Below are 115,343 nucleotides of genomic sequence, written 5' to 3' on the forward strand. Positions count from 1 at the left end.
ATATATAATAAGTCTTTTATACTATAAAAAGGGGTTATTTATGAAAACTCGTAAACTTTCAACTGCATCCATTTCTATTCTATCAACAGCTGCCTTGCTTGGAACATTGGTTTCTCCAGCTATGGCCTCTCCCACTCTTTCAGATGTTTCAAACAATTATGCTAAAAACGCAATCCTTGAATTAAGCGAAAAAGGGATAATGAATGGCACTGGGAATGGAAAATTCAATCCACTAGGAACCATAAAAAGACAGGATTTTGCAGTTGTACTTGCCAAAGCTCTAAAACTTGATTTAAATGCCCCTCCTCGGTCAGCGACCTTCAAAGATGTACCTATGGATTCCTATGCTTTTTCTGCTGTGGAAGCAACTCATAAGGCAGGACTGCTCAACGGTATGGGCAATGGCATATTCGGAACAGGTCAGACACTCACACGTGAACAGATGGCTGTCATTTTTGTAAATGCCTTAGATATTGATATCACAGGCAAAGGTGAGAATCTCACATATACAGATTCATCGCTCATTTCAAATTGGGCAAAGGATGCTGTTGCTGCTGCTTTGGAAAATAATATCATTATAGGTAAACCAAACGGTAAATTTGATCCAAAGAGCAGTGTTATTCGTCAAGATGTGGCCTTTGTAACTTCTAAATTCCTTCTAAAAAAAGATGAGTTAGATCAAATAAAAGATGAGTCGAAACCTATAGATCCTGAGCCTGAAGTAGAGACGGAGGAAGAAGAAAAACCTTCAACATCGGTAACAAATCCTGTGTCACCGCCATCTACAAAACCATCAGTACCCGATGACCAAAATCCAGCACCGCCGATAAATGTTGCCCCTACGGCTAAAAACTTAAGTTTTGTATTTGAAGATGAAAATAGCGACGTCTCTGTAGGTAAACATGTTTCGATTGAATTTACGTATGATGATCCAGAGAACGACCTCTTAGAATCAGTTAAGTACACATGGTATCGCTCTTCTGATATCGAAGGCAACAACAAAATGTTAATTCCTAATATTGATGCTAATTCTTACACTTTTACTGCAGACGACATAGGATACTATATCAGTGTTGAAGTAACACCAACAGCTTCCACGGGCACTAAAATAGGACAAACAGTTGCTAAGTCATTAGATCAGGTCGTTATCCAACCACTCCCAGTACCCGACACAACACCGCCTTCTGTTGACATCACTAAGTATGAAGTAATTGATAATTACAACGGGATTAGCGACCAAATCTCTTGGCTAGAATCAGCCGTCAGCGAAGAAAATGCAATGATTCGAGCTTACCCTTGGAATGACGCAAACAATGAAGGTACTATTGATGATGGAGAATTAGGTGAACCTATTATTTTAGGAATAAGTAATGCCGATGGTTCAGTAGCTGCTGGCAATCTTGGAGATTTAGCCCCAGGTGAATATAAATATGTAATAACTGCCACCGATGAAGCTCTAAATGAATCTGAGAAAAATAGTGATTCAGCCATTGTTATTTCTCTAACTAAAGACGGGATGCCTACAGTAACCTCTGACGTTTATGGTTTTGATGGCGCGGTATTAAAAGTTAAAGAGTTTGCAGCAGGCTCTAGCCCTTTCCACATTCGATTTGATTACTTTATGCCAGAGGTTTTTAACAATGGCACTTTAGAAGTAACTGTAGAAGGAATTTCATTTGGTGTAGAGGATTACTATCACGACGGGACTAAGTGGAAAAACTTCACAGAAGGCCTTATTAGCAACGGTGGAAAAACCATAGTCCTTTCTGAGATTTCAGGTCGAAAAGTACTATCTTTTGAACTTCATAATCAAGTCATTCCACAAGAAGGAACTTACCTTATTACTTTTAGGGCAGATGCTGATGGAGCAGGATCAGGTAGAACTCCATCTATTGAGCAAAGCATCACTTTAGTTTCAGTTACCCCAGGATTTTAATTCTTATTTGATCTAAGGTAGGATAAGACGGCAATTTGCCGTCTTTTCTTATTTATGCTCAATAAAATCTATATTTGATAAAAAAATCATTTAAATGTGTCAAACTTTCGTAGACACAATTGTCCCAGAATCTATAGTTTTGATCGATATGAACAGTCACTACTAAATACTTTTAGCATTATGAATTGAAAAAAAGTGATGACTGACAATTGTAGTATTCTTTTCTCTAACTCTCAAAAAGGAATACACTCTTGTAATCGTAATCAAACTCTTCTATCTCTTCTAGCATAACAGTAGGCATTTTCGCCATAGCATTTTCAAGTGTTGAATATGTTTTATTATTCGAGAGTAGATAGATGGTGGCTCCATCATGGCCAATGTGAAAAACACTAGCATCTTTTATTTCACCAAGAATAATAATATCAAATTTACCATCTTGTCCGGCCCTGCAAGGATTTATTTTGGTACTCAAAATGCTTACATCATTTTACATATTTAATTTGCTCATCTATTCCGAAGTCGAAATCATCTAGTATACGATTTACTTTGATATGCTCATTGGCAGCATAACCTATATCCATTTAAATCTCCTAACTATTACACTCCTTGATGAGTTTAGGTGGAGCATATTGTGTTTTCCAATAGGTAAGTTATGCATTTACATCCTTCATAGCAGGAACATGAATTTCTTTAACACAAGCTGCTTTTGAAAGGCTGACCACACACTTTACCAGAGAGACGATATCTTGGACAGGGATTCGAGTTCCATTGTAATCAGAAATCGCTTTTTCAGCTCCCTCTTCAAAAGGTATCTCTGCAGCTAGCTCACCTGGATTGATACAGGTAACTGCAATATTATCTTTTCGCACATGCACCCGTAGCGCACTGGCTATTCCACGTAAACCGAATTTAGAAGCGACAAAAGATACTTGAGCATTATTGGAATGATCTAATCCCGCTGTTGAACCGATCATAATGATTTTACCCGCTTCTGATTTTCGCAAATTTGGCAACAAGGCCTGAATACAAATGATGGTCGAAGTCATATTCACCTGTATGATGTTCGCAATTTCAGCTGGATCATCTTTATCAAAGTCATAATGATCTTCGAAGCCTTCTTTTTCCCAAATACCAACGTTGTAGATAAGTACATCTATCGTTTCATTTTGAAGTGATTGTGCAATTAGGCTAACAGCATCATAGTGCTGCGACAAGTCGGCTTGAATCCATGTTCTCTGAATTCCATCCTTTACGTCCAAACTATTCGGTCTGCTTCTAGAAACGATCCATACTTGATCCCCCTCATTAGGTAGTCCTTTAACAAAGGCATCCCCCAAACCTTGACTTGCTCCAAAAATAATATAATTTTTCATTCGCTAACTCCTTCTTAGGTATCTGACTATTTTTTGAAGCTACATATTACCATTGTACACAACCTACATGATGTAGTCGCTACTTAAGCATTGATGATTTCTTCTGAAGCATTATAATATACAATAATACGTTAACCTTGGCATGGATAAGAGAGGAGACCTTCAGTGCTACCCTATGAAGTTCAAAGCTATGACTTTGCTTTTACACACGCTACGATTGGTATGGCTCTTATTTCACCTGGTGGAACCATTCTAAAAGTGAATTCCGCACTATATGAACTCCTAGGATACGATCCGAACGAGGTATACTCATCATTTCTACCCCATTTCATTGAGGAAATCATTGCTGAGCTTGTCCCGATTAGTGAGCTCCTTCAATGTAAGGAAATCAATCGCCACCAATTCGAACAATTCTACAACCATCCTTCCGGAACCCTATTATCGCTGGATATCAGTATTTCTGTCATTCTGGATGTCAATAAAGATCCCCTACATTATTTTGTTCAATTCGAGAACAAGACAATGTTAAGACAAATGGAAACTGAGCTACATTATGCAGAATCGAATCTTCATAAAAAAGAAGACTCTTTTCAACAACTGATAGAGAGACTCCCCCTATCCGTACTTATTACCAATCATGGAGTTATTAAATACGTCAATCCGGCGGGTTTACAGTTAGTCTTTGCAAAAAGTCTGGATGAAGTACTCGGAATGAGCACTAACCAAATCGTAGATACTTCCAGTCATAGCGCTCTCTCCGAACGAAGAAAAAAATTTTATAATAAAAATGCGGATGGTTCTGTCCGCTACCTGATCCATTGCTTAAATGGCCAGCAAAAATATGTAGAAGGATTTTCATTACATGTTACCTACCAAGGCCAACCGGCAGTTGTTGGCATATTCAAAGACATCTCAGAACAAAAGGTGGAAGAAGAACGGGTCATGCAATCCGAAAAATTATCTACCGCAGGGCAGTTGGCTGCTGGTATTGCCCATGAAATCCGCAATCCACTTACGGCCATCAACGGCTTTATGAAACTCCTGCGCTCTTCCGATGGCAAAAACGATAAATATTTTTCTATCATTGAGTCCGAATTGAAACGCATTGAATTCATCGTGAACGAGCTATTGGTCTTATCCAAGCCCCAAACGACGCATACTAGCTCTCCCTTACATTTAATACCTTTGTTAGACCAAGTTATCACTTTAATGAATGTACAAGCTGCACTAAAAAATATTGAGATCCTTCCAAAATATCCAGAAAAACAAATTATTTTAATAAATGGTGTCACAAATCAGCTGAAGCAAGTGTTTATTAACTTGTTTAAAAATGCGATGGAATCCATGACTCATGGAGGAAACATTCATATTCACATCCAAACAAGTGAAAACGAAGTCCGGATTAGTGTGCAAGATGAGGGGTGTGGGATGACAGAGGAAGAGGTTAAAACGCTAGGAAGTCCATTTTATACGACAAAAGATACGGGGACTGGTCTTGGTTTTATCATTACGCATAATATCGTTCATAATCATGGCGGAGCCATTTCTGTAAATAGCATACCTCAGCAAGGTACTACTTTTACGGTATCTCTTCCTATCATTAGTGTCGCAGATGAAGCCGATATGTAGGCATAAGAATGGGATGTTTACATTTCAATAATTATTACTATATCCAATAAATAATTAAATCTCGGATGCTGTGGAAGAGCCGTCTGTTGAAGTCCTTATGTTGACTTTGCATACGGCTCTTCGCATTTCACTCCGAAAATTATCGAACCTAAGCCTGTACCTACCCATCTTCGCAATATAAAAATATAGACATATCGCCCATTCTTTCCTCTCCCTTACTGGACAAGGTACTTTTGAAACCTCTTTTTCGTACAGTAACCTAACAGCCAGGTAGATTTCCGTCTATCTTCCTAGTCGAACCACAAGAGGTGAAAGAAATGCCAATAAAAAATGGCAGTCAGTACATTGAACGAATAAATAAACAGAACTTAAATTTATGGTACAAAGGAAAGAAGTTGACTGGTCCTTATTCGGAACATCCTTTATTCAGTGGACTCATGAAAACACAAGCGGCATTATATGATTTGCAGTGCGAACCCGAATACAAAGATAGGATGACCTATCCCTCTCCTCTAACGGGAGAACCCGTAGGAATTTCTTTTCTCCCTCCTGTTACTGTAGCGGACTTAAAGAAAAGAAAGGAAATGATTGATCTTTGGTCCGCCAAACATCATGGCTTTCTTGGTCGCTCTCCGGACTATATGAACACTGCACTTATGTCCTTGTACACAGCGGCAGATATTCTGGAAGAACATAACCCCGCTCATGCGAATAACCTTCGTAATTATTATGCTTATTGCAGAGATAACGATATCACTTTGTCTCATGCTTTTATTCAGCCAAGTGCATGCAAGCTCTCAGGACAAGTGGATTCGATCGAGGATTCCATTGCAGCCAAAGTGATTGAAATCAATGATGAAGGATTCGTTGTTAGTGGAGCATTTATGATGGCTACACAAGGTGTGACTTGTGACGAGATGCTTGTGTTCCCTTCGCCTTCTATAACCCCTATTGAAGACAAAAATCCTTATGCATTTGCTTTTAGTATACCTAATGATCTAGATGGCATAACGTTTATTTGCCGAGAAAGTAATGCGTCCGAGTATCTATATGATCACCCACTTAGCGCTCGTTTTGAAGAGATGGATACCCTTGTTATCTTTGACCACGTACTCGTTCCACATGATCGAATGTTCTATTACGGAGATGAAAATGTTGGATACCGCTTGTTCACCGATGGTAATTTCCATACGCATATCGGTCACCAAATTGTGTCCAGGTACATTGCCAAAACCGAGTTTTTCCTCGGACTTATGGAGTCTCTGGCCCAAGAACAAAATGTAAGTTTTGATCCTAATATCGTTGGGCAAATTGCTCAAATCATGACAAAGCTTGAAACTTTTAAAGCGCTCAGGATCGCTGCTGAAGAAGGATCACAAAAGAATGAATTTGGATATTGTGTTCCTGCATCAAGTCCTCTTCTTGCAGCCAGCATAGAGTTTCCAAAGTTTTATCTGGAAATGGTGGATATGATTCAGCGGTTAGGATCTAGTGGGATTATCATGATTCCTTCCGAAGCGGATCTTTCTTCCGAGGTGGGGGGTTATGTCGAGAAGTATTTACATGGTCTAGAGACAACCGCTAAGGATCGGATTGCTCTATTTAGACTGGCATGGGAACTAGGTGCAGGAGCATTTGGGGGACGCCAAAGTCAGTTTGAGCGCTTCTTCTTCGGAAATGCCCAAACCGTTAATTTCCGTATGTTCAACAGTTATGATAATCACGAAGATTATCAGCAACTTATCCAAAACTTCTTAGGCACTCAAAAGAAGATCACAGAAGATCAGGACCTAATAAACCATTATGAGCGATGATAGTCAAGCGTACCGATGTTTTTGCTGGTAGGATCGCACAGTGGAAACGCAAGCTTAACATAATCCAATGCGAGCAGGTAATCCTGCTCATCGGGTATCCAGGTTACTTTCTTCCCCTCCATTAGACAATATACTTCAATACCATGAGGAAGCTTCCCAAAAGCCTGAACACAGAAAGCGGTCGTAATCTGCTGATAAGCATAAACGACTTCTGGATGATAACTGACCATGTATTTATGAATGGTTAAGCGAGTGGAACAATCCTGATCAAGCTGCCATGCCGTTTGAAATATGACGGATAAGCGCATTTGTAATTCGGGAAAAAACACCTAGTTCTTCAAAGAGCAGAGTAGGATACATAAGCTCTGTTCTTTGGGAGAGCACTCGGGTTAGTTCATCTGTAACCCTCGCCTTTACATTCCAATAGTGGTCAGTGGAATCAAATCCTGTCATATGCCGGGGCCAACGTTTTTCAAGTAAATATTGGATAGGAACTTCCCTTCGAACCTCTGGAAGAAGAGAATAATATTCGTTAACAGTATGACTAATTGCATATTGAACACGATGCCTCCATGCAATCTCCTCAGGTTTACTATGCTCCTCCCTTCTTAAACGTTTCCATGACTGTTCAGACCATAACATTTCTTCTAATCTATAATCGGTCAAAACCTTCTCTGTTGCCACCTCAGACGGTCTTTCCATCTGAATTCCCCCTTTTATCCCGCGCTAACCATTGAATTTACGAAACGCGTTCCAAGCGCACGACAATCATTCTTCTCTTCATCAAGTGGACTATACTCTATCTTCAGTGATGGTTCCTTAACCACTGCACCTCTTTCCTTCACTTTTGCCTCTGCCGTATCTACTGCTCCGCAGAATAGATCATAGGATGTATCTCCACTGCCAAAAAGGGCAATCGGATACCCTGTAAGATCGATCTCGTCAAGTTCCTCGTAAAAGTCTAGAAATTCATCCGGTAAATCCCCGTCTCCCCAAGTGTACAAGCCTATAAGTGCTCCATCATAGTTCAGTAACTCATCTGCTCTACACTCCTCAGAAGTCTTCATAACTACCTTATGATCTGAGCCCTTTATCCCTGCTGCAATGAGATCCGCAATTTCTTCTGTATTTCCCGTTAAACTTGCATATACGATTAAGATGTTTGCCATCGTTATTTCCTTCTTTCTTTCATGTTATTGCCATATCATATTTGATAATGATTATCATTGTCAAATATGAATTGTATGTCATACTAAATCAATCATGCAAAGAAAAATACGCCTTCCCGAAGGAAAGCGTATTTTTCACTACCACTTTACTATTTATTTATTGAATTTCTAATATAGATTAATTTTTAAGTTTCCAATAGAGATCATTCCATCTCAATTCATTTTGGAACTGTTGCGGATTTGTATTTTTGTCAATAACGACACTTTCGATGCCTGCCATTTCGGCAAAATCAATCAATTGCTCTGTTTTCAGTACATAAGAAAATACCGTATGATGAGCGCCGCCAGACATAATCCAAGATTCTGCAGATGCAGACAGCGAAGGTTCCGGTTTCCAAAGAACTCTTGCCACAGGCAAATTAGGCATATCCCGCTCTGGCTGGACAGCATTAATTTCATTAATGATCAGACGGAAACGATTTCCAAGATCAATGAGAGATGCAACGACGGCAGTTCCACCTGCTCCATCAAAGGTTAGACGTGCCGGATCAGCCTTGCCACCGATCGATAGAGGATGTACTTCAATTTTTGGTTTCGTAGCAGCTATGCTTGGACAAACTTCAAGCATATGAGCACCCAAAATCATTTCATTTCCCGGTTCAAAATGATACGTATAGTCTTCCATAAAGGAAGTTCCTTTATTACCAGCCATCGTTTTCATAAGACGAGTGAGTGCTGCAGTCTTCCAGTCTCCCTCTCCACCAAATCCGTATCCAGCTGCCATAAGTCTTTGCACTGCAAGACCAGGAAGCTGTTTGAGTCCATGTAAATCTTCAAACGTTGTCGTAAACGCCTTAAATCCGCCATCTTCTAAAAATCTCTTCATTCCAAGCTCCAAGCGAGCCTGATAAAGAATTGATTCCTTGATATCACTCGATTTGTCTGCTTCTGGTGTTATGGTGTATAACGACTGATATTCTTCATAAAGAGAGCTAATTTCGCCCTCTGAAACATCATTTACATACTGAACCAAGTCACCCACGCCATAACCGTTAATAGACCATCCCAGTTTTACTTGTGCTTCTACTTTATCGCCATCAGTTACCGCAACTTCGCGCATATTATCTCCGAAACGAGCAACTTTTAAGCTCTGGCTCTCCAAATAGCTGCCAGCCGACTGCATCCATCCTGCTACACGGCCAATAACTTCCGTATCTTCCCAATATCCAACGACAATTTTCCGGGGTATACCCAGTCTTGCACCGATAAAGCCAAACTCGCGATCACCGTGTGCCGATTGGTTCAAATTCATAAAATCCATATCAATACTATCCCAAGGAATATCACGGTTAAACTGAGTGTGCAAATGCAGCAATGGTTTCTTAAGTTGAGTTAGACCAGCAATCCACATCTTCGCTGGAGAGAAAGTATGCATCCAAGTAATAATACCTGCACAACGATCGTCACTGTTCGCATCCAGAACCAATCTACGTATCCCATCTGAAGTTGTAAGTACAGGTTTAGCTACTAGCTGATGTGGAACATTCTCATTCCGATTTAAAACTTCCACCATGTGACGGGAATGTTCTTCCACCTGATCTAACGTTTCTGGACCGTATAAATGCTGACTTCCTGTTACAAACCAAAATTGAAGCGGTTTCAATTGAGACATGCGGTATCCTCCCCATTGTATACAAGATAAAAAGAAGCCTTATATGTACGTACAACAAATCGAATAAATACAATATTGTTAGATATAACCTCTTAAATTTGTTATCTTGTACGTACAACTAGTTCGACTTCATTGTAACTCGTTATTCTTTTTAATACAAGAGGAAGATTCACCAGATTTTTACTCTTGCTTACGTGTTTACACTCGTTCGGCCGAGAGTTTTTGTTCTGTGGTCAGTAAAGGTTCAAATTCATATACCCATATCCCGTTATCAGCTACTTTTATTTTCACTAGTCCTTTTTTACGCAATTCATCTAACACCTGCTCCGCCGTCTTCTGATCTAGATCTGTATAGAGTACAATCTCCGATATTGTCAGCAGATGATCATGCTCCATGGACAGTTTTAACAGCTGCTTCTCCATCCTAATGTTTTTGTTTTTTTTCATCCGAGACTGTTCGTATAGTCCCCAGCTGATTGGCAGTATGCCAAAGATGAGAAATCCGAAATCAAGACCTGAGTGATACACGAAAAAAGAATAGATATACAGTACAATTGAAAACAAACCAAGCCCGATAAGTGTCCATACAATCCATACTTTACTGTTTCCCATGTCTCTCCTCCTTTCTTCCTATACTTGTAGTTTACCCAAAAAGAGATAGACAGTACATTTTGACAGATGATCTAGAAGCTATTTTCCGCTATATAACGGGGAATACTGGCATGAAAACAAAGAAATGTTGTACAATAGTATCTAAATGTTAAATTGAAGGATGGATTAATTACATGTACGCAGCTCAAGATTGGAAAGACTATGAAGTTATTGATACTGGTGGCGGAGAGAAACTGGAACGTTGGGGAGATATCATCCTCAGAAGACCCGATCCGCAAATCATTTGGCCCCTAAAAAAAGAGACAGGTGCATGGCGTGATGTACACGGCCATTATCATCGCAGTTCCTCCGGCGGAGGAAGCTGGGATATGAAAAAAACGATTCCTGATCGCTGGACAATCTCTTACGACCAGCTGAAATTTTACATCAAACCGACTAGTTTTAAACATACCGGATTGTTCCCAGAACAAGCAGCCAACTGGCGCTGGATGATGGACAAGATTCAAAATGCAGGCAGACCTATTTCCGTGCTGAACCTATTTGCTTACACAGGCGGAGCTACAGTTGCTTCTGCCTACGCTGGAGCAAGTGTCGTTCACGTAGACGCTGCAAAAGGAATGGTACAGTGGGCGAAAGAAAATATCCAACTCTCTGGACTGGCAGATCGTCCTGTTCGATTCATTACAGATGACGTATTTAAATTTGTACAACGTGAACAGCGTCGCGGTAATCGTTATGATGCCATTATTATGGATCCTCCATCATACGGACGCGGACCGAACGGTGAGACTTGGAAGCTCGAGCAGAACCTTTATCCGTTCCTTGAATCGTGTACAGAAATTCTGTCCGATAACCCACTGTTTATGTTGATCAACTCTTATACAACCGGTATATCTCCAACCGTTCTGTCCAATATGCTGAATATGACGATGACGGAGAAATATGGCGGAGAAATTTCTGCCGGAGAAATCGGTCTTCCCATTACACAATCCGGTATGACATTGCCGTGCGGTATTTTGGGTCGTTGGGAGTCCTAAGTGATGGGTAGCGAACACAAGTTACCTCCTCTAACGATTCTTTACGAGGATAATCACCTGTTAGGTGTCGAAAAAATAGTCAATGTACCCACTCAAGCAGATATTTCTGGTGATATGGACATGCTAAATTTGCTGAAAGAAGACATTAAAATCAGGTTTGATAAACCGGGTAATGTATATCTTGGTCTTGTTCATCGATTAGATCGACCTGTAGGCGGAGCTATGATTTTTGCCAAAACATCAAAAGCAGCATCTAGACTGTCCGACGCAGTTCGCACTAGAAAATTCGATAAAACCTATGTGGCCGTAGTTCATGGTCATCCCCCTGACCGTCAGGGACGATTGAAGCATACCTTGCTCAAAAACGAGCAGACTAACATTGTTTCTGCTGTGTCTGAGGGAACTCCAGGAGGTAAGGAAGCCGTCCTTGACTATTATGTTCTGGGACAGAACGAACGGTTTAGTCTGATCCAAGTAGTCCTTCACACGGGCAGATCCCATCAGATCCGAGTTCAATGCAAAGAAATGGGCTGCCCTTTATACGGGGATCAAAAATACGGAACATCTATGAATAAACCTGGTCAGCAGCTGGCACTATGGTCTTGTTCGGTCGGTTTCCCTCATCCGGTGACCAAAGAGTATGTACAGCTCATATCCGTTCCGCCAAGAGAATACCCTTGGAATGAATGGCCTGAAAAACTGTATCAAAGTGCTGCTCAGCAGCCTTTTGTCTAAACCGCAGTTTCAAAGTAAACAAATAAAAGCCGTTCTGCTTCTAGCAGAACGGCTTTTTTGGGTCTTTTAATCTATAAAATTAATTAGATTGGCTAGTGCTAACTTCCGGTTTCGTAAGAGGAACTCCCTTACTATCTTTCGGTACCGATTTCTTGATAAAGAATGCGAATACGAGTGCCACAACAGTCAGAGCCGTAGCAATGATAAAGGCAAAGTTAATACCATGAATGCTCGCTTGTAACATTGTTTGCGGGGATTCCATCATCAATTTACCTAATGCTGCTTTGTCATCCATATTCACACCCGCTTGATCAAGAACATATTGTTTGAGCGAGCTACTGTAAATCGTTACAAAAACTGCGGTTCCGATTGCACCAAACACCGTACGCATTGTGTTCAGCATTACAGTACCATGCGCATTCAGCTTTTGCGGAATATCATTAAGTGCTGCCGTTTGAATCGGCATCATTAGTAGTGACATACCGAACATACGGAAAGTATACATTACAATAAGATGAGTATAGGTAGTGTCCATTGTTAACTTACTGAATTCATAAGTAGTTACGATGGTAATAACTAGACCAATAATACTCAGCCATTTTGCACCAAATTTATCGAACAAACCACCGGTGATTGGAGACATGATCCCCATTACAATGGCACCAGGCAACATAAGAAGACCAGAATCCAGTGGGCTAATACCGCGTGTATTTTGAAGATAAATAGGAAGCAGGATCATACCAGAGAACATTGCCATATTAACGACAACCAATATCACTGTATTCAGCGTGTACATTCTGTTTTTAAATACACGGAACTCAAGAAGCGGAGTTTCCAGTTTAAATTGTCTTAATACGAAAATGAGTAGTGCAATAGCTCCAACAATAAGACAGCTAACTACAATTGGGTCTCCCCAACCACTTGAACCGGCATCACTAAATCCGTATAGCAAACCGCCAAATCCAATCGTTGATAAAATGACGGATAACACATCAAGCTTAGGATTGCTAATTGTGGTTACATTTTTAACAAAACGCATTCCGACGAGGACAGAAATCACAGCAATCGGAAGGATAATCCAGAATAAAGTTCTCCAATCGTAGTTCTCAACGATATATCCGGAAAGAGTAGGTCCAATAGCAGGCGCCAGAATCATAGCGATCCCGATTGTACCCATTGCTTTACCACGTTGTTCAATTGGATAAATGTTAAGAATAACTACGGACAACAGAGGCATCATAATACCAGCACCTGCTGCTTGAATTACACGTCCTGTCATAAGGATAGCAAAAGTAGGGCTAATCGCACACAGAAGTGTACCGATCGTGAACATGGACATACCCGTAATAAAGATTTGTCTCGTTGTAAATTTCGCCATCAGATAGGCTGTGATTGGGATCAGCACCCCATTAACAAGCATAAATCCAGTCGACAACCATTGAACTGTCGTTTCTGAAATACTTAGGCTTTCCATGATGCTTGGCAATGCAACATTAAGTAAAGTTTGGTTTAGGAATGCAACAAACGCACCAAGCAACATTGCAAACAGTATGGGCCCTCTTTTTATATCTCCTGTCACAGAAGACTGGTTCGCAGCAATACTACTCATAAGAAGTAATCATCTCTCTTTCTCCATCTTTTGTACCATCAGTGAATGAATCCGCAGTAAGTTCTCTATGTCTTCCTTTGGTAAGTCCATCATGGGAGACACACGCGTCATCCATAACTGATACATCTTTTCTTGTGTTTCTTTTCCTTTCTTCGTCACTTGAAGCTCAAGTGATCTTCTGTCTTGTGCACATCTCTCCCTTACAACCAAATCCGCCTTGACTAGGCGGTCAATCACGCCACTCATTGTACTGCTTCCCATATGACATAAGTCTGCGAGTTCAGCAAGACCAATGTTCGGATGCTCAATCAGAATAGATAATACTAAGAGTTGAATCCTCGTTACTTCCATTTCTCCCTCATTGTCGTCAAGCCAGAAATAACGATGAAACGTCTGTGTGACTTGGCGAAAAGAGTTAAAAATATGGTACATCTCATCATAAGCTAACATCATACTCACCCTAGATAGTTATAATTTATAATATTTCGTATACGAAATATAAGGGGTACAAAGTAATATTATAAACCGAAAAATAAAATAGTCAACTATTTTCATATGTAATAAGTTTCTTAATGAATTATGACCAAAACAAAACCAGGAATAAGCTTTCTTTTATCCCTGGTTCCTCGATCTTTTATAATTAAGATGATTGTTTGGAAGGTGAGGTCTGTGTCGTAATCTTGCTTAAAAGATACACGAGCAGCTGCTGGTTATGTGACGATATCTTACTTAGTGTATTATCAATAAATTGTTCCCTAATCATCATGCCTCTTACTGCTTCCAGTCTTCCTTTCTCACTAAGCGTTACCCACACTACACGACGATCACGATCATCTCTTCTTCGTTCAATTAACTCGTGTTTCTCCATACGATCTAGCAACATCGTTATCGCTGCTGGCGTTGTAGCTAAATAAGGAGTAAACTCTGATGGCTTCATTCTGGGCTGCTCCAGCAACAGTTCTAGTACAGTAAGCTGTGCTTCTGTAAGTACAGGAGCGAGTTCCTGTTCCATATGTGATTTATAGTCCTTTGTCAGTCTGGACCACAATTTAGCAAATTCGGAAGAATGCATTCATTTCCTCCCCTTTCTTTTGATTAGGTTGGTATTTGCACTTTCTCAATTTTGATTTACATGGTCTACTATTCACCTGCTGAATCATCCTGCTTGATGAACATTTCGCTGTTTTATAGAAGATTCCTTCTCGATTTTCACCGCTCGACCCGTATCGACGAAGGTTCTTAAACTTCCCAAAAAAGCAGCAAAAAAAGTCCTCCCTGCCGTATTTTGGCATGTGGAGGACTTGGTATGACATTACTTTTACTCTTATTCAGACAAATGTAGAATTTTCACGATCAAATCTGTTTTATCTGTGGCTACTACTGATTTTCCGACACTTTTCTTGTCAGATATCGGTGCAGATTCAGTGGAGAAATGATGTGTTTTTCCTTGTTCAGTCCATGCTATTAGCTGTTTAGGTTCTTTCACATGGTACGCTGTAATAATCCGACTTCCATTAGATCGTACTCGTTTACCTTCTTTGAACTCGAACGTAATGACTCCCTTACCACCACGGGTTTGTAGCGGGTAGTCAAGTAGAAGAGAACGTTTACCGTATCCAAGGTCAGTAATGATAAAGACCTCGCCCTCATCTTCATCCACCCAAAGTGCAGCAACTACTTCATCTTCAGGTTTCAGCTGAATTCCTTTGACCCCGCCAGATACACGTCCCATGGGATTCACTTCATTCTCAAGGAATCGTATACTCATCCCGTCCTTCGTTACGAGAAGGATATGTTTGTCTCCGGTACTTAACTGTACTGTAATAACTTCATCCTCGGCTGCTACTTTACATGCTGCTACAGCAGAAGAACGCTTCGTCACATATTCCTTCAAATCCGTACGCTTCACTTGTCCACGTTTGGTTACAAATACGAGACTTGTCCCTTCTTGCTCAAAAGTACGGATCGGGATCATGCTTATCACTTTATCTTCCTTGGATAAAGGAATCACATTGACGATAGCTGTACCCGGGTCCTTCCACTTGAATTCAGGGATCTGATGTACAGGAAGCAAGAAGTATTGCCCTCGCTGTGTAAAAACAAGCAGGTTATCCAGCGTATTGACGTCTAGCAAAGAATTGATCAAATCTCCATCTTTAACACCCGAACTTGTACGTTCTCCGCCAGAACGAGTAAACGACATCATACTTGTCCGTTTGATATAACCGTCATTTGACAGCGTGACAAGTACATCTTCGGAGTTCACCAATACTTCAAGGTTCACTTTCAGTTCTTCTACCTGTTCTTGAATAGTGGAACGACGGTCAATACCGTATTTATCGCGTATTTCCTTCAGTTCCTTACGTATAATACTGATCAGTTTCCGGTCACTCTCCAGAATGCTGCGCAGTTCTTTTACTTTTTTCTGGATTTCATCCAGTTCTTTTTGCAGTGTTGTTATTTCAAGATTCGTTAAACGGTATAATTGCAAGGTTAGGATAGAATCAGCTTGTCTTTCCGAAAAACCAAACATCCATTCCAGATTGTTTTGCGCATCCTGACGGTTCTTGGATGCCTTGATTGCAGCAATCACTTCATCCAGAATGTTCAGTGCTTTGACTAGACCTTCGAGGACATGTGCTCTGTCTTCTGCTTTTTCCAGATCGTATTGGGTACGGTAAGTGACCACTTCACGCTGATGTGCAATATATGCTTCCAATATTGGTTTGAGTCCAAGCTGGTGCGGTGCCTTATTAACAATAGCAACCATATTGGAGTTATAAGTCACTTGCAGATCGGTCTTTTTGAACAAATAGGCCAAAATACCTTGTGCATCTGCATCCTTTTTCAGCTCTACAACAATTCGCAAACCTTCTCTTCCACTCTCATCACGCACTTCGGCGATTCCTTCGACTTTTTTCTCTAAACGAATCGTCTCCATTGCGGTAACAAGACGTGATTTCACGACCTGATAAGGGATTTCGGTTATTACGATTTGCTGTTTTCCACCGCGAAGGTTCTCGATATCCGTCTTAGAACGAATATAAATACGGCCCTTACCTGTGCGGTAAGCATCCAATATTCCTTCGCCGCCCATAATAATGCCACCCGTTGGAAAATCAGGACCTTTAATGAAGGTCATGATCTCTTCCAGTTCAATGGAAGGCTTCTCCATTACAGCAATACAAGCATCAATGACTTCCCTTAAATTGTGAGGAGGAATCTCAGTTGCAAATCCCGATGAAATCCCACTTGCTCCGTTGACTAGGAGGTTTGGAAACCGGGAAGGAAGAACAACGGGTTCCTTGGCTGTATTATCGAAATTATCTTTAAAAAGTACGGTACGTTTCTCAATATCACGTAATATCTCCATTGCAATTGGAGACAATCTTGCCTCGGTATAACGCATCGCAGCAGCCGGGTCATCATCTTGAGAACCCCAGTTGCCGTGCCCGTCAACCAGCACATGACCCATTTTCCAAGGCTGGGCCATACGAACCATCCCGTCGTAAATGGATGAGTCTCCGTGAGGATGGTAATTACCCATGACATCCCCTACCGTTTTGGCTGATTTCCGATACGGCTTGTCAGGCGTATTATTTGAATCGTACATCGCATACAAGATACGTCTTTGTACAGGTTTAAGCCCATCTCGCACATCAGGGATGGCTCGATCTTGAATTATATATTTAGAGTACCGACCGAAGCGATCACCAACGACCTCTTCAAGAAATGCCGGTAAAAATTGTTCTGATAAACTCATTCAAAGCACCTTCTATTCTTCGTACTCTGTAAAATCAACATTTTCCACGATCCAACGCTTACGCGGATCCACTTTGTCACCCATTAGCGTGGAAACTCTTCTTTCTGCTTTTGCTGCATCTTCAATCTGCACTTGCAGCAAGGTTCTGGACTCCGGATTCATCGTCGTTTCCCACAACTGATCCGGATTCATTTCTCCTAGTCCTTTGTACCTTTGCAGTTCAAATCCTTTACCAAATTCTTTTAAATAGTTCTGCAACTGTTCATCAGTCCAGGCGTATCTTACCGTCTGCAGCTTACCTGTTTTACGTGTAATTTTGTAAAGCGGCGGCTGAGCAATATATACTTTCCCTGCATCGATGAGTGGTTTCATATAACGATAGAAGAAAGTAAGTAAAAGAACCTGAATGTGTGCTCCATCCGTATCTGCGTCAGTCATAATGATAATTTTGGAATAATTGCTGTCTTCTACGGCAAATTCAGTTCCGATTCCGGCTCCAATCGCCGCCATTATTGCACGATATTCTTCATTTTTCATAATGTCCGCAAGCTTTGCTTTTTCAGGATTCATCGGTTTTCCTTTAAGCGGCAAAATAGCCTGTATCTTCGAATCCCTGCCCTGCTTCGCAGAACCACCGGCTGAATCTCCCTCAACTATAAAAAGCTCGGTTCTCGTAAAGTCCTTGGATTGGGCTGGCGTCAGCTTACCTCCAAGATTAGAACTTTCACTACGTTTCTTACCAGAACGCATATCATCTCTAGCCTTACGTGCTGCTTCACGTGCTCTTGAAGCCTGAACTGCTTTCTTAATCAGTGTCTGAGCAATTTGTGGATTTTCTTCCAAAAAACGCTGCAAGTTTTCAGTAACGACTTGATCTACCGTGCTCCGTGCAGATGCACTTCCGAGCTGATCTTTCGTCTGACCTACAAACTCGACCTCAGACATTTTGACGCTGATGACAGCCATCATACCTTCTCTTAAATCATTACCTTCGAGATTCTTATCCTTCTCTTTAATCATACTTGTACGGCGGGCATAGTCATTCATCACCCTTGTATATGCCGTTTTAAAACCGGTCTCATGCGTTCCTCCGCCCCGCGTTGGAATGGAGTTTACGAACGAGGCTATCGTTTCGGTATATCCGGCATTGTATTGAATGGCAATTTCAACTTCGATGTCATCCTTCTCCGTGTTAAAATGGATCACTTCGCTTAGAACATCTTTACCTTCATTCAAATATTCAACAAACTGCCTTGCTCCACCTTCATAATAGAATTCATCCGTTTTGCCTGATCGATCATCTTTAAGAACAATGCGCAGACCGGAATTAAGGAACGCAATTTCCTGAAGTCGCTCTGACAGCGTCTCATAACTTAGAGAAATTCCGTTCTTAAATACCCTACTATCCGGTTTAAAGGTAACTTTAGTGCCCGTCCGGTTTGTATTCCCAAGTACTTCAAGACCTGTTACCGGCTCACCGACATGTTCCTTACCTTTTTTATCAACCCAATACTCAAAACGCATCCGGTGAATTTTGCCTTCCCGGTAAATTTCGACTTCAAGCCACTCGGACAACGCATTCGTCACCGATGCCCCTACGCCGTGTAAACCACCGGACTTTTTGTATCCTCCACCGCCAAATTTACCTCCGGCATGCAGAATCGTATATACCACCTGTGGTGTCGGTACCCCTGTCTTGTGCATTCCTGTCGGTATACCACGTCCATTGTCATATACGGTAACAGAACCATCTTTATGTAACGATATTTCAATTTTGTTACAATACTTGGCTAAATGCTCATCGACAGCATTGTCGACAATTTCCCACACTAAATGGTGCAAGCCTGAATTACTTGTGCTACCAATATACATCCCTGGTCTTTTCCGTACAGCGACAAGTCCTTCCAGCACCTGAATATCATCAGCGCCATATCCAGCTTCTATATCTTTGCCGGAGATGTTTGCAGATAGATCCATTTCCTGGGCCATAAATGCTCCCCCTCTTATGCCTTCACTCTTTTTATGAATGATCACACTTTAGAATATTAATAAATTTGTAATACGGACCCTCTCTATAGAAATCCTCATAATAAAACATAAACAAATTATGGAAACCTACTCTGTTTTTACCTTACTTCATTGAAAAATGCAAACAGATGTTTTCTTATCCTTGTCCATTTTAATTCAAGATATCCCGTTTCGTAAAGACAAGGAATGAAACAAACAGTGCTACCAATCCCCAGATAGAAAGCACACCTAGTGAAAATAACAAGGTCATCCCTTCAATTGGTGGCAAAGTACCCGATAAATAACCGGTCAGTCCAAGGTTTACCATGAATAAATATTTAGCACTGCTCCATGAGGAGGCCATGTTCGTTAATATGCTCCCTGATATCAACGCAGCCATCATAATGACAATACTCGCAGAAGTACTTCTCACAAGAGTCGACACCATAAAAGAAAGTACAGCTACGACTAAACTTACAAACCAGATAAGCCCGGACTGCATAAGTAAATACTTCCACTGGGGAATCATATGCACCTTCGACATATCCACATCCGAACCGGTAATTTGAAAACCGGTGAAGATAGGCATCGTAAATCCTTTATATCCAAAAAAGAGCCCTGCTATGAGATAGCATATAACAAATACAGCAAGAACGATAAGGGAAACAAACAGAAACAATGTAATTAACTTGCTGAGCAAAATTTTCCACCGCCGAACCGGTCTTGTCAGCAGCATTTTAATTGTACCTGATGTTCTTTCTCCAGATACGAGATCCGAAGCCATGGCGACCACAAGCAGAGGAATAAACAAATTAATGGAATTGTTCATAAACTCTCTCGTAAACGTAACTCCGCTAGGTTCATTCGGATTTAGATCATGCTCGAGGTAGTACTGAAGCTGCTGAATATAAATTCTACGATACTTCTTCCATTCCTCCGGAACCCGATCACTTCCGAGTGAATTCTGATTATCCGTTATTGCTTGCTGCATTTCAAGTCGCCAGTCGTTTCCAAACTTCTCACGTTTCGTTTCCGACTCTTTCATTTGTGCATAGGTAAACATCGGCGTAAGCACGAGCAGCACAAGAATAATCACATAAAATCTTTTCTTCTTGATCATTTTAATGGTCTCATTCTTGACCAAGGGTAAAAGATTATTCAATAGATTCACCTTCTGTCATCCGTAAAAATAACTGTTCAAGTGTTGGATTTACCCTTTGTACTCCCTCTACCTTTACACCGGCTCTGACCATGGTCTTCACCATTTCGGACACCAATTCCTCAGGCATTTCTGTAATGACCGCATTCGGTCCGAGACTCGCAATCAAGGCGTCATCGAGCATCGAGGTATCTTTAATTCTCTTAATTCGTGGATGATTCATAAGCCAGCGAGCTCCCTCATCAGAGGGCGTTAGATGCCATACCGTAACATGGCTGTGTTCTCCAATGAGTTCATCAACCTTTCCTACGGTGAGCACCTCACCCTTATTAATAATCGCTACACGGTCACAAAGAAGCTGTATTTCACTCAGCAGATGGCTGCTGACAAGAACGGCCAAACCTTCTTCAGCTAGCTTCTTAATAAAAGCTCTCAATTCTTTGATCCCCTTAGGATCCAGTCCATTGGTTGGTTCATCTAAGATAAGCAGTTTTGGTCTTCCTAGTAAGGCTTGAGCAATACCAAGTCGCTGACGCATACCTAGCGAATAGGTACTTACTTTATCATGTATCCGCTGATCCAGTCCTACAATCTGAGCTACCTCATAAATACGATCTTCACTGACATCCGGAAGCATTCTTGCAAAATGCTCAAGATTTTCAAACCCTGTAAGATAGGTATACATCTCCGGATTTTCTACAATAGAACCTACATACCTCAGCGCATGTTCAGGCTTCTGATGAACAACGTATCCGCACACACTGACAACACCTTCTGTCGGCTTAATTAAGTCGACAAGCATACGGATCGTCGTCGTTTTGCCGGCCCCGTTTGGACCTAAAAAGCCAAAGATTTCTCCAGCGTAAACATCAAAAGTAACATCTTTAATGATCCACTTCCGTTTTATCTTTTTTTTCAAATGTTTAACAGACAGTACGATATCCTTCTCTTCTTCACTCGTCATCGGTCTCCACCTTTTTTCCATGTTGATCAGTGATGCCAAGCACTTCTACAATACGCTCTGCCATTTCTTCATACCCTTGCGCGTTTGGATGAAAGTGATCACTTGCAAGCAGCTCTGGAACATTGTTCTCAAACAGATCAAATGTGGAGACAAGAGCCATCTGGTCGTATGTATTAATTAGCTCAAGTGCCTTACTGTTCCACGCTGTAACTACAGCATTCCCAATTTGTTTCAGATCTTTTAAATCACTGAATGGATTGTATAAACCCATATATATAATTTGTGCGTCTGGATTAATCTCAGCAATCTTTTTCAGCACTTCTTTTAACGAACTCGAGGCCTTAGGCAATATTTTATACAGTTCAGCAGTATCAGGGATATCACTTTCTGCACTCTGATACGCCTGAGCACCTTTAAACAGATCATTTGCACCAATAGACAAAAGGATCATATTCGATTGCTGTAATGTATATTTCACGCCTGCCTCATCAAGTTGAGGGAGTAATTTTTCTGCTGTAAGCCCATTGATTGCAAGATTCGCTGTAACTTTCACCTCTTTACCGTCCTCCTGCAGCATACTGACTACTCTTCGGACAAAGCCTTTGCCTTCGTCATCTCCAGTCCCTTTGGCAAGTGAATCTCCAATAGCAGCAATTTTGATTTCTTTATTTTGTTCTATAGGTGGCGAGGTAACAGCAGGCTCTTTCTGTTCAGGTATAAAAGCGGTATCACCAGAAGGGTTCACAATATCCTGAACTGCAACTATGAATCCATAGACAAGCACAATTGTCATAAGGATAGATAAAGTACTTACCGTAATCCATATTTTACTTGATGACTTCACAAGAACATTCCCTTCGAGCTGTATTTACTTAAAATAAACATAAAACTTCCCGTCCTTATTTGCAAATGGGCTCTCTTCCTCTCTTTCTTTTACTATTTGCCAAAATAGAAAAAAAAGACCTCCAACACGTGGAGATCTCAAAATAACAGCAAAATAATATGGCACCTAAAAAATATGGCGTCTTGCAAAAAGGTGAATCTTAAGATTATGTTATTAAATTAACGAATTGAAATGTATTATTTTCCGACAAAAGCTTGAGCCCAATATCCATTTACATAACCTACGCCGATCAGCGTAAAGTTTTTGTTCATGATGTTCGCTCTGTGACCAGGGCTATTCATCCAAGCTTTAACAACTTCAGCAGGAGTTTTTTGCCCTTTGGCAATGTTCTCTCCAGCATAGTTAAATGTAATTCCAAATTTTTTCATCATATCAAATGGCGAACCATAAGTCGGAGATGTGTGACTAAAATATTTATTCGTATTCATGTCTTTCGCTTTTGCTACAGCCATTTTAGTTAGATTCGTATGAATCACAAGTGGCTTAAGGCCAGCTTTCTTCCGTTCCTTATTTACCAGTGACACCACTTCTTTAGCATAGGCGGATACAACAGAAGAACTGCTCTGAGCTTTAGTTGATGTTGTGCTAGCTGAAGCAATGTCTGCTCCAGGAATGAGCATTCCAGCTGCTAGTACAGCGGACAAACTTCCTGCAATAATCGTTTTTTGAAGAACGTTCTTTTTCAAAATAAATCAACTCCTAATTAAATGTTACAATTTTGTAACTGGTATGAGTAGGATTATATCAGCACTTTACGACTTTGTTAACCCATAAATAATGGAAATAGTTAAAAAGTCGTAACTTTTTGCGTTTCTAGTATTAGATTCGAAATGTAAGAAAAGATACAGAAAAAGTTTCCAGCAAAAACTAATATATAGAGATCATGGATCAAAAAAAACCTAATGACCATATGGCCATTAGGTTTTTCATTTTGAATACATTCAATAAAAATGGAGTCTGTCTCGTATATATAGATTACAGCGATTTGCTGAACCGATACCCATGTTTGATAAAGCCGATGTGCTCGTAAAATGGGTATGACGACTTATGTTGCTCTCGATTGCCTTCGATAATGAGCAATTTTTCGCTTCCATGTTCACGCGCCCAACCTTCTGCTAGTTCCAGAAGTCTGCGTCCAATCCCTTCACCTCGGTGAGAATCACGGACAATTAACGAGGTGATCTGTGTCGCTTGCTTAGGATTTGCATGAGATTGAACACATTGCAGACCTAACATAGCGACAACCTCGTCGTCTACTTCAGCTACTAACATACATGCTTTCTCACTCATTTGGCTCGCCTCGATGCGTTCCCGCATAACTCCTGGGGTGGCTGGATATCTGACCTCATGCATCAGACTCGTCACCGCATCCACATCGTGCAGTTCACATGCTCGAATCGTCAGTACTGGGGCCTCTACATTACTTAACATGGTTTACCTCCACTTTCAGCATATTTGCGGCTTGTTTTGCCGTATCACGTGCATTCTCAACATCAACAGATGCACTTAAAGCTACAGCCATTCTTCTTCCTACTTTAGTCTCAGGTTTCCCAAATATACGAACTTGAGTCCTTGGTATAGATAGTGCTTCTGACACTCCATTAATTTTGTAGGATGTTGTCTCTGAATCGGCTTTTAGTGTAGCAGAAGCTCCTGGTGTTAACAATTCAACCCCAGTAACCGGAAACCCAAGAATTGCCCTTACATGTAGTGCAAATTCAGACAAATCCTGTGTAACCATGGTAACCATTCCGGTATCATGAGGACGTGGAGATACTTCGCTAAATACGACTCCGTCCTTCGTCAGAAAAAGTTCGACTCCAAATAAACCGTATCCACCTAGCTCATCTGTAATACTTTTCGCAATATGTTTTGCCTCATTCAGCTGCTTTTCGTTCATCGGATGCGGCTGCCAGGATTCAACATAATCCCCATCCTTCTGAATATGCCCAATCGGAGGACAAAATACCGTTCCTGATACTGAACGCACCGTAAGTAATGTAATTTCGCTTTCAAATTCCACAAAGGCTTCGACGATCACACGAGTTGTTTTGGCTCTAGCACCGTCTAGTGCTGCATTCCAGCTAAGTTCAGCATCTTCATACGTACGGCATACGCTTTGACCTTTACCTGATGAACTCATTAGCGGCTTCACAACACAAGGTGTCCCAAGTTCACGTACAGCAGCTTGTAGTTCTTCCAGACTATCTGCAAACCGATAAGCAGCTGTCGGAAGTCCAAGTTCCTCTGCTGCGAGGCGGCGAATCCCTTCCCGGTCCATCGTAAGCCTTGTCGCTCTAGCTGTTGGCACGACACGAAAATGTTCATGTTCGAGCTCAACGAGTGCATCTGTGGCGATCGCTTCTATCTCGGGAACGATAACATCGGGTTGTTCTTTCCGAATAATCTCTTTCAGTAGTTCCCCATCCAGCATATCAATACAGTATGACCTATGGGCGATTTGCATCGCAGGAGCATTATCGTAGCGATCAACGGCAATGGTCTCAACACCAAGTCTTTGTGCTTCAATAATGACTTCTTTTCCTAATTCTCCACTGCCGAGCAGCAGCAACTTTTTGGCTTCAGCCGAAAAAGGAGCACCCCACATTTCTCTCCCATCCCCCTATGTGAGAAATCTATTTCTATTTCTCTATTTTCGGGGTTCTCGCGGCAGAATGCAAGAGTGCTCGACTTTTTTCTTGTGAATATTACATGGATTTTCGTTTTTTCGCGGACAAATTTTACAAAAATCTGAATTGAGCTTCAATTAATCCGTTATATATTCCTTGTTTTTGGATGAGTTGGTGGTGATTCCCTTGTTCCTTGATTTCACCATGATCTAGTACAATGATGTTGTCTGCATTTCGGATCGTTGACAGTCGGTGAGCTACCATAAATGAAGTTCTTCCTTCCAGAAGGACCTTCAGAGCTTCCTGAATTTTCAGTTCTGTCTCCGTATCAATGCTCGCTGTTGCCTCATCAAGAATAAGAATTCTCGGATCGGCAAGGAGAGCTCTTGCAAATGACAACAACTGACGTTGACCCATCGATAGTACATTCCCACGCTCTTCCACTTCGGTATCATAACCACCAGGCAGTTTCTCGATAAATTCATGAGCATTTACTGCTTTTGCTGCTGCTTCTACCTCTTCATCTGTAGCATCCAGACGTCCAAATCTGATATTGTCACGAATTGTACCCGAGAAAATAAAGGTGTCTTGAAGTACGATACCAATCTGGCTTCGCAAACTACGTATCGTCACATCTCTGATATCATAACCATCAATCGTTAGTTTTCCATCAGTAACATCGTAGAACCTGCTGAGCAAATTAATGATCGTACTTTTACCAGAACCGGTATGTCCTACGAGAGCAATGGACTCGCCTGCTTTGACATCCAGATCTATTCCTTTTAGTGCCTGACGTCCCTTTTCGTATTCAAAAACAATATGTTCAAATTTAATATCGCCTTTGATGGTTGGGATAGGTTTAGCATTCTCCTTATCTGCGATTCCTGGTTCTTCATCCATAAATTCAAAAATTCGTTCAGAAGATGCCATGGCGACAAGAAGCTGATTATACATCTGGCCTAAACGGTTAATAGGGTCCCAGAAGTTCCCAACATAGTTAGCAAATGCAACGAGAAGACCAATGGTCAACGCTTCATTTTGAATCAAATAAGCACCATACCAAAACAAGATTAAGGAACCCACTCCACCAGTAATTTCGATCAGTGGACCGAACCCTTGGTTCATGGTAGAAGCTCTGTTCCATGATTTACGGCTCGTCATGTTCATTTGATCAAAGAACTTCATATTCTCTTCTTCTTGCGTGTAAGCTTGTGTAACACGGATACCTTGAATGGATTCATTAAGATGTGAATTGATCCGTGAATTTTTCATTCGGACATCTTGCCACGCACGTCTGATTCGAACCCTAAGTTTGGTTGAAATGAGGAACATGACTGGGACAGTCAGGATGACAGCAAGACCTAGTTTCCAATTGATAAAGAGCAAGATTACGATGATACCAACGAGCTGAACACAGTCAATCATGAGGTTAACAACCCCGTTAGTAAACAAATCCTGTAAGGAGTTGATATCATTTGTAATCCGCACCATAACCGAACCGGCTGGTCTTTTATCAAAAAATGAGAACGATAATTTTTGAATATGTTTAAACAAATCAGATCTTAAATCATAGATGACACGCTGACCAATAATATTCGTGTATTTGATCCGATAAGTAGCGGCTGCCCATTGAATAATATAAAGCAGTAGAATCCCACCTGCGATCCAATACAATAATCGCAAACTTGGCATACTGCCATCTGAAGGTGAAATCGCACTGTCAATGGCAAGACTGATCAGATAAGGCACGGTCAGCTTTGTTATTGTACCTAACACCATCATGATAATAATAATCGGTAACAGCTGTTTTGCATAAGGTTTCATATAAGAGAATAGTCTTGTAAACTCTCCCCAGTTAAACGGCTTCTCTATGACATCGTCATCCTGATAGACAAACCGTTCTTGATTTTTCTTTTCCTTAATGCCAGGAATTTTCTTACTCTCTGCTGCTGACTCGGCACTCATGAGTTCACCTGCTTTCCGGGAGCCCGCACTTCACGAGCGATATGATCTGCATATTGAATATGATAGACATCTTGATATTGACCAGGAACCCTGATCAGTTCATCGTGAGTCCCCCGTTGAACGACTCGACCTTCATCCAGTACCAGTATTTCATCAGCGTGCCTTAGTGAAGAGATCCGGTGCGCAATAATAAACGTAGTTCTTCCCCGCATAACTTCTTGGAAACCAGATTGAATCTCATGTTCCGTTTCCATGTCCACCGCACTTGTTGCATCGTCGAGAATAAGTATTTTTGGATTTTTCAGAAGTGCCCTTGCGATGGCAATCCTTTGTTTCTGCCCACCCGATAAGCCCATACCACGCTCACCGACAATGGTGTCATACCCGAGCGGCATCTCCATGATAAAATCATGAGCCTTCGCCAGTTGCGAAGCACGGATAATTTCATCCATGGTTACATCTTTTAGTCCATATGCAATGTTATTACGAATACTGGATGAGAACAAGAACGTTTCCTGGAAAACTGCAGCAATTTGACTACGTAAACTACGAATGTTAATATCGTTAATCTCCATACCATCAATCTTGATGGAACCGGAGTTAATGTTGTATGCACGCATCAAAAGCTGAATTATTGTTGATTTACCTGAACCAGTACCACCAAGAAAACCAACGACGGTTCCAGGAGGTGCTTCCAAATTAATATCTGTAACAGCTGCAATCTTATTACCATAAGCAAAAGTTACTTTGTCAAAGGAAACATGCCCCTTCACCTGATCCGGTGCGAGAATAATGGAATCCTCTGTGTCCTGTACATCAATAGGCTGGTTAAGCAGTTCCAGTACCCGCTCTCCCGAAGCTTTGGACTGAGTGTAGTTGTTGATATGAAATCCGATATTCCACATCGGACCGATTATGTACCATATTAAACTAAAGAAAGCAACGAGTTCACCGAGTGATAACTCTTTTTGTATAACTAATCTGCCGCCAATCACAAGAAGCAAAACAATACTTAGAGAAGCCAGCAGCTCCATAATTGGAAAGAATTTAGCCCATAAGGTGGAGGCAAAAATCTGATTCGATTTGTATCGTTCGTTGCGCAGTGAGAACTTATCTACTTCATGAGGTTCACGCGCAAACGATTTGACGGTACGTACCCCTGTTATGTTTTCTTGCACTGCTGTCGTAAGCGAGCTCATCGCTAGTCGCATCTCTTGAAAAGCAGGGTGAATCTGCGTTTCAAATTTCAGAGCAACGAAAACGAGAAGTGGCATGAAAATAAGCGTAAGTAAGGTAAGCTGCCAGTTGATTGAGAACATCATGATCGAACCAAACAAAACCATAAGAACCATGTTTAAAATCTGAGCAAATCCAAATCCGATAAAGTTACGAATCGCTTCCAGGTCCCCCGTTAGCCTAGACATCAGATCCCCTGTTTTCGCCGTATCATAATACCGGAACGATAAAAACTGTAATTTTTCGTAACAGGCATTCCGTAAACGATAAGCAAGGTAGTTACCAAGCCTAGCGCCAAAAAAACCGTGTAAAAACTGCAATGCCGACTTCACAATAACAACTCCGAGTACGGTTAGGGCAAGCATGGGAACGCCTTCAAAATTGCGGGGCGTAATCATGTCGTCAATGAGTACACGCAGTAGATTCGGGTACACGAGCCCGAGTGCAGTCGCTAAGGCCAAGCAAAGTATTGATAAAAACAACAAATTGCGTTTGGACCAGAAAAAGCTCTGCAGTTGCCTGAGAACATCCATGTTTCTCCTCCTTAAAATACTTTCTTATCTTGTATGAACATTAATGAAGTTTATCACCGCCTTACCACCCCGGCAAAGCGGGAAACGACTCATATTCCGCCTTCTTTTAGTATGAAAGGGCAATATAAGGAAATAAACGCCATCTCTCAATTAAATGGTCAGATATCCTCTTCTATTCGGGGTCATTCAAGCAAAAAAACACCCCCTCCGCGAAAAACGCGAAGTAAAGGTGTTTTGCACGTTCTTAAATATGTGTTTCCTGCTCCAAAGAGGACAGGTCCTGCGCAAGTTTCACTAACTTTTCTGAATCATCTGCCAGATCAAGTGCTGCTAACATCCCAGCGATATTATCTTTCCACTGCTCACTCAGATCTAAGGAGACATCACTAAATGATGTCCGGATAAGACTTTGATAGTACTGAATAAGCAAGGACTCATTTTGTTGCAATTGTTTACTGATGTATTGCTTTAGTTCCGGTTCAAGAACATGCTGTAATTCTTTTCGGCCATTTCCTTCGAAAAAATACTTTGGATTCTTGAATAACTTCCAGAACGATTTGAAATCTATTCTTTCCTTATCATCACTTTGCTGCAGGGATGGTGTATCCCAAAGTTTGGATAGGACTATGGAGAGCGATGTGCCTGAAGTCAGTTGGTTAAGTTCTTTCGTGACGTCTGTTGCTGTGCTGGTTACTAGCTGTTTACCTTTGGTCTCCAGTCGGATCGATGTCGCAAGTAGCTCCTGCTGCATTTCAAGATTCAGCATTCGAAGCAGTTCTCGGCCAGATGAGATAAATATGGCTTTTAAATCACCCGCATCTTCTCTCAGTACGGAAGGATGAAATGCTTCCGACATAAACTCAGAAATTCGATATCCGATACGCTGACCTGCGTGGAAGATCAATTCACTCGTCTCCTGAGCAATTTCATGATCTTTAGCCTGATGAGCAAGAGATAGAAGCACCTTCCCTCCTCGTTCCAATGCTTGATTCAGCTCCACTTTCCGAAGCACTCTGACTTCCACATCCTGACGGGCATCCCGAATCCATTGCTCTACTCTATTGCGAGCAATTTTTATATCTTTACTCGCTTCAATGAGCGCGATATCTAATAACTCTTCACCTGCAAATTTACTAAAAGCTTGTTCGAACTCCGCAAAACCGGACGCTGCCAGCTGATCTTCATGCCCGGATTGTTTGGCTTCCAGTGCAAGTAAACTTGAGACCGCATATAGATGCGGGGAACGAACACCACTTTGTTGCAGTTTTTGACCTACATGATCTTTAACAAGCTCCAGTTCATCAGGCGAAGCAGCAAGATCTGCTGCGTTGATGACAAAGAACATATTATCCAGCGATTTGGTGTCTTTTACCCGTCCAAGCTGATTTAGGAACTGCCTGTCTCCCTGAGAAAAAGCGTGATTGTAATAAGTAATAAACACTAGCGCGTCCGCATTCTTCATGTAGTTGAACGTAACGCCCGTATGTCTCGCATTTATGGAGTCTGCTCCTGGTGTATCGACGAGAATAATACCTTGGTTCGTTAGTTCGCAGCTGTAATACAAATCGATGGATTCTACGAAGCAAGATTTAGACTCCTCCGCTACATAGGCACGATACTCATCCATATCCGCAATAAAGGACTGGCCGAGTTTGGACAAGGCCTCATCATACCCTTTGGCCGCTGCTTTCAAAAAGCTATAATGGGGCCGACCTGCCGGGTGTACTTGCTGCGGAGTCAAAGCACTCACCGCTGATTTCCATGTTTTCTCTTCTGGGACGCCAAGTCCAAGAAGATCAAAGGAAAAAGACAGATCCGCCCAAAGGCTGTCGTAAGGCTTCATGGTAACTCGTGCCGTCCGGTGCGCCATGCCTTCTGCTGGCGCCATAATCCGGTTAATCGCCGCTGTAGTCGGATGCGGCGACACCGGTAACACCGCTTCGCCCAGCAATGCGCTGGCGAAAGAAGACTTACCAGCGCTGAAAGCACCAAACAGCGCCAGGGTGAACGTTCCGCCCGCAAGCGATGCCGCGCGGGCGTTCAGCCCTCGTACCGCCGAAGCCATGGCGGGATACGGGGCAAGATGTGCTGCGGCTGCGTTGAGCCTAGCCGCAGCAGCCGTTTGCCGCTCGTGCCTGCGCGCGGCGAGTGCAGGGCGCTCCTTGCGTTCACGCAGGGCGCTAGTAGCCTCGGACGCAGCAGTGTTACGCGCTGCGTCTGCTGGTGTAGCTGTGCCAATCTTCATGGGCACAGCTACACCCTTGACCTCCGGCAAAAGTCCGGAGGTCAGTGAAGTTGCTGCCGGCAACAGCTCCCGCACGGTAGCAGCAACATTCCGGATATCCTGCTCTATCCGGGACAACTTTTCCGCTGTCCTATTTTTCAGGTCAAGCTGCTGTTTTTGTTCCTCCAAAGCTAAAAGGACAGGAACATTGGCCGCTGACAACTCTTCTAGCAAAAGATCGACAAGTTCAAGTGCAGATTTGCGGTATGACGCTATCAGATCAGCTCGCAAATCTTTACAATAGTTTAGTACGTATTCTCCTGTAATCTGCGTATCAGAAACACTGCGCTTCGTAATCAGTTCAACAGAAGGAACGTATAAGTCCGCTTCAAGCTTCTCATCCCAGTGTTCTTTCCATAACCCATGGGTTTGACCGAGCTCTCTGAGCATCGTGCGAAGATGGAACGCAATTTGCCCATCCGCTTGTCTCTTCAGTAGTTCCCAAAACGTCTGAAGCCGCTCTTCTCTTTCTTGTTCCGTTTTGCCGGAGCGAAATAGAAAACCGACTTTAAAACCAGGACGGCGACTCTCCAAGTAACTTTCCGCCGCAGTTCTAACGTCAGCAGGTGTTATATTAGCGGAAGACAACAACTGATCGACTGCCGCTCGAAAATGCTTCCTCTCCTCAGCTGCCATTTCCTTTGTTTGTATCACTTCTTGATTGATACGCAAAGTTTCGGAAGCGAGCTGTGCCACTCCTTCTGGGCCGCCCAGCTCATCAAACAGTGTCTCTTTTTCTTCCTCATATGTAGATTCCCAATTTGTAATAAACTCTTCTCCTACATGGCGTGCTGAGGAAGCAACACTATGACCTATGAGATCCGCTCGTAGACTGGGAAGCACCTCAACCAGATGGGCAAGTTCATTCCACTGATTATAAGGATGTTCCGGTTGTTTTAGTGTCGTAAAGAGGAGACCCGCATAGGTAACTTCCCATGCAGCAAACACTTCTTCTACAGCTGAACGGTATGCTGCAAAAGACAGTTCTTGTTCTCTATGTTTATCTATCTGGGTTACGACCAAATACAGCGGCTTCCCCCAATCGGATAAGCTTTTTGCAAAAGCCAAGTTGTTCTCGGATTGTACGTGATTATAATCCATCACATAAAAGACGGCATCGGCCAGATGCAATGCAGAATCTGTCGCTTTTTTGTGAGCACCATCCGTTGAATCCACTCCAGGCGTATCCAGAAGAACAGCATGCTCTTGCAATAGAGGAACTTCATCCCAAACTTCGATAAAAGAGTACTGCTCTCCATTCTTGCAATATTCGTCCAGTTCGTCGGGGAGTACCACTAAAGGGTCTACATCCGCGGATGAAAGATCCGGCTCATTTCCATTCGGTGTTTGATATATTTTAGCTAATTTTGTTCCATTACGAATCGCTACTACGTTAGCACTAGTAGGTACAGGACTTGCGGGTAGTACTTTTTTGCCGCATAGACTATTGATAAGGCTTGATTTGCCGGCAGAAAAATGACCACAAAAAGCGATCGTTACTTCATCTTCGGATGCTTTCTGAAGCAGATCTTCCATTGCTGCTGATGCCGGTTTATCCTCGTGCTGAATAAAAAATTGCTGCAGTTCTTGTAAACGCATTCGCATTTCTTCATCCTGTCTGCTCCTGTTTGTCAGCATGTCCTCATTAGGCTCCTTCTCTACTTTTCTATTTCACTCAAATATGTATATTTTATCACTGAAAACTTAAGAATTGAACCTAAATTCGCAAAATCTTTCCATCAAAAAAATAAACCGAGTACCTCACTTTGTTTAAGAAAGTCAACTTTCTAACAAAGAGGAGTACTCGGTTTTATAGAACATCAGCCGATACGACTCGGAATGTTCATTATATTTGTAGCGATTCAACAGTTGTTATTGAACTGCGTTTTCAAGCTCTGGAAGCAAGATTTCAAATACTTGTCCATGCTGCAAAATCGTAATGTTTCTGCCTTTGTCTTTCATTACAACCACTTCGGTCTTTTGAGACATGCGCTCAAGGTAGTGTTCAGGTACATCGCCAGAATGGCTTACTGTAATACCTTCGATTTCCTTTTCTTCATTTTCACTCATTTCAGTTGCAACTACTTCTTCAAAAATATCAGAAAAAGCGTCAAATTTGTCAGTGTACACGGAAATGCATTTCATTTTTTCTCATCCTCTACTATTCGTTTACTATTTTATTTTGGTTTAAAGCAGATGACTTTCGTTCCTTATCTTTCCTGATTTGGGACGTTTTCATACGCTTTTTCCCTTCACGACAGACGTCCAAAAGCGGACAAACCTGACATTTAGGTGACTGTGCCTTACAATGATATCGGCCGAAAAAGATAAGTCTGTGATGTGTAAGTGTCCATTCATCCATGGGAACTCTTTTCATTAGCTTTTTCTCCACTTCAAGAACAGAGTCTTTCCATCCTGCGAGACCCAGTCTCTTCGACACACGCTCTACGTGGGTATCTACTGCAATCGCGGGAACCCCAAATGCATTGGAGACCACCACATTTGCCGTTTTACGCCCCACTCCTGGTAACTGAACCAGTCGATCATGCTCACTTGGCACTTCTCCTTCATATTGCTCTATCAAAATACGGCACATATTCTGTATATGCTTCGCCTTGTTGCGATACAAACCGATTCTTCTGATATCCTGCTCTAGTTCTTCAAGAGGAACAGCAATATAATCTTCAGGAGTTTTATATTTTTGGAACAAGTCCACTGTCACTTTATTCACTGTTTCATCTGTACATTGTGCTGACAACAAGACAGCAATGGTAAGTTCAAAAGCATTGCTATGGTTCAATTCACAATGAGCATCAGGAAACATGTTTGCGATGGTATCAAGAATGTGACGCACGGTCGTTGCATTCATGAAGAGCATACCTCCTACAAAAAAAACGTCTTGATACGGCTATTCCGCATCAAGACGGTCATTCTTCTTCTTACTACTTAAAGAAATGACTACGGTTTGGAAATCTCAACTACTACATTATTCAACAGATATAATACAATATTATCATTATCTTTAAGAGATTGCACGCTCAAAGTACTGTCTCCTTGATGAATGTAAACATTCGGTGACAATTGATAGCGATAATTGCTATCTGTAGTAGAAGTACGTTTCACTTGTAGTTCATTTGTAGACGCGTTATAAGTCCAAAAACTTTTAGATACCGGTGAAAGAACTTGGAAAACCGGAGTTCCATCTGCATCTTTAGTGAAGATTACATGATCTGTTACTGCAAGTGAAGCAAGAGTGGTTGATGTGCTGCCATTCTTCACTACTTTTACTTTAGCTGCATTCACAGACTCGCTGGAACCTGAAGATGATTTGTAAGTAACCGTACTTCCACTGATGTTGCTAATTTCGCCCCATGTTTGTTTTACAACCTGAATAGACTGCGCTGTATTTCCGTCAAAAGATACATTGATAAGTGAACCTACTTTTAAATCAGCCGGTTTTAGAGCTGCTCCATTATCGCCTGTAATTGTCAGTTTGTCTACATAAATTTGACTTGTAGATCCATCTTTTTTCACCTCTGCACGGAAAGTGGAAAGATTCAAAGATAGGAGTTCAAACTGCGCAGCAGATTTTACATATATTTTACTAATAACGTCCTGGTTAGCACCAAGCATCGCAGTAACCTGGTCGCCTACTTTCAGATCGGACAAAGAAGCACTGCTCTTTCCATATAGCTCAACAGAAGGCGTAGTTTGATAAGGCAAAGTTATACTTTGACCGTTCGTTTGGAGTAACTTCACTGTCTTTCCATTTGTATTTATTTCTGCAACCGTTCCTTCGTACTTATATACAATAGAAAGCGACAAAGCACGTGTTCCAATTGTACTCAAGTTCACTTTACGACCATCTGTCAAGTAAGGTTCAATACCTGATAGTGTCGGAGAAGTTGTATTGTAATCAAGTTTTGTTTTTTCATCAAGTGTAAATACTTGCGGTTTCTTGTTGGTGTCAAGTACGGTTAGCAATTTGGTTTTTCCGTTATAGGAAACGACGGTTGCCAAATTCACTTGTTCCATCTGACGGTTCAGCACTTCAATCTTAGTCACTTCTTCATTACTATTCAGTGTGATCTCCACTTCATCGCCTGATTTACCATCGGCTAGCAGATCAGCGATTGTTGGCTGGTCTATTCCACTGATCACAATCTGAGGATTTGCAACGAGCAATTTCACTTCCAGTGAACCGCCATCTCTTTTGTACGTAATGGTCGACTGATTAGCTCCAAGCTCATATAGTGTACCGCGAACCGTTCGTTCTACACCTGCTGTAATTTCAATCGATTGGGCTACACTGTCTTTAATTGTATATTTCACTGCAGTTCCCATCTTGAGTTCAGATAGCGTTACAATTTCATTTTGATATCTAATAATGCTGACTCCATCTACGATTTTCAGTACATCGATTGCACCGGAATCATTCACTACGGAAACCGTCTTGGCTGTCGCATCAACGGATTGAACTTTTCCTGATGCTGTCTTATTCACCATACCTGACTTCACTTGGACGATAACGGGTTGTTTCTCCGAAGTAAAGGTTTCTCTCTGAATTTCTATTACACTTCCTGCAGTCAGGTCTGCAGGTTTAATCGTATTTCCGTTCTGATCGTAAAATACAGTCTTGTCTGTGAATGGGTACTCTTGATACTTGTCCCCAGCAAAAAGCCAAAGTTTATTTCCGGACAAACGTTCAAAGCTACCTTCTATTGTTTCTGTCTTAGGAGTGTTGTTCAAACTCTCCACATAAGCTGCTGTCTGATTGTTACCCGCAATCATTACCTCACTATATAATGCAATATCAGAAGCAGTAATCTTCTGCTCGGAAGTGCTTGTAAAGAAAGGTGTATTTGCATTTCTAGTTAAAGTTAGATATGTGCTACCCGTGTACAAGGTTATTTTACTATCTGTTAATTCTGTTATGTATCCCTTGTGTTGTCCTGCGTAAGAATAATCTTTATAACCTCCACCACGGCTGAAGAATGTCGCGAGCTGTGCACGAGTTACATTGCCTTGTGGATCAAATTTATTCCCGGATATTCCCTGGGCAATATTTAAGTCTACTGCTACATTTACGTAACCTTTCGCACTGTCCGAAATTTTGTCATTATCCGCAAAATCAGTTGCCAATTTCCCCGCTGCCTTTGCTTCGGCTTCTTTATCGATCGCTCTAATGATAAGCTTCGCAATCCATTCACGAGAAGCTTTTTTCTCTCCCCACGTGCCTTTGTCAACAGTGGCCTTGAGTTCTTCATTCTCATCAATTAAATCGAGGTCAAATGCTAACGAAACATAGGGTTTAAAATAATTGCTTGTGCTAATTCCTTCAGGCAGTTTTGCTTTGTCACCACTTGGAAGCTCTGCTTCACGATTCACAAACCGAATTGCCATCGTAATTGCCTCTTGCTGGGTTACCGCATCACCCGGTCTGAACAAACCGTTGTTGCCAAGAAGAATGTTTTGTGATGCCAATTTGTAAATATGTTTTTCTGCCCAAAACCCGCTCTTCACATCAGTGAATAAGCCTGTAGACGCCGTAGCCGTAACAGAAGCGGGAGCTGTTTCAGCTCCCGCTACTCCTGCGTAGGCACTAAGCGCCATCAGACTGGCGAGCATGGCAGATACCATTTTTTTAGAATGAGTGGAATTGATATTGCTGGGTTTGAAAGTCAAAATAATTTCTCCTCTCTTATATGCACATCAAAACTCTTACCATGTCGGCAATCGGACGACTTTATGTCCTGCTTCCTATTCTTTTGTCATGGGATGCTCAAGTTCTACATGTCCCATCAAACTTTCTTTTTGTTCACCATCTACCAATAATTCGATGGACTTGACTTCATCGAACTGGAAGAAGGTTTGTTTCAGTGCATCTAGCGCAAATTGTTCTCCGCCAGATCCTAGGTTAGCAGTAGCTGGAATTTTAAGATCAAGCGTAATATTCCCGCCGTCTACTTCCAATTTATTTATTGTAATTTCACTAGACCATAGAGGAACCAATTCATCGCTGTCACTTTGCTGTAGTGATTTGAAGGCTGACTCATATTTACTCCAGTCGCTCTTGAAGGATATTTTCCCCTCTGTTGCTTTGAGCTCCATCTGTTCAGGATCTGTGTAATACAATTTAATTGTTTCTTCCTTTGTCTCTTCGGAAGGAGCTGTCGTCCCTCCGTTTGTTGAACCTTCTGTTGTATTACCTGTACCAGAACCTGTAGTAGTGCCTTCTTCAACGTTTGTTTGGTCAGGATCATCGGTGCTAGCAGGGTCTTGAGGATTATCATCGCTATCTTGCGGTTCATCCGTCACATCACCCGGCTCTGTTACATCGCTGCCTTGTTGTTCCGGAGGAGCAGCTACAGGCTTATTCCCACATGCGGTTACTACCAGCAGCATAGCTGCGAGAAGAGTAATCATCCACCATTTTTTGTTGTTCATTTGTCTAATCCCCCTTCTCATCTCTTATTTCACGCCCAAATATTCCTTCATACCTTTAACGACACCTTCTGCAACACGATTCTGGAATGTCTCGTTAAAGAGGGCCGCTTCATCATTCTTATTACTCAGGAATCCGACTTCCAGCAAAATAGCTGGCATTGTTGTATCACGAATAACAGCAAAATTACCTGTTTTCACACCACGATCTTTCAATCCGGCAGCTTGTACCAAATATTTATGAACTGTGGTAGCAAGCGATTTACTATTCGCGCGGTTATAGTAAGTTTCTGAACCCGTAGCGGAAGCAGGACCACTGTTTGCATGAATAGACAAGAACAAATCTGCCTTCGCTTTATTCGCGAGACTTACACGCTCTGCAAGTTTAAGAAAATTATCATCATTACGCGTCATAATGACTTTAATGCTTGATTCTTTTTTCAGTAGTTGCTCAATTTTTAGTGCAAGGGAGAGGTTAAAATCTTTCTCTTTCTTGCCTGTTATACCAATAGTTCCTGGATCTTGATTTCCATGACCCGCATCGATGACAATCGTTTTCTTCACAGTAGATGGTGGGGTTGTTTCACCACCACTTGTATTAATCGTTACCGTGATCAACCCAGCTGCGGATGTGGAAAGCTTGTACGTCATCGCTTTACTGAGATCTACCACTACACGAACAGTGGAAGGACTTTCACTAAATAGAGAATACCTTACCTTCTCCACACCTGGATAACCATCCACAACGATCTGCCCTGCTACACTTCGAGTAAGGTCTAGTGCTTGTGTTCCTTCAAAGAGGCTGCTGAACTCCGCATTTGGAATATCCACGACAATTCGATTCGGAGAAGTCATCGTAAAGGCCGAAGGTTTAGCTCCACCGCTCGTTGCAATCATGAGTTTGCTGTCGGTAAAACTGATGCCGTTCACCTGAGTTAGATCCGTTTCGTTTCCTCCCGCAGGTGGCTGTGGAGTTCCACCGCCTGAACCACTATTAGCCGAAACTAGATAGACCGATTTGGTCTGGTTGTTCCAACTTACTTTCATTCCCATTGCTTCGGCAACGAAACGAATTGGAACAAGGGTCGTTCCTTTTTTAATAACAGGAGCAATATCAAGATTAATTTTGGAACCGTCCACGGTGGCTGTCTTTTGACCCGCTACCATTTTAATCACTTTTTTATCCTGAATTATAGTAACCGTCTTCGTCTTCTGTTCCCAACCGACACTGTATCCAAGTTCCTCTGAGACGACACGAATAGGTATCATGACTTTATTACTGATGAGCTCAGCATTTACACCTGAAGGTAAACTTACCTGATTGCCATCGAGGAAAATCTTGATGTTGGTCGCTGCTTGTCCATTACCAGGAAATAACCACACAAAACATAGCACCGCGACCAGAATTCTTAACTTTTTCATCCTTCACCCTTCCAATTCTTCAATATTTGAGTCTAGTAAACTCGTTATTTATGTAGCGAGATTTACTATTAACATTAATATTAGACGACAATAAAGGGTGAAAGTTGCGGACTTATCTCAATCATATCAAACAAATGGAATAGAGTATGCAACGAACTTGTCATATTTTAGCATATTTTTTGTCATTTTCCGATAGATTAGCATAATTTATTTATTGTTAGGTGCAGTTTTATTTTTATTTATGAATATCATTTTTTATCTATTCAGTAAAAAATAATAAAAAAAGTCTGTGGACCATCATGATCCATCAGACTTTTAATCGTATGCAGTTTAAGCAAATAGTAACGAGGCATGTTTATTTTCATACTCAGAAATGGCACCTTCATGCTGTAGAGTCAGCCCGATATCATCAAGACCTTGCAATAGGAATTGTCTACGATGCTCATCCAGTTCAAATTGTACACTTAATCCGTAGGCATCAGTTAAAGAATTGTTCTCCAAATCAACATTCAGCTGGTAGCCTTCATGCTGGTTGGTACGCTGAAATAGTTCTTCAACCTGCTCTTCCGATAACTTGATAGGCAAAATTCCATTTTTGAAGCAATTGTTATAGAAAATATCTGCGAAAGAAGGAGCAATCACGCAGCGAAATCCAAAATCCATAATGGCCCAAGGGGCGTGCTCACGTGATGAGCCGCAACCAAAGTTGGCTCTTGAAAGAAGTACAGAAGCCCCCTTGTATTCAGGCTGGTTTAGGGAGAAAGTGGAAATCTCATTTCCCTCTTGATCAAATCTCCATTCATAAAATAGAAATTGTCCAAACCCTGTACGTTCAATTCGTTTCAAAAACTGTTTAGGAATAATCGCATCCGTATCTACATTCACCCGATCGACGGGTGCTACAATACCTGATAATTTTGTAAAAGCCTCCATGTTTATAGCTCCTCTCCGCTCTTTATAAGAAATCTGATACCCACTTTACATACGTCTGTGCTATATCAGGTTTAGTTTGCAACTTCCGATTTTACTGTCCAATCCCTAACGTCTACAAAACGTCCTTGAATTGCTGCTGCTGCTGCCATAGCTGGAGATACCAGATGAGTACGGCCTCCACGACCTTGACGACCTTCAAAGTTCCGGTTGGATGTTGAAGCACAACGTTGTCCCGGTTGAAGTACATCCGGATTCATCGCAAGACACATACTGCAGCCAGCTTCACGCCATTCAAAACCAGCTTCCGTAAATACTTTGTCCAGTCCTTCTTGTTCAGCCTGGATTTTAACACGACCAGAACCAGGTACGACAATTGCTGTAACTCGCTCAGACACTTTGTATCCTTTGGCGATTTCAGCTGCTGCTCTAAGATCTTCAATTCGTCCGTTCGTACAGGAACCAATAAATACATAATCAATTTCAATATCAGCCATTGGAGTTCCTGGTGTAAGTCCCATATATTCAATTGCTTTTTCAGCAGCTTTACGTTCATTTTCCGTTGGAAGTTCAGCAGGAACTGGCACACGGGATGTAATATCTGTTCCCATACCAGGGCTTGTTCCCCAGGTTACTTGTGGAATGAGTGATTCAACATCGAACTCAAGGACAGTATCAAACTCTGCTCCCTCATCAGTAGTGAGATCATCCCATCTTAGTTTTGCAGCTTCAAAATCAGTATCTTTCGGTACATATTGACGGCCTTTCAGATAATTATAAGTCGTTTCGTCCGGAGCAATCATTCCTGCTCTCGCTCCGCCTTCAATGGACATATTACATACCGTCATCCGTTCTTCCATACTGAGTGAACGTATGGATTCACCTGTATACTCAATTACGTAACCTGTCGCAAAATCAGTGCCGTATTTGGCAATGACACCTAGAATCATATCTTTTGCTGTCACACCCGCTTTACGATTACCAACAAAACGAACTTCCATCGTCTTCGCTTTCGCTTGTTGCAAACATTGGGTTGCAAGAACATGCTCAACTTCACTTGTACCGATACCAAAGGCAAGGGCGCCAAATGCACCATGAGTGGAAGTATGGCTGTCACCGCACACAATCGTTTTCCCTGGATGCGTCAAACCGAGCTCTGGACCCATTACGTGTACAACCCCTTGATCAAGGGTATCTAGGTCATAGAGTTTTACGCCAAATTCACGGCAGTTAGCGGAAAGTGTATCGATTTGTTGCTTCGAGATTGGATCCGTAATGTTATAACGATCTTTAGTAGGGACGTTATGATCCATAGTGGCAAAAGTAAGTTCAGGACGCCGAACCTTTCGTCCGCTCAAACGGAGACCTTCAAATGCTTGCGGAGAGGTAACTTCATGAACGAGGTGCAAGTCAATATAGAGAATGCTTGGCTTCCCTTCTTCTTGCGTAATCACGTGGTTTTCCCAAATTTTTTCGAACATCGTCTTTTTGCTCATTCTTCTCACCTCAGCTAAATTTTCGTTCTGGATTCAGAAGGGCATCACATGCCGCATCTGTTAATAAACTCAATATAGCATGAGAAAGACATATTGTTCCAAGATATAAAAACTATAGATGTGATAGGCTTACCCTATAGACTATTTCGTGTCACCATGTACAAATTCCATAGGTTAAGTGATGTTGATTAATCTCAAAAAACATATGAAATAAATTCACTTAACCTTGGAATGATGTACGTCTAATAAAAAGACAGACCCTTAATCGACTTTAGAAAAATCAACACTTGCTAATTCATTGGTCTGTGAATTAAAACGGACCGTCACTTGGATCGTAAATTCCTTGTCTTCCTTTTTCATCAGCAACCGGAATTTCTCTTCTGCCATTGAATCGGAAAGAGAAGTTCTTCCTATATGTGCGTAATCTTTCACGGAAGCACCATATTTTGACTGTGCTTTCGTCACAGCAATTGCACCCCACTTGGCATAACCAGGTTCAGCATGAACCTGCGGCGCTGGAGTTAGGAACAATACACTAGATGAGCATAGAATCATCAACAGCGAACTTATTATAATTCTCCGCTTTACTAGACTGCCAAATAAATACTTCAACTATTTTCAGCTCCTTCACTCTATTTAGAAAATAAGGATGGTTATTAACGTTCCCCACATTATGCGGCGATTTATAATCGGTTATGCACTTATTGATCTAATCAATGAAATATATATATACTCAGAGGTAAAACCTATATAATGAAATAAACAAGTAACATCTTATTTTTTATTTTGATCTTTTTAACAACGTGAGGTGACATTTATGGAACTCAGGCAATTACAATATGCCCTTCAAATCGCTGCAGAGAAAAATTTTTCGAGAGCCGCTGAAAAACTTCATATTGCTCAGCCCTCTCTTAGTCAACAATTATCCAAGCTGGAGAAGGAGCTAGGAGTACTGCTTTTTCAGCGTAATACGAGCTCAGTCGAACTTACCCATGCTGGTGCATCCTTTGTTTCCAAGGCGAGTGACATTCTTGATGCGGTTGAGCTGCTGAAACAAGAAATGTCAGATATCTCTCAGCTTCGTAAAGGAAAAGTTGTCGTCGGCAGTATGCCCATAACAGGATCACATCTATTGCCGCATGTCCTTCCTGCTTTTCGTGAAAATTATCCCGATATCGAAATCGCACTTCTTGAAGACTCTTCTATGAACCTTGAAAAGTTAACAGCCAGCGGTAAAAGTGATCTCAGCCTATTATCTCTCCCCCTTCAAGAACCTTCCCTTTCATACATTGAAATTGGTGAAGAGCGGATTGATCTAGCCGTCCCAAAAGACCATCCACTTGCCCTTCGAAATCCAGAATCTTCGTTAGTCCCTATCAGGATGGAAGAACTGGCAGACGAATCATTCGTCGTATTAAAAAAAGGGCAGGGCTTTCGTAAACTGACTTTCGATCTATGTCAGGCAGCAGGTTTTGAACCTAAAGTTGTGTTCGAAAGTAATAACATGGAGACCGTTCAATCTCTTGTTGCGACAGGTATGGGCATCACCCTTGTCCCGAGGTTCATTGCTCGTGCTCCGAGCAGTGAATTTGTTCCGGTCTATTTGCCCATTGAAGCGGCTCCAAGCCGTACACTGGTCATTGCTTATCGAAAGGGTAGATATTTATCGGGAGCGGCCGAAGCTTTTATTGAGACATTTAAATCCACCATTCAGGAAATGTCTACTGAATAGCTACATATCAACACAAAAAGAGCCCGGAATCTCCAGGCTCTTTTGCTGTCTCTTTACAGTAAAATTACTTACTTAAATCAGAGGACAAATATAAATAGTAACAACGTTTATCGTTTCACATGCTTGTTAGGTTCATTCATCAGAATCCAGTCAGTTTGACTAACCTGTTTCCAATTTCTATTAGGTCGGGGGTGATAAATCTCCATCCCGGCTCTCTAAGAACGGCCTTTCTCGATCATCCCTCACATACTTGTGAACTTGTCGCCTGAGTTTCTCTTCCAAATGGTTAGCCTTGCGGTAATCCATGGTGATCATCCTCCTTTTGGTGACGGGATATGATCTATTAACCTCCTATATAGGAGATGAATCTATTTTTATATAAATTATTTTATTTTTGCTCAAAATAGAGATTCGGTCTACGATCTTCAAATACCGGAATTCGTCCGCGCACCTCATCTACTAGCGCAGGATCAATGGTACCTGTTAGTATTTCCTCCTGGTCTCCGCCCTCTGCCACAATCTCTCCCCATGGATCAATGATCATCGAATGACCAAAGAAATGCGCTTCCTTACTAACGCCTACCCGATTGCAGGAGACAACATACATCTGATTTTCGATTGCTCTTGCCATCAGCAACGTGCGCCAGTGATGCAAGCGCGGATGAGGCCACTCAGCAGGAACAAACAATACCTTAGCCCCATTAAGGGCAAGCGTTCTTCCAAGCTCAGGGAAACGAATGTCATAGCAAATGGAAGCTCCCGCAGTCCAGTTCCCGTCAAAAGTAAATGTAACCGGTTCTTCTCCTGAAGCAAGATACTTCTCTTCATCCATAAGGCGGAATAAGTGCATTTTGGCGTAACGAGCTACTTCTTTTCCTTCTTTATTAAAGATATACATACTATTGTAGATCTGCCCGTCCACTTTTTCGGAAATAGAACCGGCAACAATATTAACTTTATATTGGGCAGCATACTTTTGCAGCCATTCACGCTCTATTTTCCCTTGGTCATCCGCCAGCTCATGAATCTCACTAAGTGCATAACCTGTATTCCACATCTCTGGCAGGACGATAATTTCAGCATTCGGATTATTTTCCATAGCCTGCTTTATGAGTAACTGCATATGTTTTCGATTCGCATCAGGATTACCAATTTGAATGTCACTCTGAATTAATACAATCTGAAGGAGCGCATCCTTCGTCAGTTCTGTCATTTCAATATTCGGGTTTGTCATCTTCTCGTTCTCCTTTTACACTACATCCAGCTTCATATAAAATAAATTAATCCTATCATAGACGTTTTGTTCCAAAACGCACAAGTCATTCATTAGAAACCCATCTATACAGCTAGGATAAATCGTGATAGATTAAAATTACTTTTTATTATGATGAAACCGGAGTGATGAAATGAAGTCATCTCAAGCACAACCTGCGAATGTGTCTAGATTTACGATCGAACCTGCTGAGATTATGAAGACCCTGCCTACTCAGTTTTTCGCTACTCTTGTTCAAAATGTAAACCGAGAGGTTATGGCAGGACATGATGTTATTAACCTTGGACAAGGTAATCCCGATACTCCAACACCAAAGCATATTGTATCCTCCTTGCAAGAAGCAGCGGACAACCCGCTTTATCATAAATATTCTCCTTTTAGCGGCTATCCTTTTCTAAAAGAAGCCATTGCTCAACGTTACAAAGAAGATTATGGGGTTGAGCTTGATCCCGAAACAGAAGTAGCCATCTTGTTCGGAGGAAAAACAGGGCTCGTCGAGCTTCCTCAAGTCCTCTTAAATCCTGGTGATGTTTGCCTCGTACCCGATCCGGGATATCCAGATTACTGGTCTGGCGTTGCTCTCGCTAAAGCAGAAATGTCGTTCATGCCACTGCTTGAGTCAAATGACTTCTTGCCCGACTATAGTGCCCTTTCAGAACGGGATGTAAATAAAGCAAAACTGATGTTCCTCAATTACCCAAACAATCCTACTGCCGCCATTGCTCCAAGTTCCTTCTATGAAGAGACTGTAGAGTTTGCTGCAAAAAACGGCATCGTTGTTGCAAGTGATTTTGCCTATGGTGCTATCGGTTTTGACGGACATCGTCCCATCAGCTTTTTGGAGACACCAGGAGCGAAAGAAGTTGGGGTTGAATTCTACACCCTGTCCAAAACATACAATATGGCCGGATGGCGAGTAGGCTTTGCTCTTGGGAATGCAGAAATTATTAAGCTCATCAATCAGTTGCAAGATCACATCTATGTCAGCTTATTCGGAGGTATCCAAGCAGCCGCGCAGACTGCGCTTATCTCTTCCCAAGATTGTGTAGCTGACCTGGTATCCCGCTATGAATCTCGCCGCAATGCCCTATTTAGTGAGCTAGACAATATCGGGTATACTGCTACAAAACCTGGAGGGTCTTTCTTTAGCTGGCTACCTGTACCTAATGGATACACTTCCGCATCTTTCGCTGATCTTCTACTCCGTGAAGCAAAAGTAGCTGTAGCACCGGGAATTGGTTTTGGAAAGCACGGTGAAGGCTATGTCCGCGTAGGACTGCTAAGTGATGAAGAAAGACTGCGGGAAGCCGCTAGGCGTATCGGAAAGCTTGGTTTGTTTCGGTAATGATAGTAAGATTTGCTGATCATTACGAGAATGAGTAGACTCGCTCTAACATCTACTTCACTTATTTCTCTTTGCAACGGTCCTTTTTCCATGGTATTCTAACTGTAATTTAAAAATGTAAACGTGTTGACGGGACCAGTAAGAAACTCCTCCGTGCACTCAGAGAGTAAATTCCACCGGCTGAAAGAATTTACCACGGACATTTCTGAAACCTACCCCTGAGCGGCCTTATACTGAGAATAGGACGTTTCCCTTAACGTTATAAGGCCTACGAGTTGGATGATGAATATCATCAACAAAGGTGGTACCGCGGAAGCTCAAACTTTCGTCCTTTGCATTACAAGGACGGAAGTTTTTTTTATTTGGACTACATGTTATAAGAAAGGAAGTAGATCATCACATGTCTTCTCGGATCGTTATTAAGATTGGAAGTAGTTCTCTAACTACCGATTCAGGTTCATTACATCAAGAATCCGTTGCGTTTTTCGCGGCCGAAATTGCTGCACTCCATGCAGAAGGTCATGAAGTTCTACTTGTCACTTCCGGAGCAGTTGCAGCCGGATTTGGTCACATCGGGTATACATCCCGCCCCAAACTTCTACATGAGAAACAAGCAGCCGCAGCTGTTGGGCAGGCTCTACTTATGCAAGCTTATCAACAGGCTTTTGCAGGACATGGAGTAAAGACAGCACAAATCCTACTGACACGTACGGATTTTCTGAATCGCAAACGGATGGGAAATGCCGTTATGACTATTGACGAATTATTAAAACAGCGAATTTTGCCAATTATTAACGAGAACGATACCGTCTCCGTTGACGAGTTAAAATTCGGAGATAACGATATGCTGTCCGCGCTCGTGGCCGGATTTATTAAGGCAGATAAGCTGCTTATTTTAACTGACACAGATGGTCTCTACACTGCGGATCCTCGGAAACAGGCGGATGCCAAAAAGTTTGACCGTATTGAAGAGATTACAGATGAAATCTATGCAATCGCAGGCGGAAGCGGCTCTGCCGTCGGTACAGGAGGCATGCGCTCCAAGGTCGATGCAGCCAAGGTTGCGACGAGGGGCGGAGTTCCTGTCTTTGTTGGACGTGTACTTGAGCAGGGAGATATGAAGGCAGCCTTTCATGATATAGGTAAAGGTACGTATTTTGATACACGTCTTCATTCCCTCCCTCGTAAGAAGCAGTGGCTTGGTTTCATGTCTTCCCCACTTGGCTCCGTGCAAGTCGATCAAGGCGCTGAAAAAGCGCTTATTCATGGAGGCCATAGTCTGTTGCCCGTAGGAGTGAAAGAAGTCCAGGGTCATTTTCAGTCCGGCGATGTCATTGAGGTTGTAGGCATGACAGGTGATGTCATCGGTCGTGGCATTGTAAACTACGATGAAGATCAACTCCGGGTTATCATGGGACTTCCTAGTCAGGAAGTACTCAAAAAGTTGGAAGGAACGATGAGCCGTTTGGAAGTAGTTCACAGGGATGAATGGGTTACGCTGAAATAACAACATACAATGTACCTCTTAAGCCTATTAATTATTAACTATAAGGAGTGAAAGAGTAATGAGTGAAGTACAAATCAAAGCAACACTAGCCAAGGAAGCTACAGCTCTGCTCGCAGGCCTTTCTTCAGAAGTAAAAAATGCTGCTCTCGCTGTCATGGCCGATGCGCTAATTAATGAACAATCTTCCATCATAGAAGCAAACCGTCTTGATCTTGTGAGAGGTCAGGAAAATGGAACCCCAACGGCTATGCTCGATCGTCTCAGTCTGAATGAAGATAGAATCCGCTGCATTGCCGAAGGTCTGCGCCAAATTGCCGATCTCAGTGATCCGATCGGAGACATTCTTGAAGTGATCCAGCGTCCTAATGGTCTTCGGATTGAAAAAGAACGTGTTCCGCTCGGACTCATCGGGATCATATACGAAGCTAGACCTAATGTTACGGTGGACGCTATCGGCCTTAGCCTTAAAACCGGTAATGCCGTTCTGCTACGAGGAGGCTCCTCTGCCCTCTCATCAAACCAGAGAATTGTAGAAGTGCTGAAACAAGCACTCCAAAATACCCCGGTACCAGCAGAAGCGATCCAGCTTGTTGAAGATCCAAACCGAGCTTCGGTAGATGAAATGTTAAAATGCAAAGGTCTGCTTGATGTCATTATTCCTAGAGGCGGGGCCTCACTTATTCAGAATGTCGTTGAAAATGCGACGGTTCCTGTTATTGAAACCGGCGCTGGGATTTGCCATACCTATATCGCTGCGGATGCAGATGAACAGATGGCCCGCGAAATCGCATTAAATGCAAAAGTACAGCGTCCCTCTGTTTGTAACTCTATGGAGACACTACTTATTCATAAGGACTACGGTAAGGAGAATATTTTAAAGCTGGCAGAAGCGTTTCAAGATTCATCCGTAGAGCTGCGGGGTTGTTCAGCTTTTGTTCAGATCGCTCCTTGGGCACTCCCTGCCACATCGGAAGATTACGCTACGGAATATAACGATTATGTACTAAATGTTCGAATCGTAAATGACCTCGCAGAAGCACTGGCACATATTGCGCAATATAGTACAATGCATTCCGAATGTATCGTAACGAAAGACCCAGATACAGCAGCACAATTTATGCAACATGTGGACGCTGCAGCCGTCTATCACAATGCATCTACACGCTTCACTGATGGATTTGAATTTGGTTATGGTGCCGAAATCGGAATCAGTACCCAAAAGCTGCATGCACGCGGACCAATGGGACTTCCAGCACTCACTTCTACTAAATATCGTATTTATGGAACAGGGCAAATCAGACACTAATTAACGATGATCAGGAGGAATTACATCTATGAGCGGAACTCGTGCTTTAATTCAAAAAAAGATTACTTTTTACGGGGCAGGCGCTATGGCCGAAGCGATTGCAAGAGGACTCATTTCAAGGTCTGTACTTTCTCCTTCCTCCATCACGATGATGAATCGCAGCAACAAGGAGAGATTGCAAGAGCTCGAAAATAAATACGGTGTTATTACAGCGTCTGAGGCAGCTGCCAAAGAAGATGTACTACAAACGACAGATGTCATCGTTCTGTCGATGAAACCTAAGGATGCAGCAGAAGCGCTTCGTTATTTGGGACCTCTCTTATCTCCAGGACAACTCGTCGTGTCAGTTATTGCCGGTATGACCATCGAAACGATGCAGACCCTGCTTGGTAAAAAACATCCGGTTGTTCGGACCATGCCGAATACTTCCAGCACCATTGGGCTGGGCGCGACGGGAATCGCTTTTTCTGATGAAGTTAGTGAAAATGACCAAAAGCTAGTCCGTACCCTATTTGAAGCGGTGGGGATCGTCACGATAATTGAAGAGTCTACCATTGAAACCTTGACGGGTGTTTCCGGAAGCGGCCCGGCTTACATTTATTACATGATGGAAGCGATGATCGAAGCAGGCGTTCGCGGTGGACTTACTTCTGATCAAGCTCGAGATTTGACCGTACAAACTGTACTTGGAGCGGCCAGAATGGTACAGCAAACGGGTGAAAGCCCAGAAGACCTTCGTAAAAAAGTAACTTCGCCGAATGGGTCAACCCAGGCTGCACTTGAAGTGCTGGCTAAAGGGAATTTCACAGAAACTGTCATTGCTGCTGTAGATCGCTGTGCAGAGCGTTCCCGTGAAATGGGCGATGCATTGAAGGAGGAGATCAATTGAGTTATTGTACAGCAACTTATCGAATTTATGATGATAAAGCGAGTTTCCACAAAAAAGCGGAGTCCATCGCTGTCGGTATGACAGTAGGAAGCTGGACTGAACTACCCGAAGTGAAAAGAGAAGCAATGAAACAGCACCTAGGTCAAGTTGTTGAAGTACAGGTTCATGAACCTGAGAATGCTGAGCCAGGAACGCGTTATGGAGATGTAACTATAGCCTATCCGGATATTAATTTCAGCAAAGATATCCCTGCCCTGCTCGTTACGGTATTTGGAAAAATATCGATGGACGGTAGAATCAAGCTGATGCAGCTGGGATTCTCAGATTCTTTTGCTTCCCATTTCCCTGGCCCTAAATTTGGTATTCAAGGCGTACGTGATCTTCTTGGCGTTCATGATCGTCCATTGCTAATGAGTATTTTCAAATCCGTTATTGGACTAAACGCTTCCGAACTACGTGAACAATTTCTGCGTCAAGCACTTGGTGGTGTAGATCTCATCAAGGATGATGAGATTTTATTTGAGAATGAACTTACCCCTATTGAAAAAAGAGTAGAAGTTTGCCTGAGAGCCGCGGAAGAAGCAAGCAAAGAAACCGGCAAAAAACTGCTATATGCGACAAACCTGACAGGACCAACTTCCCGTCTACATGAACAGGCTCGCAAAGCCATCGATGCGGGTGCTAATGCCCTGCTATTCAATGTATTGTCCTATGGGTATGATGTCTTGCATGAATTGAGTAAGGATCCAGAGATTACCGTTCCGATCATGGCTCATCCGGCGCTTGCCGGTGCTTATTACCCTTCGCCTTACCATGGTATTTCGGCTTCTGTCCTGCTCGGACAGCTTATGCGTCTGGCTGGAGCTGATCTTGTTCTCTTCCCTTCACCGTACGGCTCAGTAACGATGCCACGCGAAGAAAATATGGGGATTAAAGAACAGCTGTTAACCCCTGCCTTTTCCGTGAAACAGAGTATGCCTGTACCTTCAGCCGGAATTCACCCTGGACTGGTTCCACTGATCTTGAAAGATTTTGGTACCGACGTCATTGTAAATGCGGGCGGCGGCATTCACGGTCACCCGATGGGCACGGAAGCCGGTGGACGTGCATTTGTTCAAGCTATTGAAGCAACGCAGCAAGGGATTTCGCTTTCAGAATATGCTTCAAACCATCCTGAACTTGAAACTGCCCTGCATCTTTGGGGAGGAGAAACAAAGTGAGTAAAAAAACGGTTATTTTCTGCGACTTTGACGGAACGATTACGTTATCCGACAATATCGTAGCCATCATGAAGCATTTTCAACCTGCTGGTTATGAACCGATTATGAAAGATACGGTTGACCAGAAGATTTCTTTACAACAAGGAGTAAGCGCTATGTTCGCCCTTATTCCTTCTGCTCAAAAGGATGAGGTTATCAAGTTTGTGCTTGGACAAGCCGGTATACGGGATGGTTTTGCTGAGTTCCTTAGCTATGTACGTGAGGAAGGAATTGAATTTTATGTGACGAGTGGAGGCATGGATTTCTTTATTGACCCTCTACTCGCGCCGTATGGAATTCCAAGTGATCATGTTTACTGTAACAGTGCTGACTTTAATGGTGAGAACATTGAGATTCTGTGGCCTCATCCTTGTGAAGCACCATGTACGAATGATTGCGGCATGTGTAAAGCAACCATTATGCGTACATTCGATCCGGATTCCTATGAACGCATTCTGATCGGTGACAGTCTGACGGACTTCCAGGGTGCCAAAATCGCAGACCTCGTTTATTCCAGATCGATCTTAACTAAAAAATGCGAGGAACTGCAAGTCCCTCACGTCCCCTTTACTACTTTCTTTGATATTTTAGAAAACTTACAATTGAAACGTGTTCAGGAGGCATAATCATGACTTTTTCAGACATCACCACTGAGGAAAAAAACCGCATTATTTCAGAACTAGCCAATGTAAAAGATGATTTTGCCAAGAGAGGCTGGTTTCCAGGAACTAGCGGAAATCTCTCCATGCGTGTTGGAGAATTTGATCCAGCACAATTCCATTTTGCGGTTACCGCAAGCGGTAAAGATAAAGCAGCCCGCACACCGGAAGACTTCCTCTTTGTAGACAAGGACGGAAAAGCTTGTGAGTCCACCAACTTGAAACCAAGTGCAGAAACCTTGATCCACTGCGAAATTTATCGCTTAACGGGTTGTGGAGCTGTTTTTCACGTTCACACCGTCTTTAATAATCTAATTAGTGAGTACTACGGAGATCAAGGTCATGTGCCTATTCAAGGAATCGAGCTGATCAAAGCATTTAACATTTGGGAAGAAAATGCGGCCATTGAGGTCCCTGTTCTCCCTAACTATGCACATATTCCTTCCATTGCCGAGCTAGTGCCTGGTACGCTTCAGGAGAAGGTCCCTGGTATCCTACTGCGTAATCACGGTATTTATGTATGGGGTAAAGACGCCTTCGAAGCAAGAAAGCATTTAGAGGCGTTTGAGTTCTTATTTGAAGTAATGTACCGCGGACTTTTACTTAAAAAATAATACAAAAGAAAAACCGTAGGAACGCCAATCGGACGTTCTTACGGTTTTTTTTATAAGAGATAAGTTTTACATCCTACTCTCTATCTTGATAAGAAGATAGATCCATATCACGTTCCAGCTCTCTGAGAAGTCTCTCTCCTTCATCTTCTTTCCGTTTCGGAGAAAAGAGTAGTTTCAGTCCTCCCCCGATAAGGAGCAATGAAACGACGATGGTATTCATATAAGACTGAAGGCTATAAAAGATTTGCAATGACTCAAAGCGATTCTCTAACTCCGGAACGACCAGTCGCAGTAAAATATAATAGATCCCGAGAAATAATAGGGCAGCACCAATCCAGCCTTGATACCTGTTCCATCCTTCGATCACGGGTCTATCTAGTAAAGGTTCTCTACCGTATTTACTGGATAGTTGGAGCCCATCAAAGAAGCTATAAAACCAGATAATCGGAATGAGGAACAGGAACAGCGATAAATTCAGCAAGTCTAAAATGTAAATACTCCCAAAGAACAGCAACATGAGCTGCAGCCCTCGTTTTTGTAGTCCAAGATACATCTGGCCTGCCCCTGGAAAAGCAGCTAGTAACGTGGCGATCACCTTGCTTCGTTTGCCGTGGCTGCGCCCATGTTCAAGCTGTTCGAACAGTGTCTTATCCTCCAGAATTTCTCCAGCCTGTTTGCGATGTACATGCTGGACTGCATCAAACATACTGTACAGCCACATAACAGGAAGCAGTAGCAAGAAGAGGAGTATCACTTCTTTTCCAGAGATGGCCGCCACAAATATTAACATAATCGCCAGTCCAAAAAATCCAATTAGAAAGGAGAGACCTCGCTGTAACAATCCAAGGTGCAAATGGCCGAGTCCCGGAATAAAAGATAAGAGGATGGTGAAAAAACGCTCGCTCTCTCTACCTTTTCCTTGATTCGGATAAACATAACCTTCCGGCGGGGGAAATCCGAATGGAGGTTCCATTCCTGGCCCTTGACCGTGAGGCATTCCGTACAGAGGATGGTCAGGATCTAGGTTATGCTCTCCAGTATGACCTAGATGTCCATAGCCGTTTGTATTAGGCATATATCCTGTGTATCCTGGAGGATAATTAACCGGATGTTCAGGTTCTCGAAGTAGTTTAACGACCATATCAAACATACTGATAAACCATATAAATCCAGCTCCCAGTACGGAAAGAAGACCAAGTTCCTCCGATGCATTGCCTATAAATAGTAAAAAACCAAATCCGAGTAATGCAAAAAACATAAATCCATAAATAAAGCCTCTCACTTTATATTTATAATAATAATGCCCAAGCCCTGGTACAAAATTTAATAAGAAGGCAAGCAGCTTACTGCGGTCTTGCTGTATATTCATATCATTCCTTCCTTTCTATTGGATCCAATTATATTCATCAAGGCTTTGGTTTCAGAGAATCGAGCCAGCCTGCTGCTTTTTGGGTCATTATTTCACTGTAAGGCTGCGTTCCACCTGTCTGTCCCTTGTTCAGATTGACAGAAGCGATCTGGTCAAAAACACCTGTTGAAATAAAAAGAACCGTGATGGATGCTGCCACTGTATAGTGAACCATTTTATGACTGAGGATGTCCCTCCATTTTATTCTATAAGACTTCTTCTTTCTTTCCTCACTCCGTCTGGATGAAGCAATCTGCTTCATAATATGGTCCGTAAATTCCTCTTGATTCGGAAGATTCGGAAACGAAAACATCTCACTATTGTTCTTGCTCTCCATTCCATCGTTATAAACAAGCATTTCAAGAGACATCAGATAGGAGGCAAGCGCTTCTTCATCTTGAGCGAGCAATTGATCCATTTCATCTCTTTCTGCTGGTGTAAGTGTTCCTGTAATATAGGCTGTAAAACGGTCTTTGTTATGTTTATCCACGCCATTCTTCCTCCTTCCAATGTTTCCTGATCCACAATCTTGCCCGGTAAAGCCTGGATTCTACTGTTTTAATTGCAATATTACATTCTTCTGCAATTTGTTCGTAATTTTTCTCTTTCAGATAATAATGGATGATAATATCACGATGCTGGGGAGGGAGCATCCTAATCTTTTGCAAAAGCTCATATTGTTTCTCTTTCTTTATCAGTTGATACACCGTATCCGCATGACGGTCGGGTATATGTATCACTTCATCGTCATGACCCGCTTCTGTTGTAGCTCTGCGGTTTAATTTTCGTTTCGCATCAATCGCTTTGTGCAGTGCAATTCTAGTAATCCATGTCTTAAATCCTTCCGATCGGTACTGGGGGAGAGATTTGAAAATCTGCACAAAAGCTTCCTGTGCCGCATCTTCCGCATCCTGGACATGATGAAGTACCGAATAGGTTACCTGAAAAATATGTTTACTGTAAGCATCAATAATTTCGCGATATTTAGCATGATCTCCTTGCACAATTTGTTCAATTAACCTAGCTTCATCAATAGCTTCTCTCCTCCTTCCCCATATCAATAGACGTATGAACAAGACATACCCCTGCAAGTTTTATAAAATATTTTTTTATTTTTTTGAAATCTAGTAATCTATGATCTTATTGTGGCTAAAAAAGCAGAAAAAAGACACCCCTTATAAAGAGGTGCCTTATATTACCTATACAATTAACGTCCTCCGCTTCGGAAGCGGGCGGTGTATGCTTTTACATCCTCGGTTGTCTTGACTCGGTTACGACTCCATTCTAGCAAGATACGATCAATATATCTAAAATGGACCTTCCCAGCAAACACAGCTTCCTTCAGAGCAAGTAAAATTAACTCTTCCGGATATCTGTCCTGATCCATCCAACCAGAAATCGTCTCGTATTCCATTGGAGAAAGAGGCCTACCGAACTCTTTTTCAAACACACGGAACATATTCTTCTCTTCCACTTCTTCCATCGCTGGTATGGAATTGTGCTGATATGGTTCTGCTGAATTACGACCAAAGATAAGAGAAGATGAATCCTCCTTCAAGCACTCGGCAAGTTTCACATATAATCCAAGCACGTTATATCGCTCATATTGTATGCCCCTTGCTTCGTCCATATCCTCATCGATACTTACAAAACCATCTCTCATCAGTCTTTGTAGACCTCGAGCAACCTGTTCCGGTGCTATGTTCATTCGAGACGCCAATTCCTCCAGAGTAGGGAATTCATTCCCTTCCAGCTGCTGATATGCTATCAGATGTTGAAGAAGAAGGAATTCACCGTCTGACAATCCAAGTCGGGTGTAATAACGTAACAGAGCATAAGGGAGCTGTACGCTCCCCATGGCCATTCCGTAAGCAACGCCTTTTGCCCATGCTCCCTCACCTGGTTCGCCCATTTACATCCCTCCTATGGTACTTATGGGTAGAGACGATACAGCGTCCGTGGGAATGGAATAGTTTCACGTACATGATCAAGTCCGCAAATCCAAGCTACCGTACGTTCTAGTCCAAGACCAAAACCGGAGTGAGGAACTGATCCGTAAGTACGAAGATCTAGATACCACTGATAAGCTTCACGGGACAGATTGTGTTCTTCAAAACGCTCTTCCATCAGTTTTGGATCATCTATACGCTGCGATCCACCAATGATTTCTCCATATCCTTCTGGAGCGATCATATCCGCACACAGTACAACCTCTGGACGGTTCGGATCTGGCTTCATATAGAATGCTTTAATACCTGCAGGATAATGGGTAATGAAGACAGGCTTGTCATATTTCTCGGCAATCGCTGTTTCATGAGGAGCACCAAAATCTTCGCCCCATGGAATGTCAAAACCTTCTCCTTGCAGGAATGTAATCGCCTCATCATAAGTAATGCGAGGGAATGGAGCTTGTATGTTTTCCAGTTTGGAAATGTCACGTCCGATGCTTTCCAGCTCTTTACGACAGTTTTTCACAACCGACTGAACTACATGTGAAATAAACTGTTCCTGAACACGAAGGCTTTCTTCATGATCCACAAACGCCATTTCAGGTTCGATCATCCAGAACTCAATCAAGTGACGACGAGTTTTAGACTTTTCAGCGCGGAATGTAGGTCCAAATGAATATACTTTTCCAAGAGCCATCGCAGCAGCTTCCATATAGAGCTGACCACTTTGTGTCAGATAAGCATCTTCATCAAAATATTTAATGTGGAACAGGTTCGTTGTACCTTCTGCAGAAGAAGGAGTTAGGATCGGAGGATCTACAATCGTAAATCCGTTCGTATCAAAATACTCCTGAACCGCACGGATAATTTCCGCACGAATAACCATAATCGCACGCTGCTTGTTCGAACGAAGCCACAAGTGACGATGATCCATCAAGAAATCAACGCCGTGCTCTTTAGGCGTAATCGGATAATTTTCAGTTAGATGAATGATTTCAATTCCTGTAACCGTAAGTTCGTACCCGGACTGACTACGCGGTTCTTCCCGAACTACTCCCGTTACATAAAGTGAACTTTCCTGTGTAAGACTTTTTGCATCGTTCCAAATGTCTTCGGAAACTTCACTTTTCACAACTACACCCTGGATATAACCAGTACCATCGCGAAGCTGTAAAAATTGAATTTTACCGCTGGAACGTTTGTTATTAATCCACGCTCCAATCGTTACGGTTTCTCCAACATGCCTGCTGACATGGCGAATGTCACTTTTCGTGCTCATGCCCGATCTCTCCCTGTTTATAAAATAGTAATTATTGTGTTGCTTCGACAATACAATTCGTGTCGCGAGCAATAACGAGCTCTTCGTTCGTTGGGATAACGAGTACCTCTACTTTGGAATTCGCTGTAGAAATTCGACGTGGCTCACCAGAACGAATTTTGTTAAGTTCCTCATCAACCTCAACACCGAGATAAGTCAATTGTTCAAGAACGCGCTGACGAAGTACAACGGAGTTCTCTCCTACCCCTGCTGTGAAGACGATAACATCGACGCCATTCATAGCTGCTGCATAGGAACCGATGTATTTGCGAAGACGGTACTCATACATATTGAAAGCAAGAGTAGAGTTAGGTTCACCCTTCTCCATTCCCTCTGTAATTTCACGCATGTCACTGCTTACACCGGAGATCGCAAGCAATCCACTATGTTTGTTCAGCATGGAATTGACTTCGTTGACTGTCAGGTCTTCCTTGTTCATAACGTATGGTACGATAGCTGGATCAAGGTCACCACTACGTGTTCCCATCATCAGACCTTCGAGTGGTGTCATTCCCATCGAAGTATCAACAGATACACCATTCTGAATTGCTGTTAAACTACCACCGTTACCTACGTGACAAGTAATAATTTTCAGGTCTTCAATCGGACGCTCAAGATACTCTGCAGCAATTTGGCTCACATAGTAATGGGAAGTTCCGTGTGCACCATAACGACGTACTTTGTACTTGTTATACAGTACACGTGGAATAGCATACAAATATGCGTGTTCAGGCATCGTTTGATGGAATGCAGTATCGAATACGACAACTTGCGGTACACCTGGCATATTAACTTCAGCAGCACTGATACCCATCATAGCAGCTGGATTATGAAGTGGTGCAAGGTCGATCAGACGACGGATTTCCGCTTTTACTTCATCCGTTACAAGAGCGGATTCTTTAAAAGTTTCACCACCGTGTACTACACGATGACCTACTGCCTGAATTTCCGAGATGGACTTCATTACGCCGTGTTCTTCGTGTGTCAGCTTGTCCAGTACTTTACGAATTGCAGTCGTATGTTCTAGAATTTCACTAACTTCGGTAACCTCTTCTTTACCCGTAGGTTTGTGATTCAAAATGGAGGAATCCATACCGATTCGTTCTACAAGTCCTTTTGCAAGTACAGACTCATCTGTCATGTCGTACACTTGATATTTCAGAGAAGAACTCCCTGCATTAATAACTAAAATTTTCATACACGGTCACCATCCTTGTCGTACTTGAAGAAGCCTTCCCCTGTTTTTACGCCGAGTTGTCCAGCGCGAACCATCTTTTTCAAAACGGTAGAAGGTCTATACTTCAGTTCGCCAAACTCACGGAACATACCATCAAGGGCTGCATGAACTGAATCTAGTCCAAAACGATCCGCCATTTCTAGAGGTCCGTGTTGGAATTTGTATCCGATGCGTACCGCTTCATCGATATCTTCAGCAGAAGCTACGCCTTCTTCAAGCAAATGAAGAGCTTCATTAATGTGAAGGCAGATAAGACGGGAAGTTACAAAGCCTGGGGATTCATATACCATGATCCCTTTTTTACCAAGTACTTCTTCTGCAAATTGCTTCGTGAAATTGAAAGTTTCATCCGATGTTTTAAGACCACGAATAATTTCAACCATATCAATGCTGGATACCGGATGTGTCCAGTGAAGTCCAATTACACGTTCAGGTGAGTTTGTTGCACTTGCAAGTTCAGTCAAGCTGAGTGTAGAAGTATTACTTGTCAGAATGATATCTTTACCAATCACTTCTTCAAGTTGTCTGAAGAGGACTTTCTTCTCTTCCAAATCTTCAGTAATGGTTTCTATGATCAAATCGCAAGCAGACAGATCCTCAAATCCGTTCGTTTTATGGATTCTGGATAGAATCAATTTTTTCTCCGCTTGGGTGATAGCCCACTTCTCCAATTTCTTATCTAGCCCTGTTTCAATCATAGAGATTGAATAATCTAATTTCTCAGGGGTTTGTTCTACGAGCAAGACGTCGAGGCCTTTGGCTGCAAGCATTTCTGCGATACCTTGACCCATCGTACCTCCGCCGATAACTCCTATCTTTTTGAACAACATGGTTACTGCTCCATCCCTTCCTGGTCTCTTGTAATATTTTGTATCTTTCTTTGTCGAAAAATACATTTTTATGACCCAACATATAATAATATCTTAGCATGAATCAAAAGTAAAAAAAAATAACCAGCATAATATGAATTATGCTGGCATTAATGTACTTTCTTTGAATAAGTTACGGAATTCATCACCAGATAACACTTCTTCTTTCAGTAAAATGCTTAAAGACTGGTCAAAAATAGTACTATGATCGATCAATAGCTGTTTTGTACGTGAAAAAAGTTCATTTAATATGGCTGAATTTTCCTTTAACATCTCTGCCTGGGAAACCATCTCCAGATGTACAATACCCAGTTCCGTTAGACCGGAGCTGATCATCGTTTTTACAATATCCAGAGCTTGTTCAAAATCGTTTCTTGAGCCTGTGCTTCGGCCGCCGTAATAAATTTCTTCTGCAGCCGCACCACCCAGCGCAATCATGATTTGGGCTTCCAAAAATTCTTTCGTATATAAGTATTGCTCTTCTTGAGGGTTATGTCTGACATAACCAAGAGCCTGACCCCGAGGGCTAAGGGCAACCTGTCCCACACTATTGGGCCGTACCGCTTCAGCAGCAATCGCGTGTCCCAATTCATGCACAGCTACCCGTTTTTTCTCATCTTCATTCGATTCTCGATCCGTCTTTTCTCCCATCATGACTTTATCAATAGCCATAGATAGATGCTTCTGAGAAATTTGCTTACTATCATCCCGCATGGCATAAATAGCAGCTTCGTTCATCAGGCTTTCCAATTGGGCACCAGAGAAACCGTAAGACTCTTCGGCAATTTTGTCCATACTCGTATCAGCAGCAAGCGGCTTGTTTTTGGCATGTAGCTCTAAAATATGTTTGCGACCTTTCTTGTCTGGTAGATCAACCTGTATATGTCGATCAAAACGTCCTGGACGAAGAAGAGCACTATCCAGCATTTCTTTCCGATTCGTCGCCGCGATAATCAGAATGCGCGGAGCATCCGAAGTATAAATACCATCCATTTCGGTAAGAAGCTGATTCAGCGTCTGATCGTATTCACGTTGCTGGCCACCTTCACGCTTACCGCCAATAACATCAATTTCGTCAATAAAGATAATAGCATTTTCTTTATTTTCCTTAGCTGCACGAGTTCTCGCATCCCGAAACAACTCGCGAACACGCCCTGCACCCACACCCACATACATCTCTACGAACTCACTACCTGAGGAAGCAATAAACACCGAATTAGTATAATGAGCAGCAGCTTTAGCCATCAGTGTTTTACCTGTTCCCGGAGGTCCGGTTAGCAAAATCCCTTTCAGTGGACGGATACCAAATTTCTGTATTTCGTCATGTCTAATGAGAAAATCAAGTGCTTCCCTAAGCTCTTGTTTAGCACTATCCTGGCCACCAATTTCTTCAAAAGTTAGCTTGGGAGGACCCGCTTTTTTACGTTTTTTTTCATTGCTTGCTCCAACCGTAAGACCTCCACGCATTTGCATCAGAAGAAAAACACCTCCAACGAGGAGACCCATAAGCAGGATCGGCACAACGTTAACCCCTATATAAACGAGAAATAACAGAACGACAGGCGTTGCTCCTATCAAAACTTCCTTAGTCCAATTAGGCATTTGGCCACACCCCCATGGTTGCCGGCTGTCTCGGCAAGATAATAAACTTGCTCGCCTCTCCATCGGATAGACTCACATATACATTCTTATCATCCATATCGTAATCTACTTGTATTTTACCTTCACTCATTTTCTGAAGTTGTTCTGGAATCTGAGTGTATTGTCTTGTTTCCATCGCTTCAGCTACCGTAAAAAGAGCACTGGACCAAAAATCATCCAGTTCATCTGTAGAATGATTCTTCACATCAAGATTTAACTTTTTGCCCTTCAAATACTGACTGCCATCTGTATGAATATGCTCTACTAGACCCCTAACATTGGTCTGAGGCTCCAGGTCGAGATTCAAAGTAACTTCATTTGGTTTAATATCTACTTGGACGTTGTTCACACCTTGATATGCTGAAACCAATTTTTCAATTGGTTTATACATTGCCACCTCACGATAAACAAACCATCCGCCAAATAGCAGTGTAGCTGTAATGAACACAGTAATTGCAATTGGAATGGGACGTAATTTCAAGTGACAACCTCCCTCATATTCTATCCTTTTTTTCTCTATAAAAAAGCTATGAATATAGCATACCATATCGAACGTGTGAAATCTAAACTATGAATAATTTTTCAAAGTTACCATCAAAAAACCCCAAATCGTCTATTTACAGACCATTCGGGGTTTGTTTTTTTATATCTGTTGATTATTAATCAGGCAATTGAAATCCGTTTCCTATTTCGGCTCCATCACTGAATTGATAGAATCGATAGAAATATTGACCCTCTTGTTTATAAAAAAGTTGCCACACATATGTTTTATTATAATAGCTTGGTTGCAAACGGATAATTTCAATATTTCCTAACTCTGAAATGATTTTGGCGTAAATTTCATCTTCCGATACACCATTTTCAATCAGTTCGCTGTGAACACTATTTTTTCCATTAACTGGCTTGTTATCCATTCCGAATTGTACCCATACCATAACGGGCTTGTTCTCACTATTGAGCCCTTCCACGGTCCAGTATATTGAGTCTTCGCCCCACACTGACTTTTGAGTTTTGGTAACGGAAGTCAAATTCGCCTGTTGCTGGGCAATAGACACGGCTACGTCTTTTTCGGCCCACTGATCTTTCATAATATAAACATAGAACTGATAAATACCAAACAGGATAAGTATCACAGCAAGAATGCTGATATATATCCATTTTCTTCGATTTCTCCTCAAAGCGGGACTCCCTTCTCGCCCGTCATCCGTTAGCGGGTCGTCAGTCCTTTAAAAGCAGACTCTGCTTCTCTCTTAATTCGTTCTTCATCCAAAGTAAGAGCTTCTCCGTCTTTTAGCAACTGTTTACCATCAACCCAGACATGCTTAACATCTTTCGCACTTGCAGAATAAACAACATGTGAGATCAGGTCCGTATACGGTAAAAAGTGTGCTTGATCTAGGTCAATGGCTACGAAATCTGCTTTTTTGCCTACAGCAAGAGAACCTGTATCTTCTACATAAATAGATTTTGCGCCATACTCCGTACCCATGCGAAGCGCTTCTGTAGCAGGAACTGCCGTCGGATCACCTGTTACCCCTTTATGAATAAGAGCAGCAAGGCGCATTTCTTCAAACATGTCCAAGTTATTGTTGCTTGCAGGTCCATCCGTTGCTAACGAAACGACAACGCCAGCTTTCAGCAGTTCCGGGACACGAGCTACGCCACTTGCCAATTTCAGGTTACTTCCTGGATTATGAGCTACAGCCACATTATACTTTGCAAGCACTTCAATCTCTTCATCTGTTAGATGAACTGCATGTGCCACGAGAGAAGGACGAGAGAAGAAGCCTAGCTTCTCCAAATGAGTTACTGGACGCAGACCATACTCATTTACATTTTGCTCAACTTCTGCCTTTGTTTCGGACATGTGCGTATGAAGCGGAAGGTCCAAGTCATGTGCAGCTTGTACAAACTTCTCGATAAAATCAGGTCCGCAGGTATACGGGGAATGCGGGGACAGCATCGTCGTGATTCTGCCATTCGCTTGTCCATGCCATTCCTTCGCAAAACCAGTTGCGTCGGCAAGCTTAGATGCTCTTAATTCATCCGATCCAAAGCCAATGACGCCACGAGTCAAACTTGCACGGATCCCAGATTGTTCAACTACTTTGGCCACCTGATTCATCTGATCATACATGTCGAGGAAAGCTGTTGTGCCACCTTTGATCATCTCAAGTACAGATAAAGAGGCTCCCCAATACACATCGTCTGCTGTAAACTTCTCTTCCATTGGCCACATCTTCTCTTGAAGCCAGATTTGAAGCGCGAGATCGTCTCCGTAGCCCCGTAGAAGAGACATTGCAGCATGACCATGTGTATTGATGAGGCCAGGAATAAACAAAAGATGATTCCCGTCAAAAGTAGTTGTTTCTTCTTCCCCTTCAGGGAGTTCCTCGCCTATGTAGGCAATCTTATCGTTCTCTACAAGCATATACCCTTTTACAATACGCCATTCCGGATCGCTAACGGCAAACTGTCCATTCTTAATGAGCCATTTATGACTTGACATCTTCAGTCGCTTCCTTTCCTGCTTCGTTCTCCAAATAATAAGCCAAACTTAATAAATCGGTTGTGAAATCAGCCGTATGAATTCGAATATGCGGTGGTGCCTTAATGATAATGGGAGCAAAATTAAGGATCGCCTCTATTCCTGCTTCTACCATGTTATCCGCAACACGCTGCGCTTCGGAATCAGGCACCGTAATAATTCCAATCCGAATATTTAGTTCTTCCACTGTCTTACATAGTTCATCCATAGGCTGAACCGTTAATGTATTGATCTTTGTTCCAATTTTCTTATCATAAGAGTCGAAAACAGCAACAATTTTCATGTTGTCTTTTACATACCTGTTATAGTTAGACAAGGCATGACCGAGATTACCGGCCCCCACGAGGGCAACATTTATAACTTGATCAATCTTAAGGATCTGTCTGATCTTATCAATCAAATAAGCAACATCGTATCCGATACCCTTCCGTCCAAAATCACCAAAATAGGCCAAGTCTTTACGGATTTGAGCTGGATTCAGATCCAGCTTCAGCCCTAGCTCTTGAGAAGAGACCGTTGTTACTTCCCTTTTGAACAGCTCCTGCAAATACCGCAGATAAACGGGCAGTCGACGAACGACTGCCTCTGAAATTTTTTCTGACTTCATCGTTAACTCCCCCTTACTTTGCAAAAACAAAAAATTCTATTTTATTCGTTCTCTTTTTCTTCTGCTTTGTGTTCCACTAGCCATTCGCTAATTCTTGGAACCATCTTCTCAGTAGTCATATGTTCCATTTTGGGACCTGGCAGGGAATACAAAAAATATTTGCCATAATAAGATTCAATTACCCTTGTATCATAAACAATAACGATCCCTCTGTCCTTCGCTGTTCGAACCAGTCGCCCAAAACCTTGTTTGAACCGGATAACAGCTTGGGGCACAGAAAGTTTCATAAAAGGATTTTTCTTCTCTTGTTGAAGTAATTCACTTTTGGCTTCCACCACCGGATGGCTAGGAGGTTGGAATGGTAAACGAACAATGGCAAGACAAGATAGTGCTTCCCCCGGAATATCCACACCTTCCCAAAAGCTGCTTGTTCCAAGCAGGACAGAAGCTTTGGCATCCTGAAACCGGCGTGTAAGCTTCGTTCTACTGCCCGTATCTACACCTTGACCGAGTACAGTAATGTCACTAGCTGCAAGTGTTTCTTTTAAAGGCTCGTGTACTTGTCTCAGCATACGGTAAGAAGTGAACAAAACCAGCATTCGACCTCTTGTCGCCTTCGCTGTCTCTGCAAGTGACGTAACCAGCGTACTTACAAAGTGATCATCACCTACGCTCCCTTTGACACTTGGGAAATCCCGAGGAATGACGAGAAGCGCCTGATCTCTGTAATTGAAAGGAGAAGGTAGCAGTGATGTCATTAACCTTCCCTTTTCTTGTGCTTCCGAAAGTCCGAGCTGATCAATCATAAACTGAAAAGACTTATCTACGGACAAGGTCGCCGAGGTAAGAACGACACTATGTTTTTTATCGAAAAACATCTCCTTCAGGTGCGAACTTACATCAACAGGTACTGCATACAGCTGTAGAGATTTACTCTTGAACTGACCGCTTGCTTCGAGCCAGTACACAGTACCTGTGTCATCAAGCCGCATGAAGAGTCTCAAGTTGTCCTTCAGACCAGCTAAATCTTTGACAAGGCCAGTAATGTCCGTGATCAAACTGTCCGAAGCATAATCGTCCAGTTCTTCTCGCACCTCGCTAAGCAAAGTATCTGCCCTACGTACCATTTCACTAACCGTAACGTAAAACTGATTCTCATGCTTTGAAAGTTTGTCCCATGCTTTGGGCTTCGCCTGTGGCTTTAATCTTAGCGAAAACTGTCCGGATTCTCCAGGAGCAGCATCCATTCTTTCCGGTAACAGTTTAAATAGCATTTCGCTTAGTGTGTCCCATTCTTCCTTTGCTTCAAGAGCAAATGGGAATAACTCATCGATAGCAGAAGTCCACGCTACGCTCTTTTCATTCCCCGACTGCATGATTTGCTGACGCAACGTAGGAAATTGTCCATTACGGCTATCCTTGAACAATCGGGTCAGGGTATGGACTACGGAGAAGTACTTCATATGCATTCCGAGATGCTTACCAGCCACATCTTCCAGATGATGTGCTTCATCAATAACCAGGTAATCATAATTTGGGAGCAATTGATGACTTGCTTTTACATCAGTGAATAGTTTGGAATGGTTTGTAATAACTACGTCCGCAATCCCCGCTTCATGGCGTGCTCGGTGATAAAAGCATTTTTTGAACCATGGGCAACTTCGTCCAAGACACGACTCGGACTCACTTTGCACGGTCTCCCAGAAATCCGTGCCCCGATGGCTCAGATTCAGTTCTTCATCATCGCCGGTTTCTGTTTGTGTAAGCCATACTAACATTTGGGCAGCCGTAAATACATCTTCTTTTGGTGTAACAAATTCTTTATTATTTAACTTTTGTTCAAATTTACGCAGACAAAGGTAGTGACCACGTCCTTTGAAAATAGCTGCTTTGAAAGGAAAAGGAACCACCTTCGTTAATAGTGGAAGATCACGTTCACGTAGCTGTTCCTGAAGGTTTATCGTGTGGGTACTTACCGTAACCTTGGTCTCCTGCTTAACACTTTGATAAATCGAGGGTAATAAATAACCAAGGGATTTTCCTGTTCCGGTTCCCGCTTCAATCAGCAAATGCTTATCTTCGTAGAGCGCCTTGCTGACCTCATCGAACATCATATTCTGCGCTTCCCGCTGTTCGTAATGAGGAAGTTTTTCCTTCAGACTTTGTTGAACCTTCTCCATATACGCACTAAAGGACTCATTCTCTAAAGGATTCGCAGCACGCTCATCTCGTGGAGGAGCTATCGTAGACCAATCATCAATGGCTAACGCCAATTGTCTGTAGTATTTCTGACCTTCCAGATCTTGAATGGGTTCCATTTCCTTCTCTGCGAGTAAACCATCAAAAAACCAGCCCAAATCGCTGTCTTCCGCCGAAAAAAGATCTGTAAGGCGTTGCAGCGTAATCAAAGGCAAATTTTTAAGTTCCTCAATGCTTTTCAGAAATACATGTGCGGTCGCAAGGGCATCACTATCCGCCTGATGCGGCCTGTCATGTTTAAATCCAAACTCAGAAGAAACATACCCCAGTTGGTAGGAGGATAACGAAGGAAAACAGATCTTTAAGAAATCCATCGTATCCAAAATTCGACCGGTGAACGGAAGGTATCCGCACCGATCCAAGGCATTTTGCAAAAAGTAAAAATCAAAGGCTACATTATGACCAACCAATACGACATCATCAAGCAGAGGAACCAGTTCCATCATCATCTCTTCAAGATGAGGTGCATCTTTGACATCGTCGTCCGATATTCCAGTAAGCCCTGTAATAAAGGGAGGAATAGGAACGCCTGGATTGACATAAGAGCTATATGTTTCTTTTATACTTAAATCATGATCTATTATGGTAAGTCCAACCTGGGTAATTTCACCATCGGACTGGGTACCTGTCGTCTCAAAATCAAGCACAGCAAATTTCATTACAATAAACGTTCCCTTCATCCAGTCTCTTTAGTAGCATAGCAAAAAAAAAGACTTTTGAACATGAGACACAAAAAAAGGCGATGTCACATGAAGTAGACATCACCTTTTTGAGCGCACTGCCTTTAAAGCATCCCTAAGACAGAGCAAGCAGTTGGGTTCCATACTGGAGCTTGCCACTTTTGGATCTGCAGGCTTCCAGATTGTAAAGTGGCTCCGGCAAGGACGGATCATGTTGCAGAGAAAGAGCAAAACAGGATAGTGCTTGTTCCAAATCGGTATGTTTGGCATGAATGCATCCAAGTGCATTATAAGCCAGTGCTTTTAATCTGGGCTGATCACTGTTTAGCAGAATCCGGTTTAATTCCTTGGCGGCAACATGTGTCTCTTCAAGATGAAGGTACGACATGGCTAAGTACAGACGAGACATTAAGCTTTCAGGGTACATTTCAACAACTCTGGCAAATTCTTCAGCCGCATGCTGATACATGAGAAGTTTGAAATACCCCTGTCCTTTGACAAAGGATTGAAGCTTAAGTTCCGGAATCATGGTAAAGGGATCCGTCCCCCGGAACAATCCACTTTCCCGGATGCGTGCCATTTTTTCTTCAAATGACATCCAATCGTCCATAATTCCATCACTCATCTGTTTTAGCAAGTTCCACTTTCGCAAAAGTTCTTGTTTCTTTTCGGCAGGTGCAGCAGAATAATACTTTTCAATTTCATCCAGCGCATCGTTCATTTCAGCAAAAAGATGTTGAAACATGGCTTGCATCCCACCCTCGGTTAAATGGATTAGTGCAGTAACCTAATCACATTTTCTGCGTAATCGGTGGTTTTCATTCCTCATTCCCATGGATTACATGATGGTGGCGTGAACTTCCTGCTGAACCGTTTGAACTGGCTTGTTTACGTCATTGACAAATACAACGGTTGGCTTGTGATTGGCCATTTCTTCAGTAGACATCATGGCATAAGAAATAATGATGACCGTGTCTCCTGGTTGAACCAGGCGAGCTGCTGCTCCATTTAGACAAATGGTTCCTGACCCGCGAGGCCCAGGAATGACGTACGTTTCCAGTCTTGCTCCATTGTTATTGTTCACAATCTGAACCTTTTCGTTTTCAAAAATATCAGCCGCATCCATCAGATCGCGATCGATCGTAATACTTCCCACATAATTCAAATTAGCTTCCGTTACAGTTGCACGATGAATTTTGGACTTCATTAATGTTCTAAACACGGGAGAGCACCTCCACTTTCTTTAAACGATGATTATCAATCAAACGAGTTTTGCCAAACTTAACAGCTAATGCCACAATGACATCCTCTTGAATTTGTTCCAGCTGCTGTTCCTCTGCCAGAGGTTGTAGACCAGGGAAGGTCAGAACTTCTACATAATCGATGACAGCTGCAGGTGATTTCGTAATTTCCGATATGACCAGATTGCGAAGCTCACTAATGGTTATGTCTTCGCGTTCTTCACTCGCTTTCTGAGCGACCGATAGAGAACGTGACAAGCTTAGCGCCTGTGAGCGCTCCTCGGCGCTTAAATAAACGTTACGGGAGCTCAGTGCGAGTCCATCCGTCTCACGCATAATCGGGCAAGGTACAATAGTCACAGGCATGTTGAGATCATTCACCATTTGAGTCAGTACAGCGACTTGCTGGGCATCTTTCATACCAAAGAATGCAAAGTCTGGTTGTACAATATTGAATAGTTTGGCCACGACAGTCGTTACCCCATCAAAATGACCTGGACGAGAAGCTCCGCAGAGGCGTTCAGTCAACCCAGAGACTTGAATTGTCGTCTTGGTTGGCTGAGGATACATTTCCTCTACACTAGGAATAAATACGATATCTACTCCTTCTTTTTCGGCAACCGCAAGGTCTCTCTTCTCATCACGAGGGTAACTTTCGAAATCCTCATTCGGACCAAACTGGATCGGATTCACAAAAATACTAAGCACAACAATATCTGTTTTGTTTCTGGCTTGTTTCATTAAACTGGCATGACCTTCATGCAAAAATCCCATGGTTGGAACAAATCCAACCGTTACACCGGGTTTGGATAGGTCTTTTTTCATAGCTGTGATCTGGGATATTAGTTCCTGAATACCACGAACGGTAATCATATCAGTTCTCCACCTTTACTTTACGATTTCCGTATAGGGAATCCACGACACCGTCTTCGGCTGTAAATACATGTTCCTGAGCTGGGAAAGATTTATCTTTTACTTCTTTTACATAATTAGCAATACTTTCACGGATCACTGTACCTACGTCGCCGTAAGTTTTAACAAAACGTTTAGGTATATAAGGCGATGCATACTGAACAATATCATGAAACACAAGAACCTGCCCATCGCAACCTCTACCTGCACCAATACCAATTGTAGGAATGGATAATTCGCGAGAAATTGCTTCAGCTACTTCTTCTGTTACAAGCTCAAGTACGATTGCAAAAGCTCCTGCTGCTTCTAACGCTTTTGCGTCTTCCAGCAATCGTTTCGCATCTGCTGCGTCCTTCCCTTGCACCCGGAATCCTCCAATTTGATTTACAGACTGAGGAGTGAGGCCAATATGACCGAGAACAGGCACACCGGAGGACACGATGGTACGAACTGTATCTGCAATCTCAGCGCCACCTTCTAGCTTAACGGCATGTGCATGGCCTTCTTGCATTAGTCTGCGTACACCACGTAAACTTTCGTCAATGCTGCCGTGATACGTCATAAAAGGCATATCGGTAACAATAAATGTATTCTGTGCTCCGCGTGCCACAGAGCGGCTATGGTACACCATATCGTCAATGGTAACAGGGATCGTTGAATTATACCCAAGCACAACGTTGCCGAGTGAATCCCCGACAAGAATCATGTCAACTCCCGCTTCCTCCGCAAGTAATGCTGATGGATAGTCATAAGCAGTAACCATCGTCAGTGGTTCTTGATTTTCTTTCATTTTTTTCATTTTCACAATATTAAGTGGTTTTTTTACTGTAGCCATTTTGATGTGGCTCCCTTCTGTTCTGAAATTGACCGTAAGTCTTAGATGATGTAAAGCTGTGATTTTCCTACGGATTCTCTTCAGCCGGGCCCTAAGGTTTACATATAAACACACAAAAAAACCTTTTAGTTCTCACTAAAAAGGTCCCAAAAGTCAAAAAAGAGTCACTTAACGATCGTCCCTTCTGTCTCGGTCCTCTTCGGCTCAGAGCAGAATCCAACAAACTTTCGTGCTAATAAATTTTATAAAAATTGCTTGCCGAGTGCAGTTCAAATTTTGCAATTCAATACCGCCTCAAGAAAAAAGTATACCAAAAAAAGAGCAAATGTCTATGCCCTCGGAATAATTAACCTAAAGCTAACATAATGAACCATGCATGAATCAAACATAAATTTTATGAATTGCTTTGTTTGGACTGCTCTGGTTGTAGTATCTCCACTTCCCCAGAAAAAATGGTGGACTTTTTGCCTTCCTTCGTCAAAACAATGAGCCCGCCACTATCCGATAAGCCGATTGCCTTTCCCTCGATTACAAGATTAGGAGTCTCGGTACGTACTTGTTTTCCTAGAGAGGCTGAAAGTGCTTCCCATTCTTTTAAAATGGGAGCGAAACCTTCTTTTTCATACTGCTCATATCTCGCTTCCAGTTCATTCATGACTTCACCAATCAGCTTGGAACGAGAAATCATAGAACCTGATTCTATTTTTAGTGAGGTGGCGATGCTGCTCAGCTCTTCCGGATAATCTTGCTCAGACAAGTTAACATCGATACCAATCCCGGCAATACAGTATCTTACCTTATTATCTTCCGTAGCAGATTCCAAGAGGATTCCGCACACTTTACGGCCATCCACCAGAATATCATTCGGCCACTTAAGACCGGCTTCAACTCCTGTAACGTTACGGATAGCACTACATACTGCGACCCCTGTTAACAGAGTTAACTGTGGCATATATCGGATAGGTAATTCTGGTCGCAAGATGAGGCTCATCCATATCCCTTTACCTGCGGGAGAAAACCAATTTTTCCCCTGACGGCCTCGACCATTCGTCTGCATATCTGCAACAACGAGTGTCCCAGTCTTCTCTCCTTCTTCTGCAAGCTTAATGGCATCAACTTGCGTTGAAAAAGTGGATTCAAGGAGATGAACTCGTCTTCCAAAAGTGTTTGTATTAACATATTGCATAATTTCATCCTGATGATATTGATCAGGTTGATAAATTAAACGATAGCCCTTGCGAGACACAGCTTCAAACTCGTAGCCTAATTCTCTCAGTTGATTAATTTGTTTCCATACTGCCGTTCTACTAATTGACAGTCGGTTACTTATTTCTTCCCCAGAAAGAAAATCATTCGAGCGTTCTTCAAATAAATCCAGTAACATTTTATATTTCATCTTCTATCACCTTCTTTGCAGCCTGTAATAGATCGTCATGAACATTCGGGATATGTCCAAGCGCCACTTCATGCAGTAGTATCTTCATCGTACGACCAAGCCAAGGCCCACCCTTTCGTCCCGTTTCTCTAAGCAGATCGGCTCCTCCGAGTTCGAGATCTTTCACTTGGTAGACGCCCATTTCCTTTGTCCAGCTGTCCGCTTCCCGAAGCAACAAAGGACAGTGTTCATTATAGGCTGAAGAAAAGATACCCTCTTCTTTTAATAATTGATTATTAATCGTTAACCAATCTTGGGCGGCTTCAATTCCTAAGTGCAGAACTAGGGAAATCCAGTTTGTGCGCAGCGCTGAGTAATGTCCGTTTGTCTCATTCGATTGATCCTGTAAATTTAACGCTTCAAGCGAGGCCAAGATTTCTTCATGGAATGCAAGCATCTTTGTAATTCGATCACGTGTCTCACCCGAGAAGGTCCATTCTCGCAGCAAAGTATTGGCATCAGTAGAACGAATCTGAAGTAACAACAACACCATCTCATAGCGATACACAGCATTTTGCGGAAGTTTGTCCAAATATGTAACCCATTTTCGGTCCATTGTGATGAAGCTGATGGGAGACTTAACATATTCGGTCAACCGGCTGTCCATTAGGAGCTGAACCCCTTTGGAAGGAAAAGGTCCTGCCATCATTTTATCCATCTCTGTACGAACTCGTTCCATAGCAATGTAACCAAGTTTGTCGCGCTGGCGCAACATACCTGCCCACGTATCTGAATCCAGATCAAAATTAAAAACCGAAGCAAAACGAACGCCTCTCATGATACGAAGGGCGTCCTCTTCAAATCGATCCTCTGCAATCCCTACACACTTTACAAGACCAAGCTTAATATCCTCTTGCCCATGAAAAGGATCGAGAAGCTCCCCTTTTACATTGCGCGCTATGGCATTCATCGTGAAATCCCTGCGTTTCAAGTCTTCTTCTACTCGATCAACAAAGTGCACCTCGGTCGGTCTGCGATAATCTTCGTATCCACTCTCGGTACGAAAGGTCGTCACCTCATAATGATGCCCACCACTGCGAACCGTAACTGTTCCGTGCTGAAGACCTGTAGGAATGGAGTCCGGAAAAAGAGTAATGACCTGATCAGGCGTTGCTGAAGTCGTAATGTCCATGTCGGTAACCGTTCTTTGCATCAGTTCATCCCGCACACATCCCCCGACAAAATAAGCATCATAACCATGGTCATTTAGTTTTTGTAATACTTGTTCTCCCCCAGCAGCCATCGCTGGAAGAATGTAATTCCAATTTTTCATTAACACTTACTCCTTTATCCGGACCTCATTCACGCCAGGTTACTTTACAGAATTGATTTCTATCGACTTTTCAGACAGAACCCGCTCGTAAATCAGTTCATATTGCTCAGTTATTTTATCAATATTAAAATCAACGCATGCTCTTTCGAGACAAGCTTTCTTAAAGTTATTCATCATCTCATCATCTTTCAGCAATCGAACGGCATCTTTCGCCATTTGAACCGTATCCCCGATGCTAGACAACATCCCCGTCTGTCCATGTAATACTAGTTCCGGGATCCCTCCCGCTGTTGAGCCGATGGTTGGTACACCGCAAGCCATTGCTTCGAGTGCAACAAGCCCGAAACTTTCTTTTTCGGATGGGAGCAGTAATAGATCTGCCATAGAAATCACCTGAGCTACATCATCCTGTTTTCCAAGTAAGAAAACATGTTCAGACAAACCAAGTTCATGAATTTTGCACTGAATTTTCGGTAAGTCCGGACCTTCTCCAACCAATATAAGCTTAGCAGGAAGCTCACGTTGAACTCTTGCAAAAATATCAATCACATCAAGAGTACGCTTCACCGGCCTAAAATTGGAGATATGCATCAGTACCTTCTCCTGATTTTGGGCATAATCTCTTCGCAGTGAAGCAGCATCTCTTGGATAATACACTCTTTCATCCACAAAATTGTAAGTAAGGTCAATCTTGCGCGTAATATCCAATAGTTCGTGCGTCTCCCGAATCAGATCCTTTGACACTGCTGTCACCGCATCACTTTTGTTAATAGCGAGCTGAATCAAATCTTTGAGCGATTCATCCTGTGCCAGTACGGTAATATCTGTTCCATGGAGCGTCGTCACTACTTTTAAATCATCCGGAACCATTTGTTTCGCCAAGTAGGCGCAGACCGCATGAGGAACTGCATAATGAACATGAAGTAGATCAAGCTGCTGGGCTTTGGCTACTTGTGCCATTTTGGTTGCTAAGGATAAATCATAAGGAGGATAGCGAAACACATAATAATCGTTCACTTCCACCTCATGATAAAATATGTTTTTATGAAATTGCCCAAGTCGAAAAGGTATACTGTTCGCAATAAAATGAACTTGATGCCCTCTTTCGGCGAGCCTTTTTCCAAGCTCTGTTGCCACGACACCCGATCCGCCGAGAGACGGGTAACAGGTTATCCCAATTTTCAAGTGCTTACCCGCTTGACTCAAAAGAAGGGCCTCCTTTTACATATGAAATATGAATTGCCTGGTTTATACTTCGGTATCTGTACCCGGTTTATATTTATGTACGAGTTGACGCCAAGCAAAATCTCCACGATCCAATGCTTTCACCAAAATTTCTGCGGTGGCTATATTGGTCGCGAGTGGAATCCCTTGCACATCACACAAACGAAGTAATGCATTGATATCCGGTTCGTGTGGCTGTGCCATTAATGGATCGCGCAAGAAAATAATAAGATCCATCTCATTTTGTGCAACAAGCGCACCGATCTGTTGGTCACCGCCAAGTGGACCTGACATAAACCGATGAATATCTAGATTGGTTCCTGCCATGATGCGTTGCCCGGTAGTTCCCGTAGAATACAATTGATGTCCAACAAATACATTTTCATAGGCAGTTACAAAATTAACCATTTCGTCTTTTTTACGGTCATGCGCAATAAAAGCAATTTTTAGCATATCTGTCCCTCTCCCTGTGTCCATGAATTGATTCGATGTGAAACGACTAGTCTATAAAATGATCGAAACCGTAAATCATTCCTGTGTATTCCATTACTTTTTGAACACCAATTTTGACGCCTGGCATATAACCAGCACGCTCATAGGAATCATGTCTAATTTTCAAGGTCTGTCCATAATCCCCAAAAATAACTTCTTGCTGTGCAAATACACCTGGAAGCCTTACGCTATGAATACGGAAACCGTTGTAATAACCACCGCGTGATCCCTCAATAGTCTCTTCTTCATTTGGATTCCCTTGGCGAAGTTCTTTACGATTCTCTGCAATCATTTCTGCTGTTTTTACCGCTGTTCCGGAAGGTGCATCCAGCTTTTGGTCCCCATGGTATTCAATAATTTCAAGGTTAGGCATATATTTCGCAGCTTGAGCAGCAAATTTCATCATTAGGATGGCACCAATAGAAAAGTTCGGAGCAATTAACCCGCCGATTCCCTGACTTTGGCACTGCTTGTCCAGCTCCTTAATTTGCTCGGGGGTAAATCCCGTCGTTCCCATTACAGGTCTAACCCCGTGTGAGATGGCAAGGGAGGTATGCTCATAAGCATACTGTGGTGTTGTGAAATCAACCATAACATCAGCTTCCGTCTCACTAAGAGCCTTTTCAAGCTGATCCTGTACAATGATCCCACACGGTTCAAGTCCAACGAATTGACCAGCATCAGTACCTGCTCCTGAACGGTTTACAGCAGCAACAAGTTCCAATTCCTCATCCTGAAGGACAAGTTTAACAACCTCGCGCCCCATGCGCCCCCCTGCACCTACGACAATAACTTTAATTTTCTCAGCCAAAACGAACACTCCTTAGATAACTAGGTTGATGGTTTCTGGAAATCTGATTTCATCCGTTTATTGAAATCTTGTAACAGATCAGTTAGCTGTTCATTTTGCGGCTCCATGGCAATCGCTTCCTTTAATACAGCAATAGCCAGTATATATTCCTTCATCTCGGCATAAGCAACAGCGAGCCACACATACGCTTCCGTATGAAGCGGATCAAGTGTTATTGCCTGTTTCAGTTGTTCCAGTGCTTTTTCTCGGTTCATGTTCGTATCAGGACCTTCTGACTCCATGAGTACGCGAGACATCGCTGTCAATTTCTTAGACTGGAGACTGTTAATGTGGATAAGGTATTCGGTATGTCCGGGTGCCATTTCAGCCGCTCTTTTGGCATGAACAAAAGCCTGATCCATCTTTCCGTTTCGTGCATACGTAATTGAGCACCGATAATGAATTTCTGGATTATCCGGTTCTTCTGCTATCGCAGTTTCAAACCAGTAAACGGCCAGTTCAAAGTCATTATGCAAAATGGCTTTATACGCTTCTTGAATATAATAGTCAGAATTCACGGTAGCTAGCACCTCCCATAAAATCGGTCAGTACAGCATATGTAGGGATGGCCTAATCGGTGTCCTTTTTCGTCCAACGATCTTTATCCCGTGTATTAAATTTGTGCATAACTTTGTCATGAGCTTCAGTTAGATCAATTCCGAGTGAATTCGCGAAACATATCGTTATAAATAAAATGTCTCCTAGTTCAAGCTCAATGGAATTGTCTGCTTCCGTCGTTTTTTTCGGTTTCTCCCCATACTCGTGATTTACTTCACGCGCAAGTTCTCCGACTTCTTCAGACATTCGTGCCAGCATTGATAGCGGGCTAAAATAACCTTCTTTAAACTGGGAAATATAGTTATCTACTTCCTTTTGCATTTCTAATAAACTTTTTTCCATGTGAGCATACTCCTTACTAACCATTTGTCTATAACTCACTTCTTCCATATGTTAACGTATTGAGAAAGTGAAAACAAATGATTTTTTAAACGTCCATGAAAAAGGCATACTAAGTCTGAACGTCTAGCCCAAATATCGATTCTAGTGAGGGATTCCATTCAAATGAGTAAATTTACGGAGCAACTTAAAATCATTTTACCGATTATTCTCGGCACAGCAATTTTTGCATTCGGCCTGCTGTATTTTATTATACCGAATCAACTAATGGAAGGTGGAGTTACCGGGATTACGGTTCTCTTAAATTATGCTTTTGGCATTTCTCCTTCTCTCTCCACGCTAATTATTAATATTCCACTGTTTCTATTAGGTTGGAAAGTATTAGGCGGAAGACAAATTTTATACACAGGCGTCGGCATTGCCTGTTTGACATTATTTCTCGGTTTATTCGAGCAGTTAATTGAAGCTGGCTTTATCATCCCTTTTCGAACTGAACATGATTTTTTACTAGCCGCTTTGTATGCAGGGGTTACGATTGGTCTTGGTCTTGGTATCGTTTTTCGTGCGGGAGGCACAACGGGTGGCTCTGACATTATCGCAAGAATCCTTTCAAGAAAAACAGGGATTAGCATTGGACGAGTTATGCTCGCCATAGATATTGTTATTATCGGATCCTCCCTTATCTACATACCTCTTGAAAAAATACTGTATACGCTCATTTCCGTATTCATTGGATCTAAAGTTATTGATTTCATTCAGGAAGGCGCTTATTCGGCCAAAGCATTCACTATTATTAGTGATCATGCTCCAGAGATAGCAGACATCATAACAGTGAAGATGGAACGCGGAGTTACGCTGATTCCAGCGGTAGGGGCATACTCTAAGCAAGCAAAACATGTGGCCTACTGTGTTGTTTCAAGGCAAGAGATGAGAGAGCTTCACCAGATTGTGAAAACGGCCGATCCGAGAGCTTTTGTAATTATCAATGATGTACATGATGTACATGGAGAAGGTTTCAAAGAAGAATAGCCCGGATTATCCGGGCCATTTTTGCGCTTTTATAATTTAAAAAAAGATTGATTGATCCCTCGATATTTGCGATAACCGACATAGGCAAGGACAGCCACAATCGCGGAGCCAATGAACAAATTTGCTGCCCATGGCTCAGGCCCTCCAGCAAAAGGAACAAACGCAGTCTCATCCTTTTCCTTACCAAACAAGGCATTGGCAAATTCGTCCCCCTGTTTCAGCGCATCAAGAATGTCTTGCGGCTCAGATCCATTACGTAATGTAAGTCCTTTTAGATAAGACATCCAGGAATCAAATCTTTCAATTTCATAAGGCTGTCTGCGGATAATCGCCGCAGGGCGAATGGTTTCATAGTGACTTTCCAGTTCAGCATATTTCGCGACCATGGCCGTTCCTTCTTCATTAGAAGCTTCCTCTTCAATTGATAATAAATCTTCTTTTATTATCTTGTAGTACTGAAGCCATAATGCCTTATCAGGATGAGCTAAACTATCAACGGCCAGTCTGAGCTTGGCAGAAGCATGTTGTAAGGAGTCCGATGCCGCTTGCACACTTGCGGAAGCTTCTTTTACTTCCACAATCGTCTCTGTCAAAGCATGCATTCCTTCTACTGTAGTTAATCCATCAAATGAAAATTTTTCTACTTGTCTCGTTAACTCCCCCACATCTTCACGTACGGCAGAAAGGTTGTAGTCCAGCGCATTTCGATATAAGGAGGTTGCTACCTGACTAAGTTGTTCAACGCTGCTGGAAGTGCTTGAATCCGCTACTCCAGCCGTTTCAGCATATGCGGTGTCCTGTAGTAGGACGTTACTCATAAATGTACAACATATCATGCCAACTATTATTAAGGAAGAACGTTTTTTTCGCAAAAACAAGGACATCCCCTCCTACTGTATCGTATGAAGAGAGATGTCCACCTAGAACTAGATCCGTTTCGCCTGTTTTAATGCTGCCCATCCCGCTAAAAAACTAAGGATGGTTAATGTAAATGTAAAGATCCGAACTCCACCCACATAATCGTAAAGTACACTTGGAAGCCAAGGATATATCTCAAAAGAATAGTCCATCGTATCGTTCAATAATGTCCATCCAGCAGCAAGTATCAAGCTAATGGCTCCAAATCCGAAAAAGCGAACATATAAAAGGGCTTCAATGGCCATAGCCAAATGGGAAGCAATCAGCATAAAATCCTGCCATGCCACATCTCCTCCAAAAGACCACCCAGCTACAATCATACTTACCGCCCATACTCCATACTTGACGGAAGTAACAACTGCAAGACCCTGAATCACATGTCCAACCCTTTGAAGCCAACGTTTGGAAGGTGGATATAACAAAAATAAAAGAGACAACGTGAAGAATAGACTTGCCGTAGGACTATCAGGTACAAAAACGAGTAGACCTGCCGGATGATGCTCAAGTGTGTATGCTAGCTGATTTCCATACCATATGTATCCATATACTGTGCCGAGCACATTACACCAAAATAAGAGCCATAAAAAGCTGCGATTCATTAACACAGATCGGCTCCAGAAGAAAGAAAGGGATAACACGTAGATCCTCCTTGACTATTTAATTTTATGACTCTGCGGAGTAACTGATATATCTCTAAAAAAGCCTGACTGCTAATGAAAGCAGTCAGGCCATTTCGTAGTACCCGTATTCTAATATTACTCTGCCGATTTCTGGGAAGCAAGCCAGTCCGCAAGAGTATCAATATCTTTATCTGTAAGACCTTGTGCTATATTAGCATCATATTGAGCTCCCATATTTCCCACACCGTCATGGATGATACCCAAAATTTCTTCCTTACTGTGAGTATCACCTATACCTCGAAGCGAAGGTCCGGCTTGGCCTTTCATATCAGCAGCATGGCATGTTATACAGGTTGCTTTTTTGTAAATCTCAGCACCTGCCCCGTCCGGGTCAACAATAGCAACCTCTTCCGTAGTAGGAGCCATTGATGTAGGAAGTCCTGCATTATGCTTCTCAAGCGCTTCTTCCTCACGTGCAATGTGTTCAGGAACTTGACCGGTTTCTGCCAGCTGATGCTGATAATGCGTCCACGCAACATTCGTCAAATAAAAGACGGAGACAATGGACAGCAGCATAAGCGTAGAAGCAATAGGTCTCTTGTAGAATCGACGTTCTTTGCCCGTGTCCAGAAAAGGCGCAAGAAGCAAAGCACCAAAGGCTACACCTGAAACACCGAGTGTACCAAGAACAACATAATCCCCAGAAGCATAAGGATACTTCAGATATTGGTATAGAAACAAAAAGTACCAGTCCGGCATCGGAATAACCGATGCACCTGGATCAGCCGGATATCCAAGAGGTGCAGGTTCAGAAATCGTGAGTACCAGAAACCCAACAAGAACAACAACCCCTACCATCCATTCCTTCAGAAGAAAGTTAGGTATGAATGCCTCTGATTTCCCTGGATAGGATGTATAGTCAGGTGGTGTAATGAATCCCATTCCCTTACGAACCCTGGAATCACCAACAAAAACAACTTTTTCGTCTGATTTTTTCCCGTGTGCCATAGGTTTTTTCCTCCCTTCTATTATAGTGGTCCGGAGATACCTTGTCGGCGGATCATAATAAAATGGCCCACAAGTAAAATAAGCAGAACAGCAGGAAGGAAGAACACGTGAAGGGCAAAGAATCTTGTTAATGTCTCGGCTCCGACAATCGTACCGCCTTGTAAAAGTTCTTTAATAATAGGTCCTAAATAAGGAACTGTATTCGCAATCTCTAGTGTTACTTTGGTCGCGAAGTACGCTTTGTTATCCCAAGGAAGCAAATAACCTGTTAATCCTAGTCCAAGCATAACGAAAAAGATTAACATCCCTACGACCCAGTTCATCTCACGTGGGGCTTTATAGGATCCTGTGAAAAATACCCGCATCGTATGTAAAAACATCATTACTATTACCAAACTTGCTCCCCAGTGGTGCATGCCCCGTACGATCTGACCGAAGGCCACCTGGGTTTGCAGAAACTCTACGCTTGCATAAGCATTAATAATATCCGGTACGTAATACATGGTTAGAAACATTCCCGATAGAATCTGAATTACCGTGATGAAGAACGTAAGTCCGCCAAAGCAATACACAAATGCTGAAAAGTGATGGGCAGGATTTACATGTTCGGGAACTTCATGGTCAGCAACGTCACGCCAAATGGGAGTGATATCCAGGCGTTCGTCGACCCAGTTGTAAATATTTTTAAACATCTACTCACGCCTTCCCTATTGGACTCTCTGATTCGGAACGATTTCTCCAAGATAAATCCATCCCTCTTCTTCCTTCACGGTGTACTCATCAAGTGGCTTGGAAGCTACTGCCAATTGTTTACCTTCTTGGGTATAGTGCGCACCATGGCAAGGGCAGAAATATTGATTTGGCAACTCAGGGTTGGTGTTGTAACCAACGGTACATCCAAGATGCTTACATATTGGTGACAAAGCATATATTACGCCGTCTTCCCCTTTGCGAACCCACGCAATAAGTGAAGAGTTGTCAAGATACCAGCCATCTTGCTGTTTCAGTTCGAAGTGAAATTCTTGTGGTTCCGATGTCACTTTACTGACTTCAACAACCTTTACAAAAGCGCCTTCATCTTTCTTTTGCAGTATTGGATCTACACCAAATCGAACCATAGGCAAAACGACACCTGCAGCCATATATGCCGTAGCACCACCCAAAGTGTACGTTAGAAACTGTCTGCGTGACATCTCTTTACGATTGGGTGGCTTAGGCAAATTATGCTCACTGTCATTATGATTGCTCATCCTCTTCCGACCCCCTTTTTCATCCAATTATTTCATTCATCTCTTAAAAAATTCCACAAATTACTAGGACATACATTATCATATATTAGCCTACAAGGACCGTCAAGAATTTGTCACACATTTTCAAAAAGGGAATGGAAGCGTTATAATGAAAATGTTGGTAATTTGTCACAATTCCGTTTGAAATGGATTATAACCACATTTGATAGACTTGACTGTGTATATATTCTCTGAATTCGCTTGCATTTTCCCTAGTAAGTTCTCCTCTTTCTGAAGACAAAAATGGCAAAGAAAATACAAGGTCTGCCTGTGGAATTTGAGTATTAGCCAGTGGTTCATCAGCTGTCATGACGATGACATATTTAAATCCACCCGTTTTGATACGAGAACATAGATCATTAATTGCATTTTCGTTTTGTGACTGACTGTAATGAAAAGCAGGATAAGTTACGATTCTACCTTTGAAAGGGATCTCAACGTAATCTAGTAAATCTCTAAGTCTCTCTAAAGCACTTACCGTATCATAGGGTGATTCTTGCCCGGTGAGACCTGTAAAAGGAATAAGGCAGGTATCTAGATACGGCTGCAAATCTCCCCAATCTTCTGATGTAATCTCGCTGAATTTCAATATTATGCCTCCTCTGCATATGTTATTTCTATTATAATGTTTGCTCCCTATACTGGAAAGAGTTTCTATACAACAATAAAAACCCTTCTCTACAAAAAGAGAAAAGGGTTTAACTTTTTTGGTGCAAAGAAAAAGATCCGAAAGTTTAATTAATTAATCTCAGTTCATCCGTCAGGCTGCGGAAAGCCACTTCATCCCCCGATGCCAGTGCCTTGTCAATTTCATCATACAATTGCTCACTCCGATGTTTGCGTAATGCCGCGTCCCAAACCATTTCTGCAGCCAGTCCTAACATGACCTCGTAAGTAACTTTCATTTTATCCATAGGATGCACCTCCAACCAATTGTTATTATTTCAGGCTAAGCTAAGGTTTTTACACGGGTTAGCGTGAAGTATATTGAACCGCATTGCAGGTTACTGTTAATTTTTTGCCCCAAGGTGTCATTCTTACAACCTGTCCCTTCTCGGGATGTTCTCCGATACGAACCATTCCCAGATGCATCATCATTTGAAGTATGCGCTGTTTTAGAACCGCTTCATTCGTATCATAGTAGAAGGGATGGATCATTTCGCCCATACTCTCTAGCAGGGAAGATACAGTAACCCATTCTTGAGCACATTCCCCAATCCAGTACACGATGGAAGAAAGACTCGGAATTGCCCCTTTATAGAGTCTTAACCAATAGCGAAAAATCTGTATCAACTCTTCTTCTGATGATTTTTCAAAAGAAAGGGTGCCTTCATCAGTAACGGTAAGCATTCCACCACTCTCTGAAAGGTAACGCTGATGAATCGCATAATCATAAAGAAGAGCCAAACGATCAGGATATTCTTTATAACTGCGTCCATATCCAAAACGCCATCCCGCTTTACCTACTAGCTGTTCTTTCACATGAAGAAATTCCATCAGCTGTTGCTGCGTCCTCTTGTACATAAATCCTTCCTGATTTAGAGGGATTTCATACTGATCTGTAAATTCCAGTAACAATCTGATATCCTCAGCGATGAGATGATGCTCTTCACGATATACAGGAGGTTCAGGAACAACCTCTACAAGCTCGGTAAATTTCGACTGTATAACTCCCATAAATTTCGTTTTCAAATCCTTGGGAACACGGTACAAATACCTTGTTTGTTGTGTTGAACCATTAAACAACCAGCCTCGTTTCGTAAACTGCACCACAATATCGCGAAAATAGGAAGCAGGACGTTCTCCCTTGGGTTCGATGGCTTGCTTAGCGAGGGCGGTAAGTTCTTCTATGCTGTAATTGGACCTTCCATCAAAAAGTAACGCATTCAGAAAGCTCAACTGCCCCTCTGGAAGATCTCGAATCTGTTCTTCAACAAATGAAGAACTTCCTAGAGTAATCAAAATGTTCTGAATCAATTCATGTTTTGAATGGGTATTACTGTTGCATTCATAATGGTTTGCAATGCGGTTCAGCTGACCAATGTCAGCATACGTAAGAAGATCCGCTAAATTCATTGTTCCATCGCCTCGCCGTTTTACTACCATTATGGGAATTATTACAACATTTATTCCTTTACAGCAAAAAAAATAACCCGAAACTAAATTCGGATTATTTTATAGTAGATTAATCTGTTCAATTAAGAAAAAGTCCTTCGACACTCAAAATAAGGGTAGCCAGGTTCTTGCAGCGTATATTTCCCAACCTGTTGTTGTGGTAGTCCCTGGAGATAAAAGAACCCCTGTAATGCCAAACTTGCATTACAGGGGTTCTTTTAGAAACAGCACTTAGCTGTTTGTTTTGTCACTTATTGATTCCAATAAATGCTTAGTGCAGTTGTAGAGCAATGGATTCCAGTTCTCTTCTTCATTTTCCAGAATAGTAAGAGACAAATTACCAATACGTTCAGTATAACGATCTTCATATAGTGCTCTGTACAATTGTGCTAGAAGGGCGCCATGTGAAACGACCAGAATATGATGATGCGGATATTGCTGTGCCAAATCATTAATAAAAGCAAGGGCTCTTAAGCGCATTTCTGGTTCCTTTTCCTGCCCCAAATCTAATGAATTCCAATCTACTCCCCATTTGGCTTCTCGCTCTTCCTGGGTCAGACCTTCAGCCTGCCCAAAGGATCTCTCCTGAAGACGTTCATCAGGTGGAAGCAAAGGGACATGAATAATACCGCTAATAATCTCTCCTGTTTCCTGAGCACGCGACAACCCACTGGTAATAATATAGTCCCATTGATAAGGTTCCGTCAGAAGACGCTCCCCAAGAAGCTTGGCCTGCCTTCTACCTTCCTCATTGAGAGGAATGTCACTGCGACCCTGAATTCGTCCAGCCACATTCCAATCCGTAAGCCCGTGACGTATTAAACCAATTCTCATACCTTTTCTACCCCCTTCTCTTTTTGTTATTTTGTGATGTGATGCATTCTGCGTAAAGAGAATAGAGCCATCCCTAAAGCCAGCAAGGATATTAACATCCAGTATTCCGGATAAGCTGGCATCCCTGCCACAAAGGGTTCTATAATACCTGAAGTCCCTTTAGCGTCATGAGTAAATAACGATAGTGCTGGTGTACTCTTTGCCACACCTGTAGGAACAATGCCAGCTACATCCATCGTGCTCCCGTCACCATCAGAACTTGCTTTTAGGATGATCAAGACGATACTGCATAATAACAAAGCAAGACAAGCGGAAATCCAGATAGAAAAGCGATGAGCTGTAGCTTTCGTCCATTTATAGGATTTCATATCATTTCTTTGAATATGCGGATTGTCTTTATATATCTTGTCCATCACCTTAGAGTGCATAGAATTTAGCTGCTTCTCGGGGACAGATTCACAAGTCTCAGGAACAAGATCGTACAGTTCCTCCCATTGTCTGTATTCCAAAGCGCATTCAGGACATTCTTTTATATGTTTATTCAGTTCAAGTCGTACCGGGTGATTTGCGGACAAATCCCAAACTGCTGCCATATACTCCTGGGCTTCGCTGCAATTCATCGATTCTTCATCCCTTCATATTCCTCATAAATCGGTTCAAAGAAATAAGAATGCAATTGATTCTTCACGCTCATGCGTGCACGGAATAATAATGATTTGACGGAACTTACAGTTTGACCTAAAATATCTGAAATTTCCTGATAATCCATCTGATCATACTCTCTCAGAATAATGGCTGTTCGTTGCTTATCAGGTAAATTATTTATCGCTTCGCGCACTTTAATGACACGTTCACTTCTTAGCATCGCTTGTTCAGGGGCGGTATCCAAAGAAGCAATAGGAATTACGCCACTTTCTTCAAGTGGTACATCACTTCCCCGATGTTTTCGAAGCTCGCTAAGAACTGTATTTCTAGCAATAGTATACACCCAGGTGGAGAAAGATGCATCAATCTCACGGAATGAGGCCAAACTCCGATAGGCCTTATAAAAAGTTTCCGAGACCAGATCCTCTGACATATGCTCGAGTCCCGAACTTCGTAGCATGTGATAAACAAAAGCGTACATTTTACGTTCATAACGTCGCATGAGCTCAGAATATAGCTCAATGTTTCCTTCTTTGATTTCCTTAATCAACTCTGAATCATCCATTAGGTCTAAGCTCCTCCTTGCTGTTCCTCAGCACCCTTTTCTACGAAAACATCTTGTTCCAACGCTTAGTAGAGTGGGAATCCGAACTTAACTCTAAAAAAATTACAAAGGTGTAATATTTTAATTTGGTATTTTGATGAATAAATGTTCTTGCCTTTTATGTGAAAATCCTTATGTAGTAACACTTTCCTATTCAAATTTTTAAATTCAAGGAACATTATACCATACAATCCACCAAAGATTCCCTTTAAAATAGTGAAATATTTGTTACTTCTTTCTCCACACTACTTTAAGACTAAGTCAAATAGCCTGACTAGGCTCAAGATAATCACAATAAATACGATGGAACAGCTACCAAATAAACATAATTAATTCGTTATTGTGCTAGTTATAATAAAATTTGGAATATATGCAACTTCTAATAACAATAAATAGTTTGTTATATATAATTCATTTAACAGGAGGTTCTAAGTGAAAAAGCGAGGATTTTCATTTGTAGGAGTCATTTTGGCGACCGGATTACTTACTTTTATTGGTATAAATGATATACACCATTCTTATTGTGATGAACCCTTTGATCCTGTTCACTCCATAGTAAGCACTAAGGGCGACACAATGTATTATGATCTTTCCCTGCCTGAGAATGACAACGAACCAGGTTCTACTGCAAGATGGATTCGATCCATCCATAATGACGCACGACGGAAAGCAAAAGAGGATAACAACCTCAACAATCTTCATCTTATCCTCCGGAAAAATGGAGAGGTCATCTATAATGGAACAACGAATAATATTACAAACATCCCTTCTTATGCAACGGATAGACCCAGCTCACTCCATTCTCAAAAAGTATTACAAAAAGTTGAGCGCGCATTTACTTCACACCACATAAAAACCCATTCTATCCGAATTAAGAATTGTACTCTGGGTGGCAATCTTGTAGTCGTCAAGTTATATACGGACTTATCTGAGGTCAACTCGCTTTTATCCGATATCGAATCTTTATTTACTTCTCTCAATAAATTAGAAAAGACCGACATTTCGCAATATGAGCTAACATTCCTTGATTCCAGGTCTCAATCCTTGCTTTTTTTATCCGCGGATTTAGTGTATCGGGATTTTTTCTGGTGGCAGGCACCTGAACTTAATGACGTCTGGACCGGATCCCCACAAAGGAAATCATCATTTGATTCATCACAAAAAATAGGAGGATGATAATAATGAAAACTAATCGATCCGGAGACATTACCGGTTACGAGATCCGTTCTACTGCCACTGGCGTACTTTTTATGGCGATATTCGGTATGTTGTGGGCCTACACTGGCACTATGGGTCTACAAGGTTGGGGAGAGGTCACACTATTACTTCTAACTGCTGCTATCGGGATTACTTTAGTCATTGGCGGAATATCCCTTATCCGGTCTTCACGCCTCATACAACAACAAGTTCCTGCTCTAAATGGAAAAAGTAAAAAAAAGACCATGCGCTTATTCAACTTCATTTTCGTAGGAGAAGGAATCGCTATTGGTATCGCAATTTCAATATGTAACATTACCCATCATATTGAGCTCATCCCACTGATCATTGCTATCATCGTCGGAATTCACTTTTTTCCGCTCGCTTCTCTATTCAGGATAAACATTTATTATTATTCAGGTGTGCTTCTCTGTTTGATCGCCATCCTTACCTGGTTGTTTATACCAGAAACGATTCATATTGCAGGACATCCGATTATGGCATTTATGAGCGTAGTTGGGTTTGGTTCAGCAATCATCCTATGGATCACTAGCCTTTTTATATTGCGTATGGGCAAAACGCTACTCACTTTGGCGAGTTAACGAATACGTAAAAATTAATCATCTTAAAAAAGAGGCCGCGAATATTCGCGGCCCTTGTTTATTTTCAGAACAACCCGTTATGAATAAGAGAAGGACTTCTTTTATCATAACGGGTTGTGAATCTGTCTTATTCATTTTTATTAGCAAATATATAAACAGTCATTGCTATTAAAGAAACGCAGAACATTATTTGAATTTTCTCAAAGATGGAGGATGCACTGAAAACAAATATGGAAAGGAACTCAATATCATTATTCACTCCCCCAAAAACAGCATGGTTAATAAGTAATATACTTAGTAACACACTAGTAGTTAACACTACAAAAGATATTTTCTTGAGAATATTCTCGCCCTCTCTTACTATAAAGAGTATGGAAAGTAAAAGACAAATAAACAAAAGGAATAGTAGCATTATCATACCTTCTCTTTTATGTATGATCATGATGTCTGATGTTCCCTATTTCACTAGTATCTAGAACAAAACAAACATTACACTTTATCGAAAATTAATAACAGTTAATTAATGGAAACCAATAAGGTTTTTCCGAAAAGTCACGTTCACTGATAAAATAAGCCTTTCTCTTCAAAAAAAAGAGGCCGCGAATATTCGCGGCCCGTTGTTCATTTTCAGAACAACCAGTTATTGGATAGGAGTGGAGAGAAACCATACTGTACTTTTATTATATGTATACGTTTTCATTTTGTCAACCATATTTATACATTAATTTATTATCTTGCTTTTTTATTTAAATAAAGCGGTTTTATTAATGAATAAAGAGAGGGCTTTCCCCTCTCTTATTAACTTCGTACCGTATATTCCAAATTGGTGAGGAGTTCAATCGCTCTCTCCATCTCTTCTTCCTGCCGGAAAGATAATCTCAGGATGCCAGGTACATCTTCTCTGCTCTCAATAATCTGCATATTACTAAGATTGATCCGAGCGGTACCCAGTTCAGTTGCAATCCGGCCAATAATCCCCGGTGTATCGGGAACGTCAATATATATATCAAATAAAGCATTAATAACGCCTTTTCTACGTTCAGGCAATTGATCACGGAAAGAACCTGCTTCGCGGAAAGCCGTTTCGATTGCTTCTCCGTCACGTTTCTCTAATACCTGTGTAAATTGCTGTACCTGCTCGTTCCAGTCGCTAAGCAGACGCAGGAGCACTTCACGATTACTTAGCAATATATCACGCCATACCACTGGATCACTGGAGGCAATTCTTGTGATATCACGGAACCCCCCTGCTGCAAGTAGCTGGTACAAAGGTTCAGTACGGTTATAGCTGCTGATTTGATTTACCAGAGCAACCGCAATGATATGAGGAAGATGGCTAATTGCGCCCACAATATCATCATGATGTTCGGGTTCTACCCGTATGACCTGAGCCCTTGTATAAGACAACAAGTTTTTCAGCTTCTCAAACACCTCATCAGATACATTAGATTGCGGCGTTAGTACATAATAGGCGTTTTCAAACAGTAAGGGAGACGCAGCCTCAACTCCAGATCGTTCTGAACCCGCCATTGGGTGTCCCCCGATAAAATGTACATCCCGAAAATCTAAAGTCTCCGCTGCAGCTGTAATCGAAGCTTTTGTACTGCCCACATCCGTAATGATACAACCCTTTTTCAGTGGTAGCTTATTTAATACTTGAAGATAATGATTCAGCATGCCTACCGGTACACTTAAAAAAATAAAATCAGCATCCAGTGCCGCTTCTTCAATAGACAAAGTTGCTTGATCGAGTACTCCGCTTTGCACATATCTTTCTTTTAATTCAGGCTCATGTGCGTAACCTACTACTGTAATTCCCGGCTTCCCTTTAAAACAAAGGGCGAGGGACCCTCCAATGAGCCCCACGCCAAAGATCGCTATTTTGCGAATACTGCCTTCTGAATTCATGAACAAAATATTATACTTCCGAGCGCTCAGGATTCAGCGCATGTTCCAACGCTTTCACGAACGCTTCATTCTGTTCAGGTGTCCCCACGGAAACCCGAATGTAGTCAGGATACACTTGGAATCCAGGACGAATAATAATACCTTGTCGCAGTAATGCATCAAACATTTCGGCAGCCGGTTTGCCTATATGCACAAGTACAAAGTTACCCTGTGAAGGGAAATAGTGAAGACCTAGACGGTCGAATTCAGCTTGAAGATAGGTAATGCCTTCACGATTCTTATCACGGCAAGCTTTTACAAAATCTTGATCCCGAAGAGCCGCACGTGCAGCAATTTGACCAAATCTCGTTGTATTAAAAGGTTCTCTAACCTGATTAATCAGTGAGATCACCTCTGGTTGCCCTACCCCGTAACCAATACGCAAAGAAGCAAGTCCGTAAATTTTAGAGAACGTCCGCAAGATTACAAGGTTGTTGTATTGTTGCAGCATTGGAACGGTTTCTGGGTATGACTCATCCGTAACATATTCATAATACGCTTCATCAAGAACAACCATAACGTCTGAAGGAACACGGTCCATAAAGGATACGAGCTCATCATGAGTTATAATGGTACCCGTCGGATTATTAGGGTTACATACCCAAATAATCTTTGTTCTAGCTGTAACTTTGGACAACATGCCTTCCAGATCATGCGTACCGTTAACGAGAGGAACCTCGATACTTACAGCTCCTTCGATATCCGCATTACTCTTATACACAGAGAAGGTTTGATCTGCCATGATTGTCTCGTCACCGTGAATGAGAAAGGCTCTAGCAATCAAAGCAATGACTTCGTCTGAACCTGCACCAAAAATAATTTGGTCTTTTTGCACACCAAGATGTGCTGCCAAATCAGCAGTCAGTTCTCCTGCAGAACCATCCGGATATAAACTCAGATGAGCCAGTTCCTTCTGTATAACGTCATGGACAAGCTTGGAACTCCCGTAAGGATTCTCATTGGAAGCAAGCTTGATTACTTCACTGAGTCCCAGTTCTCTTTTCACTTCTTCAATGGGCTTTCCTGGTTTGTATACGGGTAAATGAACAATTTGAGATTTAGGTTTCATAGACAAGCCCCTCCTTCTGGTAAAATATATATAAAAACTATACTTTCAATTGTGCCACAAATTGACGAATTTGCAAAAGTCCTTGTTCCTTCGTATCTGGATTGGATAACAGAGGAATTGTATTTTCAATCTCTCGAACAATCGCACTGCCTACGACAACACCATCGCAAATCTTAGAGAAACGCTCTACTTGTTCACGGCTGGATATACCAAATCCAATGGCAACAGGAAGGTTTGTGTACGATTTGACGGAAGCAATAAATTCATCAATTTCTTGATGGAACGAAGCTCTCTCGCCTGTTACACCCAGTGAAGATACGCAGTAGACAAACCCTCTCGCATTAGAAACGATATTTTCAATCCTAGTTTTGGACGTTGGAGCAACCAGTGGTATGAGATGGATGTTAGCACGATCTGCATACTCACGAATCTGTGCAGACTCTTCGATAGGCAGATCCGGAATAATCATCCCGCTAATATCATGATCTACTAACAAGTCAAAGAAAGTATCTAGACCGGTCTGAAGCACAGGATTATAGTAGGTGAATAGTACAAATGGTAGCTTCACTCCCGCAGCGCGAGCACGTTTGGCCGTCTCCATACAAGTACGAATCGTGATGTGCTGTTTCAGTGCTCGTTCCGAGGCACGCTGGATCACAGGTCCGTCGGCAAGTGGGTCGGAATAAGGCACGCCTAGTTCGATGACATCAGCCCCCGCCTTTTCCAGTTCACGAATAATTTCAATACTTGTATCAAGATCGGGATCCCCTACGGTTAAAAAAGGAATAAGCGCTTTTTTACCTTTTGCTTGTAAGGATTGAAATGTCTCATCCATCAGATTTAAACGGATACTCATGCGAGATCACCTCCCGTATATTTCATAATGGATTCTACATCTTTGTCGCCCCGGCCCGACAGACAGATAACAATCAACTGATCTTTATCCATCGTTGGAGCCATTTTCACTACATGAGCAACCGCATGCGCGGATTCAAGTGCAGGAATAATCCCTTCCGTTCTGCTAAGTAGCTGTAATGCGTCCAGAGCTTCTTGATCTGTAATAGGTACATACTTGGCACGTTTAATGTCCTTCAGATAGGAATGCTCCGGTCCCACACCTGGATAATCTAGTCCAGCTGAGATGGAATGTGCTTCACGTACCTGTCCAAATTCATCTTGGAGCAAATAACTCATCGAACCTTGGAATACCCCTTGTGTTCCTTTGCTCATCGTAGCAGCATGGAATTCGGTATCTACCCCTTTACCTGCTGCTTCACAGCCGATCAGTTCAACACCCTCATCTTCCACAAAAGGATAGAACATACCGATGGCATTACTTCCGCCGCCTACTGGCGCAACAATAGAATCCGGAAGTCTGCCTTCACTCTCCAAAATCTGACGACGGGTCTCATCACCGATGACACGCTGAAAGTTACGGACCATGAGCGGATACGGGTGAGGTCCAACCGCAGAACCTAATATATAGAACGTATCTTCCACATTACTCACCCAGTATCTCAAGGCCTCGTTGCCCGCATCTTTCAGCGTACGAGAACCCGATATAACCGGAATAACTTCCGCTCCGAGCAATTTCATACGGAACACGTTCAGTTGCTGCCGTTTAGTATCCTCTTCCCCCATAAATACCTTACACTCAAGGCCAAGCAGTGCGGCAACGGTCGCAGTAGCTACACCATGCTGACCCGCTCCAGTCTCAGCAATGACTTTATTTTTACCCATTCGTTTTGCAAGCAGCCCTTGCGCCAGTGCATTATTAATTTTATGGGCACCTGTATGGTTCAAATCTTCCCGTTTCAAATAAATTTTCGGTCCGCCAAGCTGATGACTCAGGCGTTCAGCGTAATAGAGCGGCGTTTCTCTACCCGAATATTGCTTCAAAAGATAGCGAAGTTCCTCGTTAAATTCATCATCTTCCGAAAAACGTTTAAATTCCTCTTCCAGTTCAATCAGGGCATTCATTGGTGTCTCAGGTACATAGCGTCCTCCAAAAGGACCAAAACGACCATATGCATCCGGTAATAGTGTCATGCCTTCTTCACCCTTTCCACAAAAGCTGTCATTTTATTTATGTCTTTGATTCCATTTGTCTCAACACCGCTGGATACATCTACTCCATCTGGTGAATATGAATTAACAAGTTCATTAACATTATCAGGCTGTAAACCTCCGGCAACAAATAAAGGAATGTTCATTTTTCGTGCCCAAATCTGATAGGGTAAACTCCTGTCCCAAGCAAATGTTTTGCCTGAACCCCCACCATATAAAGGGTCAAACGTATCTATAAGAATTGCGTCCACTGCCCCCTGGTAGGGTGCTAAGGTCGCTTCTATATCTTCCTCTAATTCATTCGGATTACTATTTAGTGAAAATACCTTGAACACTTCTACACCCAATCTTGCTTTGAGTTCACGGCAAAATTCTGGAGATTCTCCTCCATGAAGCTGAATTACATCCAGAGAAACTTGTTCAAGAATCCCTTCTACCTCTTCCAGCTTAGGATTTACAAATACCCCGACTGATTTCGGTAACGGTCGAACTTCCCACTCAGAAAATAGGTTTACTAAGTCAGCAGCTTGTGCTGCCGTTACCTGACGCTTTGATCTTGCAAAAACAAATCCAATAAAATCGACAGTTAAGTGCTTCATAGATTTTAGCACTTCAACGTCCTGAAGTCCACATATTTTTACGAGAGGCTTATGCTCTACTTTGCTTTCAGACATCGTTTCACTTCCCCGCTCCCATCAGTTCGAGCACCGCTTCACCCACATTTTCATTTCGCATAAATTGCTCGCCAACCAGAATTCCTTTGGCCCCGGTCGTTTTCAAATACTCCACATCAGCTTTCGTACGAATGCCGCTTTCACTAATAAGCGTGATATGTGAAGGCACCTGTGCTGACAATAGAGCAGTTGTACTAAGATTCGTTTCAAAGGTTTTAAGATTGCGATTATTAATACCAATGAGTGTGGCCGTACTTAGCTCAAGCACCTGATTAAGTTCTTGCTCATCGTGCACTTCTACGAGTACATCAAGTCCTAAATCTTTCGCATACCGATGGAACCTTCCCATTTGATCTTGTGTCAAAATACTTGCTATCAGTAAGATCGCATCAGCACCAATCAAGCGGGCTTCGGCAATCTGAAGCTCACTAATAATAAAATCTTTACGAAGCAAGGGAACAGTCACTTCGTTTCTTATTTGTGTCAAATAGGCCGCCTGCCCCTGAAAATAGGATTCGTCTGTCAGAACGGATATACAATCAGTTCCTGCCTCCTCATAGGCTTTTGCAATAAGTACTGGATTAAAATCAGGACGGATCAGCCCTTTTGATGGGGAAGCCTTTTTCACTTCTGCAATCAATCCCATCCCGCGAGAATGGGTTCTAGATAGAGCATTTTCAAACCCTTTCGTTTCAGGCATCCCTGCAATTTGACTCTCAGCTGCAGCGATATTAAAACTCTGTTTCAACTTATTTACTTCATCTATTTTTGTGGCGACAATGCGATCAAGATACGTGCTCATGTTCATACTCCCCCGTTTTTTGAATAAGTTGTGTCAGCTTTTCATATGCTTTGCCGGAATCAATCGCACCTTTAGCCATATGAACTCCTTCGGCCAAACTTCCCGCAAGGCCTGTTACATAGATGGAAGCACCGCTGTTAGCAAGGACAATATCACGATAAGGGCTCATTTCTCCAGACAATACATTTTTGATAATTTCAGCATTATCCGTTGCACTACCTCCGAGAACGCTAGTTAGCGGGTGTACTCGAAGCCCCAGATCATTCGGATGAATATCGTAGGTGTGAATTGTACCATCCTTTAGTTCAGAAACTTTGGTTCTATCCGAAATACTAATCTCATCCAGTCCATCATAACTTGCGACGACCAGCGCTCTTTTTAGCCCAAGTCTTCCTAGCACCTCAGCAATGATCTCCGTTTTGGTTATATCGTAAAGTCCCAACACCTGACGATCTGCTCCAGCCGGATTCGTTAGCGGACCCAGCATATTGAATACCGTACGGAATCCCAGTTCTTTGCGCGGTCCTGCTGCATACTTCATAGATGGATGGTACAGCTGAGCAAATAAGAAACATATATTAATTTCATCAAGGCATGCTTTGGCTTGGTCTTTGTTCAGATGAATATTTACACCTAAAGCTTCCAGCACATCTGCACTTCCCGCTTTGCTGCTTGCGGAGCGATTCCCGTGTTTCGCTACGCGAACGAATACGGAGGAGGCAATGATAGCCGATGCCGTTGAAATATTAAATTTGCTAATACCTGATCCTCCCGTTCCGCATGTATCCAGCAGATTTTGCTGATCTGTTATCAACTTGTCTGCTGAACTTCGCATCGCCTCAGCAAAACCTGTAATCTCGTTAACTGTCTCGCCTTTTAAGCGAAGTGCTGTTAATAAGCCACCGATCTGGGACGGCGTTGCCTCTCCATTCATAATACTGGACATTACAAGTCTTGCTTCTTCCTGCGATAGATCATGCCCTCTTAATATTTGGCTAAGGCCATGCTGAACGGCTGTTATACTACTTAACATACTCATGTTTACTCCTCCTCCTTATCCTCTTAGATTAGACATACAAATGTAGTCTTGGTTTGCAAACTCAGGTACTGATGGCTGTCTCGGAAACATCGCTTCAGCATATCGGATCGCCGTTAGCAATGCTTTCGCTTTGTTTACTGTTTCTTCATACTCTTTCTCAGGTACCGAATCCCATACGATTCCTGCACCTGCCTGCACATATGCTTTTCCTTTTTTGAAAATAATGGTGCGGATCGTAATACATGTATCCATATTGCCTGTAAAACCTAGATATCCAATAGCTCCTGCGTATGCTCCTCTAGCTTCTCGTTCTAATTCAGCAATAATTTCCATTGCTCTTAGCTTTGGAGCCCCTGATACCGTTCCAGCCGGCAGACAAGATAAAAATGCATCAAAGAAATCACGATCTTCTCTCAGCTTGCCTGATACGTTTGAAACCATATGCATCACGTGCGAGTATTTCTCAATTTCCATATAGGAGTCACATTTAACACTGCCAAATTCACTGACCTTACCAATATCGTTTCGCCCAAGATCCACCAACATCAGATGTTCTGCCCGCTCCTTCTCGTCAGTAAGTAAATCCTGTGCGAGTTCCTCATCCTGCTCTTCCGTGAGCCCGCGGGGTCTTGTTCCCGCAATAGGTCTCGTCTGCACGCGGCCGCCATCCACTTTTACCAGCGGTTCAGGTGATGTTCCGACGATAATCTCTTCCTCCATTTTTAAATAATACATATAAGGGGAAGGATTCAGAGTCCGCAGTACCCGGTACACTTGAAGCGGAGACACTTCGGTCTCGATATGAAAACGCTGGGATAATACAACCTGAAAAATATCCCCTGCCCGAATATATTCTTTGGCCTGCTCCGCGTTCGATAGAAACTTTTCTTTCGTAAGGTTAGAGTGTACTGTGCCAAGCTCGACTCCGCTCGGAATGGATAAACGATTGGCATTCTCCGTAGGACCTTCTTCAGCGAGCTGGCCTGCAAGTTGTTCCAGTCGATCCGTTACCTTTCGATAAGTTTCAAGAATATCCTCATCTAGATCACCGGGATTTACATGTACATTTCCTACGAGCAAGAGCTGCTGTTTCACATGATCAAAGACGATAATTTCATCACAAAACATGAACTGAATATCTTCCATCTGCAGATCATCCACTGCATGTTTCGAGAGCTTTTCATAATATTGAAGTAAATCGTATCCAAAGAATCCGATGGCACCTCCTGTAAAGGGAGGTAAGTCTTTAATTTTCGGGCTCCGGTACTGTCTGAGCAGTGCCTTCAGTTCTTCAATCGGTTTTCCTTTCATTTGCGTTTTTTGACCTTTGTGAGTGAGAGTCATCACGCCATTTTTTCCTGATATGGATAAAAAAGGGGCGGTGCCAATAAACGAATATCTAGCCCACTGACTACCTCCTTCAACACTTTCCAGTAAAAATGCATATTCCTCATTAGCAAACCGACTAAACAGACGAATCGGTGTCTCCATATCTGCCAAAATCCGTTTCACTACCGGAATTAGATTATATTCTCCTGCCAGTTTCAATACTTCCTGGGCTTCTCTATTCATCATGAAACACTCCTTATAAATAAAATGGCAGAGTGTAGATGGATGGAAGTAGAGTGCGTATATGCAAAAAAACCTCTACGAGACCGTAGAGGTTCATGAAAACAATAATATAAGCATGTGTAAATAGCATGATCCGATCATGGCTGTGATCTATCTGTGTACTATGAAACAGCCTAACCCAAAGATACGTTATCTAAGGATCATTCTTGTCTCCCTTATGCACAAGCATCCACATTTCTATAAATATGGCACATGCCGTGTATTCGTACAAGATACTCTTATTCCATGTTCATCTCTTAACATTGCCCCATACACTTGTGTATGAAGTCGGTGGCAGTTCCTCATTCTTTATGCTACCCATGTACGCTTCGCACATAAGCCATAAATCATAGGAACTAATCTCAGCTCTGCTATACTCTGCTCAACTATGTTTCGTCTAAACTCTTCTCATCTCTGCTACCACTCACTATACATTACTTCAACAGGTTTTGGCAAGGAGCCAATTCTACCTATGTATCAGACTAATCTGCAAGGTCTGGTCGTAAAGCCTTTGCCCCATTCAGATATACGTGAACCATTTCTTTCTGGCTTTTGTCTGTATTCACATGGATCATAAAACGAATACATTTCTCCAGTGCTCCCTTGACAGGTACTTCCTGTGAACACATTAGAGGAACAAGTTCCCATCCTTGCAGTTCCCGAATAGACTTAGCTGGAAATGCAGCATCCAGATCTTGAGTAAGTGTTATCCATACACTACATATCGTTTCAGGATCAAGTGCATTCTTTTGAACAATTTCTTTCAAAAGTTTAGTCGTTTCGTTCACAATATCTGCTTCTGTATTGCTTACAACCGTAGTTGCCCCGCGAATTCCTCTAGTATACATCTTATATCATACCTCCATCTTCAGTTCCTCAAGCACTTGGCGTACATCCTCTACCCGTACATCCTTTGCAATGGTTACTTCCCCAATCGCAGTTGGAATAATGAAGACCATATGTCCTTCTCTGAATTTCTTGTCATGCATCATGGCAGACAAAATATGTTCGGTATCCAGATGCTTGGGAAGTGAAGTGGGGAGACCAAGCACCGTAAGCATACGTTTCGTATCCTCGTAAAGGGAAGAATCTGCACCTCTCATTACGCCAAGCTTGGCCGATCCGACCATCCCGATTGCGATGGCTTCCCCGTGAAGAAATTCACCGTATCCAGCAATCGCTTCAATGGCATGACCAATGGTATGACCCAGATTAAGAATGGCACGAATCCCGTTCTCTTGCTCGTCCTGTGAAACGATATCCGCCTTAATGGCACAACCTTTTAATAGACCATACCCAAGGGCATCCTTATCGAGTGATAATAACTCCTCAGCATGCTCCTCACACCAATGAGCAAAACTTGCATCCTTTATGAGTCCGTGTTTTACCATTTCAGCAAGTCCCGCTGATACTTCACGATTTGGAAGGGTCATAAGCGTATTGACATCGTAGAGTACAAGCTCAGGCTGGTGAAAAGCTCCAATCATATTTTTAGCAAGCGGATGATTAATTGCAACTTTTCCGCCTACACTGCTGTCATGAGCCAGAATCGTTGTAGGAATTTGCACAAACTTAATTCCTCGCATGTAAGTCGCTGCCACAAACCCAGCCAAATCCCCAACGACCCCTCCGCCTAACGCAAGAACAGCTGAACTACGGTCGAGCTTCGCTTCAATTGCACACGTCATCATCTCTTCATAAACCTTAAGCGATTTAGAAGTTTCGCCGCTTGGTACAACAGCAGATTCTACAGAATAACCTGCTGTCTCAAGCGATGTTATGAGTTTACCCAGATAATGAGGAGCAATTTTCTCATCCGTTATGATAAGAAGCGGGCTTTTCAAGCTAATCCCGTGTTTTTGTACATATTCTCCGGCTTGTTCGAGTAGATCACTGCCAATATAAATCGGGTAGGATCGTTCTCCAAGATCAACCTTTAGTTCCCTAATCATTAGTAACGCTCCAATTGAGCATTGTAGTTGTCGAGGTTGGCACGAATCTCCTCTATAGAATCTCCGCCGAATTTCTCTAAGAATGCTTTTGCTACTTCCCAAGCAACCACGTGCTCCATTACGACACTGGCTGCCGGTACGGCACAAGCATCAGAACGTTCAACCTGAGCTGTAAATGGCTCTTTTGTATCAATATCCACACTTTGCAGCGGTTTGTATAGTGTTGGAATTGGCTTCATTACACCTCTGACTACAATCGGCATCCCATTCGTTACCCCGCCTTCAAATCCGCCAAGGCGGTTCGTAGCACGGTGATATCCTTTATCTTCGGTATGCAAAATCTCGTCATGAACCTGTGAGCCGGGAATAGTTCCCGCTTCAAAACCGATACCAATTTCCACACCTTTAAATGCATTAATTGACATTACACCTTGTGCAATTCGTCCATCAAGCTTACGGTCATATTGAACATAGCTTCCGAGTCCAACCGGAACACCTTCAACAACGCATTCTACGATACCACCGATGGAATCGCCTTCTTGCTTAATTTGATCGATGTATGCTTCCATCTTCTTCTCTGTTTCTGGATCGGTCACACGGACCGAGGAAGCTTCTGTACGAGCACGAAGTTCTTCGATCGGAAGATCTTCGTAAGGAGCTTCAATCTCTCCAATCCGCAGCACTCTGCCTGCAACCTGAATTCCGAACTCCGCAAGTAATTGACGGGCAAGTGCACCAACAGCAACACGCACTGTTGTTTCTCTAGCACTAGAACGTTCCAACACATTGCGAAGATCCTTCAGATTGTATTTCAGACCACCATTTAAATCCGCATGCCCTGGACGCGGACGATGTACCCGACGTTTTTCCTCATCGCTGCCTTCAATTGGCTCGATGTTCATAATATTACGCCAATGTGTCCAGTCTTTATTTTCAACAACGAGCGCCACTGGAGCACCGGTCGTATAACCGTGACGAACTCCGCCGACAAACTCAGCTGTATCCTTCTCAATTTGCATACGACGTCCCCGGCCATATCCTTTCTGACGGCGATGAAGCTGGAAATTCAATTCCTCAAAGTCCACCTTCATATTGCTCGGAAGACCTTCTACGATTGCGGTTAATTGGGGTCCGTGCGTTTCCCCTGCGGTTAAATAACGAAGACTCATAATACGTTCCCCCTTTATACTGTTAAGCTTTAAACTGCTAAAATCCTTAATTCTTTGATCATTATAGTATAGCATGGTATCTTTGACAAGAAATGATCTCAATCATAAAAAAACACGCTGATTCTAATAACGATTCAGCGTGTTTTTTATTTTATTCATTACTTGCTCCCGGTAAGGCTGACCTGCCTAGGCATATTGCTGTTATGAGAATCAGAAATGGGTTTTATCTCCCCTAGGATCCGTTCCATTTGAAACGAATCAAGGCCCAGAATCTGAGCACATTCCAACATGTTGATCAACCCCTGCCGGTAGGCAGTTATAACAACTCGCTTGTCCATTCATAAGCCTCCAGATCTATCCATACTATCTGATTGCTACAGTATGAGACATTCGGCCTGCCTTTTATTCTTCCAATTTTTTACGGTAGAAGAAAGTATCTGCTCCTTCTAGATCATACTGACTGGGAGAGAAAATCTGTTCCGTGCTTCCTACAAATAAAATGCCCCCCGGCCTCAATGCTTTAGCAAATTTTTGATATAGCATATGCTTTGCTTCTTCGGTGAAATAGATCATGACATTTCGGCATACGATCAAATCAAATCCATCTTCAAAAGAGTCGTGCAGTAAATTTTGTTTGCTAAAATGTACTGCATCCCTCAGCTTAGCATCAATCTTGTACTGAAGACCATCCGGTTTGAAATATGTTTTGACAGCTTCTTCTGGAACTTCTCTTAAAGAACGTTCCAAATATGTACCTTGCATGGCTTTAGCCAAAGCCCCTTCATCTATATCCGTTGCCATAATCTTACTTCTTGGAAGTAAACCTGCCATATCAAGAATCATTGCGAGTGTATATGGTTCTTCTCCTGTAGAGCACGCGGCACTCCACACCTTAAGAGGAAGATGATCATATAGATCAGGAAGTAATTTGTGCTGAAGCACTTCCCAGCGGTTTCGATTCCGCCAGAATTCAGACACGTTAATCGTCATTCGATCAAGAAATTCCAAAAATAGCGTCTTATTTTGATTCATTCCTTCAAAAAAAGCGGCAAAAGTATCATACCCATGCTTTGCTCTAAGGGTGGTCAACCGCCGCTTCATTTGCGCTTCTTTATACTGGGCTAGATCAATTCCAGTCGCTGTCTTGATCTTTTGAATAAACAGGAGATAATCATCCAGTTCAGAATCCTTGTCATGCTGTGACATTTGATTTCCTTCCTTCTTACGGAAAGATCACTCTTTTATGTCCAGGCAGCAATCGTTTTGCTGTAAGATACAAGTTCATTCTCGTCAAAGAAATTTGAAAGCTCACGAGCTGCACTTTCCGGAGAATCAGCACCATGAATGAGATTGTGAGGAGTAATCGCTGCGAAATCCCCACGGATTGTTCCAGGAAGTGCCTCTTTCACATTGGTTTTACCGATAACCACTCGCGCAAGAGCAATCACATCTTCCCCTTCCCATACCATGGCAAAGACGGGCCCTGAAGTAATGAAGGACACTAGTTCGTCAAAAAAAGGCTTACCTTCATGCTCCGCATAGTGACGCTTTGCTTGTTCGTCTGTCATTTGCACGAATTTCCCTGCAACCAGTTTGAATCCCTTGTCTTCAAACCGACTTACAATTCGTCCAACTAGTCCACGTTGTACGCCATCTGGTTTCACCATTAAAAAAGTACGTTCCATCGTATTCTCCTCCAGGCTTTGTTATGAATGCGCTGCTTGGTGTAAGCTTTCGACTCTGATCTAACATCTTCCTGCCTGACTAATATGAACGTTTTACGACAAAATGAGCGATATCCCGCAAATTTTTCTTCGTCTTGATATCAGGAAGTCCTTCCAAGGCATCAAGAGCTTTATTCATATATCGGTCAGCAAGCTCCTCTGCTTTAGTCATTCCCGTACTCTCTTTTATCATACCTACCGCTGCACGAACACTTCCTTGATCACAGTGTTCACGAATATGTGAAATTCGCTGCAATAAATCTTCTCTTATATTCTCGTCCTGCAAAGCATAAATAACGGGTAACGTTATATTCCCTTGAAGCATATCACTTCCAGGAGGTTTTCCCAGTTGCTTCTCTGTACCTCTGAGATCAAGCAGGTCATCCTGAATCTGAAAAGCCATTCCTACATTGTAACCGTAGCTGTATAACCGTCTACAAATGTCACTGGAAGCCCCAGCCGCTACTGCTCCGAGCTGACAGCTGATAGCGATGAGCAATGCCGTTTTACGCCGAATGCGAAGCAAGTAATTTCGAATACTCTGATCTGTATTGAAAAAATCTCTGATTTGCTCCATTTCCCCAATGGACATCTGGACCATCGCCTTTGCCATCGTTTGGTGGATGAGCGGATTCGGTAACTCCGTGATCATCAGCATAGCTCGAGCATAAATATAATCTCCCGTGTACATAGCAATTCGGTTGTCCCACTTGGATTTTACCGTCAGTTGTCCCCGTCGCGTCTTCGCATTATCAATGACATCGTCATGAACAAGGGAAGACGAATGAATGAGTTCTAACGGAACAGCGACATGTTTCAGTACCTCAATGTCATAGGTTCCAAATTTACCACCCAGCAAAACAAACACCGGACGGAGTCTTTTACCTCCAGCTTTCAACAGATGCAAAGAGGTTTCATCAAGCAACTTTTGATCTGTTTCAACGCTTTTATACAACTCTTTTTCGATGTACTTCATATCTTTTCTTAGTTCTGTCAAAATATCCAGTAGTTTCATTCCGTCACCCGTATCAGCTTATTCTCATTCCAGAGATCCAACCGGACCTCATGCGCCATGAGACCAAGCTCATGTGCATAACGGAAATACAGTTGCAGTCCCTGCAACTCATTTTCGCCAAAATCGTAACACAAATTCTGAAAATAATCATACCAGTAAGATTTGGTTCCTCCGATTTGCTGCTCTGCTGCTTCAACAACCGGAGTAAGTTCCTCTAAACTTCTTGTTTTGCTTGCTTTAAAAGCATTGGTAATCTCCTGTACGATTTCGCTATTGTCTTCCGCATAATCAGCTGAAACAGCCCACACGGCAAATGTCATGCTCTGATTCGTAAAATGATACCATCTCTCACCAAGATCGTATACATAATAACCATGATCTGTCCAGGATGCCCGTATGGCATGATCCCCAATCAATAAAGCTGCATCCGCTACTTCCATCATGGAAGACAGATCAGGCTCTACCGTTACATATTGCGGATTTATTTCATAGAATTTCATCATCAGTATTTTTAATAAATTTACAGAAGTCGCAGACGTATTGGTCAGAGCAATCGTTCCACCATCAATCTCTTCAATTTTCTTTTTACTAAAAAGTAGAATGGACTTCACTTCACCTCTACTACTTACCGATACATCCGGCAATATTAGCAGACGTTCCGATTCCAATCCATAAGCAAAAGAAGACATGGCACTTAGATCAAGTGTACCTTCATGTATTCTTTTATTCAGTACTGCAGGTACTTCTGTAACTACTTCTACCGGATGTGTAAGTTTCTCTGAATCAAAATAATGAAATACTGGCCATGCATTGGTATAACTGATCTTACCGAGAACGGTCGCCTCGCTGCTTTTACTCATGTTGTTTCCCCCCATCTTGTAAACAGCTCATGCTCAATATGAAGAGTATCCAATACTTTTCCTACAAGGAAATTAATCAAATCGTCCATTGTTTTTGGATGGTAATAAAATGCTGGCATCGCTGGAATCATCTTGACTCCAAGCCGCGACAGCTTCAGCATATTCTCCAGATGTATCGCATGAAGAGGTGTTTCCCTTGGAACAAGAACAAGCGAACGTCCCTCTTTCAGCATGACATCCGCAGCTCGCGCCATCAGATTATCCGAAGCCCCATGAGCAATAGCGGATAAAGTTCCCATGGAACAAGGCATAATGATCATCCCATCCATCAAAAAAGATCCGCTTGCAATCGAAGCTCCGATGTCACTCACCGGATGATAAATAAGAGAACCGGGACGGCTCCCGAACTTCTCGTTCAAAATCCCTTCCCGGTCCGTAACGTTCCAGCCTAGTTCTTCTTTTATAACACGCCAGCCTGCATTTGAAACGACAAGGTGTACCTCATATTCCTGATCAAGTAAAGTTTCAATCAGTCGGATCCCATAGATACTTCCGCTTGCCCCTGTAACACCGACGGCGAGTCTTTTAAACCGGTTTGTTGTCAATTTAAAACACCACCACATCAATCAAAGTAGAGACGAATATCACTAGGCTAACTACACTGTTCAGTGTGAAGAAAGCGGTTTGTAAACGACTAAGATCACTAGGTGTAACAATGTAATGCTCATAGAAGAGCAGCGCACAGGATATCACGATGCCGATTAAGTAGATCCAGCTTAAACCGGTCATAAAGAATAAAGCGATAAATCCAATAGCGGTAATGAGATGAAATACTTTTGCGATGATCAATGCACCAGCGACACCAAATCGGGAAGGAATGGAGAACACGCCTTCTTCTTTGTCAAATTCAATGTCCTGACATGCGTATATGATATCAAATCCAGCAGTCCAAAAAGCGGCTGCTACATACAGTACGAGACTACTCAGCGTAACTTCACCTGTTACTGCCACCCACCCACCAAGCGGTGCAAGTGCAATCGTAAATCCTAATACAACGTGGCAAAGCCATGTAAAACGTTTCGTATAAGAATAAATAACGAGCATAAATACGGCAATTGGGAGTAGTTTTACAGATAACGGATTGAGCTGTGATGCTGCCCAAAATAAAAGAATAAAGGAAATAATAATGAAAATTACAACTTCACTTATTTTGAGAAGACCCGCTGGTATCGCACGCCCAGCCGTTCGCGGATTTTTACCATCGATAACCCGGTCAATGATCCGATTGAGTCCAAAAGCAGCACTACGAGCACCGATCATTGCAAGTAGCACCCAACCAATCTGGGCCCAGCTAGGTAAATGACCATTCACTTCTGCCGATCCGAGCACTGCACCCATAAAAGCAAAAGGTAACGCAAACAGGGTGTGCTCAATTTTAATCATTTCTAAAAATATACCGATCTTTTTAAACATGCTGACTCTCCTTGGTCCCGATATGTAGTGCTGCAATTCCGCCAGTCAACGCGAAGGATTTGACGTTCTGTAAGCCGGTCTCTTTAAAGATTTGTTCGAGTTCCGCTCTTCCAGGAAACATCGCAAGGGAGTCAGGTAACCATTTGTACTGTTCGTAACGTTTTGCTAACAGCTTGGCAATAAAAGGAAGCATATTTTGAAAATAAAAATAATATAACCCTTTAAACGGCTGCCAGGTAGGTTTGGAAAGCTCCAGACAGACGACCATTCCTCCTGGTTTTACTACACGTTGCATTTCAAGTAACACTTGTTTTAAGTCCGGCACATTGCGAAGTCCGAAGCCAATTGTCACATAATCAAAACTATTATCTTCATAAGGCAGACTCATTGCATTACCCTGAACAAGCGTAATTTGTTGATTACGTCCCATTTTCTCGACTTTTTTCTGACCTACTTCCAGCATATTACTGCTGAAATCAAGCCCCGTGATGTGCCCCGTTTCACTTGCATCTGCAAGCGCCAGCGTCCAGTCACATGTACCGCAGCAAACATCCAGTGCCGTTTGTCCAGGCTGTACATTCATCTTCCTCATCGTAAATTTACGCCAAGCTTTGTGACGTCTAAAGCTAAGCGTGTCATTCATCACATCGTATTTACCAGCAATACTCTGAAAAACCGAATGGACATACTGCTCCTTCGGCTTGTCCCCCCCATGCTGCATGTACAAATACCACCTTTATTCACTTTTCATACAACTCTATCTTGTGCACTATGCCCTATATGTTAAATAGGGTTCCAACATGTTCTTTACTTCGTCACGAAGTAACTGGTCCTCAGTTTGAGTTTCAAGCAGGCGTTGAACAGATGGAACAGACTGACTTAGCTTGTCCATCAGTACATCTACTGTTTTATGTTTGCTTGTCAGCTCATTCCACTGGTCCTGTTGTAAATTCCCTTTCGTCAGGGAAGAGCGTACATCCGTATTTTCGTTCTCATAAATGTGCAAATAAGCGAACCGTGCTCTGGAGCTTTCGACGTCTTTGGTAACCTCAATCTCTTCAACAAGCGTATCCAGAAGACTAAACAACGTCAAAAGCTGATCATACAGTTCTACTTGATCTTTCGAGATCATGCCATTAAAAGAAAGAAACAGCTGCTTCTTCAGCTGTACCGATTCATGTACATATTCTTCGCAGGAAACAAGTTGCTTCTTCATTCGGTCATAAAGACTCATCTTCCGCTCGTTTAAACGGCATATCCCTTCACTTAAGGAAGCGATAACAGCGATTTGTCCTGCCTGAGCAAGCAGTTGATAAAAACGCGAACTAAAAAAATCGCCTCCGAGCACTTTCAGCTGACGAGAACGCATGTCCTGCTCTCCGAGATCTTCTTCCTGAACATCAATCATTTCATGCGTATCCAGTCCCATTTGTACAAGTGCAGTAACTAAGGAAAAGAGTTCGCTGTCCTCAGCAGAATGCCCCTGACCCTGGTTCAAAAAAGTGTAAAGCAATCGTACACGGCTGTTAGGAAACAAAGGCAATTCAGTATGCCGCTGAATCATATCGTAATCCGTATACTTTTTTGCAAGATGTGGTACGCGGTATGAAATCATTCTAAATCCTCCGAGCATTCATTCAAAAGTGTCCAATCATAAGCATCACAATCTTATCTATTATAGCATATGTTTCTAGTGCCCGCACAGGCATCATTAACCCTTTTCAGGAGAAATGAATTGCTCTCGCCATAGATTTGTTTCCGTCATATGAAACCTTTGGATCAGTTCCTCCGGCAGTTCGGCATTCTTCCATTCTTTTAACTTCTTCAGCGCTTCAGAACTCCATTCCGAGCGTCTAATATCAGCTGACAGCAGTAAATGCCTAGACCCAATCCACTCATCCTCAGCAAGAAAACGAAGCATAAGCTGATTTACGTTACTCGTTCGATCCATTGAAAAAGAGGCAATACTGGCCATATCTATATAAATATCAGAAGGTACAATGGAGCTTCCCGTCACTTTCAGATCAAGAGTTAAGACGTTCTTGCTCCATTTCACTTTACTTATAGGTGTATTCAAAGAAAGTTCATGTAGGACATCTACCAGATTTGTATCCGTCAGTGTAACTCGATCCCCTGGAGAGAACACTTCTTTAGATTGCTCAGGATATTCTGAACCTTGTAATGTCACAAATGTTGATAATAGAACCGCTGCACCAATTGAGATGGATAGGACAAAGGGAATTATTCTTTTCTTTTTCAATGGATAGACCTCCCGTCCTTCCTAGTGTGAACCTCAAACAGAAGGTCCATACCTCATTGTACAACGAAAAAAAACAGGCTATGCCTGCTTTTTCAAATCTATCAGATGGTTTTCTACCATCTTTCGTTATTTCTATTGATCTGATTCAATGTTGCCGTGTTTCGTCATGACTTCGGCTTTACCGCGAATCTTGATTGCAGATGTATGATCTGTAAATTGGGCGATGAGAACCTCACCCTTGTCAAGCTTCTCTGTATGATGGAATCTGGTATCGTGTCCCCGTGTCAAACCAATGACATGAACACCATTTTCTTTTGCCTTGATTACGATATAATCACCGCTGTTAACCGGACCTTCCATGCTCTTTCCCCCCTTCCTTATAAAAAGAAAAAAGCCGTGAACGAATTCACGGTCTTTTCGATTACATAAGAGTATGTAGAAATCTTATTTGATTCCGTCTTTGAGCGCTTTACCTGGTTTAAAAGCAGGAATTTTGCTCGCTGGAATTTCGATTTCCTCACCTGTTTGCGGATTACGTCCTTTACGTGCAGAACGCTCGCGTACTTCAAAGTTACCAAAACCAACGAGTTGTACTTTGTCTCCATTTTGCAATGCTTCAGAAATTGCTTCAAATACGGCATCAACCGCTTTTGTCACATCTTTCTTAGCGAGTTCAGTAGATTCAGCTACTTGTGCGATCAGATCAGATTTATTCAAGTGTATTCACCTCCTGATTTATTATCCTAAGTGTTATACTTTGTTCCCGTTTTACCACAAAATATACATATAGTGACCTATTCCCAGTGAAAATGTTCATAGGGTATTACTTCTTCCGCAAGACACGATTTCATCTCTACTACTTTTTGAGAATCTATTTTCTTGAGCGGAACAAGGTTTATAGTAATACAGTCAGAACACAATTTCAAGTGGAATCAGCTCTATTTGACCAAAATTGATAAAAAGTCATGCTTAATAATGTTTAATATGGAACTCTTTTACTTATTTTTCTAGACCTTAAGACACACCAAATAACCGAAAGGGGATACCCTTACGGTTATTTTGGAGGTGAATCTATAGGCCAGATCATGAATTACAATATTATTGCTATGAGTCCGCCAGAACCTTCGTTAATAATACGGCCAAGGGTTTCTTGCAGTTTATATCTGGCATTATCCGGCATCATAGCAATCTTTCCTTGAATTCCTTCCCTAACAATGGAGTGTAGGGAACGACCAAACATATCTGAATCCCATACCTTGATCGGGTCGTTTTCAAAGTCCTGCATGAGATATCGGACGAGTTCTTCGCTCTGTTTCTCTGTACCTATAATCGGCGCAAATTCTGACTCTACATCTACACGGATCATATGAATAGATGGGGCTGTCGCTTTCAGTCTTACGCCAAATCTTGTACCTTGACGAATAAGTTCAGGCTCATCAAGGGCCATTTCTGCGAGGGAAGGAGCCGCGATTCCGTACCCTGTTGTTTTCACCATTTCAAGCGCTTCTGCAAAACGATCGTATTCTTTTTTGGCGTGTGAAAATTCTTGCATGAGCTGTAAGAGATGATCTTTCCCTCTGATTTCAATTCCAACCACTTCGTACAAAATTTGATCATATAGCTCATCTGGTGCATAGAGGTCAATTTCAGCAACACCTTGCCCCATATTCATTCCACTGAGTCCTGCTCGGTCAATAAATTCATATTCCATGAACTGAGATACGACATGATCTACATCTCTCAGTCTGCGAATATCTTTTACTGTGTCACGTACGGAATTTTCATAGCTTGCACGGAGCCAATGGTTTTCATTAAGCACCATAACCCAGCTTGGTAAATTCACATTAACCTCATGAACCGGGAACTCATACAATACTTCACGAAGTACGCCAGTAACATCTTCTTCTGTCATCGTTGCAGCACTAACCGTCATTACAGGAATATCATATTTCTCAGCGAGTTCGGCTCGAAGCTGCAATGCTTCTTCTCCTTTTGGCTTCGTGGAGTTGATGATGAGAACAAATGGTTTTCCTACTTCTTTTAGTTCAGCAATGACTCTCTCTTCCGATTCTACATAAGATTCGCGAGCAATCTCCGCAATCGTACCGTCTGTAGTTACCACGACTCCGAGTGTAGAATGCTCCTGAATAACTTTACGAGTACCAATCTCTGCAGCTTCTTGGAAAGGAATCGGCTCTTCAAACCATGGTGTAGAAATCATTCGAGGGCCATTTTCATCTTCATATCCTTTAGCACCCTCTACCGCATAACCAACACAATCTACAAGGCGAACATTGACATCCAGGCCATCAGCTACTTTAATCTGCACCGCATTGTTAGGAACAAATTTAGGCTCTGTTGTCATGATCGTTTTGCCTGCAGCACTTTGCGGCAGCTCATCGACTGCTCGAATTCTGTCTGAATCACTTGTAATGTTAGGTAAAACAATAGTTTCCATAAAGCGTTTGATGAATGTTGATTTTCCTGTGCGAACTGCACCGACCACCCCGAGATAAATGTCTCCACCGGTTCGCTCGGCAATGTCTTTGAAAATGTCTACTTTTTCCAAATGAAATCCCCTCCTAAACATACTCCGAAGGAAAAATGCTAAAGAGCATCCGCTTCGTTTTCAATCAGAAGACGTTAATCCCTGCAACGGTAGAGCAGTTATAACGATTGCCCGGAAGTCGTCCGCCGCCGACAAATCACATTCTGATGAAAGAAAGATGAGCGGCGTAACTCGTACATGCTTTTGGACTAGTATCATAGTATGTACATGACTGGCGCAGTATGACGTCTTTTATAAAATTTTTAGGCCGGACTCATCTTAGAGCACCATCATACACAGAAAATCCGTCACCTTCGCAGTCCATCCACACTAAATATATGAATGCTAGCTATCAAATATGACGAAAGGATATCTAATATACAAAAAAACCGCCCCTTTAAGAAGGGACGGTGATTCTATAGCGTTATTAGGGCAACGATAAAACAGCCACCGGCTGAGCATCATGCCAAGTATACGGTAGAGATTTTACAGGTACAAAATGGGACGCTTCCGTCAAGTACACTCTCAGATCTTCTGCTGCCTGTGGCTTGATTTCTTTCCTTTCCATGAGCTGCATAATGTCAAAAGCATAGTCTGCATAAACCTTTCCCTCACTATCTATGATGTAAGGAATCGTTTCACCGGAATACACACTTGCCAGATCATCCACCCTGTTACCAGAACTTTGAATGGCATCTGTATCCACTAAATGAATGTCCGGATAGATTTCTTCTTTCATTGGCCATGTTCCATGAGAGGCGTGATAGGAATCAACCAGACGCTGGACTTGAGTCACTTTTTGAACCGTAACTAGGTCCATCACTTTGACAATTGGATCCACATCTTCATTTTGGACAAGAAAGTATGCGCTTCCGCCTCTCTCAAAAGCAGTCTTCGGTATATCGTCCAAATAGCCTCCATCTTCAAGTTTGCTCAGATCGATTCGAAATTTTTCATAGATCGGGACATCCTCTCCTGCAGTAACGATTGGCAGAATTCCTTGAGATTCCTGAAAAGCATCTAGAGCATTCTGGATTCGGGAGATACTCCCATCATAATTCGTAACAGCGGCCTCCTTCGTTTCTCCTCCACCAGAATACATGCATCCAGTCAGTAATAACATCAGAACAGTGAAACCAGCATAATGGAAAATACGCCGTTTACATTCGGTCTTCAGTGCTTGCATCATAGAAAAAGCCCATCCTTTATTAGAGTTTCGCTTTTTTTGCAAAGCTTCTACCATAGATTATCTTCTTCTGCTTGTCTTTCCAGCTGCTTCCGAATAGCGGCTTTCAGCTTGTCCTCCGGAACTTGCACGGTAACCGATCCCTGTACAGTCGCCTGACACGCTAGACGTGTGCCTTGGTCCACCCATGCTCCCAGCTTGTTTCGTTCTGCTCTGCCTGGTTTGCTCAAATGACAGCCTTCTCCGCCTGGAACTTCGACTTTACACATCATGCAACCAGCCTTACCTCCACACCTTGTAGGAATAGAAATGCCAGCTAGACGACTTGCCTGAAGCAGGGTTACTCCCGCTTTTACTTCAATCTGTTTGCCACTTGGCAAAAATGTTACCTTCATACTTTTTTGACACCTGCCTCTATAGTTCATCTAGCTGTCTGCGGATCCATTACTGTATCCTTGCAATAGTTTACAATTTTCTATCTAGGACGGTCTCCAGTTGCGCTACATGGTCATAAGACCAGACATTGCGGCTAATGAGTCTCCTTAATAGGGGGGCATGCATATCTATATCCTCATTCATTTTCCTAGCTATCGGAACATATCGATCTGCCCGTTTACGGAGTACGTTAAACAGCAGTTCATGACTCAGAGGCGTTATGCTGATGGAATGACTGGATCCCGGCAATTTGTAAATGCCAGCATGAGGAACGAGAAACGCCGTATCTGTACGATAAAGCGAGCCAGCCGCACATATTTCAAAACCTCCGGACAACTCCACAGATGCCTGCTCTATCTCATAATGGCTAAGTAAAGACGTATAGGTGCCGCTCCGATCAAGTCGCTGTTTATCCACTGAATATACTATAGCCTGATTATGTAAATGTTTGGCCACCTCAAAGTCAGCATAAATATCAATATCGTTCGGTGGTTCTGTCAGTTCCACACCCTGCAACAACAGGCTACAACTTCCTCCTAACAGCCACTTATATTGTTCTGGATCCCACACCTTGCCTAAGGCGTTTAAAGCTGTATCAAGCACTATATCATAACTCCAATCATAAGATGAATTCGAACTCTTCCTCTAAAATTACATAATGGACACGAGACCGCTGAGCAGTCCCACGAGCATAATTACGAAAGCAAGGAAAGATAAAACTCCTTTTATTATACCCTTAGTCTTAGCACGTGCAAAAGTAATCAAGAAAACAGACAGTCCCATTATAAGAATGGCGATAATTGAAAGCCACATCTTGTCCATTGCGTCCATAGTTCATCCTCCACCACACCTGCGATTCCAGGAAATATTGTTATTGTTTAGCCTTTCAGCTACGAATTATTATAGCATGAAAGATTCCCCAATCCTTCCTATAAAAAGAAAAAAAGAACAAAGAGTTTAGGCTAACGCCCATCTTTGTTCTTCATTACAAGAAAAAGGAATACACCTCTTTCTCTTTCCAACCAAAATGTATCTTATTTCTTTTTCATCATCATTTTCATGATTGATTCCATATTGCTCGGATTCATTCCGCTTTTCTTGATTGCATTCACGATTTCTTGAATTGTTTCTTCACTGACAGGTATTTTCGCCATTGCAGAGACTTGCTTGATCAATGTTCTAAGCTGAGCCTCATTTTGCAATGTAGAAGGTTTCACCGTGCTGGCAAGTTTTTTCACTGCGCCTTCAGTGATGTTCTTCCCTGTCTTTTTGTTAATTGCATCTAGTGCATCCTTAGAGATGTGGTCTGCCATTTATTCCCCTCCTCAAGACAAAAACTCAACATATCTTATGAGCTGTCTTATAGAAGGGTGATGGATACAAGCAAAATGAGGAAAGAGCCCAGCAGCCTATGTATGCCATTGCTCCCAAGTTTCGAGTTTCATAACTTCCATCTCTGTCTTGGGATCACGGCCCATAAGAGCCTCTACAGCTGTACGGCTGTCTTTACCTGTGAAAAGCACCTTATATAACTGATCTGCAATGGGCATTTGTACATTGTACTTTTGTGATATTGCATGAGCTGCTTCCGTAGTACGGATTCCTTCAACTACCATTCCCATAGAATCAAGGACCTCTTGTAGTGGTTTTCCTTGCCCTAGAGCGTAACCAGCGCGCCAATTACGACTATGCTTACTTGTTGCTGTCACGACTAAGTCCCCTACTCCTGCCAGTCCAGAGAAAGTCAGTGGGTTGGCACCCATCTCTACCCCTATTCTAGCAATTTCAGCGAGACCTCGAGTAATAATTGCTGCTTTCGCATTATCCCCAAAGCCAAGACCGTCTGACATCCCCGCACCAAGGGCGATTATATTCTTAAACGCACCTGCCAGCTCGACACCGATCTGATCCCGATTGGTATATACCCGAAAGTTAACATTCATGAACAAATCTCTTGCCAGGTTCGCAAGTTCATCATTTAATGAAGCCACCACGGTTGTCGTCGGTTTTTTCTTAACAACCTCTTCAGCATGACTTGGTCCGGAAAGTACGACAATATCCCCTTCAGGACAGCCTAGTTCCTCCGAAATCACAACGGACATACGTTTCAAACTCGAGGTTTCAAATCCTTTGGTTGCATGTACAATAAGTGTTCCCTGTTTGTAAAAAGGTTGTAACTGCTGTACAACTGTACGCATCGCAGACGAAGGAGCGACGATAATAATCGCTTTACTATCTTCAACTGCTGTTTTCATATCACTTGTTGCCGTAATCCGTTCGGATAAAGTAATGCCGGGTAAATACCGAGCGTTAGTGTGCTGATCATTAATCTCGGCAGCTTGCTCGGTACTTCGGGTCCACATGTACACATCAAGGCCATTGTCTGCAAGAACACTTGCGAGCGCAGTTCCCCAGCTTCCAGCTACCAGTAACGTTACTTTGTTAGACAACCCGGTTTCCCCCCTTCGTTGAACGAGATCCTAGTTTATTTTCTTCTCCATGTATCAGTTTTACGATGTTCGTCCGATGTCTCCAGAAAGCAAGGATACAGATGATGAGACTGGACCAAAATAACGACCAAGGGTACAGAAGAATAAATAAGAACACAGGTGTTAAGAACACAAAAATTAAAGAGCCAAGTGAAACGTATCTTGTCATCACAATACATAAAATCGCTATGATACCAGCATATAAAGCCGGCAAGAAACAAAGAGTTACGAGCACACCAATAGCAGTCGCAATCCCTTTCCCTCCACGAAAACGGAAAAACACCGGCCAGTTATGGCCTACAATAGCCGCAACACCGCACAAAGCCGGGACCCATTCCGAATCTCCAGCAAGCCACTTGCCAATCCATATCGCAGCGACCCCTTTTGCGACGTCTAGTACAAGCACAAGAATAGCCGGGCCTTTTCCAAGAACCCGTAGCGTATTCGTTGCGCCTGCATTACCGCTGCCATGATCCCGTATATCAATGCCTTTTGTCAGCTTACCAAACAAAAAACTAAAGCTTACAGAACCCAGAAGATAGCTGATGATTATAGCCGTGATAGCGAAAATCACATTGTTTCTCCCCTAACTTTCGTCGGACTTGCGCCGAGTAAATATACGAATAGGCGTACCTTCAAAGTTGAAAGCAGCACGTATTTTATTCTCAAGGTAACGTTCATACGAGAAATGCATTAGTTCCGGATCATTTACGAACACAACGATCGTTGGAGGTTTAACTGCAACTTGGGTCACATAATTTATACGCAAGCGTCTTCCTTTATCTGTAGGCGGTGGATTAATTGCCACAGCATCAGAGACAACATCGTTAAGTAAATGGGTCTGAACACGCATTACATGTTGCTGAGATACATGCTGCACTACAGGAAGTAATTTTTGTAAACGCTGTTTTGTTTTGGCAGATAAGAATACGATAGGAGCGTAGGTCATGAACAAAAAGTGATCTCGAATATTTCTTTCGAATTCACGCATCGTTTTGTCATCTTTATCTACAACATCCCATTTGTTTACGACAAACAAAGAAGCTTTTCCTGCCTCATAGGCATAGCCAGCAATATGCTTGTCCTGATCGATAATTCCCTCTTCACCATTAATAACAATCAGTACAACATCTGCACGTTCAATGGCACGCATCGCACGCATAACACTGTACTTCTCTGTTGTCTCATACACCTTACCGCGTTTTCTCATCCCTGCTGTATCGATGAGCACATAACGCTGTCCGTCTTTTTCGAACGGAGTATCGATTGCATCCCTTGTAGTTCCAGCAATATCACTTACAATGACTCGTTCTTCACCAAGAATAGCATTTACAAGTGATGATTTTCCTACGTTCGGACGTCCAATGAGCGCAACTCGGATGACATCTTCATCATACCCATCATCCTCTAGTTCAGGGAGATTACTCGCAATCGCATCTAGCAAGTCGCCAATTCCTGTACCATGGCTTCCGGAAATCCCAATTGGATCACCAAATCCAAAGGAATAAAATTCATAAATCAGGTCGCTCCGACCCATATTATCTACTTTATTAACTGCAACGATGATCGGTTTACCCGATCGATACAGAATTTGTGCTACTTCTTCGTCAGATTGTGTAACACCTGTCTTGGCATCACACATAAATACGATGACATCTGCTTCTTCAATAGCGAGCTCTGCCTGCATACGGATGGATTTGAGAATGACATCTTCACCATCAATTTCGATTCCTCCCGTATCAATAACACTGAAAGGTTTACCGTTCCACTCCGCCACACCATACAAACGGTCACGCGTAATTCCCGGTTTATCTTCCACAATGGCCAACCGGTCGCCGATGATCCGGTTAAAAATTGTTGATTTCCCTACATTCGGACGTCCGACTATAGCCACAACGGGTCTTGCCATAAAATACACTCCTCCTGTCACTTCTTACGCTTCATCATAGCAAAAAAAAGATAATTAAGCTAATGCTTTCCTTATCCAAAAAAGGGGTTCTAACAACAATCGGCGAACCCCGAAGGGTCCGCCAATCGTGATTAGCAACCTGTTTGTTGCCATTATGAAGGTAAGCTTAACGCGACTTCATTATTTGAATTTGCTTAATTTATCACCAAAGCGCTCGCCAAGTGTAATGCTAAGACCTTCATTACTCATGGAAACATTCGGATTGTCGATCACTTCACGTGGTGCATGTGATTTTTTGGATTTCTCAGAACGAGGCGCTGCATCAGCAGGAGCTTCTTCTGTTTCTTTGATGCTCAGGCTAGCACGTTGCTCAGCAGAGTTAAGTTCCAAAATTTTCACTTGAACTTCTTGACCCTCTTTGAGTACTTCGTGTGGAGTGCCGATGTGTTTATGAGAAATTTGGGAAATGTGAACCAAACCTTCTACACCCGGAGCGATCTCAACGAAAGCACCAAATTGTACCAGACGTTTTACTACACCTGTTACGATATCGCCTGTGTTAAACTGCTCAGTTGCAGTTTCCCAAGGACCTGGTTGAGCTGCTTTAATACTGAGGCTGATTTTTCCTTTTTCAGGATCAACTTTCAATACTTTAACATTCACTTTGTCGC

General features: G+C 42.4%; 112 protein-coding genes and 1 pseudogene (1 of these 113 running past the window's edge). 16 read left to right on the forward strand and 97 right to left on the reverse strand.

All coding sequences use genetic code 11. The annotated features are described in order from the left end of the window. Window positions 1-1,936, forward strand: a 1,936-nt coding sequence (locus KFT32_RS00005; RefSeq protein ID WP_211744906.1) for an S-layer homology domain-containing protein, incomplete at its 5' end; no start/stop codon positions are given. Window positions 1,937-2,162: 226 nt separating this feature from the next. Here KFT32_RS00005 and KFT32_RS00010 read toward each other — a convergent pair. Both KFT32_RS00010 and KFT32_RS00015 read right to left on the reverse strand, forming a co-directional pair. After that, window positions 2,163-2,408 (reverse strand): hypothetical protein, encoded by a 246-nt coding sequence (locus KFT32_RS00010; protein ID WP_211744907.1) that lies wholly within the window; start codon window positions 2,406-2,408, stop codon window positions 2,163-2,165. A gap of 178 nt (window positions 2,409-2,586) precedes the next feature. After that, on the reverse strand, window positions 2,587-3,309 hold the full coding sequence (locus KFT32_RS00015; RefSeq protein ID WP_211744908.1) for an SDR family NAD(P)-dependent oxidoreductase: 723 nt from the start codon (window positions 3,307-3,309) through the stop codon (window positions 2,587-2,589). Between the two features lie 165 nt (window positions 3,310-3,474). Here KFT32_RS00015 and KFT32_RS27530 point away from each other — a divergent pair, with 165 nt between their 5' ends. Then, window positions 3,475-4,938: a PAS domain-containing sensor histidine kinase gene (locus tag KFT32_RS27530; protein ID WP_211744909.1), complete on the forward strand. Its 1,464-nt coding sequence runs from the start codon at window positions 3,475-3,477 to the stop codon at window positions 4,936-4,938. Between the two features lie 317 nt (window positions 4,939-5,255). Continuing rightward, window positions 5,256-6,752, forward strand: a complete 1,497-nt coding sequence (locus KFT32_RS00025; protein WP_211744910.1) for a 4-hydroxyphenylacetate 3-hydroxylase family protein — start codon at window positions 5,256-5,258, stop codon at window positions 6,750-6,752. Here the strand turns inward: KFT32_RS00025 and KFT32_RS00030 are convergent. The 5 genes from KFT32_RS00030 to KFT32_RS00050 form a co-directional block, all read right to left on the reverse strand. After that, window positions 6,740-7,060, reverse strand: a complete 321-nt coding sequence (locus KFT32_RS00030; RefSeq protein ID WP_211744911.1) for a hypothetical protein — start codon at window positions 7,058-7,060, stop codon at window positions 6,740-6,742. The genes KFT32_RS00025 and KFT32_RS00030 overlap by 13 nt on opposite strands. Further along, on the reverse strand, window positions 7,020-7,454 hold the full coding sequence (locus tag KFT32_RS00035) for a hypothetical protein (protein ID WP_211744912.1): 435 nt from the start codon (window positions 7,452-7,454) through the stop codon (window positions 7,020-7,022). Before KFT32_RS00035 ends, KFT32_RS00030 begins: the two co-directional genes overlap by 41 nt. Window positions 7,455-7,468: 14 nt before the next feature. Continuing rightward, window positions 7,469-7,921: a flavodoxin gene (locus KFT32_RS00040; protein WP_211744914.1), complete on the reverse strand. Its 453-nt coding sequence runs from the start codon at window positions 7,919-7,921 to the stop codon at window positions 7,469-7,471. Window positions 7,922-8,099: 178 nt separating this feature from the next. Beyond that, window positions 8,100-9,593 (reverse strand): L-arabinose isomerase, encoded by a 1,494-nt coding sequence (gene araA, locus KFT32_RS00045; protein WP_211744916.1) that lies wholly within the window; start codon window positions 9,591-9,593, stop codon window positions 8,100-8,102. Between the two features lie 198 nt (window positions 9,594-9,791). Continuing rightward, window positions 9,792-10,205, reverse strand: a complete 414-nt coding sequence (locus KFT32_RS00050; protein ID WP_211744918.1) for a hypothetical protein — start codon at window positions 10,203-10,205, stop codon at window positions 9,792-9,794. A 173-nt stretch (window positions 10,206-10,378) separates the two neighbouring features. On the opposite strand from KFT32_RS00050, the gene KFT32_RS00055 reads away from it, so the two are divergent. Together KFT32_RS00055 and KFT32_RS00060 are read left to right on the forward strand one after the other, a co-directional pair. After that, on the forward strand, window positions 10,379-11,242 hold the full coding sequence (locus KFT32_RS00055) for a class I SAM-dependent methyltransferase (protein ID WP_211744919.1): 864 nt from the start codon (window positions 10,379-10,381) through the stop codon (window positions 11,240-11,242). 3 nt (window positions 11,243-11,245) lie between these two features. Next, window positions 11,246-11,977, forward strand: a complete 732-nt coding sequence (locus KFT32_RS00060; RefSeq protein ID WP_211744921.1) for an RluA family pseudouridine synthase — start codon at window positions 11,246-11,248, stop codon at window positions 11,975-11,977. A gap of 79 nt (window positions 11,978-12,056) precedes the next feature. On the opposite strand, the gene KFT32_RS00065 is transcribed toward KFT32_RS00060, so the two are convergent. From KFT32_RS00065 to KFT32_RS00170, 22 genes and pseudogenes are all read right to left on the reverse strand, one after another. Further along, a complete protein-coding gene (locus tag KFT32_RS00065) occupies window positions 12,057-13,586 on the reverse strand; it encodes a DHA2 family efflux MFS transporter permease subunit (protein WP_211744922.1) in 1,530 nt (509 codons plus the stop codon). A 9-nt stretch (window positions 13,587-13,595) separates the two neighbouring features. Then, entirely contained in the window at window positions 13,596-14,039 is a 444-nt protein-coding gene (locus KFT32_RS00070) for a MarR family winged helix-turn-helix transcriptional regulator (RefSeq protein ID WP_249344776.1), read from the reverse strand. A 187-nt stretch (window positions 14,040-14,226) separates the two neighbouring features. Continuing rightward, window positions 14,227-14,658, reverse strand: a complete 432-nt coding sequence (locus KFT32_RS00075; protein WP_211744923.1) for a MarR family winged helix-turn-helix transcriptional regulator — start codon at window positions 14,656-14,658, stop codon at window positions 14,227-14,229. Between the two features lie 252 nt (window positions 14,659-14,910). Next, a complete protein-coding gene (gene gyrA, locus KFT32_RS00080) occupies window positions 14,911-17,349 on the reverse strand; it encodes a DNA gyrase subunit A (RefSeq protein WP_211744924.1) in 2,439 nt (812 codons plus the stop codon). 12 nt (window positions 17,350-17,361) lie between these two features. Next, window positions 17,362-19,338: a DNA topoisomerase IV subunit B gene (gene parE / locus KFT32_RS00085; protein WP_211744926.1), complete on the reverse strand. Its 1,977-nt coding sequence runs from the start codon at window positions 19,336-19,338 to the stop codon at window positions 17,362-17,364. Window positions 19,339-19,528: 190 nt separating this feature from the next. Beyond that, complete coding sequence (locus KFT32_RS00090) at window positions 19,529-20,518, reverse strand: ABC transporter permease (protein ID WP_211744927.1); 990 nt, start codon at window positions 20,516-20,518, stop codon at window positions 19,529-19,531. Next, window positions 20,511-21,479 (reverse strand): ABC transporter ATP-binding protein, encoded by a 969-nt coding sequence (locus tag KFT32_RS00095; RefSeq protein WP_211744929.1) that lies wholly within the window; start codon window positions 21,477-21,479, stop codon window positions 20,511-20,513. Before KFT32_RS00095 ends, KFT32_RS00090 begins: the two co-directional genes overlap by 8 nt. After that, entirely contained in the window at window positions 21,469-22,323 is an 855-nt protein-coding gene (locus tag KFT32_RS00100; protein WP_211744930.1) for a GDSL-type esterase/lipase family protein, read from the reverse strand. The genes KFT32_RS00095 and KFT32_RS00100 overlap by 11 nt, the downstream gene beginning before the upstream one ends. Window positions 22,324-22,559: 236 nt before the next feature. After that, a pseudogene (locus KFT32_RS00105) lies at window positions 22,560-22,979 on the reverse strand (CAP domain-containing protein); the annotation flags it as partial. Between the two features lie 379 nt (window positions 22,980-23,358). Then, window positions 23,359-23,814 (reverse strand): GNAT family N-acetyltransferase, encoded by a 456-nt coding sequence (locus tag KFT32_RS00110; protein ID WP_211744931.1) that lies wholly within the window; start codon window positions 23,812-23,814, stop codon window positions 23,359-23,361. Further along, a complete protein-coding gene (gene purT, locus KFT32_RS00115; RefSeq protein ID WP_211744932.1) occupies window positions 23,804-24,991 on the reverse strand; it encodes a formate-dependent phosphoribosylglycinamide formyltransferase in 1,188 nt (395 codons plus the stop codon). Before purT ends, KFT32_RS00110 begins: the two co-directional genes overlap by 11 nt. 133 nt (window positions 24,992-25,124) lie before the next feature. Further along, window positions 25,125-26,978: an ABC transporter ATP-binding protein gene (locus KFT32_RS00120; RefSeq protein ID WP_211744933.1), complete on the reverse strand. Its 1,854-nt coding sequence runs from the start codon at window positions 26,976-26,978 to the stop codon at window positions 25,125-25,127. Beyond that, window positions 26,975-28,747: an ABC transporter ATP-binding protein gene (locus KFT32_RS00125; protein ID WP_211744934.1), complete on the reverse strand. Its 1,773-nt coding sequence runs from the start codon at window positions 28,745-28,747 to the stop codon at window positions 26,975-26,977. Before KFT32_RS00125 ends, KFT32_RS00120 begins: the two co-directional genes overlap by 4 nt. 244 nt (window positions 28,748-28,991) lie before the next feature. Further along, on the reverse strand, window positions 28,992-32,669 hold the full coding sequence (locus KFT32_RS00130; protein WP_249344779.1) for a dynamin family protein: 3,678 nt from the start codon (window positions 32,667-32,669) through the stop codon (window positions 28,992-28,994). 234 nt (window positions 32,670-32,903) lie between these two features. Next, complete coding sequence (locus KFT32_RS00135) at window positions 32,904-33,176, reverse strand: NAD/NADP transhydrogenase alpha subunit (RefSeq protein ID WP_211744936.1); 273 nt, start codon at window positions 33,174-33,176, stop codon at window positions 32,904-32,906. 16 nt (window positions 33,177-33,192) lie between these two features. Beyond that, window positions 33,193-33,900, reverse strand: a complete 708-nt coding sequence (nth, locus tag KFT32_RS00140; RefSeq protein ID WP_211744938.1) for an endonuclease III — start codon at window positions 33,898-33,900, stop codon at window positions 33,193-33,195. A gap of 89 nt (window positions 33,901-33,989) precedes the next feature. Continuing rightward, window positions 33,990-36,716, reverse strand: a complete 2,727-nt coding sequence (locus KFT32_RS00145; protein WP_249344782.1) for an S-layer homology domain-containing protein — start codon at window positions 36,714-36,716, stop codon at window positions 33,990-33,992. Window positions 36,717-36,791: 75 nt separating this feature from the next. After that, the gene (locus tag KFT32_RS00150; protein WP_211744940.1) at window positions 36,792-37,478 is read right to left on the reverse strand and encodes a GerMN domain-containing protein; all 687 of its coding nucleotides are present in this window, start codon (window positions 37,476-37,478) and stop codon (window positions 36,792-36,794) included. Window positions 37,479-37,502: 24 nt separating this feature from the next. Further along, on the reverse strand, window positions 37,503-38,897 hold the full coding sequence (locus KFT32_RS00155) for an N-acetylmuramoyl-L-alanine amidase family protein (protein WP_211744942.1): 1,395 nt from the start codon (window positions 38,895-38,897) through the stop codon (window positions 37,503-37,505). Between the two features lie 330 nt (window positions 38,898-39,227). Next, window positions 39,228-39,830, reverse strand: a complete 603-nt coding sequence (gene leuD, locus KFT32_RS00160; protein ID WP_211744944.1) for a 3-isopropylmalate dehydratase small subunit — start codon at window positions 39,828-39,830, stop codon at window positions 39,228-39,230. Between the two features lie 71 nt (window positions 39,831-39,901). Then, entirely contained in the window at window positions 39,902-41,323 is a 1,422-nt protein-coding gene (leuC, locus tag KFT32_RS00165; RefSeq protein ID WP_211744946.1) for a 3-isopropylmalate dehydratase large subunit, read from the reverse strand. A 261-nt stretch (window positions 41,324-41,584) separates the two neighbouring features. Next, entirely contained in the window at window positions 41,585-41,935 is a 351-nt protein-coding gene (locus tag KFT32_RS00170; RefSeq protein ID WP_211744947.1) for a DUF3889 domain-containing protein, read from the reverse strand. A gap of 205 nt (window positions 41,936-42,140) precedes the next feature. Here KFT32_RS00170 and KFT32_RS00175 point away from each other — a divergent pair, with 205 nt between their 5' ends. Then, window positions 42,141-43,055 (forward strand): LysR family transcriptional regulator, encoded by a 915-nt coding sequence (locus tag KFT32_RS00175; protein ID WP_211744949.1) that lies wholly within the window; start codon window positions 42,141-42,143, stop codon window positions 43,053-43,055. Window positions 43,056-43,443: 388 nt separating this feature from the next. On the opposite strand, the gene KFT32_RS00180 is transcribed toward KFT32_RS00175, so the two are convergent. After that, window positions 43,444-44,289: a carbon-nitrogen family hydrolase gene (locus tag KFT32_RS00180; protein ID WP_481856278.1), complete on the reverse strand. Its 846-nt coding sequence runs from the start codon at window positions 44,287-44,289 to the stop codon at window positions 43,444-43,446. 172 nt (window positions 44,290-44,461) lie between these two features. On the opposite strand from KFT32_RS00180, the gene KFT32_RS00185 reads away from it, so the two are divergent. The 7 genes from KFT32_RS00185 (at window position 44,462) to KFT32_RS00215 (ending at window position 51,907) form a co-directional block, all read left to right on the forward strand. Beyond that, window positions 44,462-45,673 (forward strand): pyridoxal phosphate-dependent aminotransferase, encoded by a 1,212-nt coding sequence (locus KFT32_RS00185; protein WP_211744952.1) that lies wholly within the window; start codon window positions 44,462-44,464, stop codon window positions 45,671-45,673. Between the two features lie 400 nt (window positions 45,674-46,073). After that, complete coding sequence (proB, locus tag KFT32_RS00190) at window positions 46,074-47,180, forward strand: glutamate 5-kinase (protein ID WP_211744954.1); 1,107 nt, start codon at window positions 46,074-46,076, stop codon at window positions 47,178-47,180. 58 nt (window positions 47,181-47,238) lie between these two features. Then, window positions 47,239-48,486 (forward strand): glutamate-5-semialdehyde dehydrogenase, encoded by a 1,248-nt coding sequence (locus tag KFT32_RS00195; protein WP_211744956.1) that lies wholly within the window; start codon window positions 47,239-47,241, stop codon window positions 48,484-48,486. Between the two features lie 28 nt (window positions 48,487-48,514). Next, window positions 48,515-49,375, forward strand: coding sequence for a pyrroline-5-carboxylate reductase (proC, locus tag KFT32_RS00200; RefSeq protein ID WP_211744958.1), 861 nt, complete (start codon window positions 48,515-48,517; stop codon window positions 49,373-49,375). Next, a complete protein-coding gene (locus KFT32_RS00205) occupies window positions 49,372-50,595 on the forward strand; it encodes a 2,3-diketo-5-methylthiopentyl-1-phosphate enolase (protein ID WP_211744960.1) in 1,224 nt (407 codons plus the stop codon). Before proC ends, KFT32_RS00205 begins: the two co-directional genes overlap by 4 nt. Further along, window positions 50,592-51,260 carry a 2-hydroxy-3-keto-5-methylthiopentenyl-1-phosphate phosphatase gene (locus KFT32_RS00210; RefSeq protein ID WP_211744961.1) on the forward strand — a complete coding sequence of 223 codons (669 nt, stop codon included), beginning with the start codon at window positions 50,592-50,594 and terminating at the stop codon, window positions 51,258-51,260. Before KFT32_RS00205 ends, KFT32_RS00210 begins: the two co-directional genes overlap by 4 nt. Before the next feature lie 2 nt (window positions 51,261-51,262). Next, entirely contained in the window at window positions 51,263-51,907 is a 645-nt protein-coding gene (locus KFT32_RS00215) for a methylthioribulose 1-phosphate dehydratase (protein ID WP_211744962.1), read from the forward strand. A 73-nt stretch (window positions 51,908-51,980) separates the two neighbouring features. On the opposite strand, the gene KFT32_RS00220 is transcribed toward KFT32_RS00215, so the two are convergent. From KFT32_RS00220 to KFT32_RS00335, 24 genes are all read right to left on the reverse strand, one after another. Then, a complete protein-coding gene (locus tag KFT32_RS00220) occupies window positions 51,981-53,276 on the reverse strand; it encodes a multi-tm2 domain protein (protein WP_249344785.1) in 1,296 nt (431 codons plus the stop codon). A 37-nt stretch (window positions 53,277-53,313) separates the two neighbouring features. Further along, complete coding sequence (locus KFT32_RS00225; protein ID WP_211744963.1) at window positions 53,314-53,805, reverse strand: anti-sigma factor; 492 nt, start codon at window positions 53,803-53,805, stop codon at window positions 53,314-53,316. Next, complete coding sequence (locus KFT32_RS00230; RefSeq protein ID WP_249344787.1) at window positions 53,798-54,391, reverse strand: RNA polymerase sigma factor; 594 nt, start codon at window positions 54,389-54,391, stop codon at window positions 53,798-53,800. Before KFT32_RS00230 ends, KFT32_RS00225 begins: the two co-directional genes overlap by 8 nt. Before the next feature lie 131 nt (window positions 54,392-54,522). Beyond that, window positions 54,523-55,227: a DnaD domain-containing protein gene (locus KFT32_RS00235; RefSeq protein WP_211744964.1), complete on the reverse strand. Its 705-nt coding sequence runs from the start codon at window positions 55,225-55,227 to the stop codon at window positions 54,523-54,525. Window positions 55,228-55,247: 20 nt separating this feature from the next. Further along, complete coding sequence (asnS, locus tag KFT32_RS00240) at window positions 55,248-56,543, reverse strand: asparagine--tRNA ligase (protein ID WP_211744965.1); 1,296 nt, start codon at window positions 56,541-56,543, stop codon at window positions 55,248-55,250. Window positions 56,544-56,574: 31 nt separating this feature from the next. After that, entirely contained in the window at window positions 56,575-57,780 is a 1,206-nt protein-coding gene (locus KFT32_RS00245) for an acetate/propionate family kinase (protein ID WP_211744966.1), read from the reverse strand. Next, the gene (locus KFT32_RS00250; protein ID WP_211744967.1) at window positions 57,777-58,649 is read right to left on the reverse strand and encodes a 3-hydroxyacyl-CoA dehydrogenase family protein; all 873 of its coding nucleotides are present in this window, start codon (window positions 58,647-58,649) and stop codon (window positions 57,777-57,779) included. The genes KFT32_RS00245 and KFT32_RS00250 overlap by 4 nt, the downstream gene beginning before the upstream one ends. A 138-nt stretch (window positions 58,650-58,787) precedes the next feature. Further along, window positions 58,788-60,290: an AAA family ATPase gene (locus tag KFT32_RS00255; protein ID WP_211744968.1), complete on the reverse strand. Its 1,503-nt coding sequence runs from the start codon at window positions 60,288-60,290 to the stop codon at window positions 58,788-58,790. Beyond that, window positions 60,283-60,810 carry a hypothetical protein gene (locus KFT32_RS00260; RefSeq protein ID WP_211744969.1) on the reverse strand — a complete coding sequence of 176 codons (528 nt, stop codon included), beginning with the start codon at window positions 60,808-60,810 and terminating at the stop codon, window positions 60,283-60,285. Before KFT32_RS00260 ends, KFT32_RS00255 begins: the two co-directional genes overlap by 8 nt. A 178-nt stretch (window positions 60,811-60,988) precedes the next feature. Further along, entirely contained in the window at window positions 60,989-61,507 is a 519-nt protein-coding gene (locus tag KFT32_RS00265; protein ID WP_249344790.1) for a cell wall elongation regulator TseB-like domain-containing protein, read from the reverse strand. Window positions 61,508-61,536: 29 nt separating this feature from the next. Next, a complete protein-coding gene (locus KFT32_RS00270) occupies window positions 61,537-62,838 on the reverse strand; it encodes an amidohydrolase (protein ID WP_211744970.1) in 1,302 nt (433 codons plus the stop codon). Continuing rightward, window positions 62,825-63,484: a redox-sensing transcriptional repressor Rex gene (locus KFT32_RS00275; RefSeq protein ID WP_211744971.1), complete on the reverse strand. Its 660-nt coding sequence runs from the start codon at window positions 63,482-63,484 to the stop codon at window positions 62,825-62,827. Before KFT32_RS00275 ends, KFT32_RS00270 begins: the two co-directional genes overlap by 14 nt. Before the next feature lie 41 nt (window positions 63,485-63,525). Continuing rightward, the gene (gene dinG / locus KFT32_RS00280; RefSeq protein WP_211745553.1) at window positions 63,526-66,402 is read right to left on the reverse strand and encodes an ATP-dependent DNA helicase DinG; all 2,877 of its coding nucleotides are present in this window, start codon (window positions 66,400-66,402) and stop codon (window positions 63,526-63,528) included. Window positions 66,403-66,538: 136 nt separating this feature from the next. Further along, a complete protein-coding gene (locus KFT32_RS00285) occupies window positions 66,539-67,168 on the reverse strand; it encodes a tetratricopeptide repeat protein (protein ID WP_211744972.1) in 630 nt (209 codons plus the stop codon). Window positions 67,169-67,261: 93 nt separating this feature from the next. Next, window positions 67,262-67,645, reverse strand: coding sequence for an aspartate 1-decarboxylase (gene panD / locus KFT32_RS00290; protein WP_211744973.1), 384 nt, complete (start codon window positions 67,643-67,645; stop codon window positions 67,262-67,264). Then, complete coding sequence (gene panC, locus KFT32_RS00295; RefSeq protein WP_211744974.1) at window positions 67,638-68,537, reverse strand: pantoate--beta-alanine ligase; 900 nt, start codon at window positions 68,535-68,537, stop codon at window positions 67,638-67,640. Before panC ends, panD begins: the two co-directional genes overlap by 8 nt. Window position 68,538: 1 nt before the next feature. Further along, entirely contained in the window at window positions 68,539-69,411 is an 873-nt protein-coding gene (gene panB, locus KFT32_RS00300) for a 3-methyl-2-oxobutanoate hydroxymethyltransferase (RefSeq protein ID WP_211744976.1), read from the reverse strand. Between the two features lie 394 nt (window positions 69,412-69,805). Next, the gene (locus KFT32_RS00305) at window positions 69,806-70,807 is read right to left on the reverse strand and encodes a biotin--[acetyl-CoA-carboxylase] ligase (protein ID WP_211744977.1); all 1,002 of its coding nucleotides are present in this window, start codon (window positions 70,805-70,807) and stop codon (window positions 69,806-69,808) included. Next, the gene (locus KFT32_RS00310) at window positions 70,797-72,119 is read right to left on the reverse strand and encodes a CCA tRNA nucleotidyltransferase (RefSeq protein ID WP_211744978.1); all 1,323 of its coding nucleotides are present in this window, start codon (window positions 72,117-72,119) and stop codon (window positions 70,797-70,799) included. The genes KFT32_RS00305 and KFT32_RS00310 overlap by 11 nt, the downstream gene beginning before the upstream one ends. 39 nt (window positions 72,120-72,158) lie before the next feature. Continuing rightward, a complete protein-coding gene (gene bshA / locus KFT32_RS00315; RefSeq protein ID WP_249344793.1) occupies window positions 72,159-73,325 on the reverse strand; it encodes an N-acetyl-alpha-D-glucosaminyl L-malate synthase BshA in 1,167 nt (388 codons plus the stop codon). Between the two features lie 42 nt (window positions 73,326-73,367). Continuing rightward, a complete protein-coding gene (gene mgsA / locus KFT32_RS00320) occupies window positions 73,368-73,796 on the reverse strand; it encodes a methylglyoxal synthase (RefSeq protein WP_211744979.1) in 429 nt (142 codons plus the stop codon). A gap of 46 nt (window positions 73,797-73,842) precedes the next feature. Further along, window positions 73,843-74,646 carry a 4-hydroxy-tetrahydrodipicolinate reductase gene (gene dapB / locus KFT32_RS00325; protein WP_211744981.1) on the reverse strand — a complete coding sequence of 268 codons (804 nt, stop codon included), beginning with the start codon at window positions 74,644-74,646 and terminating at the stop codon, window positions 73,843-73,845. A gap of 20 nt (window positions 74,647-74,666) precedes the next feature. Next, complete coding sequence (locus tag KFT32_RS27535) at window positions 74,667-75,203, reverse strand: tetratricopeptide repeat protein (RefSeq protein WP_211744982.1); 537 nt, start codon at window positions 75,201-75,203, stop codon at window positions 74,667-74,669. A gap of 52 nt (window positions 75,204-75,255) precedes the next feature. Then, window positions 75,256-75,585, reverse strand: a complete 330-nt coding sequence (locus tag KFT32_RS00335) for a nucleotide pyrophosphohydrolase (protein WP_211744983.1) — start codon at window positions 75,583-75,585, stop codon at window positions 75,256-75,258. Window positions 75,586-75,747: 162 nt separating this feature from the next. Between KFT32_RS00335 and KFT32_RS00340 the strand changes: the two genes are divergently transcribed. After that, window positions 75,748-76,611, forward strand: coding sequence for a YitT family protein (locus tag KFT32_RS00340; RefSeq protein WP_249344796.1), 864 nt, complete (start codon window positions 75,748-75,750; stop codon window positions 76,609-76,611). 29 nt (window positions 76,612-76,640) lie between these two features. Here the strand turns inward: KFT32_RS00340 and KFT32_RS00345 are convergent, their stop codons facing one another. The 11 genes from KFT32_RS00345 to KFT32_RS00395 form a co-directional block, all read right to left on the reverse strand. Continuing rightward, a complete protein-coding gene (locus tag KFT32_RS00345; protein ID WP_211744984.1) occupies window positions 76,641-77,489 on the reverse strand; it encodes a sporulation protein YpjB in 849 nt (282 codons plus the stop codon). A 48-nt stretch (window positions 77,490-77,537) separates the two neighbouring features. Beyond that, window positions 77,538-78,128 carry a DUF1405 domain-containing protein gene (locus KFT32_RS00350; protein ID WP_211745556.1) on the reverse strand — a complete coding sequence of 197 codons (591 nt, stop codon included), beginning with the start codon at window positions 78,126-78,128 and terminating at the stop codon, window positions 77,538-77,540. 156 nt (window positions 78,129-78,284) lie between these two features. Beyond that, complete coding sequence (locus KFT32_RS00355) at window positions 78,285-79,157, reverse strand: menaquinol-cytochrome c reductase cytochrome b/c subunit (RefSeq protein WP_211744985.1); 873 nt, start codon at window positions 79,155-79,157, stop codon at window positions 78,285-78,287. Window positions 79,158-79,177: 20 nt separating this feature from the next. Next, complete coding sequence (qcrB, locus tag KFT32_RS00360; RefSeq protein ID WP_191799267.1) at window positions 79,178-79,849, reverse strand: menaquinol-cytochrome c reductase cytochrome b subunit; 672 nt, start codon at window positions 79,847-79,849, stop codon at window positions 79,178-79,180. A 15-nt stretch (window positions 79,850-79,864) separates the two neighbouring features. Beyond that, window positions 79,865-80,407 (reverse strand): Rieske (2Fe-2S) protein, encoded by a 543-nt coding sequence (locus KFT32_RS00365; RefSeq protein WP_211744986.1) that lies wholly within the window; start codon window positions 80,405-80,407, stop codon window positions 79,865-79,867. A 190-nt stretch (window positions 80,408-80,597) separates the two neighbouring features. Continuing rightward, on the reverse strand, window positions 80,598-81,035 hold the full coding sequence (locus tag KFT32_RS00370) for a DUF2487 family protein (protein WP_211744987.1): 438 nt from the start codon (window positions 81,033-81,035) through the stop codon (window positions 80,598-80,600). 145 nt (window positions 81,036-81,180) lie between these two features. Next, on the reverse strand, window positions 81,181-81,360 hold the full coding sequence (locus KFT32_RS00375) for an IDEAL domain-containing protein (protein WP_211744988.1): 180 nt from the start codon (window positions 81,358-81,360) through the stop codon (window positions 81,181-81,183). A 58-nt stretch (window positions 81,361-81,418) separates the two neighbouring features. Continuing rightward, window positions 81,419-82,522 (reverse strand): hypothetical protein, encoded by a 1,104-nt coding sequence (locus tag KFT32_RS00380; RefSeq protein ID WP_211744989.1) that lies wholly within the window; start codon window positions 82,520-82,522, stop codon window positions 81,419-81,421. A 270-nt stretch (window positions 82,523-82,792) separates the two neighbouring features. Further along, entirely contained in the window at window positions 82,793-83,395 is a 603-nt protein-coding gene (locus KFT32_RS00385; RefSeq protein ID WP_211744991.1) for a histidine phosphatase family protein, read from the reverse strand. A gap of 26 nt (window positions 83,396-83,421) precedes the next feature. Next, entirely contained in the window at window positions 83,422-84,015 is a 594-nt protein-coding gene (locus KFT32_RS00390) for an anti-sigma factor family protein (protein ID WP_211744993.1), read from the reverse strand. Next, on the reverse strand, window positions 84,012-84,605 hold the full coding sequence (locus KFT32_RS00395; RefSeq protein ID WP_211744995.1) for an RNA polymerase sigma factor: 594 nt from the start codon (window positions 84,603-84,605) through the stop codon (window positions 84,012-84,014). The genes KFT32_RS00390 and KFT32_RS00395 overlap by 4 nt, the downstream gene beginning before the upstream one ends. Before the next feature lie 471 nt (window positions 84,606-85,076). Between KFT32_RS00395 and KFT32_RS00400 the strand changes: the two genes are divergently transcribed. Both KFT32_RS00400 and KFT32_RS00405 read left to right on the forward strand, forming a co-directional pair. Then, window positions 85,077-85,820, forward strand: a complete 744-nt coding sequence (locus KFT32_RS00400) for a hypothetical protein (RefSeq protein WP_211744997.1) — start codon at window positions 85,077-85,079, stop codon at window positions 85,818-85,820. A 5-nt stretch (window positions 85,821-85,825) separates the two neighbouring features. Next, window positions 85,826-86,443 carry a hypothetical protein gene (locus KFT32_RS00405; protein WP_211744999.1) on the forward strand — a complete coding sequence of 206 codons (618 nt, stop codon included), beginning with the start codon at window positions 85,826-85,828 and terminating at the stop codon, window positions 86,441-86,443. Window positions 86,444-87,241: 798 nt separating this feature from the next. On the opposite strand, the gene KFT32_RS00410 is transcribed toward KFT32_RS00405, so the two are convergent. From KFT32_RS00410 to rpsA, 32 genes are all read right to left on the reverse strand, one after another. Further along, complete coding sequence (locus KFT32_RS00410) at window positions 87,242-88,351, reverse strand: prephenate dehydrogenase (protein ID WP_211745557.1); 1,110 nt, start codon at window positions 88,349-88,351, stop codon at window positions 87,242-87,244. 10 nt (window positions 88,352-88,361) lie between these two features. Next, the gene (gene hisC, locus KFT32_RS00415; protein WP_211745001.1) at window positions 88,362-89,459 is read right to left on the reverse strand and encodes a histidinol-phosphate transaminase; all 1,098 of its coding nucleotides are present in this window, start codon (window positions 89,457-89,459) and stop codon (window positions 88,362-88,364) included. A 37-nt stretch (window positions 89,460-89,496) separates the two neighbouring features. Beyond that, complete coding sequence (gene trpA / locus KFT32_RS00420; protein WP_211745003.1) at window positions 89,497-90,315, reverse strand: tryptophan synthase subunit alpha; 819 nt, start codon at window positions 90,313-90,315, stop codon at window positions 89,497-89,499. Then, window positions 90,312-91,508, reverse strand: coding sequence for a tryptophan synthase subunit beta (gene trpB, locus KFT32_RS00425; protein ID WP_211745005.1), 1,197 nt, complete (start codon window positions 91,506-91,508; stop codon window positions 90,312-90,314). Before trpB ends, trpA begins: the two co-directional genes overlap by 4 nt. Next, on the reverse strand, window positions 91,505-92,200 hold the full coding sequence (locus KFT32_RS00430) for a phosphoribosylanthranilate isomerase (RefSeq protein WP_211745007.1): 696 nt from the start codon (window positions 92,198-92,200) through the stop codon (window positions 91,505-91,507). Before KFT32_RS00430 ends, trpB begins: the two co-directional genes overlap by 4 nt. A 4-nt stretch (window positions 92,201-92,204) precedes the next feature. After that, window positions 92,205-93,002, reverse strand: a complete 798-nt coding sequence (gene trpC / locus KFT32_RS00435) for an indole-3-glycerol phosphate synthase TrpC (RefSeq protein WP_211745009.1) — start codon at window positions 93,000-93,002, stop codon at window positions 92,205-92,207. After that, window positions 92,986-94,035: an anthranilate phosphoribosyltransferase gene (gene trpD / locus KFT32_RS00440; protein WP_211745558.1), complete on the reverse strand. Its 1,050-nt coding sequence runs from the start codon at window positions 94,033-94,035 to the stop codon at window positions 92,986-92,988. Before trpD ends, trpC begins: the two co-directional genes overlap by 17 nt. A gap of 21 nt (window positions 94,036-94,056) precedes the next feature. Beyond that, on the reverse strand, window positions 94,057-95,616 hold the full coding sequence (gene trpE / locus KFT32_RS00445; protein WP_211745010.1) for an anthranilate synthase component I: 1,560 nt from the start codon (window positions 95,614-95,616) through the stop codon (window positions 94,057-94,059). A gap of 518 nt (window positions 95,617-96,134) precedes the next feature. Then, a complete protein-coding gene (gene aroH, locus KFT32_RS00450; RefSeq protein WP_211745012.1) occupies window positions 96,135-96,500 on the reverse strand; it encodes a chorismate mutase in 366 nt (121 codons plus the stop codon). A gap of 6 nt (window positions 96,501-96,506) precedes the next feature. Further along, a complete protein-coding gene (gene aroB, locus KFT32_RS00455; protein WP_211745559.1) occupies window positions 96,507-97,601 on the reverse strand; it encodes a 3-dehydroquinate synthase in 1,095 nt (364 codons plus the stop codon). Between the two features lie 2 nt (window positions 97,602-97,603). Further along, the gene (gene aroC, locus KFT32_RS00460; protein ID WP_211745013.1) at window positions 97,604-98,773 is read right to left on the reverse strand and encodes a chorismate synthase; all 1,170 of its coding nucleotides are present in this window, start codon (window positions 98,771-98,773) and stop codon (window positions 97,604-97,606) included. A 402-nt stretch (window positions 98,774-99,175) separates the two neighbouring features. Beyond that, window positions 99,176-99,979, reverse strand: a complete 804-nt coding sequence (locus KFT32_RS00465; RefSeq protein WP_283246395.1) for a CheR family methyltransferase — start codon at window positions 99,977-99,979, stop codon at window positions 99,176-99,178. Between the two features lie 35 nt (window positions 99,980-100,014). Further along, on the reverse strand, window positions 100,015-100,458 hold the full coding sequence (ndk, locus tag KFT32_RS00470; protein ID WP_211745014.1) for a nucleoside-diphosphate kinase: 444 nt from the start codon (window positions 100,456-100,458) through the stop codon (window positions 100,015-100,017). Between the two features lie 79 nt (window positions 100,459-100,537). Beyond that, a complete protein-coding gene (locus KFT32_RS00475) occupies window positions 100,538-101,512 on the reverse strand; it encodes a polyprenyl synthetase family protein (protein ID WP_211745015.1) in 975 nt (324 codons plus the stop codon). Then, window positions 101,509-102,372: a menaquinone biosynthetic enzyme MqnA/MqnD family protein gene (locus KFT32_RS00480; RefSeq protein WP_211745016.1), complete on the reverse strand. Its 864-nt coding sequence runs from the start codon at window positions 102,370-102,372 to the stop codon at window positions 101,509-101,511. Before KFT32_RS00480 ends, KFT32_RS00475 begins: the two co-directional genes overlap by 4 nt. After that, window positions 102,369-102,977 carry a UbiX family flavin prenyltransferase gene (locus tag KFT32_RS00485; protein ID WP_481856279.1) on the reverse strand — a complete coding sequence of 203 codons (609 nt, stop codon included), beginning with the start codon at window positions 102,975-102,977 and terminating at the stop codon, window positions 102,369-102,371. The genes KFT32_RS00480 and KFT32_RS00485 overlap by 4 nt, the downstream gene beginning before the upstream one ends. A gap of 1 nt (window position 102,978) precedes the next feature. Then, a complete protein-coding gene (locus KFT32_RS00490; RefSeq protein WP_211745017.1) occupies window positions 102,979-103,845 on the reverse strand; it encodes a UbiA-like polyprenyltransferase in 867 nt (288 codons plus the stop codon). Continuing rightward, a complete protein-coding gene (locus KFT32_RS00495) occupies window positions 103,838-104,566 on the reverse strand; it encodes a demethylmenaquinone methyltransferase (RefSeq protein WP_211745018.1) in 729 nt (242 codons plus the stop codon). The genes KFT32_RS00490 and KFT32_RS00495 overlap by 8 nt, the downstream gene beginning before the upstream one ends. Window positions 104,567-104,614: 48 nt before the next feature. Then, window positions 104,615-105,460 (reverse strand): heptaprenyl diphosphate synthase component 1, encoded by an 846-nt coding sequence (locus tag KFT32_RS00500; RefSeq protein WP_211745020.1) that lies wholly within the window; start codon window positions 105,458-105,460, stop codon window positions 104,615-104,617. A 96-nt stretch (window positions 105,461-105,556) separates the two neighbouring features. Continuing rightward, the gene (locus KFT32_RS00505) at window positions 105,557-106,105 is read right to left on the reverse strand and encodes a hypothetical protein (protein WP_211745022.1); all 549 of its coding nucleotides are present in this window, start codon (window positions 106,103-106,105) and stop codon (window positions 105,557-105,559) included. Window positions 106,106-106,237: 132 nt separating this feature from the next. Further along, window positions 106,238-106,465, reverse strand: coding sequence for a trp RNA-binding attenuation protein MtrB (mtrB, locus tag KFT32_RS00510; protein WP_211745024.1), 228 nt, complete (start codon window positions 106,463-106,465; stop codon window positions 106,238-106,240). Between the two features lie 84 nt (window positions 106,466-106,549). After that, window positions 106,550-106,822, reverse strand: coding sequence for an HU family DNA-binding protein (locus KFT32_RS00515; protein ID WP_211745027.1), 273 nt, complete (start codon window positions 106,820-106,822; stop codon window positions 106,550-106,552). Window positions 106,823-107,195: 373 nt separating this feature from the next. Then, on the reverse strand, window positions 107,196-108,674 hold the full coding sequence (gene spoIVA / locus KFT32_RS00520; protein WP_211745029.1) for a stage IV sporulation protein A: 1,479 nt from the start codon (window positions 108,672-108,674) through the stop codon (window positions 107,196-107,198). 406 nt (window positions 108,675-109,080) lie between these two features. Then, window positions 109,081-109,842: a hypothetical protein gene (locus KFT32_RS00525; RefSeq protein WP_211745031.1), complete on the reverse strand. Its 762-nt coding sequence runs from the start codon at window positions 109,840-109,842 to the stop codon at window positions 109,081-109,083. 47 nt (window positions 109,843-109,889) lie between these two features. Beyond that, complete coding sequence (locus KFT32_RS00530) at window positions 109,890-110,234, reverse strand: 2Fe-2S iron-sulfur cluster-binding protein (RefSeq protein ID WP_249344804.1); 345 nt, start codon at window positions 110,232-110,234, stop codon at window positions 109,890-109,892. Window positions 110,235-110,304: 70 nt separating this feature from the next. Beyond that, complete coding sequence (locus KFT32_RS00535) at window positions 110,305-110,877, reverse strand: hypothetical protein (protein ID WP_211745035.1); 573 nt, start codon at window positions 110,875-110,877, stop codon at window positions 110,305-110,307. A 48-nt stretch (window positions 110,878-110,925) separates the two neighbouring features. Continuing rightward, window positions 110,926-111,105, reverse strand: coding sequence for a DUF2768 family protein (locus KFT32_RS00540; protein WP_211745036.1), 180 nt, complete (start codon window positions 111,103-111,105; stop codon window positions 110,926-110,928). 203 nt (window positions 111,106-111,308) lie between these two features. After that, window positions 111,309-111,587 (reverse strand): stage VI sporulation protein F, encoded by a 279-nt coding sequence (locus KFT32_RS00545; protein WP_211745039.1) that lies wholly within the window; start codon window positions 111,585-111,587, stop codon window positions 111,309-111,311. A gap of 96 nt (window positions 111,588-111,683) precedes the next feature. Then, window positions 111,684-112,724 (reverse strand): NAD(P)H-dependent glycerol-3-phosphate dehydrogenase, encoded by a 1,041-nt coding sequence (locus KFT32_RS00550; RefSeq protein WP_211745041.1) that lies wholly within the window; start codon window positions 112,722-112,724, stop codon window positions 111,684-111,686. Next, window positions 112,717-113,337: a glycerol-3-phosphate 1-O-acyltransferase PlsY gene (gene plsY, locus KFT32_RS00555; protein ID WP_211745043.1), complete on the reverse strand. Its 621-nt coding sequence runs from the start codon at window positions 113,335-113,337 to the stop codon at window positions 112,717-112,719. The genes KFT32_RS00550 and plsY overlap by 8 nt, the downstream gene beginning before the upstream one ends. 12 nt (window positions 113,338-113,349) lie before the next feature. Further along, complete coding sequence (gene der, locus KFT32_RS00560; protein ID WP_211745046.1) at window positions 113,350-114,672, reverse strand: ribosome biogenesis GTPase Der; 1,323 nt, start codon at window positions 114,670-114,672, stop codon at window positions 113,350-113,352. Window positions 114,673-114,852: 180 nt separating this feature from the next. Further along, window positions 114,853-115,343 carry the final stretch of a 30S ribosomal protein S1 gene (rpsA, locus tag KFT32_RS00565; RefSeq protein WP_211745048.1) on the reverse strand. It continues 739 nt past the right edge of the window, so only the last 491 of its 1,230 coding nucleotides appear in the window; the start codon falls outside the window, past its right edge; the stop codon is at window positions 114,853-114,855.

The organism is Paenibacillus sp. Marseille-Q4541, assembly GCF_018310695.1.
In the GTDB taxonomy this organism is placed as follows: Bacteria; Bacillota; Bacilli; order Paenibacillales; family Paenibacillaceae; genus Paenibacillus.

Excerpts from the sequence above, each read along its gene's own strand:
- KFT32_RS00015 (WP_211744908.1), bottom strand. The coding sequence starts at position 3,309 with ATGAAAAATTATATTATTTTTGGAGCAAGTCAAGGTTTGGGGGATGCC.
- KFT32_RS00025 (WP_211744910.1), top strand. The coding sequence starts at position 5,256 with ATGCCAATAAAAAATGGCAGTCAGTACATTGAACGAATAAATAAACAG.
- KFT32_RS00030 (WP_211744911.1), bottom strand. The coding sequence starts at position 7,060 with ATGCGCTTATCCGTCATATTTCAAACGGCATGGCAGCTTGATCAGGAT.
- KFT32_RS00035 (WP_211744912.1), bottom strand. The coding sequence starts at position 7,454 with ATGGAAAGACCGTCTGAGGTGGCAACAGAGAAGGTTTTGACCGATTAT.
- KFT32_RS00040 (WP_211744914.1), bottom strand. The coding sequence starts at position 7,921 with ATGGCAAACATCTTAATCGTATATGCAAGTTTAACGGGAAATACAGAA.
- araA (WP_211744916.1), bottom strand. The coding sequence starts at position 9,593 with ATGTCTCAATTGAAACCGCTTCAATTTTGGTTTGTAACAGGAAGTCAG.
- KFT32_RS00050 (WP_211744918.1), bottom strand. The coding sequence starts at position 10,205 with ATGGGAAACAGTAAAGTATGGATTGTATGGACACTTATCGGGCTTGGT.
- KFT32_RS00055 (WP_211744919.1), top strand. The coding sequence starts at position 10,379 with ATGTACGCAGCTCAAGATTGGAAAGACTATGAAGTTATTGATACTGGT.
- KFT32_RS00060 (WP_211744921.1), top strand. The coding sequence starts at position 11,246 with ATGGGTAGCGAACACAAGTTACCTCCTCTAACGATTCTTTACGAGGAT.
- KFT32_RS00065 (WP_211744922.1), bottom strand. The coding sequence starts at position 13,586 with ATGAGTAGTATTGCTGCGAACCAGTCTTCTGTGACAGGAGATATAAAA.
- KFT32_RS00070 (WP_249344776.1), bottom strand. The coding sequence starts at position 14,039 with ATGATGTTAGCTTATGATGAGATGTACCATATTTTTAACTCTTTTCGC.
- KFT32_RS00075 (WP_211744923.1), bottom strand. The coding sequence starts at position 14,658 with ATGCATTCTTCCGAATTTGCTAAATTGTGGTCCAGACTGACAAAGGAC.
- gyrA (WP_211744924.1), bottom strand. The coding sequence starts at position 17,349 with ATGAGTTTATCAGAACAATTTTTACCGGCATTTCTTGAAGAGGTCGTT.
- parE (WP_211744926.1), bottom strand. The coding sequence starts at position 19,338 with ATGGCCCAGGAAATGGATCTATCTGCAAACATCTCCGGCAAAGATATA.
- KFT32_RS00095 (WP_211744929.1), bottom strand. The coding sequence starts at position 21,479 with ATGACGAGTGAAGAAGAGAAGGATATCGTACTGTCTGTTAAACATTTG.
- KFT32_RS00110 (WP_211744931.1), bottom strand. The coding sequence starts at position 23,814 with ATGTTAAGTAATGTAGAGGCCCCAGTACTGACGATTCGAGCATGTGAA.
- purT (WP_211744932.1), bottom strand. The coding sequence starts at position 24,991 with ATGTGGGGTGCTCCTTTTTCGGCTGAAGCCAAAAAGTTGCTGCTGCTC.
- KFT32_RS00120 (WP_211744933.1), bottom strand. The coding sequence starts at position 26,978 with ATGAGTGCCGAGTCAGCAGCAGAGAGTAAGAAAATTCCTGGCATTAAG.
- KFT32_RS00125 (WP_211744934.1), bottom strand. The coding sequence starts at position 28,747 with ATGGATGTTCTCAGGCAACTGCAGAGCTTTTTCTGGTCCAAACGCAAT.
- KFT32_RS00130 (WP_249344779.1), bottom strand. The coding sequence starts at position 32,669 with ATGCTGACAAACAGGAGCAGACAGGATGAAGAAATGCGAATGCGTTTA.
- KFT32_RS00135 (WP_211744936.1), bottom strand. The coding sequence starts at position 33,176 with ATGAAATGCATTTCCGTGTACACTGACAAATTTGACGCTTTTTCTGAT.
- nth (WP_211744938.1), bottom strand. The coding sequence starts at position 33,900 with ATGAATGCAACGACCGTGCGTCACATTCTTGATACCATCGCAAACATG.
- KFT32_RS00150 (WP_211744940.1), bottom strand. The coding sequence starts at position 37,478 with ATGAACAACAAAAAATGGTGGATGATTACTCTTCTCGCAGCTATGCTG.
- KFT32_RS00155 (WP_211744942.1), bottom strand. The coding sequence starts at position 38,897 with ATGAAAAAGTTAAGAATTCTGGTCGCGGTGCTATGTTTTGTGTGGTTA.
- leuD (WP_211744944.1), bottom strand. The coding sequence starts at position 39,830 with ATGGAGGCTTTTACAAAATTATCAGGTATTGTAGCACCCGTCGATCGG.
- leuC (WP_211744946.1), bottom strand. The coding sequence starts at position 41,323 with ATGAGCAAAAAGACGATGTTCGAAAAAATTTGGGAAAACCACGTGATT.
- KFT32_RS00175 (WP_211744949.1), top strand. The coding sequence starts at position 42,141 with ATGGAACTCAGGCAATTACAATATGCCCTTCAAATCGCTGCAGAGAAA.
- KFT32_RS00180 (WP_481856278.1), bottom strand. The coding sequence starts at position 44,289 with ATGACAAACCCGAATATTGAAATGACAGAACTGACGAAGGATGCGCTC.
- KFT32_RS00185 (WP_211744952.1), top strand. The coding sequence starts at position 44,462 with ATGAAGTCATCTCAAGCACAACCTGCGAATGTGTCTAGATTTACGATC.
- proB (WP_211744954.1), top strand. The coding sequence starts at position 46,074 with ATGTCTTCTCGGATCGTTATTAAGATTGGAAGTAGTTCTCTAACTACC.
- KFT32_RS00195 (WP_211744956.1), top strand. The coding sequence starts at position 47,239 with ATGAGTGAAGTACAAATCAAAGCAACACTAGCCAAGGAAGCTACAGCT.
- proC (WP_211744958.1), top strand. The coding sequence starts at position 48,515 with ATGAGCGGAACTCGTGCTTTAATTCAAAAAAAGATTACTTTTTACGGG.
- KFT32_RS00215 (WP_211744962.1), top strand. The coding sequence starts at position 51,263 with ATGACTTTTTCAGACATCACCACTGAGGAAAAAAACCGCATTATTTCA.
- KFT32_RS00220 (WP_249344785.1), bottom strand. The coding sequence starts at position 53,276 with ATGAATATACAGCAAGACCGCAGTAAGCTGCTTGCCTTCTTATTAAAT.
- KFT32_RS00235 (WP_211744964.1), bottom strand. The coding sequence starts at position 55,227 with ATGGGCGAACCAGGTGAGGGAGCATGGGCAAAAGGCGTTGCTTACGGA.
- asnS (WP_211744965.1), bottom strand. The coding sequence starts at position 56,543 with ATGAGCACGAAAAGTGACATTCGCCATGTCAGCAGGCATGTTGGAGAA.
- KFT32_RS00245 (WP_211744966.1), bottom strand. The coding sequence starts at position 57,780 with ATGAAAATTTTAGTTATTAATGCAGGGAGTTCTTCTCTGAAATATCAA.
- KFT32_RS00250 (WP_211744967.1), bottom strand. The coding sequence starts at position 58,649 with ATGTTGTTCAAAAAGATAGGAGTTATCGGCGGAGGTACGATGGGTCAA.
- KFT32_RS00255 (WP_211744968.1), bottom strand. The coding sequence starts at position 60,290 with ATGCCTAATTGGACTAAGGAAGTTTTGATAGGAGCAACGCCTGTCGTT.
- KFT32_RS00270 (WP_211744970.1), bottom strand. The coding sequence starts at position 62,838 with ATGTCAAGTCATAAATGGCTCATTAAGAATGGACAGTTTGCCGTTAGC.
- KFT32_RS00275 (WP_211744971.1), bottom strand. The coding sequence starts at position 63,484 with ATGAAGTCAGAAAAAATTTCAGAGGCAGTCGTTCGTCGACTGCCCGTT.
- dinG (WP_211745553.1), bottom strand. The coding sequence starts at position 66,402 with ATGAAATTTGCTGTGCTTGATTTTGAGACGACAGGTACCCAGTCCGAT.
- KFT32_RS00285 (WP_211744972.1), bottom strand. The coding sequence starts at position 67,168 with ATGTTTCAACATCTTTTTGCTGAAATGAACGATGCGCTGGATGAAATT.
- panC (WP_211744974.1), bottom strand. The coding sequence starts at position 68,537 with ATGATTACCGTTCGTGGTATTCAGGAACTAATATCCCAGATCACAGCT.
- panB (WP_211744976.1), bottom strand. The coding sequence starts at position 69,411 with ATGGCTACAGTAAAAAAACCACTTAATATTGTGAAAATGAAAAAAATG.
- KFT32_RS00305 (WP_211744977.1), bottom strand. The coding sequence starts at position 70,807 with ATGAAATATAAAATGTTACTGGATTTATTTGAAGAACGCTCGAATGAT.
- KFT32_RS00310 (WP_211744978.1), bottom strand. The coding sequence starts at position 72,119 with ATGAAAAATTGGAATTACATTCTTCCAGCGATGGCTGCTGGGGGAGAA.
- mgsA (WP_211744979.1), bottom strand. The coding sequence starts at position 73,796 with ATGCTAAAAATTGCTTTTATTGCGCATGACCGTAAAAAAGACGAAATG.
- KFT32_RS00335 (WP_211744983.1), bottom strand. The coding sequence starts at position 75,585 with ATGGAAAAAAGTTTATTAGAAATGCAAAAGGAAGTAGATAACTATATT.
- KFT32_RS00340 (WP_249344796.1), top strand. The coding sequence starts at position 75,748 with ATGAGTAAATTTACGGAGCAACTTAAAATCATTTTACCGATTATTCTC.
- KFT32_RS00350 (WP_211745556.1), bottom strand. The coding sequence starts at position 78,128 with ATGAATCGCAGCTTTTTATGGCTCTTATTTTGGTGTAATGTGCTCGGC.
- KFT32_RS00355 (WP_211744985.1), bottom strand. The coding sequence starts at position 79,157 with ATGGCACACGGGAAAAAATCAGACGAAAAAGTTGTTTTTGTTGGTGAT.
- qcrB (WP_191799267.1), bottom strand. The coding sequence starts at position 79,849 with ATGTTTAAAAATATTTACAACTGGGTCGACGAACGCCTGGATATCACT.
- KFT32_RS00365 (WP_211744986.1), bottom strand. The coding sequence starts at position 80,407 with ATGAGCAATCATAATGACAGTGAGCATAATTTGCCTAAGCCACCCAAT.
- KFT32_RS00375 (WP_211744988.1), bottom strand. The coding sequence starts at position 81,360 with ATGGATAAAATGAAAGTTACTTACGAGGTCATGTTAGGACTGGCTGCA.
- KFT32_RS00380 (WP_211744989.1), bottom strand. The coding sequence starts at position 82,522 with ATGAATTTAGCGGATCTTCTTACGTATGCTGACATTGGTCAGCTGAAC.
- KFT32_RS00385 (WP_211744991.1), bottom strand. The coding sequence starts at position 83,395 with ATGAGAATTGGTTTAATACGTCACGGGCTTACGGATTGGAATGTGGCT.
- KFT32_RS00390 (WP_211744993.1), bottom strand. The coding sequence starts at position 84,015 with ATGAATTGCAGCGAAGCCCAGGAGTATATGGCAGCAGTTTGGGATTTG.
- KFT32_RS00395 (WP_211744995.1), bottom strand. The coding sequence starts at position 84,605 with ATGGATGATTCAGAGTTGATTAAGGAAATCAAAGAAGGAAACATTGAG.
- KFT32_RS00405 (WP_211744999.1), top strand. The coding sequence starts at position 85,826 with ATGAAAACTAATCGATCCGGAGACATTACCGGTTACGAGATCCGTTCT.
- KFT32_RS00410 (WP_211745557.1), bottom strand. The coding sequence starts at position 88,351 with ATGAATTCAGAAGGCAGTATTCGCAAAATAGCGATCTTTGGCGTGGGG.
- hisC (WP_211745001.1), bottom strand. The coding sequence starts at position 89,459 with ATGAAACCTAAATCTCAAATTGTTCATTTACCCGTATACAAACCAGGA.
- trpA (WP_211745003.1), bottom strand. The coding sequence starts at position 90,315 with ATGAGTATCCGTTTAAATCTGATGGATGAGACATTTCAATCCTTACAA.
- trpB (WP_211745005.1), bottom strand. The coding sequence starts at position 91,508 with ATGACACTATTACCGGATGCATATGGTCGTTTTGGTCCTTTTGGAGGA.
- KFT32_RS00430 (WP_211745007.1), bottom strand. The coding sequence starts at position 92,200 with ATGTCTGAAAGCAAAGTAGAGCATAAGCCTCTCGTAAAAATATGTGGA.
- trpC (WP_211745009.1), bottom strand. The coding sequence starts at position 93,002 with ATGAGCACGTATCTTGATCGCATTGTCGCCACAAAAATAGATGAAGTA.
- trpD (WP_211745558.1), bottom strand. The coding sequence starts at position 94,035 with ATGTTAAGTAGTATAACAGCCGTTCAGCATGGCCTTAGCCAAATATTA.
- trpE (WP_211745010.1), bottom strand. The coding sequence starts at position 95,616 with ATGATGAATAGAGAAGCCCAGGAAGTATTGAAACTGGCAGGAGAATAT.
- aroH (WP_211745012.1), bottom strand. The coding sequence starts at position 96,500 with ATGTATACTAGAGGAATTCGCGGGGCAACTACGGTTGTAAGCAATACA.
- aroC (WP_211745013.1), bottom strand. The coding sequence starts at position 98,773 with ATGAGTCTTCGTTATTTAACCGCAGGGGAAACGCACGGACCCCAATTA.
- KFT32_RS00465 (WP_283246395.1), bottom strand. The coding sequence starts at position 99,979 with ATGTCACAGCATGACAAGGATTCTGAACTGGATGATTATCTCCTGTTT.
- ndk (WP_211745014.1), bottom strand. The coding sequence starts at position 100,458 with ATGGAACGTACTTTTTTAATGGTGAAACCAGATGGCGTACAACGTGGA.
- KFT32_RS00475 (WP_211745015.1), bottom strand. The coding sequence starts at position 101,512 with ATGAAACTACTGGATATTTTGACAGAACTAAGAAAAGATATGAAGTAC.
- KFT32_RS00480 (WP_211745016.1), bottom strand. The coding sequence starts at position 102,372 with ATGAGTAAAAGCAGCGAGGCGACCGTTCTCGGTAAGATCAGTTATACC.
- KFT32_RS00490 (WP_211745017.1), bottom strand. The coding sequence starts at position 103,845 with ATGTTTAAAAAGATCGGTATATTTTTAGAAATGATTAAAATTGAGCAC.
- KFT32_RS00495 (WP_211745018.1), bottom strand. The coding sequence starts at position 104,566 with ATGCAGCATGGGGGGGACAAGCCGAAGGAGCAGTATGTCCATTCGGTT.
- KFT32_RS00500 (WP_211745020.1), bottom strand. The coding sequence starts at position 105,460 with ATGATTTCATACCGCGTACCACATCTTGCAAAAAAGTATACGGATTAC.
- mtrB (WP_211745024.1), bottom strand. The coding sequence starts at position 106,465 with ATGGAAGGTCCGGTTAACAGCGGTGATTATATCGTAATCAAGGCAAAA.
- KFT32_RS00525 (WP_211745031.1), bottom strand. The coding sequence starts at position 109,842 with ATGATGCAAGCACTGAAGACCGAATGTAAACGGCGTATTTTCCATTAT.
- KFT32_RS00530 (WP_249344804.1), bottom strand. The coding sequence starts at position 110,234 with ATGAAGGTAACATTTTTGCCAAGTGGCAAACAGATTGAAGTAAAAGCG.
- KFT32_RS00540 (WP_211745036.1), bottom strand. The coding sequence starts at position 111,105 with ATGGACGCAATGGACAAGATGTGGCTTTCAATTATCGCCATTCTTATA.
- KFT32_RS00545 (WP_211745039.1), bottom strand. The coding sequence starts at position 111,587 with ATGGCAGACCACATCTCTAAGGATGCACTAGATGCAATTAACAAAAAG.
- der (WP_211745046.1), bottom strand. The coding sequence starts at position 114,672 with ATGGCAAGACCCGTTGTGGCTATAGTCGGACGTCCGAATGTAGGGAAA.